The sequence below is a fragment of the Pseudonocardia xinjiangensis genome (genome assembly GCF_050948425.1).
Taxonomy (GTDB): domain Bacteria; phylum Actinomycetota; class Actinomycetes; order Mycobacteriales; family Pseudonocardiaceae; genus Pseudonocardia; species Pseudonocardia xinjiangensis.
Window position 1 is genome coordinate 5,811,159 of the sequence record NZ_CP192009.1, and the last position, 111,079, is coordinate 5,922,237.

Annotated in this window: 111 protein-coding genes, 1 tRNA gene and 2 pseudogenes (1 of these 114 running past the window's edge); 39 read left to right on the forward strand and 75 right to left on the reverse strand. The window is 72.1% G+C overall.

Annotation, left to right across the window (positions count from 1 at the left end; genetic code table 11):
• Positions 1 to 186 precede the first annotated feature (186 nt).
• From ACQPZA_RS27285 to ACQPZA_RS27295, 3 genes and pseudogenes are all read right to left on the reverse strand, one after another.
• Positions 187 to 1,038, reverse strand: a complete 852-nt coding sequence (locus ACQPZA_RS27285) for a helix-turn-helix transcriptional regulator (protein WP_433275043.1) — start codon at positions 1,036 to 1,038, stop codon at positions 187 to 189.
• Entirely contained in the window at positions 1,035 to 2,030 is a 996-nt protein-coding gene (locus ACQPZA_RS27290) for an aldo/keto reductase (RefSeq protein WP_433275044.1), read from the reverse strand. The genes ACQPZA_RS27285 and ACQPZA_RS27290 overlap by 4 nt, the downstream gene beginning before the upstream one ends.
• 248 nt (positions 2,031 to 2,278) lie before the next feature.
• A pseudogene (locus ACQPZA_RS27295) lies at positions 2,279 to 2,569 on the reverse strand (hypothetical protein); the annotation flags it as partial.
• Positions 2,570 to 2,839: 270 nt separating this feature from the next.
• Between ACQPZA_RS27295 and ACQPZA_RS27300 the strand changes: the two are divergent.
• The 3 genes and pseudogenes from ACQPZA_RS27300 to ACQPZA_RS27310 form a co-directional block, all read left to right on the forward strand.
• Positions 2,840 to 2,953, forward strand: a pseudogene (locus ACQPZA_RS27300) (LuxR C-terminal-related transcriptional regulator); the annotation flags it as partial.
• 1,385 nt (positions 2,954 to 4,338) lie between these two features.
• A complete protein-coding gene (locus ACQPZA_RS27305; RefSeq protein ID WP_433275045.1) occupies positions 4,339 to 4,539 on the forward strand; it encodes an alpha-hydroxy-acid oxidizing protein in 201 nt (66 codons plus the stop codon).
• A 255-nt stretch (positions 4,540 to 4,794) separates the two neighbouring features.
• Positions 4,795 to 6,297, forward strand: a complete 1,503-nt coding sequence (locus ACQPZA_RS27310) for an amino acid permease (RefSeq protein ID WP_433283008.1) — start codon at positions 4,795 to 4,797, stop codon at positions 6,295 to 6,297.
• A 688-nt stretch (positions 6,298 to 6,985) separates the two neighbouring features.
• Here ACQPZA_RS27310 and ACQPZA_RS27315 read toward each other — a convergent pair.
• Both ACQPZA_RS27315 and ACQPZA_RS27320 read right to left on the reverse strand, forming a co-directional pair.
• Complete coding sequence (locus tag ACQPZA_RS27315) at positions 6,986 to 8,320, reverse strand: acyl-CoA dehydrogenase family protein (protein ID WP_433275046.1); 1,335 nt, start codon at positions 8,318 to 8,320, stop codon at positions 6,986 to 6,988.
• Positions 8,271 to 9,356, reverse strand: coding sequence for a hypothetical protein (locus tag ACQPZA_RS27320; RefSeq protein WP_433275047.1), 1,086 nt, complete (start codon positions 9,354 to 9,356; stop codon positions 8,271 to 8,273). Before ACQPZA_RS27320 ends, ACQPZA_RS27315 begins: the two co-directional genes overlap by 50 nt.
• Before the next feature lie 75 nt (positions 9,357 to 9,431).
• On the opposite strand from ACQPZA_RS27320, the gene ACQPZA_RS27325 reads away from it, so the two are divergent.
• Both ACQPZA_RS27325 and ACQPZA_RS27330 read left to right on the forward strand, forming a co-directional pair.
• Complete coding sequence (locus tag ACQPZA_RS27325) at positions 9,432 to 9,611, forward strand: hypothetical protein (protein ID WP_433275048.1); 180 nt, start codon at positions 9,432 to 9,434, stop codon at positions 9,609 to 9,611.
• A gap of 2,139 nt (positions 9,612 to 11,750) precedes the next feature.
• Positions 11,751 to 12,371 (forward strand): TetR/AcrR family transcriptional regulator, encoded by a 621-nt coding sequence (locus ACQPZA_RS27330; protein WP_433275049.1) that lies wholly within the window; start codon positions 11,751 to 11,753, stop codon positions 12,369 to 12,371.
• A 123-nt stretch (positions 12,372 to 12,494) separates the two neighbouring features.
• Here ACQPZA_RS27330 and ACQPZA_RS27335 read toward each other — a convergent pair whose 3' ends face one another.
• Entirely contained in the window at positions 12,495 to 13,340 is an 846-nt protein-coding gene (locus tag ACQPZA_RS27335; protein ID WP_433275050.1) for an IS5 family transposase, read from the reverse strand.
• A 924-nt stretch (positions 13,341 to 14,264) separates the two neighbouring features.
• Positions 14,265 to 15,128 (reverse strand): dioxygenase, encoded by an 864-nt coding sequence (locus ACQPZA_RS27340; RefSeq protein ID WP_433275051.1) that lies wholly within the window; start codon positions 15,126 to 15,128, stop codon positions 14,265 to 14,267.
• A gap of 797 nt (positions 15,129 to 15,925) precedes the next feature.
• Here ACQPZA_RS27340 and ACQPZA_RS27345 point away from each other — a divergent pair.
• Positions 15,926 to 16,213 (forward strand): tyrosine-type recombinase/integrase, encoded by a 288-nt coding sequence (locus tag ACQPZA_RS27345; protein ID WP_433283011.1) that lies wholly within the window; start codon positions 15,926 to 15,928, stop codon positions 16,211 to 16,213.
• Positions 16,214 to 16,275: 62 nt separating this feature from the next.
• On the opposite strand, the gene ACQPZA_RS27350 is transcribed toward ACQPZA_RS27345, so the two are convergent.
• Both ACQPZA_RS27350 and ACQPZA_RS27355 read right to left on the reverse strand, forming a co-directional pair.
• Positions 16,276 to 16,348, reverse strand: a tRNA-Asn gene (locus ACQPZA_RS27350).
• Positions 16,349 to 16,442: 94 nt separating this feature from the next.
• Positions 16,443 to 16,658: a hypothetical protein gene (locus ACQPZA_RS27355; protein ID WP_433275052.1), complete on the reverse strand. Its 216-nt coding sequence runs from the start codon at positions 16,656 to 16,658 to the stop codon at positions 16,443 to 16,445.
• A 301-nt stretch (positions 16,659 to 16,959) separates the two neighbouring features.
• Here ACQPZA_RS27355 and ACQPZA_RS27360 point away from each other — a divergent pair, with 301 nt between their 5' ends.
• Genes ACQPZA_RS27360 through galK form a run of 7 tightly spaced genes read left to right on the forward strand, consistent with a single transcriptional unit; the run spans position 16,960 to position 25,147 of the window.
• On the forward strand, positions 16,960 to 18,300 hold the full coding sequence (locus ACQPZA_RS27360; protein ID WP_433275053.1) for an ABC transporter substrate-binding protein: 1,341 nt from the start codon (positions 16,960 to 16,962) through the stop codon (positions 18,298 to 18,300).
• 13 nt (positions 18,301 to 18,313) lie between these two features.
• Positions 18,314 to 19,237, forward strand: a complete 924-nt coding sequence (locus ACQPZA_RS27365; RefSeq protein ID WP_433275054.1) for a carbohydrate ABC transporter permease — start codon at positions 18,314 to 18,316, stop codon at positions 19,235 to 19,237.
• On the forward strand, positions 19,234 to 20,151 hold the full coding sequence (locus tag ACQPZA_RS27370) for a carbohydrate ABC transporter permease (RefSeq protein WP_169399626.1): 918 nt from the start codon (positions 19,234 to 19,236) through the stop codon (positions 20,149 to 20,151). The genes ACQPZA_RS27365 and ACQPZA_RS27370 overlap by 4 nt, the downstream gene beginning before the upstream one ends.
• A gap of 1 nt (position 20,152) precedes the next feature.
• The gene (locus tag ACQPZA_RS27375) at positions 20,153 to 22,135 is read left to right on the forward strand and encodes a beta-galactosidase (protein ID WP_433275055.1); all 1,983 of its coding nucleotides are present in this window, start codon (positions 20,153 to 20,155) and stop codon (positions 22,133 to 22,135) included.
• Positions 22,135 to 22,902, forward strand: coding sequence for a DeoR/GlpR family DNA-binding transcription regulator (locus ACQPZA_RS27380; RefSeq protein ID WP_433275056.1), 768 nt, complete (start codon positions 22,135 to 22,137; stop codon positions 22,900 to 22,902). Before ACQPZA_RS27375 ends, ACQPZA_RS27380 begins: the two co-directional genes overlap by 1 nt.
• Positions 22,903 to 22,931: 29 nt before the next feature.
• Positions 22,932 to 24,020: a galactose-1-phosphate uridylyltransferase gene (gene galT / locus ACQPZA_RS27385; protein ID WP_433283013.1), complete on the forward strand. Its 1,089-nt coding sequence runs from the start codon at positions 22,932 to 22,934 to the stop codon at positions 24,018 to 24,020.
• On the forward strand, positions 24,017 to 25,147 hold the full coding sequence (gene galK / locus ACQPZA_RS27390) for a galactokinase (RefSeq protein ID WP_433275057.1): 1,131 nt from the start codon (positions 24,017 to 24,019) through the stop codon (positions 25,145 to 25,147). Before galT ends, galK begins: the two co-directional genes overlap by 4 nt.
• Before the next feature lie 48 nt (positions 25,148 to 25,195).
• On the opposite strand, the gene ACQPZA_RS27395 is transcribed toward galK, so the two are convergent.
• The 12 genes from ACQPZA_RS27395 to ACQPZA_RS27450 all read right to left on the reverse strand — a co-directional run bounded on the left by ACQPZA_RS27395 (position 25,196) and on the right by ACQPZA_RS27450 (position 32,569).
• Positions 25,196 to 25,492 (reverse strand): gas vesicle protein K, encoded by a 297-nt coding sequence (locus tag ACQPZA_RS27395; protein ID WP_169399623.1) that lies wholly within the window; start codon positions 25,490 to 25,492, stop codon positions 25,196 to 25,198.
• Entirely contained in the window at positions 25,489 to 25,662 is a 174-nt protein-coding gene (locus tag ACQPZA_RS27400; RefSeq protein ID WP_312859506.1) for a gas vesicle protein, read from the reverse strand. The genes ACQPZA_RS27395 and ACQPZA_RS27400 overlap by 4 nt, the downstream gene beginning before the upstream one ends.
• On the reverse strand, positions 25,659 to 26,411 hold the full coding sequence (locus tag ACQPZA_RS27405) for a GvpL/GvpF family gas vesicle protein (protein WP_433275058.1): 753 nt from the start codon (positions 26,409 to 26,411) through the stop codon (positions 25,659 to 25,661). The genes ACQPZA_RS27400 and ACQPZA_RS27405 overlap by 4 nt, the downstream gene beginning before the upstream one ends.
• Positions 26,404 to 27,042: a gas vesicle protein GvpJ gene (gvpJ, locus tag ACQPZA_RS27410; RefSeq protein WP_433275059.1), complete on the reverse strand. Its 639-nt coding sequence runs from the start codon at positions 27,040 to 27,042 to the stop codon at positions 26,404 to 26,406. Before gvpJ (ACQPZA_RS27410) ends, ACQPZA_RS27405 begins: the two co-directional genes overlap by 8 nt.
• The gene (locus ACQPZA_RS27415; RefSeq protein ID WP_433275060.1) at positions 27,039 to 27,536 is read right to left on the reverse strand and encodes a gas vesicle protein; all 498 of its coding nucleotides are present in this window, start codon (positions 27,534 to 27,536) and stop codon (positions 27,039 to 27,041) included. Before ACQPZA_RS27415 ends, gvpJ (ACQPZA_RS27410) begins: the two co-directional genes overlap by 4 nt.
• Before the next feature lie 113 nt (positions 27,537 to 27,649).
• Positions 27,650 to 27,880, reverse strand: a complete 231-nt coding sequence (locus ACQPZA_RS27420) for a gas vesicle protein GvpG (RefSeq protein WP_169399619.1) — start codon at positions 27,878 to 27,880, stop codon at positions 27,650 to 27,652.
• Between the two features lie 4 nt (positions 27,881 to 27,884).
• The gene (locus tag ACQPZA_RS27425) at positions 27,885 to 28,667 is read right to left on the reverse strand and encodes a GvpL/GvpF family gas vesicle protein (RefSeq protein ID WP_433275061.1); all 783 of its coding nucleotides are present in this window, start codon (positions 28,665 to 28,667) and stop codon (positions 27,885 to 27,887) included.
• A complete protein-coding gene (gvpJ, locus tag ACQPZA_RS27430; protein WP_433275062.1) occupies positions 28,664 to 29,092 on the reverse strand; it encodes a gas vesicle protein GvpJ in 429 nt (142 codons plus the stop codon). Before gvpJ (ACQPZA_RS27430) ends, ACQPZA_RS27425 begins: the two co-directional genes overlap by 4 nt.
• Before the next feature lie 3 nt (positions 29,093 to 29,095).
• Positions 29,096 to 30,331, reverse strand: a complete 1,236-nt coding sequence (locus ACQPZA_RS27435; RefSeq protein WP_433275063.1) for an SRPBCC family protein — start codon at positions 30,329 to 30,331, stop codon at positions 29,096 to 29,098.
• Positions 30,324 to 30,974, reverse strand: a complete 651-nt coding sequence (locus ACQPZA_RS27440) for a hypothetical protein (RefSeq protein ID WP_433275064.1) — start codon at positions 30,972 to 30,974, stop codon at positions 30,324 to 30,326. The genes ACQPZA_RS27435 and ACQPZA_RS27440 overlap by 8 nt, the downstream gene beginning before the upstream one ends.
• 532 nt (positions 30,975 to 31,506) lie before the next feature.
• Positions 31,507 to 31,932, reverse strand: coding sequence for a hypothetical protein (locus ACQPZA_RS27445; protein WP_433275065.1), 426 nt, complete (start codon positions 31,930 to 31,932; stop codon positions 31,507 to 31,509).
• A gap of 241 nt (positions 31,933 to 32,173) precedes the next feature.
• The gene (locus ACQPZA_RS27450) at positions 32,174 to 32,569 is read right to left on the reverse strand and encodes a hypothetical protein (protein WP_433275066.1); all 396 of its coding nucleotides are present in this window, start codon (positions 32,567 to 32,569) and stop codon (positions 32,174 to 32,176) included.
• A 122-nt stretch (positions 32,570 to 32,691) separates the two neighbouring features.
• Between ACQPZA_RS27450 and ACQPZA_RS27455 the strand changes: the two genes are divergently transcribed.
• Complete coding sequence (locus ACQPZA_RS27455; protein ID WP_433275067.1) at positions 32,692 to 33,315, forward strand: FMN-binding negative transcriptional regulator; 624 nt, start codon at positions 32,692 to 32,694, stop codon at positions 33,313 to 33,315.
• Positions 33,316 to 33,334: 19 nt separating this feature from the next.
• Here ACQPZA_RS27455 and ACQPZA_RS27460 read toward each other — a convergent pair whose 3' ends face one another.
• From ACQPZA_RS27460 to ACQPZA_RS27495, 8 genes are read right to left on the reverse strand one after another with little or no spacing between them, the layout of a single operon-like run.
• Positions 33,335 to 33,976, reverse strand: a complete 642-nt coding sequence (locus ACQPZA_RS27460) for a TenA family protein (RefSeq protein ID WP_433275068.1) — start codon at positions 33,974 to 33,976, stop codon at positions 33,335 to 33,337.
• Positions 33,973 to 34,722, reverse strand: a complete 750-nt coding sequence (locus tag ACQPZA_RS27465; RefSeq protein WP_433275069.1) for a glutamine amidotransferase — start codon at positions 34,720 to 34,722, stop codon at positions 33,973 to 33,975. Before ACQPZA_RS27465 ends, ACQPZA_RS27460 begins: the two co-directional genes overlap by 4 nt.
• A 1-nt stretch (position 34,723) precedes the next feature.
• Positions 34,724 to 35,761 carry a phosphotriesterase family protein gene (locus tag ACQPZA_RS27470; protein WP_433275070.1) on the reverse strand — a complete coding sequence of 346 codons (1,038 nt, stop codon included), beginning with the start codon at positions 35,759 to 35,761 and terminating at the stop codon, positions 34,724 to 34,726.
• Positions 35,758 to 36,789 carry an ABC transporter permease gene (locus ACQPZA_RS27475; RefSeq protein WP_169398139.1) on the reverse strand — a complete coding sequence of 344 codons (1,032 nt, stop codon included), beginning with the start codon at positions 36,787 to 36,789 and terminating at the stop codon, positions 35,758 to 35,760. Before ACQPZA_RS27475 ends, ACQPZA_RS27470 begins: the two co-directional genes overlap by 4 nt.
• Complete coding sequence (locus ACQPZA_RS27480; protein WP_169398140.1) at positions 36,786 to 37,535, reverse strand: ATP-binding cassette domain-containing protein; 750 nt, start codon at positions 37,533 to 37,535, stop codon at positions 36,786 to 36,788. Before ACQPZA_RS27480 ends, ACQPZA_RS27475 begins: the two co-directional genes overlap by 4 nt.
• Before the next feature lie 4 nt (positions 37,536 to 37,539).
• On the reverse strand, positions 37,540 to 38,556 hold the full coding sequence (locus ACQPZA_RS27485; RefSeq protein WP_433275071.1) for a substrate-binding domain-containing protein: 1,017 nt from the start codon (positions 38,554 to 38,556) through the stop codon (positions 37,540 to 37,542).
• Positions 38,557 to 38,587: 31 nt separating this feature from the next.
• Positions 38,588 to 39,490, reverse strand: coding sequence for a carbohydrate kinase family protein (locus ACQPZA_RS27490; RefSeq protein ID WP_433275072.1), 903 nt, complete (start codon positions 39,488 to 39,490; stop codon positions 38,588 to 38,590).
• Positions 39,491 to 39,503: 13 nt separating this feature from the next.
• Positions 39,504 to 40,343 carry a BtpA/SgcQ family protein gene (locus ACQPZA_RS27495; RefSeq protein WP_169398143.1) on the reverse strand — a complete coding sequence of 280 codons (840 nt, stop codon included), beginning with the start codon at positions 40,341 to 40,343 and terminating at the stop codon, positions 39,504 to 39,506.
• Positions 40,344 to 40,492: 149 nt separating this feature from the next.
• Between ACQPZA_RS27495 and ACQPZA_RS27500 the strand changes: the two genes are divergently transcribed.
• A complete protein-coding gene (locus ACQPZA_RS27500) occupies positions 40,493 to 41,497 on the forward strand; it encodes a LacI family DNA-binding transcriptional regulator (RefSeq protein ID WP_433275073.1) in 1,005 nt (334 codons plus the stop codon).
• Positions 41,498 to 41,503: 6 nt separating this feature from the next.
• On the opposite strand, the gene ACQPZA_RS27505 is transcribed toward ACQPZA_RS27500, so the two are convergent.
• The 6 genes from ACQPZA_RS27505 to ACQPZA_RS27530 all read right to left on the reverse strand — a co-directional run bounded on the left by ACQPZA_RS27505 (position 41,504) and on the right by ACQPZA_RS27530 (position 48,471).
• Positions 41,504 to 41,920 (reverse strand): OsmC family protein, encoded by a 417-nt coding sequence (locus ACQPZA_RS27505; RefSeq protein ID WP_169398145.1) that lies wholly within the window; start codon positions 41,918 to 41,920, stop codon positions 41,504 to 41,506.
• Between the two features lie 9 nt (positions 41,921 to 41,929).
• Positions 41,930 to 43,360: an ATP-binding protein gene (locus ACQPZA_RS27510; protein WP_433275074.1), complete on the reverse strand. Its 1,431-nt coding sequence runs from the start codon at positions 43,358 to 43,360 to the stop codon at positions 41,930 to 41,932.
• Positions 43,357 to 45,015: an FAD-dependent oxidoreductase gene (locus ACQPZA_RS27515; protein WP_433275075.1), complete on the reverse strand. Its 1,659-nt coding sequence runs from the start codon at positions 45,013 to 45,015 to the stop codon at positions 43,357 to 43,359. The genes ACQPZA_RS27510 and ACQPZA_RS27515 overlap by 4 nt, the downstream gene beginning before the upstream one ends.
• A gap of 430 nt (positions 45,016 to 45,445) precedes the next feature.
• Positions 45,446 to 46,909, reverse strand: coding sequence for an aldehyde dehydrogenase (NADP(+)) (locus ACQPZA_RS27520; RefSeq protein WP_433275076.1), 1,464 nt, complete (start codon positions 46,907 to 46,909; stop codon positions 45,446 to 45,448).
• Positions 46,906 to 47,826: a fumarylacetoacetate hydrolase family protein gene (locus ACQPZA_RS27525; protein WP_433275077.1), complete on the reverse strand. Its 921-nt coding sequence runs from the start codon at positions 47,824 to 47,826 to the stop codon at positions 46,906 to 46,908. The genes ACQPZA_RS27520 and ACQPZA_RS27525 overlap by 4 nt, the downstream gene beginning before the upstream one ends.
• 171 nt (positions 47,827 to 47,997) lie before the next feature.
• Entirely contained in the window at positions 47,998 to 48,471 is a 474-nt protein-coding gene (locus ACQPZA_RS27530) for a hypothetical protein (RefSeq protein WP_433275078.1), read from the reverse strand.
• Positions 48,472 to 48,593: 122 nt separating this feature from the next.
• Between ACQPZA_RS27530 and ACQPZA_RS27535 the strand changes: the two genes are divergently transcribed.
• Positions 48,594 to 49,085, forward strand: a complete 492-nt coding sequence (locus ACQPZA_RS27535) for a protein-tyrosine phosphatase family protein (protein ID WP_433275079.1) — start codon at positions 48,594 to 48,596, stop codon at positions 49,083 to 49,085.
• 24 nt (positions 49,086 to 49,109) lie between these two features.
• Here ACQPZA_RS27535 and ACQPZA_RS27540 read toward each other — a convergent pair whose 3' ends face one another.
• From ACQPZA_RS27540 to ACQPZA_RS27575, 8 genes are all read right to left on the reverse strand, one after another.
• On the reverse strand, positions 49,110 to 50,162 hold the full coding sequence (locus tag ACQPZA_RS27540; protein ID WP_433275080.1) for a tartrate dehydrogenase: 1,053 nt from the start codon (positions 50,160 to 50,162) through the stop codon (positions 49,110 to 49,112).
• The gene (locus ACQPZA_RS27545; RefSeq protein WP_433275081.1) at positions 50,159 to 51,766 is read right to left on the reverse strand and encodes an SLC13 family permease; all 1,608 of its coding nucleotides are present in this window, start codon (positions 51,764 to 51,766) and stop codon (positions 50,159 to 50,161) included. The genes ACQPZA_RS27540 and ACQPZA_RS27545 overlap by 4 nt, the downstream gene beginning before the upstream one ends.
• Before the next feature lie 72 nt (positions 51,767 to 51,838).
• The gene (locus ACQPZA_RS27550) at positions 51,839 to 52,606 is read right to left on the reverse strand and encodes a trans-aconitate 2-methyltransferase (protein ID WP_433283016.1); all 768 of its coding nucleotides are present in this window, start codon (positions 52,604 to 52,606) and stop codon (positions 51,839 to 51,841) included.
• A 10-nt stretch (positions 52,607 to 52,616) separates the two neighbouring features.
• Complete coding sequence (locus ACQPZA_RS27555) at positions 52,617 to 53,165, reverse strand: hypothetical protein (protein ID WP_433275082.1); 549 nt, start codon at positions 53,163 to 53,165, stop codon at positions 52,617 to 52,619.
• The gene (gene dnaG / locus ACQPZA_RS27560) at positions 53,162 to 55,030 is read right to left on the reverse strand and encodes a DNA primase (protein WP_433275083.1); all 1,869 of its coding nucleotides are present in this window, start codon (positions 55,028 to 55,030) and stop codon (positions 53,162 to 53,164) included. Before dnaG ends, ACQPZA_RS27555 begins: the two co-directional genes overlap by 4 nt.
• Before the next feature lie 97 nt (positions 55,031 to 55,127).
• Positions 55,128 to 55,352: a hypothetical protein gene (locus tag ACQPZA_RS27565; RefSeq protein ID WP_433275084.1), complete on the reverse strand. Its 225-nt coding sequence runs from the start codon at positions 55,350 to 55,352 to the stop codon at positions 55,128 to 55,130.
• Positions 55,353 to 55,707: 355 nt separating this feature from the next.
• Complete coding sequence (locus ACQPZA_RS27570; protein WP_433275085.1) at positions 55,708 to 57,102, reverse strand: DUF6297 family protein; 1,395 nt, start codon at positions 57,100 to 57,102, stop codon at positions 55,708 to 55,710.
• Positions 57,099 to 57,743 (reverse strand): ABC transporter ATP-binding protein, encoded by a 645-nt coding sequence (locus tag ACQPZA_RS27575; protein ID WP_433275086.1) that lies wholly within the window; start codon positions 57,741 to 57,743, stop codon positions 57,099 to 57,101. The genes ACQPZA_RS27570 and ACQPZA_RS27575 overlap by 4 nt, the downstream gene beginning before the upstream one ends.
• 96 nt (positions 57,744 to 57,839) lie before the next feature.
• On the opposite strand from ACQPZA_RS27575, the gene sigJ reads away from it, so the two are divergent.
• On the forward strand, positions 57,840 to 58,727 hold the full coding sequence (gene sigJ, locus ACQPZA_RS27580; RefSeq protein ID WP_312859330.1) for an RNA polymerase sigma factor SigJ: 888 nt from the start codon (positions 57,840 to 57,842) through the stop codon (positions 58,725 to 58,727).
• Positions 58,728 to 58,845: 118 nt separating this feature from the next.
• Here the strand turns inward: sigJ and ACQPZA_RS27585 are convergent, their stop codons facing one another.
• The gene (locus tag ACQPZA_RS27585) at positions 58,846 to 59,412 is read right to left on the reverse strand and encodes a carboxymuconolactone decarboxylase family protein (RefSeq protein WP_433275087.1); all 567 of its coding nucleotides are present in this window, start codon (positions 59,410 to 59,412) and stop codon (positions 58,846 to 58,848) included.
• 79 nt (positions 59,413 to 59,491) lie between these two features.
• Here ACQPZA_RS27585 and ACQPZA_RS27590 point away from each other — a divergent pair, with 79 nt between their 5' ends.
• Positions 59,492 to 59,887, forward strand: coding sequence for a PPOX class F420-dependent oxidoreductase (locus ACQPZA_RS27590; RefSeq protein WP_433275088.1), 396 nt, complete (start codon positions 59,492 to 59,494; stop codon positions 59,885 to 59,887).
• On the opposite strand, the gene ACQPZA_RS27595 is transcribed toward ACQPZA_RS27590, so the two are convergent.
• The 8 genes from ACQPZA_RS27595 to ACQPZA_RS27630 all read right to left on the reverse strand — a co-directional run bounded on the left by ACQPZA_RS27595 (position 59,878) and on the right by ACQPZA_RS27630 (position 67,968).
• On the reverse strand, positions 59,878 to 61,152 hold the full coding sequence (locus ACQPZA_RS27595) for a deoxyguanosinetriphosphate triphosphohydrolase (protein WP_433275089.1): 1,275 nt from the start codon (positions 61,150 to 61,152) through the stop codon (positions 59,878 to 59,880). The genes ACQPZA_RS27590 and ACQPZA_RS27595 overlap by 10 nt on opposite strands.
• Before the next feature lie 3 nt (positions 61,153 to 61,155).
• Positions 61,156 to 61,809, reverse strand: coding sequence for a YdcF family protein (locus ACQPZA_RS27600; RefSeq protein ID WP_169398166.1), 654 nt, complete (start codon positions 61,807 to 61,809; stop codon positions 61,156 to 61,158).
• A 62-nt stretch (positions 61,810 to 61,871) separates the two neighbouring features.
• Positions 61,872 to 62,915: an XdhC family protein gene (locus tag ACQPZA_RS27605; RefSeq protein WP_433275090.1), complete on the reverse strand. Its 1,044-nt coding sequence runs from the start codon at positions 62,913 to 62,915 to the stop codon at positions 61,872 to 61,874.
• 55 nt (positions 62,916 to 62,970) lie between these two features.
• On the reverse strand, positions 62,971 to 63,576 hold the full coding sequence (locus ACQPZA_RS27610; protein WP_433275091.1) for a response regulator: 606 nt from the start codon (positions 63,574 to 63,576) through the stop codon (positions 62,971 to 62,973).
• Positions 63,573 to 64,736: a sensor histidine kinase gene (locus ACQPZA_RS27615; RefSeq protein ID WP_433275092.1), complete on the reverse strand. Its 1,164-nt coding sequence runs from the start codon at positions 64,734 to 64,736 to the stop codon at positions 63,573 to 63,575. The genes ACQPZA_RS27610 and ACQPZA_RS27615 overlap by 4 nt, the downstream gene beginning before the upstream one ends.
• 34 nt (positions 64,737 to 64,770) lie before the next feature.
• Complete coding sequence (locus ACQPZA_RS27620; RefSeq protein ID WP_433275093.1) at positions 64,771 to 65,496, reverse strand: ABC transporter permease; 726 nt, start codon at positions 65,494 to 65,496, stop codon at positions 64,771 to 64,773.
• Between the two features lie 2 nt (positions 65,497 to 65,498).
• Positions 65,499 to 66,431 (reverse strand): ABC transporter ATP-binding protein, encoded by a 933-nt coding sequence (locus ACQPZA_RS27625; protein WP_433275094.1) that lies wholly within the window; start codon positions 66,429 to 66,431, stop codon positions 65,499 to 65,501.
• Positions 66,432 to 66,570: 139 nt separating this feature from the next.
• Positions 66,571 to 67,968, reverse strand: coding sequence for a glycine--tRNA ligase (locus tag ACQPZA_RS27630; protein ID WP_169400202.1), 1,398 nt, complete (start codon positions 67,966 to 67,968; stop codon positions 66,571 to 66,573).
• 241 nt (positions 67,969 to 68,209) lie between these two features.
• Here ACQPZA_RS27630 and ACQPZA_RS27635 point away from each other — a divergent pair, with 241 nt between their 5' ends.
• Complete coding sequence (locus ACQPZA_RS27635) at positions 68,210 to 69,124, forward strand: type IV toxin-antitoxin system AbiEi family antitoxin domain-containing protein (RefSeq protein WP_433275095.1); 915 nt, start codon at positions 68,210 to 68,212, stop codon at positions 69,122 to 69,124.
• A gap of 70 nt (positions 69,125 to 69,194) precedes the next feature.
• On the opposite strand, the gene ACQPZA_RS27640 is transcribed toward ACQPZA_RS27635, so the two are convergent.
• Positions 69,195 to 69,521 carry an antibiotic biosynthesis monooxygenase family protein gene (locus ACQPZA_RS27640; protein ID WP_433275096.1) on the reverse strand — a complete coding sequence of 109 codons (327 nt, stop codon included), beginning with the start codon at positions 69,519 to 69,521 and terminating at the stop codon, positions 69,195 to 69,197.
• A 98-nt stretch (positions 69,522 to 69,619) separates the two neighbouring features.
• On the opposite strand from ACQPZA_RS27640, the gene ACQPZA_RS27645 reads away from it, so the two are divergent.
• The 3 genes from ACQPZA_RS27645 to ACQPZA_RS27655 all read left to right on the forward strand — a co-directional run bounded on the left by ACQPZA_RS27645 (position 69,620) and on the right by ACQPZA_RS27655 (position 71,224).
• Positions 69,620 to 70,033, forward strand: coding sequence for an ArsR/SmtB family transcription factor (locus ACQPZA_RS27645; protein WP_246267836.1), 414 nt, complete (start codon positions 69,620 to 69,622; stop codon positions 70,031 to 70,033).
• Positions 70,034 to 70,118: 85 nt separating this feature from the next.
• Positions 70,119 to 70,538: a Fur family transcriptional regulator gene (locus ACQPZA_RS27650; RefSeq protein WP_169400199.1), complete on the forward strand. Its 420-nt coding sequence runs from the start codon at positions 70,119 to 70,121 to the stop codon at positions 70,536 to 70,538.
• A 74-nt stretch (positions 70,539 to 70,612) separates the two neighbouring features.
• Positions 70,613 to 71,224 carry a hypothetical protein gene (locus ACQPZA_RS27655; protein WP_433275098.1) on the forward strand — a complete coding sequence of 204 codons (612 nt, stop codon included), beginning with the start codon at positions 70,613 to 70,615 and terminating at the stop codon, positions 71,222 to 71,224.
• Positions 71,225 to 71,259: 35 nt separating this feature from the next.
• On the opposite strand, the gene ACQPZA_RS27660 is transcribed toward ACQPZA_RS27655, so the two are convergent.
• A complete protein-coding gene (locus ACQPZA_RS27660; RefSeq protein ID WP_169400197.1) occupies positions 71,260 to 71,664 on the reverse strand; it encodes a hypothetical protein in 405 nt (134 codons plus the stop codon).
• The gene (locus ACQPZA_RS27665; protein WP_169400196.1) at positions 71,661 to 72,446 is read right to left on the reverse strand and encodes an isoprenyl transferase; all 786 of its coding nucleotides are present in this window, start codon (positions 72,444 to 72,446) and stop codon (positions 71,661 to 71,663) included. Before ACQPZA_RS27665 ends, ACQPZA_RS27660 begins: the two co-directional genes overlap by 4 nt.
• 96 nt (positions 72,447 to 72,542) lie before the next feature.
• On the opposite strand from ACQPZA_RS27665, the gene ACQPZA_RS27670 reads away from it, so the two are divergent.
• The 3 genes from ACQPZA_RS27670 to ACQPZA_RS27680 are packed head-to-tail and all read left to right on the forward strand — an operon-like array spanning position 72,543 to position 75,200.
• Entirely contained in the window at positions 72,543 to 73,313 is a 771-nt protein-coding gene (locus ACQPZA_RS27670) for a DedA family protein (RefSeq protein ID WP_433275100.1), read from the forward strand.
• Between the two features lie 19 nt (positions 73,314 to 73,332).
• Positions 73,333 to 74,553 (forward strand): sensor histidine kinase, encoded by a 1,221-nt coding sequence (locus ACQPZA_RS27675; RefSeq protein WP_433283018.1) that lies wholly within the window; start codon positions 73,333 to 73,335, stop codon positions 74,551 to 74,553.
• A gap of 2 nt (positions 74,554 to 74,555) precedes the next feature.
• Positions 74,556 to 75,200: a response regulator transcription factor gene (locus tag ACQPZA_RS27680; RefSeq protein WP_344017029.1), complete on the forward strand. Its 645-nt coding sequence runs from the start codon at positions 74,556 to 74,558 to the stop codon at positions 75,198 to 75,200.
• 21 nt (positions 75,201 to 75,221) lie between these two features.
• Here the strand turns inward: ACQPZA_RS27680 and recO are convergent, their stop codons facing one another.
• Genes recO through ACQPZA_RS27695 form a run of 3 tightly spaced genes read right to left on the reverse strand, consistent with a single transcriptional unit; the run spans position 75,222 to position 77,779 of the window.
• Entirely contained in the window at positions 75,222 to 75,998 is a 777-nt protein-coding gene (recO, locus tag ACQPZA_RS27685; RefSeq protein WP_169397307.1) for a DNA repair protein RecO, read from the reverse strand.
• Between the two features lie 18 nt (positions 75,999 to 76,016).
• Entirely contained in the window at positions 76,017 to 76,832 is an 816-nt protein-coding gene (locus ACQPZA_RS27690; protein WP_433275102.1) for an ABC transporter permease, read from the reverse strand.
• Positions 76,829 to 77,779, reverse strand: coding sequence for an ATP-binding cassette domain-containing protein (locus ACQPZA_RS27695; RefSeq protein ID WP_433275104.1), 951 nt, complete (start codon positions 77,777 to 77,779; stop codon positions 76,829 to 76,831). Before ACQPZA_RS27695 ends, ACQPZA_RS27690 begins: the two co-directional genes overlap by 4 nt.
• Positions 77,780 to 77,856: 77 nt before the next feature.
• On the opposite strand from ACQPZA_RS27695, the gene ACQPZA_RS27700 reads away from it, so the two are divergent.
• A complete protein-coding gene (locus ACQPZA_RS27700) occupies positions 77,857 to 78,534 on the forward strand; it encodes a TetR/AcrR family transcriptional regulator C-terminal domain-containing protein (protein ID WP_433275105.1) in 678 nt (225 codons plus the stop codon).
• Positions 78,535 to 78,538: 4 nt separating this feature from the next.
• Here the strand turns inward: ACQPZA_RS27700 and ACQPZA_RS27705 are convergent, their stop codons facing one another.
• Together ACQPZA_RS27705 and ACQPZA_RS27710 are read right to left on the reverse strand one after the other, a co-directional pair.
• Positions 78,539 to 79,111 (reverse strand): response regulator transcription factor, encoded by a 573-nt coding sequence (locus ACQPZA_RS27705; protein ID WP_211174519.1) that lies wholly within the window; start codon positions 79,109 to 79,111, stop codon positions 78,539 to 78,541.
• A gap of 17 nt (positions 79,112 to 79,128) precedes the next feature.
• A complete protein-coding gene (locus tag ACQPZA_RS27710) occupies positions 79,129 to 80,292 on the reverse strand; it encodes a sensor histidine kinase (RefSeq protein ID WP_433275106.1) in 1,164 nt (387 codons plus the stop codon).
• Positions 80,293 to 80,420: 128 nt separating this feature from the next.
• Between ACQPZA_RS27710 and ACQPZA_RS27715 the strand changes: the two genes are divergently transcribed.
• Together ACQPZA_RS27715 and ACQPZA_RS27720 are read left to right on the forward strand one after the other, a co-directional pair.
• Positions 80,421 to 81,818 (forward strand): acyl-CoA thioesterase/bile acid-CoA:amino acid N-acyltransferase family protein, encoded by a 1,398-nt coding sequence (locus ACQPZA_RS27715; RefSeq protein WP_433275107.1) that lies wholly within the window; start codon positions 80,421 to 80,423, stop codon positions 81,816 to 81,818.
• Complete coding sequence (locus tag ACQPZA_RS27720) at positions 81,815 to 82,633, forward strand: hypothetical protein (RefSeq protein ID WP_433275108.1); 819 nt, start codon at positions 81,815 to 81,817, stop codon at positions 82,631 to 82,633. Before ACQPZA_RS27715 ends, ACQPZA_RS27720 begins: the two co-directional genes overlap by 4 nt.
• On the opposite strand, the gene era is transcribed toward ACQPZA_RS27720, so the two are convergent.
• From era to ybeY, 5 genes are read right to left on the reverse strand one after another with little or no spacing between them, the layout of a single operon-like run.
• Positions 82,575 to 83,504, reverse strand: coding sequence for a GTPase Era (era, locus tag ACQPZA_RS27725; protein WP_169397315.1), 930 nt, complete (start codon positions 83,502 to 83,504; stop codon positions 82,575 to 82,577). The genes ACQPZA_RS27720 and era overlap by 59 nt on opposite strands.
• On the reverse strand, positions 83,501 to 84,754 hold the full coding sequence (gene lhgO / locus ACQPZA_RS27730) for an L-2-hydroxyglutarate oxidase (protein WP_169397316.1): 1,254 nt from the start codon (positions 84,752 to 84,754) through the stop codon (positions 83,501 to 83,503). The genes era and lhgO overlap by 4 nt, the downstream gene beginning before the upstream one ends.
• Positions 84,751 to 85,137, reverse strand: coding sequence for a cytidine deaminase (locus ACQPZA_RS27735; RefSeq protein WP_433275109.1), 387 nt, complete (start codon positions 85,135 to 85,137; stop codon positions 84,751 to 84,753). Before ACQPZA_RS27735 ends, lhgO begins: the two co-directional genes overlap by 4 nt.
• Positions 85,121 to 86,512 (reverse strand): hemolysin family protein, encoded by a 1,392-nt coding sequence (locus tag ACQPZA_RS27740; RefSeq protein ID WP_433275110.1) that lies wholly within the window; start codon positions 86,510 to 86,512, stop codon positions 85,121 to 85,123. The genes ACQPZA_RS27735 and ACQPZA_RS27740 overlap by 17 nt, the downstream gene beginning before the upstream one ends.
• A gap of 48 nt (positions 86,513 to 86,560) precedes the next feature.
• Complete coding sequence (ybeY, locus tag ACQPZA_RS27745) at positions 86,561 to 87,097, reverse strand: rRNA maturation RNase YbeY (RefSeq protein ID WP_169397319.1); 537 nt, start codon at positions 87,095 to 87,097, stop codon at positions 86,561 to 86,563.
• 71 nt (positions 87,098 to 87,168) lie between these two features.
• Between ybeY and ACQPZA_RS27750 the strand changes: the two genes are divergently transcribed.
• Entirely contained in the window at positions 87,169 to 88,416 is a 1,248-nt protein-coding gene (locus ACQPZA_RS27750; protein WP_433275111.1) for a D-arabinono-1,4-lactone oxidase, read from the forward strand.
• Positions 88,417 to 88,618: 202 nt separating this feature from the next.
• Here the strand turns inward: ACQPZA_RS27750 and ACQPZA_RS27755 are convergent, their stop codons facing one another.
• Together ACQPZA_RS27755 and ACQPZA_RS27760 are read right to left on the reverse strand one after the other, a co-directional pair.
• A complete protein-coding gene (locus ACQPZA_RS27755) occupies positions 88,619 to 90,199 on the reverse strand; it encodes an alpha/beta hydrolase (RefSeq protein ID WP_433275112.1) in 1,581 nt (526 codons plus the stop codon).
• 58 nt (positions 90,200 to 90,257) lie between these two features.
• Entirely contained in the window at positions 90,258 to 91,283 is a 1,026-nt protein-coding gene (locus ACQPZA_RS27760) for a PhoH family protein (protein WP_169397322.1), read from the reverse strand.
• 174 nt (positions 91,284 to 91,457) lie between these two features.
• Between ACQPZA_RS27760 and ACQPZA_RS27765 the strand changes: the two genes are divergently transcribed.
• The 3 genes from ACQPZA_RS27765 (at position 91,458) to ACQPZA_RS27775 (ending at position 96,951) form a co-directional block, all read left to right on the forward strand.
• Complete coding sequence (locus tag ACQPZA_RS27765; RefSeq protein WP_433275113.1) at positions 91,458 to 94,484, forward strand: glycoside hydrolase family 38 C-terminal domain-containing protein; 3,027 nt, start codon at positions 91,458 to 91,460, stop codon at positions 94,482 to 94,484.
• A gap of 94 nt (positions 94,485 to 94,578) precedes the next feature.
• A complete protein-coding gene (locus tag ACQPZA_RS27770) occupies positions 94,579 to 96,483 on the forward strand; it encodes a vWA domain-containing protein (RefSeq protein ID WP_433275114.1) in 1,905 nt (634 codons plus the stop codon).
• Positions 96,484 to 96,540: 57 nt separating this feature from the next.
• Positions 96,541 to 96,951: a nucleotidyltransferase family protein gene (locus ACQPZA_RS27775; protein ID WP_433275115.1), complete on the forward strand. Its 411-nt coding sequence runs from the start codon at positions 96,541 to 96,543 to the stop codon at positions 96,949 to 96,951.
• A 297-nt stretch (positions 96,952 to 97,248) separates the two neighbouring features.
• Here the strand turns inward: ACQPZA_RS27775 and ACQPZA_RS27780 are convergent, their stop codons facing one another.
• The 8 genes from ACQPZA_RS27780 to ACQPZA_RS27815 form a co-directional block, all read right to left on the reverse strand.
• Complete coding sequence (locus ACQPZA_RS27780) at positions 97,249 to 98,898, reverse strand: thiamine pyrophosphate-binding protein (protein ID WP_433275116.1); 1,650 nt, start codon at positions 98,896 to 98,898, stop codon at positions 97,249 to 97,251.
• Positions 98,895 to 99,668 (reverse strand): cyclase family protein, encoded by a 774-nt coding sequence (locus ACQPZA_RS27785; RefSeq protein ID WP_433275117.1) that lies wholly within the window; start codon positions 99,666 to 99,668, stop codon positions 98,895 to 98,897. Before ACQPZA_RS27785 ends, ACQPZA_RS27780 begins: the two co-directional genes overlap by 4 nt.
• 107 nt (positions 99,669 to 99,775) lie before the next feature.
• Entirely contained in the window at positions 99,776 to 100,582 is an 807-nt protein-coding gene (locus ACQPZA_RS27790; protein ID WP_433275118.1) for an alpha/beta hydrolase family protein, read from the reverse strand.
• A gap of 295 nt (positions 100,583 to 100,877) precedes the next feature.
• A complete protein-coding gene (locus ACQPZA_RS27795; protein ID WP_433275119.1) occupies positions 100,878 to 101,621 on the reverse strand; it encodes a 16S rRNA (uracil(1498)-N(3))-methyltransferase in 744 nt (247 codons plus the stop codon).
• Positions 101,622 to 101,706: 85 nt separating this feature from the next.
• A complete protein-coding gene (dnaJ, locus tag ACQPZA_RS27800; RefSeq protein ID WP_433283020.1) occupies positions 101,707 to 102,867 on the reverse strand; it encodes a molecular chaperone DnaJ in 1,161 nt (386 codons plus the stop codon).
• Positions 102,868 to 102,934: 67 nt separating this feature from the next.
• A complete protein-coding gene (gene hrcA, locus ACQPZA_RS27805; RefSeq protein WP_433275120.1) occupies positions 102,935 to 103,954 on the reverse strand; it encodes a heat-inducible transcriptional repressor HrcA in 1,020 nt (339 codons plus the stop codon).
• Positions 103,955 to 104,079: 125 nt separating this feature from the next.
• Entirely contained in the window at positions 104,080 to 105,516 is a 1,437-nt protein-coding gene (locus ACQPZA_RS27810) for an MFS transporter (protein WP_433275121.1), read from the reverse strand.
• Positions 105,517 to 105,591: 75 nt separating this feature from the next.
• Entirely contained in the window at positions 105,592 to 106,065 is a 474-nt protein-coding gene (locus tag ACQPZA_RS27815) for a MarR family winged helix-turn-helix transcriptional regulator (RefSeq protein WP_169397331.1), read from the reverse strand.
• A 321-nt stretch (positions 106,066 to 106,386) separates the two neighbouring features.
• Here ACQPZA_RS27815 and ACQPZA_RS27820 point away from each other — a divergent pair, with 321 nt between their 5' ends.
• From ACQPZA_RS27820 to ACQPZA_RS27850, 7 genes are all read left to right on the forward strand, one after another.
• Complete coding sequence (locus ACQPZA_RS27820) at positions 106,387 to 106,950, forward strand: hypothetical protein (protein WP_433275122.1); 564 nt, start codon at positions 106,387 to 106,389, stop codon at positions 106,948 to 106,950.
• A 99-nt stretch (positions 106,951 to 107,049) separates the two neighbouring features.
• A complete protein-coding gene (locus ACQPZA_RS27825) occupies positions 107,050 to 107,262 on the forward strand; it encodes a helix-turn-helix domain-containing protein (RefSeq protein WP_169397333.1) in 213 nt (70 codons plus the stop codon).
• A 232-nt stretch (positions 107,263 to 107,494) separates the two neighbouring features.
• Positions 107,495 to 108,061, forward strand: coding sequence for a hypothetical protein (locus tag ACQPZA_RS27830; protein WP_433275123.1), 567 nt, complete (start codon positions 107,495 to 107,497; stop codon positions 108,059 to 108,061).
• Positions 108,062 to 108,087: 26 nt separating this feature from the next.
• Positions 108,088 to 109,215 (forward strand): hypothetical protein, encoded by a 1,128-nt coding sequence (locus tag ACQPZA_RS27835; protein ID WP_433275125.1) that lies wholly within the window; start codon positions 108,088 to 108,090, stop codon positions 109,213 to 109,215.
• Positions 109,216 to 109,226: 11 nt separating this feature from the next.
• Positions 109,227 to 110,141, forward strand: a complete 915-nt coding sequence (locus ACQPZA_RS27840) for an ABC transporter ATP-binding protein (RefSeq protein ID WP_433283022.1) — start codon at positions 109,227 to 109,229, stop codon at positions 110,139 to 110,141.
• On the forward strand, positions 110,138 to 110,968 hold the full coding sequence (locus ACQPZA_RS27845) for an ABC transporter permease (RefSeq protein ID WP_169397336.1): 831 nt from the start codon (positions 110,138 to 110,140) through the stop codon (positions 110,966 to 110,968). The genes ACQPZA_RS27840 and ACQPZA_RS27845 overlap by 4 nt, the downstream gene beginning before the upstream one ends.
• Positions 110,969 to 110,992: 24 nt before the next feature.
• Positions 110,993 to 111,079, forward strand: the 5' end (the start) of a protein-coding gene (locus tag ACQPZA_RS27850) for a methyltransferase domain-containing protein (RefSeq protein ID WP_433275126.1). 696 nt of this gene lie beyond the right edge of the window; only the first 87 of its 783 coding nucleotides appear in the window; the start codon lies at positions 110,993 to 110,995; the stop codon falls past the right edge of the window.

Below are 111,079 nucleotides of genomic sequence, written 5' to 3' on the forward strand. Positions count from 1 at the left end.
CAGAAATTCGCACACCTCGGCGGGGCCGACCAGCGAAGTGCCGGCATGCCAGTCCCCTCCACGTTAGGGATAGAAAGTCCTGGTTGCGCCGCACGTGAGAGCCCCAAGGTGCTCCCCGCGCACGCGGCGATGAGTTCGCGTTCCGAACGGGGCGTTGATGTCGACTGCCCCCGCCCCAAGCCGCCGTCAGGTGCCGAATGTCTGCTCGCCGAGCACCTCGAGGAACTCGAAGCTCGCCGACGTGGTCGATCCCGGTTGTGGCCGGAAGATCACCAGTCTGTAGCCGGCGGTGGAGCTGAGGACGACGTCGCACTGCACGTCGAGAGCGCCGGCGTGGGGATGGATCAGCTGCTTGCGGGTGGAGCGGAGGGGCTCCACGGCCATGTCGTCCCAGTACCGGCCGAACTCCACGCTCGTTCGGAGGAGGTCGGCGATGAGGCTGTTGGCCACGGCATCCCCGCCACGGCGTGCGGTGGCCGCACGCAGGTCCGCGACGTAACCGCGCCCGATCGCCTCGTGCTCCTCGGTGATGTTGAGCGCTCGCGATGCGGGGTCGGTGAACCAGCGCCAGGTCACGTTGCCGGCGCGCTCGTCGCCGAGTTCCCAGGAGCCGAGCAGTGCTTGGCTTAGCCGGTTCTGGGCGAGGATCGTGGTGAGGTCGTCCATGGCGTGCGCGGGCACGGTGGTCAGGGCGTCGAGTAGGAACATCATCGCGGGGTCGACGTAGCCGCCGGTCGCGCCCGTGAGCGGCGGGGAGCAGCCGGCGAGCCGGTAGAGGTGGTCGCGCTCGGCGACGGACAGGCGCAGCGCCCTGGCCAGGCTCGCCAGCATGGCTTGCGAGGGGTGCGCATTGCGGGACTGCTCCAGCCGCTCGTAGTAGTCGACCGAGACGTTCGCCAGCAGCGCGACCTCGGCTCGTCGGAGCCCGGGGGTGCGGCGGCGGCCGCCGGCGACGAGCCCGACGTCGGCCGGGCGCAGAGCCTCGCGCCGAGCCCGCAGGAAGCTCCCCACGTCGTTGTGCCTGCTCGTGCCCCTCACTCCTGGATGGCCTTCATTCCGGCCGCGACGTACCGCTCGCCGGCCACCTCGTCGGCCGGGATCACCTCAGCCATGGCGGTCAGCGTCTCGGCGTCCACGCTGAGCGTGGCAGCGGCGACGTTCTCCTCCAGGTAGGCGCGCCGCTTGGTGCCGGGAATGGCGGTGACGCCGTGCGCGAGCACCCATGCAAGGGCCAGCTGCCCGGGTGTGGCGTCGTATTCCTCGGCGATCACTCGGACGCGGTCGGCCAGAGCGAGGTTGTGCGCGAAGTTCTCGCCGCTGAAACGGGGGGCGCTGCGACGCCAGTCGCCCTCCGGCAACCCGTCGAGCGAGCGCAGCTCGCCGGTCAGCAGGCCGCGACCCAACGGTGAGTAGGCCACGAACCCGATGCCCAGCTCGCGCACCGTGTCGAGCACACCGTTGGTCTCCACGGTCCGCGTGAACAGCGAGTACTCGGTCTGCACGGCCGAGAGCGGTGCCGCTGCGTGGGCCGCGCGAACGGTCTCGGCGGACGCTTCACAGATGCCCAGGTACCGCACCTTGCCTTCGGCGACCAGCTCGCCCAGCGCACCGAAGGTCTCGGCCACCGGCACGTTCGGGTCCACCCGGTGCTGGTAGTACAGATCGATGCGGTCCGTGCCGAGCCGCCGCAGCGAGCCCTCCACCGCACGCCGCAGGTAGTCGGGCCGGCCGTTCGGGCCGCCGACGATCTTGCCCGTCTCGTCGAGCGTCACCCCACCGAACTTGGTGGCGAGCACGACTCGGTCTCGGTCGCGCGCGACCGCGCGTCCGACCAACTGCTCACCGGTGAACGGGCCGTATATGTCCGCTGTGTCGAACAGCGTCACGCCGAGCTCGATCGCCCGCTGGATCGTGTCGACCGACCCCGCATCGTCCGGGGTGCCGTACATCGCGGTCATCCCCATCGTGCCCAAACCCTCGACCGACGTGGTCAAACCCCGGCTGCCGAGCGCGTGTGTCCTGATGCTCATGTTGTCCTCTAGTCGTGGCGCGCCTCCGCCATTCGGCGGCGCCACCAAGCATGCGACGGCACCCGGACACTTCGATCGTTCAGCTCAGACCCGTCTTCCGAGGACGACGCTAGGGCACGGCGAACCGTGACGAGCCGGGCGCTCCCGGCACGAGCACATCGGGTCGAGCCCACCTTCCGGCTGTGGCAGCCGCCCTGCAGGAGAGACGGGCGACAACCCCAGGCCCGCCCCACGGCCGGGCTGGGCGGTCAGCCGCCACCCGGCCAACCGAGGCCGCAACTCCCGCCGTAGCTGTAACCAAACCCGCTCGTCCAGGGGGACGACCAGTTGGGCGCGCCGGGGTCGTCGGTATGGAACCAGTTCGGCGAGGGCCGGCCCTCAGGGACAAGGGCGTCGACGCCCAGGACGTCGACGGCGAACTCGGCGACGACGCGGTGATACTCGCTCCAGAGCAGCTTGAACGCCGTCGCCTTCGGCAAAGGCTCCTCCCCGGCGATCAGCAGCGCCGCCATCCGGGCTCCGTGGCAGCGCAGCTGCTCGACCTGGACGTGGCATCAGGCAAGCCGGGTCCGGATGTCGGGTCGTTGTCGAGACCCCGCTCGTTGCGGAATCGAATCAGAGCGTGCAGGGCCGTCTCACCGCGCTCGAAACCGAGCAACGTCATCACCACCGCCCAGCCCCGTTGACCTCGCCCACGACACCGGATCGCCTGGGCACCCATCGAGCGACGTGCGGCACGAGGGCGCCGTGTGCCAGGGCGCCCGCACGGCCGTCCGCGCCGCGCCGCGCACGGGTTCGCCGCGGCGCACTTCGTCGCCGAGACGACCGTGAAGACGCACGTGGGCAACATCCTGGCCAAGACCGGCTCGCGCGACCGGGTGCAGGCCGTGGTGCTCGCGTTCCGCACCGGTCTGGTGCACTGACCGCCTCGGAACGGGAGGTCCGTTCGGTCCGCATCCAAAGTCCGGCTCGCCAAGACCCGCATCTCCCGGCGCACCCCCTCCCCCCAACCCCTCGCCCCCTCCCCCAACGCTGCATCGACGTGCTGCGCGAACACCGCACCCGACAAACCGCCATGCGCACGCTCGCCAAAGACCACTGGACCGACCACGACCTCGTCTTCGCCTCCGGGCGGCACCCCACTGGATCCAGCGAACGTCCGACGCGGCTTCCGCGCATCGTCGCCGCGGCCGCTCCTAACGCTCTTGCTGCGCTGGCACACCCATCTGGTCAAGCGCCGGGGTCTACGCCGGCCGCTTGCAGGATCTTCCAGAGGTGGACGCGGCGATCGGGGTTGTTGAGTCCGACGAGTTCGCCCTGGATTCGTCGATATGCCCATGTTGGGTTCTATGGACCGTCTGGAGTACCAGGTCACGGAAGTTTTGCGCGGTTGGCGGACGCCCCCCCGGCCGGTCTGGGCCGAAATGGAAGCAGTTCCTCAGCGCGCGAGCCCACGGATCCTCGCCGTCGACTTCGTCCACGTCGACGCCGTCCTCCTCCGACGCCTGTCTGCATTGATCGTCGTCGAGCATGGCACCCGCCGAGTTCACATCGCGGGGATCAACGCCAACCCGACGGGCCCTGGGTCGCCCAGCAGACCCGCAACATGCTGGTGAACCTCGGGGACCGCGCCCCGACCAGTTCCGCTTCCTCATCCGCGACCGCGAAGACGTCTCGGCCACACTACAGAGCGCGCCTTCATCGAACTGTCGCCCTCCGACCATGACACGAGCGAACCTCATGCTTGACACCATCGTCAAAATATGTAAGGTCGTCAAAGATGACAGGGCAGTCAAGCATGGCTCTGTAGCCGCTCACGCAGGCGCGACCAGGGCCAGCCGGCACGCGCATGCGGGCCGACGACCCCCAATTCCCTCGATCTCGAAGGAGCCTTCGATGAGGACCCCCATCTCGACCTGGAGGGACGCCACATCTTCATGGCGGGGCAGGCAGCAGGATCGCCCGCGGCCTGGCCCTGTAACCCCAACGCCTGGTCGCAGAGGCTGTCTCCGTGGCACGGGCGAATACCGCTGAGGGAGTCGCGAGTTGTTGAGGCGGAGATCTACTCGCTTGAGGCCACTACTGACTCACACCTGACGGGGCTCGCATCGCACAGCCGCACTCGATGAACAGCCGAGAGCACTTCTTGGAGATACTGCGCCGGGTAGACGGCAGAGTACCCGATTGTCAGCGTCACCGGGGATTGCTCAACCGCCGGATGGCGGGGACGTAGCCTGCGGAACCGTTTTGACCCAGGCATCATGATGCATCCGGTAACGCTCTACCCCGACGGTTCGGTCCCCTGCCCTTGGCCAGCTCTTCGCACGTTGCCTGGAGCTGCGCGCAGCTCGGCGATGCGATTGCCGCGGTCGAGGCCAGGGCCGATGCCGTGCTCGCCTCCAATTATGGTGGCCGGCAGCTCGATGGTGCGCCTGCGGCCAATGAATTCTCCCGCGGTACTTTCGACCGCCGCCGGCGGGTGCAAGTCGCGTTCGACAGCGGTATTTGACGGGGCAGCGACATCGCGACAGCCCCGACACTCGGCGCCGATGTAGTAGCGATCGGGCGACTTGCAGGCCTGGCCGACCTCGGATCTTCTGGCATGGACCAGCACCCTGCGAGGAGATGCGCACGGATCCGATGGCTCCAGCGGATCACTCAGATGCGCGAGCAGACTAACCCGCGGACGATTGTCATCACCCACACTGCAATATGACGCCATTGATGGGAGTTCTGTGTGAGACTGCATAATAGGGCGCAAGCCATCCGGGGAAACCGAGCCCGGGTGAAGTCTGTTGAGCAGTCAATTGCCGACGCCGACGAGCCGGGCCGTAGGCTCCGCAAGGAGCTAAGGCTGCTTGATCTGATGGTGTTCGGGGTTGCAGCCGTGGTAGGCGCCGGGATCTTCACCGTGACTGCGAGCATCGCCGGCGATGTGGCCGGGCCGGCGGTGTCACTGGCGTTCGTGATTGCGGCGATCGCATGCGGTCTGGCTGCGTTGTGCTATGCCGAGCTCGCCTCCATCGTCCCCGTGGCCGGTAGCGCGTACACGTATTCCTATGCCACCTTCGGCGAGCTGGTCGCATGGGTAGTCGGTTGGGATGTGGTGTTGGAGTGCGGACTAGGCGCCGCGGTGGTCTCCAGGAGCTGGTCGGCGTATCTTGTGCAGTTCTTGAGATTGGTTGGAGTGCCGCTGTCCGGGACCGTGGTGGCGTGGGGCCCTATCGCGTTCGACTGGGCTGCCCCTCTGATAGCCATAGTGCTCACGACGGTCCTCACCCTCGGGGTGAAGCTGTCGAGCCGCGTCAGCCAGATCATCACCGCGTTCAAGGTCCTGGTGGTCGTGCTGGTAGTCGTGGTCGGCGCCGGCTATGTCAAGGCGTCCAACTACGTCCCGTTCATTCCACCGTCCACAACGAGCGGATCCACCTCCGGCGGCGGTGGTCCATGGCTGCACGAGAGCCTGCTGGCCGTGCTGGGCGGCGGCGGGGTCGGGGGCGCCGGTTTCGGGCTGGGCGGCCTATTCGCGGCAGCATCGCTGATATTCTTCGCGTTCATCGGGTTCGACATCGTGGCCACTGCCGCTGAAGAGACGCGCAACCCGCAGAAGGTCATACCCCGCGGCATCATCGGCGCACTGGTGCCGATCACGGTGCTGTACGTGGCGGTCTCACTGGTGGTCACCGGAATGGTCAACTACACGGCGTTGGCTACCCGGTCTAACGGCACCCAGGCGACCCTGGCCACCGCGTTCGCGCTCAACGGGGTCGACTGGGCAGTCGTGGTCATCTCATTGGGGGCACTGACCGGGCTGACCACCGTCGTGCTCGTGGCGCTGCTCGGGCAGTCCCGGGTGTTGTTCGCCATGTCACGCGACGGGCTTCTACCGCGCCAACTGGCCAGGACCAACTCGGCGGGCGTCCCTGTCCGGATCACGTTGACCATCGGAGCCGCGGTGGCCTTGGTTGCTGCGTTCATCCCGGCCGGCACCCTGGAGGAGATGGTGAATATCGGGACGCTGTTCGCGTTCGTGCTGGTGTCGATCGGAGTGATGATGCTGCGGTACAGCCGCCCGGACCTACCGCGCGCATTCCGGACCCCGATGATGCCGATGATCCCGATCCTGTCAGCGCTGGCCTGCCTGTGGCTCATGCTCAACCTGAGCATCCAGACCTGGCTGCGGTTCGTCATCTGGATGCTACTCGGCCTAGTCGTCTATTACGGCTATGGACGGCGACATTCACGACTCTCCCAACAAGGCGACTAACTCCGAGAGCCAGGACTCTTCAGGCGAGAGCGGCAAGATCCCGCGATAGACGGGGCGAAAAGTGCCCACCTGCCACTCCCCCCTCTACCCAGCATTGGCTTCGTGGTGCACCAGCATCTCAGCAGCCGTCTATTAGGAGATGCGGGCACGCGTCGGCAGTGCTAGGCGGGGCGGTCCTCGGGGCAACAGGACGCCGGTGAGCAGCGGTGGACTGCTCACCTCGCTGGACTATCGACAGCATACGATTGTGCGTGCTCACGACGCGAAGTCGAACGCGAGCACGCGCTCGATTCCCGCCCTCGACGATCGAAAGCACTGAACCCTTGACCTTCTCGTCGTGATCGTAAGAGTTTCTTCGTCGTGACCGGCGCCGTGCGTGGGGAAAGAGTCATTCGACCTATGTCCTGCAGGTGGCTTCCGTTCGCCCGCGCGGTGCTCAGTCCGCGGCATCCTCGTACGCGTGGGGGTCAACGTCGGGCGGGCTCGAGGCGGCCTTGATCGCCGTCCTGTTGCCGGCTCCCCCTACCTCCAAACAGCGAGAGCCGGCACCACCGATGTGCGTAGCGGTGCCGGGTCTCCAGGACGCTTGATCGCCGCACGGCAACGTCGGGCGCGACGATGACTGAGTGTGAGCGCGCAAACCACGCCGATCAGCGCGAGCGTGTTCCCCGGCTTCCGGCAGCGGCCGTCAGACGATCTCGGTGACCTGCTCCTCGATGCCCAGGAGAGCCCGCCCGTAGATCTCCCTGCTCAGCGATGTCGACACCGTCGCGGTCCGGGAGCCGGTGGCCAGGTCGCGCCAGAATCGCTGGAGAGGGTTGCTACGGCGGAAGCCCGCCGTTCCACTGATGTCGAGGATCCGTTCCATCGCCTCCCGGCACCGCTGCATGACCACCCCGTTGTCCATCCTGATGCGGGCCCGGGCCGCGACGTCCAACCGGCGGCCCTCGATCGAGGCGGCCTCGATGTCAGCGGCCGCGCGGTAGGCGTGCAGCCGGGCGGTGTCGATGAGCGACGCGGCGTCGGCGACCCCCAGCTGGACACTCGGCGAGCGAACCGCGTCGGTGTAGGTCGAGCCGGTGATCGGCTTCCCGGCCAGCGTCCCGAGTACATGGTCCAACGCGCCCTGGGCCATCCCGATGATCGGGCCCGCGAGCGACACCCCAAGCCACGAGGAAACGGACGCGTTATAGACCCGCTCGCCCTCCTGCCATCGCTGCTCCGAACCGCCTAACCTCCACCCCGCAAGAGTGCGGTACTCCGGCACGAAGGCATCACGCACGACGACGCTGTCGCTGCCGGTGCCCTCCATGCCGGCCACGTCCCAGGTGTTCGTGATGACCATGTCCCTGGCGGGCAACAGGGCGAGCCGGATATCGGGCTCCGCCGTCGTGCCGGCATCGACGACGACCCGCAACAGCACCCACTGCGCCTGATGGATCCCCGAGACGTAGCGCCATTCCCCGCTGACCTTGATCCCGCCCGGCGCCGATCGCACCGAGTTCGACGCGGCGCCGTTCGTGGCCGCGCTCACGGCCGCGTGGCTGTCCTTGCCCCAGATGTCCTCCCGGGCCTGATCGTCGAACAGTGAGGCCATGAAGGCCGCGCCGCAATGGATCTTCCCCACCCAGGAGCTCGACCCACAGCCAAGAGCCAGCTCCGCGAACACGTCGATCACCGTGCGCACCCCGGCCTCCCGACCTCCGAACATGCGCGGTGCCGTCAACGTGTAGAAACCCCCCGCTCGCAGCGCGGCATCCACTTCCGGCGCCAGGTTTCCCCGCCCCTCGGTCTCCGCCGCGTGAGCCCTGAGCAAAGGCACCAGCTCCCGAGCAGCAGCAATCAACGCCGCCCGTTCGGCTGGGTCGTTGAGAAGAGTGGGCGCACATGCCGACGCACTCATGACGGTCCTCCTCGATGTTGTCGAGCATTCGGTCCCGGCACACGGACGAACTACCGGCGCCGAGTGATGATCAGCGCGTACCGCGTGGTGCTGGTTTGGGGTCAGGGGCCGCGACGTCACGGTGGATGCGCAGCAGCGCCGGAATGTCCCCGGGGGGCCTGCGGCCGAATCCGCACTCGGTCGCTACCCCGAATGCAACCCGGTAACGGCTTGCAGCGCGGATACGCTTGCGAGTCCCCGCCACGCCGTCGGTGAGGTGGACGAGCCCGAGATACAGCTCGGTCTCCGGATGCAGCCGCAGTTCGGTTAGCGGCGCGAAGTACGCATCGTCGGTGCGGTCGCGCGGCACCGGCAGATGCAGCCAGTCGATCGGTCGGACCACCGCCTCGGAGATCGCATTGGCGAGGGCCACGGCGATGCCGGAGTCCTTCGGCTGCATGAAGTGGCGGTGCTGCGCGTCGCCGTAGCACAGGTGAAAGCCGAGCTCCACCTTGTCCGGAACGGCGGCCGCCAGCCGGGCGAGCCTCGCGACCGTCTCCTTCCGGGGATCCCCCTTGAAGAACGGTGGGAGATGGTCCTCCCAGATCCCGATCTCGTGGGGGGCGTCCCACTGGATCGCCAGTTCGCCGTGCGGAACGCCTGCAGTGATCGTCGCAAGCTCAGCCAACATCGCCACCTCGTACGCCGGCTCCACCGCGGCTCGGTGGTCGGCCTCGATGAACCGGATGACTGGCGCCAACGGCGTCGGCAGCGCCACCATGAAGCGCCAATGGTCAGGGACGGCACCCGCCTCCCGGGCGGCCCGAAACTCCGCGTACGAGCACAGCGCGTGCTCCGCGTAGCCCAGCTCGCCGAACCGCAGCGTTGCCGGGTCAATGCCGGGCCGTGGGGAGAAGCGGGAGCGCACCCACGACTCGTACTGCCCGTCGACACGGGCAGCGTCCGTCTCCGCCAGGTCGGGGTGGCCCCGGAAGATCGCCTCCTGCCATGCGATCCAGTTACTGCGCACCCCGGTCTCCCCATCGGAGATGCGCCGTAGATGCTCGGGCAGGGCCTCACCGACGACACGGAACACCGCATTGGCGCTCGCCAGCGGAACGCTGCCGACCAGGTGAGCTCCGCGGGCCTGGAATCCGCGCGGTGAAGGCTCTGGCATCGGTAATAGCTGAGACATTGGAGGGCTCCTCGTTTGAGGCTCGTTACGCTTCTCAGGGTCGGCTCGCGGATTGCGATGGTTCTGCTGCTGCTTGGACCGGCGCTCGCGATGGCGTTTCGGTCGACGAGTTCACCGGCAACCTCCGGCGCTTCTCATACAGGCCTTGTTGCCGAAGTTCAGGTCGCCGAGCGCTGCGTCTCGGCGATTACGCGGACTGGCTCACCGTCGCCGATCATGCCGGTGGTGATGGTGTGAACGTGCCGCCTTCGGCGATAAGGGCCGCGGTCCTGGCCGGGGGTTCCGGTCGTCGGCAGCCAATGTGCCGTGGCGGTAGGCCGAGTTCGAGGGCCCGCTCGCGGCCGACCGGCTGCCAAACGGTGCTGAAGGAGCGGCGTCCCTCCAGGTCGAGACGATGGGAGATCATCGAGGCCTCCTTGAAGATCGTGGAGTCGGACATTCATCGGGCTCGCGAGCGCGTGTAGGCATCAACGCGCCAGGTGAATGGCGCCGCGGATGTTTGACACCTCCGTCATACTTGACAAGCTTGCATACTTTGTCGGCAGTGTCAAACACAAGCAGGGTCGTGGCATGGTCGAACACGACAATTCGATGAAAGTTCACACTGCGCTGCGCCCGAGAGGTCCTCTGACTCATGGGTGGGCATGACAGGACATTGCTACGGCTTCGGGGTCCTTTTTGCGATCGTTGTACAACGACTACCCGGACAAGAAACCCTTTCCTGCGCGTTCTCAAGGACTATGCGAGTCGGTTCCTCACCGAAACGGCCCAAGTACTCGCCCATCCGAACATCGACCACGCAGTTCGCGGGTTCCTCGTCCACGCCCCCAGCCCACGCGACTCGACGATCGGCCAGACACACCCAGGTGAGCACGTGGCGCACCGTTCGGTCCCCAGCGCGGTGGTGACGACGTGATCGCCCTGCCGGCGGAGACGTGGCGAGCGGTCCGCGACCGCCGGCTCACCTTCGATCAGCCATTGGCCAGAACGAACGGGACGAACAGGTCGTCGGCGCCCGACCAGATGAACGTGGTCGTGGCGACGTCCTGCGGTCGGACGCCCTACGGCCTGACGAATGTCAGGAAGTCATCCTCCGACCGTTCGCCCCGGTGCTCAAACCTTCGGCGATGTTCTCTGCGACGTCCATCCGATCTCGTTGGTCATCGCTTCCTTGTTGGTTGACTGGCGACAACATCCCCAACGCCTTTGCCCAGCTCAGCCGGGTTTTGCTGCCCCACTGGGGAGCGTTGCCTCAAGCAACGGGCGCACCGCAGCCCCGCCCTACAGGGCGAGCTGGCACTGCGTGGTGCCATGACCAGGAGCTCATTCGAATCAGGGCCACTCCCGCCACGACCACCGCCGGATAGCGCGGATGCCGGAAGCTCGACTCCTCGTACGCGGCGCGGCGGCGTCCTTGCGGATCACAACACCGGAGCGTGCGCCGGGGCGAGGTAGTCGTCGGACGCGGGCCGAAACGCGATGGGGGTAGTCCCAGATCGCGTCGTAGCCGGCAGGAACCACCGCCCGCGACATGGAACCACTCGGCGGTGCACGAAGGTGCGCAGCCGATCGGGCGTCTCGTCGGAGATCCCCACCTGGTGAAGTAGGACGACTTGGCCGCCTCGTGGACGTACTCCCCGGTCAGTCGCTCCTATGTCATCCACGGTCAGTCCTCCGATGCTGCTCCTCGGCCCACGTACGGTGCGTTGATGGCGACGATGTCCAGGACGAAATCCGGACGTTTGGCGGCCATCGACAACACGATCGCCCCACTGAGCGAGTGGTCGTTCGACCAGGGCGGGCTCGCCCGCGACCCGCTGGATCCATCGGGATCGAGAAGCGAGCACTTCATCGGCCCCTATGGGCGCGCTGGCCTTGCCCGCAACGCGCAGGCGAGTTGGCGTCACAGAGCACGCTTGACGTCCCGGTCACGGCTGACATGCCCCGGCGCAGCCGACCCGGACCGCTACCTCGGCACTGACCCCGAGTCGCGCCGTCGATGCAGCAGGTCAGCGAGTCTTCGTTCAAGACCAACGACGACCGCGCAGGAGCGGAACATCCCCAGCACGACGATGGCCCCGGCCAGTCCCCGGCCTTCCTCGCTAGCCGAGTGGGCGAGCTGAGCCAGTCATAGTCCCGGACCGTCGAGGGTCCGTGCGCTGGTCAGTCCTGCACCGTGGTCGCAAGCGCCGGACGCACCGCCGGGCGATCAAGGTGCTGTTCCTTCCGCGGCCGCGGCTGCTCCGGGCGAGCCCTCGGCTCGCCCGGATGATCAGCAGGTTGGCGGCCGCAACAGCACGAACACCGCCGAGGCACGGTCCGAGTGCAAAGTTGCGTTCTTTGGCGGCAGTGTCAAACAGGGAGTAGGCTCATGGCATGGTCGGAAGGCGACAGTTTGATGAGAACCGGACGCTGGAGTGCGCTCGAGAGGTCTTCTGGCTGAAGGGCTACGGGGCGACCTCTATGCAGGACATCGCGACGGCCACGGGGGTCCTGCGTGGATCGCTGTACAACGCCTACCGCGACAAAGAAACCCTCTTCCTGCGCGTCTTCGAGGACTTCGCGGATCAGTCCCTCGCCGATACGGCCCAGGCGCTCGCCCATCCGATCATCGACCACGCACTTCATGATTTCTTTGACCGTGCCATCACGTCGATGACGACGGGATCTCCGACGCGTGGATGCCTGCCGACCAAGACTGCGATCGATTCCAAAGCCGATGGGGAACGCATTAACGCCGCCCTTCGTGACCACCTCGACAACACCGAACGGCTTTTACGAGAGCGGCTTTCCACCGACGAGGCTCGACCCCGACTCGCCATCCCTCCAGCCGAGACAGCGCGGGTACTGATCACGATGACCCGGGGAATCGTCGTCATGGAGCGCGTCTATCAGGATCCCGAACGCCTCAGGGCCACAGCTGCCTCGCTGATCGACGCGTTGCTCTCACCCGAGCCCGGAGCAGGCGATCCGCGGGGACGCCGACCAGCGCGATGACAATGACGGCAACTCGAAGGGATTTCCTGGCTCGTTACGGCGGATCCGGCTGGGACGTGTTTAAGAAGTCCTGGTGGCGAGGGCGCGTAGCCAGATGTTGATGGTGGCGATGTGGAGGGTGGCCTAGTAGCGCAGGGCCAGCTTGTCGTAGCGGGTGGCGAGGGCGCGGTGCTGTTTGAGCAGGTTGATGCCGCATTCGACGGCGTGACGCTGCCGGTAGATGTGTTCGTCGAACATCGGCGGGCGGCCACCGGCGGAGCCTCGGGCCTGTCGGTGGGCTTGCTGGTCGGTCTTGATCGGGATCGTCGCGGCGATCTTGCGGCTGCGCAGGTAGTCGCGGTTCGCCTTCGACGAGTACGCCTTGTCGGCCAGGACCCGGTCCGGGCGCGTCCGCGGGCGTCCTGGCCCGATCCGGGGCACCGGCAGCGCGTGCAGGACCGGGATGAACTGAGGTGAGTCGCCGCGCTGACCTGCGGTGATCAGGGCGGCCACTGGGCGGCGGCCCTGTTCGCAGGCTAGGTGGATCTTCGTGGACAGGCCGCCCCGGGATCGGCCCAACCCGTGATCGACAGGTTCGCCACCGGGTGGTTCGACCTGGTCGGCGGGTGCGCGGCGGGCCCCGGCGGCGTGCTGGTGGGCGCGGTTGATCGTGGAGTCGACCGAGACGTCCCAGCGGATCAACCCGCCCGCGTCGGCCCAGGCCAGCAGCGTGGACCAGACCAGCGCCCACACCTTCTCGCGCTGCCAGCGGCGGAACAGACCGTAGATCGACTGCCAGGGGCCATAGCGCTCGGGCACGTCCCGCCACGGCGCCCCGACCCGCGTCCGCCACCGGATCCCGTCGATCAGTTGTCGCCGGCTCCACTTACGAGGCCGTCCCCGGCCCGACGCCGTGGGTAGCAGCGGTTCCACCACCCGCCACTGCTTACCGGTCAGATCCTTACGCGCACCGCTCGATACCCTGGTCAACGAGGTCTCCGGACAGATGATCTTCTTGGTCGTTGATCACCTACCGGAGACCTCACCCATCTCCACGGACCGACACGCCGACGCGCAGGCCGCTCCGACTTTCTTAAACAGCTCCTAGATCGCCGACTCCCAGGCGCTTGCATTGCTGACGACTCTGAACGCAGGGTGCGACGAACAGCTCAGTCGAACCTTGATGAAGCGACGACCACGCCCATCTCACCAACGCACGCGGCGTCGAGGCCTACGCCGGGTCCGCTCTCGTCACTTGCGCCTCCGGTCGCAACATCGCGATCATGAGCGCCAGGTCAAGAAGGGGCACGTTGCGGCTGGGCCGCGCCACGATGGCCAGAACCGGCCCCTGTCCGCACGACAAGTTGCTCCAGGCACTCGTCGCAGGGGTCGCGCCGACACCTACCAACTCATCCAACTCATCGACTGATCATCGCGACCGCTCAGGAGCGAAGGTGTGCAGGCAGTTGGGCGGCGTCCCTTGCCGCGCCCAGCTCTCCCGACGATGGAGATGAACACGCTCTCTCGGCGGCGGCGACCCGCGACGCACTCAAACAGCGCCTCGGGGAGAGTCTCCGCCGGAGAACCCAGGCCACCGGCCACGTTAGGCACCAGTCGCGGTCATTACCTGTACTCCCACTGGCGACGCGGACTGCGTGCTTCCCCACGCTAGTTTCCCGCCTAGGGCCCTGCCCGACTCCGTTGCCGATGATGGACACTTCTGGACGCGATAGCTGCTCGCACTTGCTGCTGGCCCGGGCAGATCGGCCCATGTTCTGCTCATCCGAAGGCATGCTCGGCGGGTGCGAAGCTGTCGCGAGCCGCTGTGTGGCCGGCCACCGGATCACGCCCGGTGCAGGTGGTCCCGCACCGTCACGATTACAGACGATCCCTGCGAGAGCGCAACAGTGAGGCTCAGGCACGCGGCTGCAGGACGAAGTCGTACTCGACGGTGAAGAACGGCTCCGCGGATTCGCGGCCGTTCGGCGGCGGGCCGGGCTCGTTCTCGACGAAGCTCACCACGAGCTGTTCCTTCACGCCGTACACGACGTCGTCGTCCAGGTGCGGCGTTCCCTCCCGGAACAGATGGGTGATCAGCCGTTCGTAGCCCGGCACGTCGATGAGGAAATGGACGTGTGCAGGCCGGAAGGTGCTCATGGCGGTAAGGTTGACCAGCTCCCGTACGGGGCCGTCGTTCGGAATCCCGTACCCGAACGGGACGATGGTCTGCACGCAGTAGCTGCCGTCCTCGCGGCTGGTGTACTTCGCCCGCAACCGCGCCTCGTCGACACCCTTCAGCTGCGACTCGTAGAGGCCCTCGGAGTCGGACTGCCAGACGTCAAGCACGGCCCCACCGACCGGCTTTCCGTCGATGTCACGCACAACACCGTGAATATACAGCGGAGCACCCGGGATGCCATCGGACATGTCGGCGCCGTACTCCACGTGCGGTGAGTCCTTCAGATGAAACGGGCCCAGCACGGTGGCGGGCGTCGCGGCCGAGTCGAACTTGTTGTTCATCTGCACGATGAGCATCGACAGGCCCAGCACGTCGGAGGCGAGGACGAACTCCTCACGCTTCTCGTCACTGATCTTTCCAGTCCGGACCAGCCACCGGATGGCGGTCGCCCACTCCTCCTCGGTGAGTCGGACCTCACGCGCGAACGCGTGCAGGTGGCCTACCAGCGCGGTCAGCAGCTCAGCGGTACGCGGATCGTGTCCGGTACCCCAGCGGGACAGCGCGATCTCGGTGATGTTCTCCTCGGTGATGTACTGCATCCGCAGCCCCCTCAATTCTCGGCGCGCAGAATTACTTCTGCATTCGACATCGCGCACATCATTCCTGCCGCGGCTTCTCGCAGGAGGTATTAACTCCTCGGTCCGGAGCGATCACAAGCTGCTCCGGCGGGACGTAGCGGAGGCCCGCCCTCGAGTGACGCCGCACTGTGCTGAGCCATCTCGACCTCCCCGCGTGCGTGCCCGGCAAGCCCTCGATCGACCTGTCGGGGGTCACAGCGCCATGCTTGACATCGCTGTCAGGCTTACAAGCTCGCATACTTTGACAGCATCGTCAAACAAAGCTGGCTCTCGACGGTGGTCGAAGACGACAATCCGCCAAATCAGGGACGCCGACGGAATCCCGCACCAAACGGCCACAGCGCTTGCCCATCCGATCATCGACCGCCGCCAGCCGCTCGGTGATCGGCACCCTCGTCAACCGGGCAAGCCCGCTACCTGCTGTTGGTGCACCTGCCGATCAACCGCAGCGCCGAAGATGTCGCGGATCACCGACACCGCGCTGGCGGGCTACATCGCCAAGTACGGCACCAAGGGCCGGTGGTCGTCGCGGACGTCCGGTCCTTCCGAAGTGCGGCGGTTCCGGAGCAGCAGTAGAAGCTCGCCGCAGAGCGTACGAACCTCGGTGTCCGCGACGGCGGAAGCCGGCCCACGACCGAACGCCGGCGCGTCCGGCCCAAGTCGATCACCGGCGGTAGCCGGTCTCGGTTCCCGCGGCGCGGGCAACGGGTTCGCGCCGGAGTGATGTGGTCAAGCTTGCTTCACCGAAGGGAGGGCCTGTGTTTCCCGATTCGGACGGCGGTTGGCGTGATCCGTCGAACACGTCCAGAGACCTTCGCGAAGCCCGTGGGAGCGGGGAGTTCTCCTGGGTCACGAGCCACGTCTTCCGTAAGACGTGCGCAACCATCCTGGATGAGAGCGAGCTCTCAGCCCGAGAGATCGCCGACCAGCTGGGGCACGCGAAGGTCTCGATGACTCAGGACAACTACCTCGTCCGGCGGCTGACGAGCCTCCGTACGGCTGAGGCTCTCCAGGTTGCAGTCGGCAGGACCTTCACCGATAGGTGATGGATAAGTCATGTGTCGATCTTGACTGCCGCAGCCCTGCAGGGGCCTGACCTGGGGAGCAGCTCCTCCGACTGGACTCGAACCAGTAACCCTGCGATTAACAGTCGCATGCTCTGCCAATTGAGCTACGGAGGACCGTTCGGCGCGGGGGCGACCCCCGCTGGCAGGAGAACTTTAGCGCACCGCTCCCACCCACCGTCACAGGGCCCCCGTCGCCGAGGGGGGCTGGTCAGAGCGGCCGGCCGGTGGTGACGGGGGTGTCGGTGGTGTGCTTGCCGCCGTTCACCGTCTCCTCGACGCGGGCGCGGACGACGCCGGCTGCTCCCTGGACGGCGGGGTGGTCGGCCACCCGCTGGTAGGTGCGGCGCAGCTGCTCGTAGCGCTCGTGGCCCGCCTTGGCACCGAGCACATAGCCGATGGCTGCACCCAGCAGAAACTTCAGCATGACGCCTCCCGGCTCGTGGATCTCCGTGTGGCGGCCATCCTGCACCAGCGGGTGACGCAGTGCGGGACGAGCGTCGCGGAAGGGTGCGTTCGGTGCAGCGCGTTGGCGCAGATGGCGGGTACGCGGCCGATGTGCGGAGTTGTGCGGTCTCCTGGTCGTTCCGCGCAGAAGCGACCGTTTCGAGACCTTCAGAACCTTGACTTGTGCGGGTGGTCACACCATTCTCCGTTCCGGTTCTGTTCGAACTTGTTGTGTTGTGTTCGGGCGGCTCCTCACTGTGCCCTTCGTCAAAGGAGACGACATGCCACGTCCGCAGACCCAGGCCGAGTACCTCGCACGGCTCGTCCCGCCGTCGGTCGCGGCGCGGGGAATCGGTCGGCGGGCCCTCCTGCGGGGAGCGCTCGGGGTGGGGGCCGGGGTCGGTCTCACCGGCCTGCTGGCGGCCTGCGGCGGAGGGGGCGACCAGGGCGGGGCTGCGGCGGGGCCGGGCACCGTCTCGCTCGGCTCCAACGAGAGCGGCACGACGTTCGCCAAGCAGCGCGAGGCCCAGGCGGCCGACTACCTGAAGGCCACGGGGACGACCATCGCGATCAACGCGGTCGACCACAACACGTTCCAGGAGAACATCAACACCTACCTGCAGGGCAACCCGGACGACGTGTTCTCCTGGTTCGCTGGCTACCGCATGCGGTTCTTCGCCGAGCAGGGCCTCATCGGCGACGTCAGCTCGGCCTGGCCGCTGCCAGGCGTGGCCGACAAGTTCAAGGCGCAGTCCACCGCCGACGACGGCAAGCAGTACTTCGTCCCGCAGTCCTACTACCCGTGGGCCGTCTTCTACCGGAAGTCGATGTTCCAGGCGGCCGGGTACCAGGTGCCTACGACGCTGGACGAGTTCCGGGCGCTGTGTCAGCGGATGCAGGCCGACGGGCTCGTGCCGATCGCGTTCGGCGACAAGGACGGCTGGCCCGCGATGGGCACGTTCGACATGCTCAACATGCGGATCAACGGCTACCAGTACCACGTCGACCTGATGGCGGGTCAGGGCTCGTGGGACTCCCCGCAGGTCAGGACGGTCTTCGATACCTGGCGCGGGCTGCTCCCCTACCACCAGCCCGACGCGCTGGGCCGCACCTGGCAGGAGGCCGCGCAGACCCTGCAGAAGAAGCAGGCCGGGATGTACGTGCTCGGGACGTTCCTCAACGAGCAGTTCCCCGACGACGAGGACGACCTCGACTTCTTCACGTTCCCCGAGATCGACTCCCGCATCGGCGCCACTGCCATCGACGCGCCGATCGACGGCTTCTGCATGTCCGCGAGCCCCGAGAACGAGGAGGGCGCGATCGCGTTCCTCAAGTACATGGCCTCGCCCCAGGCCGCGGCCGCCGCGGCCACCACCGGCCTGCCGATCATCTCGGTCAACTCCGATGCCGACACGAAGCCCTACTCCCAGCTCCAGCTGAAGTCGGCCGAGCTGGTGGGCCAGGCCACGGAGATCGCGCAGTTCCTCGACCGCGACACCCGCCCCGACTTCGCCTCCACCGTGGTGATCCCCGCGTTCCAGCAGTTCATCAGCAACCCGAACGACGTCGACGGCCTCGTGAAGAGCATCGAGGCCCAGAAGCAGTCGATCTTCTCGAGCTGACGGGAGCTGCGAGATGACGTCGGACACGCGCGCCGCGCGCCGGGCCCTGCCGCGCACGCGGCGGCAGCGCAAGCTGGCACCGCGCGACCGGGTGGTGGTCACGCTGATGGTCGTGGTCCCCGCGCTGCTGGTGATCGGCCTGGTCTGGCTGCCCGCGATCGGCTCGGTGCTGCTGTCGTTCACGTCGTGGAACGGGATCGGGAGTCTCGACCGGATCAAGGTCGTGGGGATCGACAACTACGTCGACATCGCGACGATCTACCCGCCCTTCTGGCCCGCGGTGCAGCACAACGTCCTGTGGCTGGCGTTCCTGATCGTCGGCCCCACGCTGCTCGGGGTCCTGTTCGCCGTGCTGCTGGACAAGGAGCTGAAGGGCAGCCGCATCTACCAGACCGCGCTGTACATGCCGGTGGTGCTGTCGCTGGCGCTCGTCGGCTTCATCTGGCAGCTGCTCTACAGCCGGGACCAGGGCCTGCTCAACGCGGTGCTCGGCACGCAGATCGACTGGTACGGCGACCCGGACGTCAACCTGTGGGCGGTGCTGTTCGCCACCGGCTGGCGCCACACCGGCTACATCATGCTGCTGTACCTGGCCGGGCTGAAGGGCGTGGACCCGTCGCTGCGGGAGGCGGCGGCGATCGACGGCTCCGGGGAGGTGTCGACGTTCTTCCGGATCATCCTGCCGGTGATGCGGCCGATCAACCTGATCGTCATCGTCGTCGTGGTGATCGAGTCGCTGCGCGCGTTCGACCTGGTGTGGATCGTGAACCAGGGCCGCAACGGCCTGGAGATCATCGCCGCGCTGGTCACCGCGAACGTCGTCGGTGAGGCGAGCCGCATCGGGTTCGGCTCGGCGATGGCGACGATCATGCTGCTGATCTCGTCGGTGTTCATCACGATCTACCTGCGCGTCGTCATGAGGGAGGACCGCACATGAGCATGACGACGGTCGCGCCGCCTGCTCGGCAGGCCACCCCGGGCAACGCCGCGGGGCCGCCACGGCGACGCGGCCCGCGGGCGCTGCTGCACGCGTTCCTCATCGTCGTGTCGCTGTCGTGGGTGTTCCCGCTCGCCTGGGCGGTGATCAACTCCTTCCGCGACTACGCCTACACCACGGAGCACGGCTACGCCTCGTTCGGCGGGTTCACGTTCGCCAACTACGCCGAGGCGTGGGAGCGCGGGAACTTCGCGCAGGGCTTCCTCAACTCCCTGATCATCACCGTGCCGGCCGTCGTGCTGGTGCTGCTCCTGTCGTCGTGCACCGCGTTCGTCCTCGCGCGGTTCAACTACGCGTTCAACCTGACGTTGCTCGGCGTGTTCCTGGCCGCGAACCTGCTGCCCCCGCAGGCGCTGCTGATCCCGATCTTCCGGCTGTACCGGCAGATCCCGCTGCCGGAGTGGATGAGCGACAGCGGCTCGCTGCTCGGCAGCTACTGGGGACTCATCCTGATCAACGTCGCGTTCCAGATGGGCTTCTGCACGTTCGTGCTGAGCAACTACATGAAGACGGTGCCCAGGGAGATCTACGAGTCGGCCGAGATCGACGGGGCGAGCGTCTGGCGCCAGTACTGGCAGCTCACCCTGCCGCTGTGCCGGCCCGCTCTCGCCGCCCTCGCCGTGCTGCAGACCACGTGGGTCTACAACGAGTTCTTCTGGGCCACGGTCCTCATCCAGGACTTCCAGAAGCTCCCGATCACCAGCTCGCTCAACAACCTGCGGGGGCAGTTCTTCGTCGACTACAACCTGCTCTCGGCCGGGTCGGTGCTGGTCGCCCTGCCGGTGCTCGTCGTGTTCTTCGCCCTCCAGAAGCAGTTCGTCTCCGGGCTCACGCTCGGCTCCACGAAGGGTTGATGTGGCGCTACTCCCGTTCGACGGCATCTCGCTGGGCTGTGACTACAACCCCGAGCAGTGGCCGCCCTCCGTATGGCGTGAGGACGTGGAACTCATGCGGGAGGCCGGCGTCGGGTTCGTGACGCTCGGGGTGTTCTCCTGGGCGCTGCTGCAACCCGGGCCCGACCGGTACGACTTCGGCTGGTTCGACGAGGTGCTCGGACTGCTGCACGACGGCGGGATCGCGGTGGACATGGCCACGGCCACCGCAGCCCCGCCGCCCTGGCTCACCCATGCCCACCCGGAGATGCTGCCCGTCGACGCCGAGGGCAGGACGCTGTGGCCGGGCAGCAGGCAGTCCTGGTGTCCCAGCTCGCCGGTCTTCCGGGAGCACGCGTTGCGGCTGGTCGAGGAGCTGGCGAACCGCTACGGCAGCCATCCCGCCGTCCGGCTCTGGCACGTCAGCAACGAGCTGGGCTGCCACATCGGCAAGTGCTGGTGCGACGTCAGCGCCGCGGCGTTCCGGCGCTGGCTCGTCGACCGGTACTGCTCGATCGACGCGCTGAACGACGCCTGGGGCACCGCGTTCTGGTCGCAGCACTACACGAGCTTCGACGAGGTGCTGCCGCCGCGGATCACCCCTGCCGTGCCCAACCCCACCCACGAGCTGGACTTCGCGCGCTTCTCCTCCGACGAGCTGCTCGACTACTACCGGGCCGAGCGGGACCTGCTGCGGCGGCTGTCGCCGGACGTGCCGGTGACGACGAACCTGATGGTCAGCTCGCATCAGTCCGAGCAGGACTACTTCCGCTGGGCGCCGGAGCTGGACCTGATCGCGCAGGACCACTACCTCGACGCCCGGCTGGCGCACCCGCGCGCCGAGCAGGCCTTCACCGACGACCTGACCCGCGGGGTCGCGGGCGGCGCGCCGTGGCTGCTGATGGAGTCGGCCACCTCGGCGGTGAACTGGCAGCCGGTCAACGTGGCGAAACGGCCCGGTGAGCTGCTGGTCGACTCGCTGCGCCACGTCGCCCGCGGGGCCGACGGCGTCGCCTTCTTCCAGTGGCGGGCCTCGCGGGCGGGCGGGGAGAAGTTCCACTCCGCGCTCGTCCCCCACGCCGGCCGCGACTCGCAGCGGTTCCGGGAGGTGGTCGGGCTGGGTGACGCGCTGCGGCGCATCGGTGAGGTCGCCGGGAGCCGGGTCGAGGCCGACGTCGCGCTGCTGTTCGACTGGAACTCCTGGTGGGCGTGTGACCTCGGCTCCCACCCCACGGGCGAGCTGCGGTACGTCGACGCCGTGCACCGCTGGCACCGCGCTGTGACGGAGCTGGGCGCGACCGCCGACGTGGTGCACCCGGAGTCGGACCTCGCGGGCTACCGGCTCGTGATCGTCCCCACGCTGTACCTGGCCTCCGACGCCACGGCCGCCGCCCTGGACGCGTACGTCCGCACCGGCGGGCAGGTGCTCGTCACGTACTTCTCCGGGATCGTCGACGAGCGCGACCACATCCGGCTGGGCGGCTATCCGGGGGCGTTCCGCGAGCTGCTGGGCGTGCGGGCCGAGGAGTTCGCACCGCTGCTGCCCGGACAGACGGTCACGCTCGACGACGGCAGCACGGCCGACCTGTGGACCGAGGTCCTCACCGCGCCCGGCGCCGAGGTCGTCGCCAGCTACACCGACGGGCCGCTGCCCGGCACACCCGCGCTCACCCGCCGCGCCGTCGGCGAGGGCGTCGCCTGGTACCTCGCCACCCGGCTGGACGACGCGGCCACCGCGGCGCTGGCCGACCGCCTCACCCGCGACGCCGGAGTGACCCGCCTCGCCGGAGCGCAACCGGGCGTGGAGCTGGTGCGACGCGGTCGCCACCTCTTCGTGCTCAACCGCAGCCACGATCCCGTGAAGGTCCCCGCACGGGGCCTCGACCTGCTCACCGGGGAACGTGTGGGCGGTACCGTCGACGTGCCGGCGGGAGGCGCCGCCGTCGTCCGGGAGGAGGGGACCTGATGCTGGCTCGCCAGCGCCAGGAGCTGATCCTGGACGCCGTGCGCACCACCGGTGGCGCCCGCGTCTCCGAGCTCGTGGAACGGCTCGGGGTCTCCGACATGACCGTGCGCCGCGACATCGAGGTGCTCGCCACCCGCGGGCTGGTCACGCGCGTGCACGGCGGCGCCACCGCGGCGGGCAGCAGCGTCGAGGAGCCGGGTTTCGCGGCGAAGGCGGGCCTGCACACCGCGGCGAAGCAGGCCATCGCGACCGCGGCGGCGGCGCTCATCGAGCCGGGCGCGTCGGTGGCACTCTCGGCCGGCACCACCACGCACGCCGTGGCGTCGGTGCTGCTCGACATCCCGCGCCTCACCGTCGTCACCAACTCGCTGCGGGTGGCGGAGGTGCTGCACGAGTCGCCCCGGTCCGACCTGACGGTGGTGCTGACCGGTGGCGAGCGCACCCCGTCGGACGCGCTGGTCGGGCCGGTCGCGGTGGCAGCCCTTCGGCGGCTGCACGTCGACTGGCTGCTCATGGGCGTGCACGGGATGGACGCGGAGGCCGGGTTCACCACACCGAACCTGGTGGAGGCGGAGACGAACCGGGCGCTGGTCGCGAGCGCCCGGCAGGTGGCGGTGGTCGCCGACAGTTCGAAATGGGGAGTAGTGGGACTCAGCACGATCGCGACTCTGGACGAGGTGGACGTCGTCATCTGCGACGACGGCCTCGACTCCGACGCGCGCAAGATCCTGGACAACAGCTGCGGACGGTTGGTGCTGGCCGCGTGAACGTCCAGGTCCGCCGTACCCCGACCGTGATGGCCGACGGGCGGGAGCTCATCTACTTCGACGACACCGAGCCCTACGTCAGCGGCGGCGCGAGCCGGGTGGTGCCCGACACGCGCGACCTCCCGTCGGTGACGCACGGCTCGATCATGCGGTTCGACGTGCTCACCGGGGAGTGGGTGACGATCGCGGCGCACCGCATGGACCGCACGTTCCTGCCGCCCGCCGAGCACTGCCCGCTCGACCCCTCGCGCCCGGGCAAGGAGCCGACGGAGGTGCCGGCGTCGGACTACGACGTGGTCGTGTTCGAGAACCGGTTCCCCTCCTTCGCCCAGGAGATCGACGGCGAGATCGCTCCCGAGGTGGACGGCAACCCGCTGTGGCCGCAGCGCCCGGCCGTGGGGCGCTGCGAGGTCGTCCTGTTCACCAGCGACCACAACTCGTCCTTCGCGGCGCTGCCCGTGGAGCGGGTGCGCACGGTGATCGAGGCGTGGGCCGACCGCACCGCCGCGCTCTCCGCGATCCCGGGGGTCGACGAGGTCTTCCCCTTCGAGAACCGGGGCAAGGAGATCGGGGTCACCCTCGAGCATCCGCACGGGCAGATCTACGCCTACCCGTTCGTCACCCCGCGCACCGCGCAGTTGCTCGCGCGCTCGGCCGAGCACCGCCAGCGCACCGGCCGCGACCTCATGGGCGACGTGCTCGACAGCGAGCGCAAGGCCGGCACCCGGATCGTCCTGGAGGGCGAGCACTTCACGGCGTTCGTGCCAGCGGCGGCGCGCTGGCCCGTGGAGGCGCATCTCGTCCCGCACCGCGCCGTGCCCGACTTCGCCGCCCTCGACGGCGCGGAGCGCGACGAGCTCGCCGTGATGTACCGCGACCTGCTGCAGCGGTTCAGCCGCTACTTCGGCGAGCTGCCGCCCTACATCGCCGGCTGGCACCAGGCGCCCGTGCACACCGGGCGGGACCTCACCCGGCTGCACCTGCGGCTGTTCTCGCTGCGGCGCGCGCCGGGCAAGCTCAAGTACCTGGCCGGGTCGGAGTCGGGCGCAGGCGCCTGGATCAACGACGCCGCCCCGGAACGGATCGCGGAGCGGCTGCGGGACGTGGGCACGCCGTGACGGGGTTCCGGGAGCTCTTCGAGCGCGCACCGGACGGCCGGTGGGCCGCCCCGGGCCGGGTCAACCTGATCGGCGAACACGTCGACTACGCCCAAGGCCTGTGCCTGCCGTTCGCGATCGCCGAGCGCACCGTGGTCGAGGTGGCCGCCCGCGACGACGGCCGCGTCCGGCTGCGCAGCCTCGCCGAGGACGACGACTGGAGCGGCACGCTCGACGACATCGGCCCCGCCTCCCCCGCGGGCTGGGCCGGCTACGCCGCCGGCGTGCTGTGGGCGCTGCGGCGGGCCGGGCACGAGGTCGGCGGGATCGACCTGCTGGTCACCGACACCGTGCCGCTCGGGGCGGGGCTGTCGTCGTCCGCGGCGCTGGAGTGCTCCACCGCACTGGCCGTCGATGACCTGTTCGGCCTCGGGCTCGGCGGCACGCCCTCCGGCAGGCGACAGCTGGCGGCGGCGTGCATCAGCGCGGAGAACGATGTGGTCGGCGCGGCCACCGGCGGGATGGACCAGGCCACGTCGATGCTGGCGGTGGCGGGCAACGCGCTGCTGCTCGACATGCGCGACGGCACCGACCGCGCGGTCCCGTTCGCACCGGCCGACGCCGGACTCGCGGTGCTCGTGATCGACACGCGCGTCCGGCACCGGCTCGCCGACGGCCAGTACGGGAAGCGCCGCGCGGCCGTGGAGAAGGCGGCCGCCGCGCTGGGGAGGCCCAGCCTCCGCGACGTCACGCTCGCCGAGGTCACCACGCTCGACCCGGAGCTCCTCCCCCGCGCCCGCCACATCGTCACCGAGATCGCCCGGGTGCGGGATGCGGTGGCGCTGCTGGACGCGGGACGCCTGGCCGAGATCGGCCCGCTGCTGGACGCCTCGCACGCCTCGCTCGCCCACGACTACGAGGTGTCGTCCGACGAGCTCGACCTGGCCTGCTGGGCGGCCCGGCGCGCCGGCGCGCTCGGAGCCAGGATGACCGGGGGCGGGTTCGGCGGCTCGGCCATCGCGCTGGTGCCACTGGAACAGACCGGCACGGTCGCGTCGGAGGTGCGGGCCGCGTTCTCGGAGGCGGGGTACCGGGAGCCGGAGATCCGCGCCGCGGAGCCGTCGGCCGGGGCGCAGCGGGTGAGCTGACGGTCGCCATGACCGCGCACACGTGGTGGCCGGCCGCGCGCTGAGCTCCTAGTCGCGGAAGGTCGAGCGCGGGAGCAGGTCGCCCAGGGGGCCGAGGTCGATGTTGAGGTCCTCGGCCCGCAGGCCGAAGTGCTCCCGGAGTTCGGTCATCGCCTCCTCGAGGCGCATCAGCCCGAGCCCGAGCCGCTCCACCGTCTCGTCCGGGAGATCGCCCGACTCGACCCGGCGGATCGCCTGGCGCTCCATCAGCTGGCGGACCAGCTCCACGATGGTGAGCACGAGCCTGCCGAGATCGCGGCCGATCGCCTCCGGGTCGAGCTGAATCTTCGAGGGAAGATCGGTCATGAGTCCACCAAGGTCTGCACGGAGCTGATCAGAGCGCGCAGCGAGATGTGCACCAGCTCGACGTCGGCCAGCGAGATGGTGATGTCGCCGGTGATCACGACGCCGCCTGCGAGCAGCCGGTCCAGCAGGTCGACCAGCGCCACGTCACGGTCGGGCACGGCGGCGGTCACTGCTCCTCCAGCGTGGCGAACGAGTACGGCGCCCACGGGCCGGTGAGCTCGAGCCGCAGGGTGGGCTCGTCCCGGTCCTCGATCAGCCGGTGCAGTGCGGCCGCCCCGGCCTCGTCCACGAGGTAGGCGGCGTTGAGCACCATCTCCTCACGGTGGCCGCTGAGCCGTGGGTCCTGCGGTGCGTACCGGCGGCTCGCCACCGCGACGGCCGCGAGGTCGCCGTGCACCGCCTCCGCCGCGGCGACCGCATCCTGCAGACCGCGGGCGGCGCGGTCGCGCTCGGCGCGCCGGCGCAACAGGTAGGACGTGCCGGGCCGGGTGTCGACGGCCGGTGACTCGGCCCCGCCCGGCGCGGGCGCGGCGAAAATCTTCACGCCCCACTCGGTGCGTCCCCTGATCCGGTCGAGGGCGGCGGCGAACGCCGGGCCGTTGTCGTCCAGGAGGGCCCGGACGTTGTCGTCATCCAGGTACACGGTGGCCAGCCGCACCGGCGCCACCGGCCCCGACTGCGCCACGGCCGCGACCACGCCGTGGTGGGCGCGTGCGGTGCTCTCCAGCCACTGCAGATCCTCCAAGCTGCGCCGCAGCGCCTCCTCGCTGAACCGCGTGGGGTCGACGGAGCTGACCACCGCCGCGAGCCCGCCCGAGACGACCTGCCGCACGGAGGTGTCGTCGACACCGGTGACCGCCGGGAGCTCCTGCGTGGCGGCGTCGGTGACGGCGTAGACGTACACGAGGGAGTCAGCCATCGTCGCGCCTCCGCCGCTCGACCGGACGCCGTGCTCGCCGCTGGGGCCTCCTCGACGGGGCCGGCTCGACCGCCTCCTCCGGCTCCGGCTCCGGGTCAGCCGGCTCCTCGCCGTCGTCGACCAGCTCCTCGTCCTCGGCGTCGACCAGCTCCTCGTCGTCCTCGGTGTCCGCCGGCTCCTCGTCCTCCTCGGCGTCGACCAGCTCCTCCGGGGCCGGCTCGACCACCTCCGGGGCCGGCTCCACCACGTCCCTCGGTGCCACGACCGACCGCCCGGCGGGGGCCGCGCCGCCGTCGAGCTCCGGCGCGCTCCCCGCTTCGAGCGCGGCGATGCGTTCCTTCAGCAGCCGGTTCTCCTCGACGAGACCACCACTGCTCTTGCCGGAACTCAGCGTCGGGTCGTGCTCCCACCAGTCGATGCCCATCTCCTTGGCCTTGTCGACCGAGGCCACCAGCAACCTGATCTTGATCGTCAGGAGCTCGATGTCGAGCAGGTTGACCCGGATGTCCCCGGCGATCACGATGCCCTTGTCCAGGACCCGCTCGAGGATGTCGGCCAGGTTGGTCGACGTCTCCTGCCTGCGCTCGGGGGGACGAGCACGGCTGGACATGGGTAGGCCGCCGGAAGTCATCGGCTCTCCTTGTCGAATTGGCCACGTGCGTACCGCCGGGTCCGGCGGTACGAGAGCAGATCACCATCGGGGTCGAGCCGCACCTCGTAGATCGCGAGGACGTCGGTGGTGTCCGGGATCCGATGGCTCTCCACGACCTCGACGTCGACATGCCAGTCGCCGTCACGGCGGTCGATCGCGACCACGTTCTCCGGCTCGAGCCCGGTGAACTCTGCAACGTTCTCCATGGCCAGGCGCGCGGCCGCGGCCGCCCGGATGGCGGGCGCCGGCCGTTCGCGCGGACCGGGCCCGTCGTCCCGGTCGGTTGCCGGAGCAGGCCTGCGGCGGGCTCCCGACCCGGCGGGCGGTCCGCCGGCCGGTCGCCGCCGGGGCCTGTCCTGCTCGTCGTGCTCCTCGTCCCGCTCGGCAGCGGGCGGTGTGTGCTTCGCCTCCCGCCCGCTGCCGTTGCCCACTTCTCGCAAGCGACGGGGTGCCACCTGCTCCTCGTCAGCCACCTCGGCTCCATCCCTCGCCCGTCGGATGCCAGGCGTCGGTCGGACATCATCGGACATCCAGCCGACTACACGGCATCCGATGCGGCAACCCGGGGACGGATCCGGCCGTGGACCTAGCTCCGGCGCACCATCAGCCGTTGCAACAGCTCGTTCTCGAGCTCGTCGGCCTCCTCGTCGGACAGCTCGCCGCTCTGGCGGGCCTCGTCGATCCGCTCCAGCTGGGCGCGGATCCGAGCCGGGTCGTAGTACTGCTCCTCGGCGTGTTCCCGGATCTGCTCAGCCATCCACAGGACACCGCGAACAGGAGCGAGCGGCAGGGTGAGCAGACCGGTCAGCAGGCCCACGCGATCACTCCGCCGGGATGAAGTCGTACGGCGCCAGCGGACCGAGCAGCCGGAGCCGTATCCGGCCGTCCAGCTCGGTGCCCACACTCTCCACCGCCTCGTCGAAGTCGCCCAGGCGGTCACGCTCCACCAGGAAGGCCGCGTTGACCACGTCCTCCGGCTGGCCCGGCTGGTTGGCCACGACCGCTACGGCGAACGGTTCCAGGCGCTCCAGGATCTGCGCCGCGTCACCCTCGCGCTGCTCCTCGAGCACGTTGACGACCAGCTCGCCCAGCCGGACGCGGTCGTAGTACGAGGCGTCCTCGGGCAGCTCGCTGATCTTGTCCTGCAGGGCCCGGATCTCGGCGTTGGACTGCAGGACCTCGCCCAGCACCGAGTCCTCCACGTAACGGCCCTTCAAGGTGTACTGAACCCTGCCCTCGAGGTCGTCGAGGACCGACAGGAAGTGGTCCTGGTTCGGCGCGAGCAGCTCCTCGACCACGGCGTCCTCCGCGGTGACGGCAGGGAACCGCATCGGGAGGACGGCGGCGTTCGCCGCCACTGCATCGACCACCGCCTCGTGGGCGAGCAGGTCCTTGCGGGTGCCGAGCGGGCGGTCCAGCGGGACGTCGCTGACGATCGCCGCGACCTCACCGTGCTCCATCGTCGACACCTGGCCCGACGGTCCGAGGCCCTCCAGCCCGGCGGGCAGCTCCGTGCCCACCCGGACGAGCCCGTAGACGTAGACCGGGACCACCTGTTCCTCGTCGCCCTCAGGCGTCTGCATGTCGCTCACGGCCTCGCTCATTCGTCACGCTCCCGCTGACGGGGACGCCGGCGCACCGGCTCCCGATCCTCCCGCCCACTGCTGAGCAGCTCGCCGACCTTGTCGACGGCCGCGTCGAGCGCGCCGGAGGTCTTCCCCTTGGCGCCGCCCTCGGTGATGCTCTGCGTCAGCTCACCCAGGTCCTTGGGCTTGGCGCCCTTGCCGTAGAGGTCGGCGCGGTTGGTCGCCTCGGCGAAGCGCAGGAACGTGTCCACGCTCGCCACGACGATCCGGGCGTCGATGGTCAGGATCTCGATCCCGACCAGGGACACACGCACGAACACGTCGATCACCAGGCCCTTGTCGAGGATGAGCTCGATGACGTCCGCGAGCCCACCTCCCGGGCCACCGCCGCCTCGCTCGACGACGCCACCCCCGCCGCCGCCTCTCTGTGCCGACACTGTCATTCGTCATCGCCCCCGTCGTGATCTCGACGCCGCCACCGGTCGGCGGGCCTCCTCGGCCCCTTCGTCGTCCGAGTCCTCGTCGGCCTCGGCGACCTCCTCCGGCTCCTCGTCGACGTACTCGTCCTCGGCCTCGTCGTCCTGGTACTCGTCGCCCGTGTCGGCGTACTCGTCGTCCTCGTCGTAGGCCTCGTCCTCCTCCTCGTACGCCTGGCCGTTGACGGCGCCACCGTCGGCGTCCTCGGTGTCCTCGTCGCCCTCCTCGGACTGGTCCTCGGCTGCCTCGCGCCCGGTGTCCTCGTCGCCCTCGGTCTCCTCGTCGGCGCCTTCGGCACCGGCGGTGTCCTCGGCGGCCTGGTCCTCCTCCTCCTGGGCGCGCTGCTCCTCCTCGATGGCCTCCTCGTGGGTCTTGGTGACCTCGCTGTCGTGGATCTCGCCGCGCCAGCCCTCGACGTCCTCCTGGTGGATCAGGACGTTGCTCATCGCGTGCCGGCGGAAGTGCTGGAACTCCAGCCGGGCCCGGCGGCCCTGGGCGCGCCAGAGGTTGCCGGTGCGCTCGAACAGACCCTGCGGGTAGTACTCGAGGATCAGCGCGATGTGAGTCAGGTTGGGGCCGAGAGCGGTGAAGCTGACCCCGCCGTCGACGTGGCCCTTCGGGCCCTTCGACCGCCAGACGATGTGGGAGTCGGGCACCTGCTCGACGACCGTCGCCTCCCACGTCCGGTGCGACAGGAAGACCTGCGCCTTCCAGTTCATCTTCTCGTCCGACGCCTGCTCGACGCTCTCGACCTTCTTCATGAAGGTCGGGAAGTCGGCGAACTGGGTCCACAGGTCGTAGGTCGTGCGCAGGGGCAGGCCGACGTCCTGGCTCTCGCTGATGACGGTGACCTTCAGCTTCTTCTGGCCGCCCGAGCCCCCGCCGCCACCGAAGGCGTTCTTCATCTTGTCCTTGAGGGCGGTGAACCCCCGCTTCAGCAGGCCGGGGCGCGACTCGTCGTCGTCACCCTCCTCACCGTCGTCCTCGTCGCTCTCGGCGCGCTCCTTGCCGCTGAGCGCGGTCCGCAGGCCCTGCCCGCCGTTCTCGGCGACGCCGGTCAGGCGCTCGGACAGGCCGCTCACCCGGTCGGTCGCGGCCTCGGCGGCACGCTGCACGAGCAGGCCGAGCAGGCGCTGCCCGGCATCCTTCAGCGCGTCCGTGGGCAGCGCGTCGCTGAGGCTCGGCTTGTCGGTCGTCTCAGCCATCGCCGTCGCTCCGTTGGGTCCGTGCGGTCCGGCCGGTCTTGCGGCCGGCCGTGGACTTGCTCGCGCCGCGACCCGCACCCGAAGCCGGGGCTGCCGTCCGCTTGAGCGTCGCCGTGGCGGCCGCTGCGTTCTTGCCGGCGCGGGCAGGCGCCGCCTTCGTCGAGCGCGTCCTGGGCCGGGCCGCGGGCTTCGGCTCGGGCTCGGGTTCCGGCTCGTCCTCGTAGTCGTCCTCGTCCTCCGCGGCAGGCGCGCGGTCGTCGTCGACGACGTCCTCGTCCTCGTACTCGTCCGTCTCGGGCTCGGCCTCCTCGTCGGCCTTCCGCCGGCGCGGTGCCGCGACGTCGCCGAGGGACTCCACCCTCTTGCCGACCCGGTCAGTGAGCGACTCGACCTGGCGAGCGGCCACTGCCAGCGCGGCGCTCTTGCCGGCCTCCAGGAGCCGGCCGCGCACCTCATCGGTGAGCCGCGACAACTCGGGCGAGCTGTTCAGGAGCTTCGTCCCGGTCTTCAGTAGCTCGCCGGGACCTCCCGCCCGCCGCCCGGCAGCCATCCCGCCCAGCATCATGGCGAGCTTCATCTTCTTGGTTCGTCCGAGGAAGTAGCCGCCGACCACGCCGAGGGCTACTCGGGCTCCACACTTCACTGGATCTCCTCTGTCCGTAGTCGCGGATGTCAGTTATTTGTTGGTTTCGGCAATCGTGTGAAACGACAACCATCGCGCCGAAACCATTCCGACGCAATACGCGCCTCCTGACGGCCGCCACAACGACTACCCCCGGTGAAGGCCGCACACACGCCTGCGGGTCACTCACGGAAGAATCTTCGTGAAATTAGGCCGTTCGGCGCAGGGCGCGCCGCCGAGTGCCGGAACTCAGATGGAGTAAAGCTGCCGTGATCGCCACGAAATCACCGGAATGCCCAGTCGGCTGTCGAAGTTCGCGCTCCGGACAGCGCGATCGCCCTCCGCTGCAGGTGGCGCGCAGTGCGGCGCCGGGACGATCCGTCCACCGGATCGTCCGGGGAGCCTGCCGCATCGGACCCATGGTTCCGTCCAGGACAGCCGCGCCGACCACCGCCCGGACCATCGCCCGTTGCCCCGGATGGTCCGGGCGCGGCGGCACGCGGGCGAGCGCGCCGCGAGCCGACCGGCACCTCGCCGGGTCAGCGCCCTGCCGTCATCGCGAGGCGGCGCGCACAGCCAGCCACACGGCGGCGACGATCAACACGAGCAGGAGCAGGACGACCGTCACCGGCAGCAGGACCAGCGCGAGTACCAGCGCCACGATGATCGCCACGCGGACTCCCGGGCTCAGCGCGCCGAACGCTCCCCGGATCGCTCCCCACACCGGGTTGCGGCCCTGCATCCCCGCCCGGACGCCACCGAGCAGCGCGTTCAGGGGGACGCCGCCGCGGGCCGCGATCTCGTCGAAGCTCTGGGCCAGCGTCTCGACCTTCTCCAACGCGAGCCCGAACGCCCGCTCGAGCACCGTGGCGAGCAGCTTGCGGAGGCTGGCCTTCAACTCCTCGAGAGCCTGCTCGGTGGGCCGGGCGCTGATACCGGCCGGAGCCCCCGGCGCCGCGCGCCCCGTCGTCTCGACCATCAGCCCGTCCTCTTCTCCGTCCACCTCTCCGTTCGAGCAGAACTGCCCGACGGATGGTGCGACCGCGTTCGTCAGATACCCGTCCGCTCGTGCTTCTACTCGATCAGATGCTGTTCGGCGCCGTACTCCATCAGCATGTGTCACGAAACTCGATCTAGCACAACCGCCGGGCGTCGTAATTTCCGACCGGGCCGGGAATAGGCATTCCACGGGCCCTGGGGCCGGTACTCCGGGCCGCCGACTAGCGCCAACACCTCTCGATGCTGGTCTGGGTCCCGCGGTCGAAGTCGGTGTCCATCGTGAACGTCTGCCGAACCCGGCAGATCACCCTTTCCCCGACCCGCACGTCGGCCGGGATCTCGGCGACCAGGTCACCGGTGGCGGCGGCGTCCAGGGCCTCCGCCGGCAACGGCGGCGCGAACCGCACCGAGGAGTAACCCCGACCGGCCGCCTCGGAGAGCTCCACGGCCTCCACGACGGCGGCCACGTCGGCGGCCCAGCTCTGGGCGCGGTACGCGGGGTACGCGACGAGCCCGATGGGGATCATCAGCAGCGCGGCCAGGACGGCCAGCAGGGCGAGGCACACCCCGGGAAGGGAGCCGCCCATCCGAGGGCCCGAGCCCGACTCTCGTTGCATGATCAAACAATGCCATCTCATCCGGATCGTCGGATCGCCGAGACCACGCACACCGGGACGATCGACCGGTGGGTGGGCGAAACCCCGCCCATCAGACGCCCCCACCCGGGAGACTGGACCGCGTGTATGTCCCCGCGCACTTCGCCGCCGACGCCGCCACCGTGCGGAAGCTGCTCCACCGCCCGCAGGCCGCCGACCTGGTCACCATGACCGACGAGGGGATGCTCGCCACCTTCCTCCCCTTCCTCTTCGACCCGGACGACGGCGAGCACGGCGTCCTGCGCGGCCACGTCGCCCGTAACAACGACCAGTGGCGACGGCCGCCGGTCGGCGAGGCGCTCGTGATCGTGCACGGCCCGGACGCCTACATCACGCCGACCTGGTACGCCTCGAAGGCCGAGCACGGCCGCGTGGTGCCGACGTGGAACTACCTCACCGCTCACGTCTACGGGGAGCTCCGGACCCACGAGGACCCGGCGTGGCTCGATGCGCTGGTCCGCAGGCTCACCGACCTGCACGAGTCGCGCGAACCCGCCCCGTGGTCGGTCGACGACGCGCCGTCCGCGTTCGTGGCCGGGCAGCTGCGCGCGATCGTCGGCGTCGAGGTGGTGATCAGCCGCATCGAGGCGAAGGTGAAGATGAGCCAGAACCGGCCGGCCGCGGATATCGACGGCGTGGTGGCGGGGCTGGACGCCCGGGGCGACGCGCCCATGTCCACCGCGGTGCGGGCCGCCCGCCCGGTCTGATCCGTCCCGCCGCACCCCTTCAGTAATACACGGCATCGTGGAAGGCGATCTCCGCTCGCAGCACGCCGCTGAACCAGCGGTCCAACTCGGTGTCGCCCACCTCGCTCGGGTCCAGGGCGTCGATGTCGGCGCGCAGCGCGTCCACCTGGGCGAGGAACGCGGGTGCGGTGTGCAGGTCGATCCACTCCTGCAGGTCGGGCGCTCGGCGGGCCGGGATCTCCGCCGCCGAGGCGCACCAGCGCGCGTACATCGTCTCGGCCGCGAACATCCCGGCCACCGCGGCGGCCCGCCCATCAGACCCCACCTGCGCGAGGACGACGTCCGACAGCACGGCAGCGCGCCGCAACGTCGGCTCGTCCGCGCCGGCGGGCACGGGCCAGCGCCCGCGCAGCCCGGCGAAGTAGTCCCGCTGCTCGGTCACCAGGTTGGTGAGCGAACGAGCGTGTGGCAGCACGGCCTCCCAGGCGTCCGACTCCCAGACCACCCGGCCCAGCACCCGGGCCGCGGTCAGCACGAACGCCTCCTCCACCAGGAGGTAGCGGGCGAAGTCGGCGGCGCCGAGCGTGCCTTCGACCGCCTCGCGGACGAACCGGACGCCGCACGCCTCGTCGAGCAGCGCGGTGTGCCGCGCCACCAGCGCCACCGAACGGGCCCCGCTCATGCCCGGACCAGCCAGCGGACGAGGCCGTCGAACAGGTCGGCATAGCCCGGCCACTGCTCGCAGAACGCCACCGGTGCCCAGTGCGGGGAGCAGTCGGAGGTGAACGCGGCGGCCCGGCCGGAGCCGTAGGGGGCGAGCGCCACCAGCGGGTCGCCGTTGATCAGGGCCGGCACCTCGGCCCCGTCCCTGGCCACCACCCGGTTGTAGCCGAGCAGCGGTGGCCAGGCCGTGCCGGCGCCGCCCAGCGCGGCATGCGCGGCGTCCACGACGAGCGGGACGGCGCCTGCCGGGCACTCGACCCGGTCGTCCTCGGCGAGTATCTCCACCGGCAGCAAGTCGGCCAGCACGGTCTGGCGGAACGCCGCCCGCGCCTGGAACCCGCTGAAGGACAGGTAGCCGCCGATCATCAGCACCGCCCCGCCGCCGCCCACCCAGTCACGCAGCGCGGCGAGCCGGTCCGGTCCCGGCTCACCCCGTTCGAAGACGCCGGGTGAGAGCTGGATGGAGTTGGCCCCGATGTCGGAGAGGACCACCAGGTCGTAGCCGCCCAGGCTCTCCGCGTCGCCGGGGAACTCGGTGGGGACGCGGTGGGCCGGCAGGTGCACGACGTGGTGACCGCGGGCCGTGAGCGCGTCCCGCAACGGGCCCACACCCTCCACGTAGGAGTGGACGGTGAACTCGTCGACCCCCTTGACGTGCGTCGAGGTGGTCATCCAGCTCTCGCCGGCGATGAGGATCCGGGCCAATTCAGCGTCCTTCCGCTGCAGCGTTGTCGAACAGGGCGGGCGGGTTGTCGGTCATGAGGGCGGCCACGACCTCGCCGGGCAGCCCGCACCGGCGCAGGCGGTCGGCGAACACGAGCGGGACGTAGGCGAGGCCGTTGCCCCCGAAGCGGGTGAGCATGGCCTTGAGGAACAGGTCGTGCGACAGCAGCAGCCGCCCCGCGTGGCCCGCCTCGACCAGCGCGACCACGGCAGCGGCGGTGTCGGCGGGGGACGGCGACTGCCCCTCGCCGGGGAAGTGGAACGGCATCCCGATCATGTCGAACTCGAGGAACACGCCCCGGTCGGCGACGGCGCGCTGGTAGTCGCGGTCGGGACCCGAGGGGTCCATGTGGCAGAGCACGACGGCGCCCGGTGCCACCCCCTCCTCGTCGAGCACGACCCGCAGCACCTCGTGCGCCCGGCGCTGCCAGCCGGGCAGGTGCACGAAGAGCGGCACCCCCACCTCGCGCTGCGCCCGGCAGGCTGCGCGCAGGGCCGAACGCTCGGCCGCGGTGAAGGCCGGGGACACGCCGATCTCGCCGATCACACCCGGCCGCAGCTCACGGGCCGGATCGAACTCCGCCACCAGGCCGGCGGCGAGCCGGTCGACCGGCGTCGTCGCGAGGCCGGGCGGGTGCGTCGCCTCCAGGTACCAGCCCGAGCCCATCACCACGCGCACGCCGGTGGCCAGGGAGAGCCGCCGCAGGCGTCCGGGGTCGCGCCCGATCCCGGGCGGGGTCAGGTCGACGACGGTCCCGCCACCGACGGACGCGAAGCCGGCCAGGTCGGCGGCCGTCGCGGCGTCGTCGTCGAGACGACAGTTGTCCCTGCTCTCGTAGGGGTGCTCGGCGAGCACCCAGGCCGTGTCGGCGCGCACCGGCCCGGCCAGGAGCGCGGCGACGCGCGGGTCCGCCGCCTCCCGGAACGCGACCCCCACGTCGTTCGCGAGGTGCTCGTGCGGCAGGACCAGCCCGAGACCGGTGGAGTCGACGGTGCCGGTGACGGTGCGCACGGCGGTCACGGTCGGCTCGTGATCCTGCGGAGCAGCGGCCCGATGCCCCTGCCGCGCAGGTTGATCCAGATCACGAGGATCAGCACGGCGCCGGTGATGATCGGCGTCAGGTACGGGCTGACGCTCATCAGCGTGAGCCCGTTGGCGATCATCCCGGTGAGGATCGCGCCGATCAGCGTGCCGACGATCGTCCCGCGGCCGCCCAGCAGGCTCGTGCCACCCAGCACCACCGCGGCGATGACGGTCAGCTCGAACCCCTGCGCGGAGTTGGCCGACCCGGAGCCCAGCCGGGCGGCGATGAGGATGCCGGCGACCCCGGCCGCCAACCCGGAGAAGCCGAGCGCGGCCATCTTGACCAGCCGGACGTTGACCCCGGCCCGGCGCACGGACTCCTCCGCGGCACCGATCCCGATGACGTACTGCCCGAAGCGGGTGTGGTGCAGCAGCACCAGGCCGAGCGCGGTCACCACCAGACCGATCCAGGCGCTCAGGGAGAAGCCGAGCCACCTGGCCTCGCCCAGCCGGGCGAAGAAGGTGGTCGACGCGATGGGCACGGAGAACCCCTCGGTGCGCAGCAGCGCGACGCCACGCACCACCGAGAGCGACGCCAGGGTGACGATGAACGCCGGGATGCCCTGGTAGGCGGTGAACCACCCGTTGACCAGGCCCCAGCCCAGGCCCATGAGCAGCCCGGCCAGCAGGACGACCGAGGAGTCCCAGCCGGCCAGCAGCAGCTGCGCGCAGACGGCGGAGACGAACGCGACGATCGACCCGACCGACAGGTCGATCTGCCCCGCGGTGATCACGAAGGTCATCGCCACGCCCACGATCAGCGTCGGCGCCACCTGCGTGGCGAGGTTGGAGACGTTGGCGAAGGTCAGGAAGTCGGCGTCGGCCACCGAGAAGAACACGAAGACCAGCAGCGTCACCGCGGCCATGACCAGGGTCGCCTTGTTGGTGCGTGCCCACAAGGACGGCGGCCGGGCGAGCCGCACCGCGGTGGGCGCGGGTGAACCGGTGGACGTGGTGGTGGTCATGCCGAGGCCTCCCGCTGCTCGGACCGGGTGATCAGACCGACGAGCCGTTCGATGTCCAGCTCACCGATCGGCACGTCGTCGACGCTCGTGCCCTCGTACATCACGGTGATCCGGTGGCAGACCCGGAACAGGTCCTGCAGCCGGTGGGTGATGAGGATGACCCCGACGCCGCGCGCCGCGACCTCGCCGATCAGCCGCAGCACCGACTCCACCTCGGCCACGGCCAGTGCCGCCGTCGGCTCGTCGAGGATGAGCACGTCGGGGGCGAAGGAAACCGCCCTGGCGATGGCCACCGTCTGGCGCTGGCCACCGGAGAGCGTGCCGATCTCCTGGTGGGTACTGGCCACCTTCACGTCCAGCTCGGCCAGGATCCGCGCGGCCTCGGCGTGCATCGTCGTGCGATCGATGAACGGGCCCCGGCGCGGCTCGCGGCCGAGGAAGAGGTTGCCGGCCACGTCGATCGTGTCGCAGAGGGCCAGGTCCTGGTAGACGATGCCGATCTTCTCGGCCCTGGCGTCCGACGGGTTGGCGAACCGGACGGCGCGGCCGCGCACCCGGATCTCGCCGTCGTCGTGCTGCACCGCGCCGGCGAGCACCTTCATCAGCGTGGACTTGCCCGCGCCGTTGTCACCGACGAGGCCGAGGACCTCCCCGCGGCGCAGGGTCAGGTCGACGCCCCGCAGCGACCGCACCGGCCCGAACGACTTGGTGATACCCCGCAGCTCGACGAGGAGAGCGTCGGTCATCCGGTCACTTCCCGAGGTAGACGGTGTAGTCGCCGACGTTCTGCGGCGTCACGATGTGGATGTCGACGGGGTTCTGCCTCGGCACGGGGTTGTGGCAGGACAGGTCGATCGCCGCAGCCATCGACCGGTACCCGAACTCGAAGCTGTCCTGCTGCACGACGGCGGTGATCCAGCCGGCCTTGAGACCGTCCACGGCCGGGTCGGAGAGGTCCCAGCCCACCACCTTCACCCGGTCCTGCGCGCCCTGGCTGCGCACCGCGGCCGCCAGCCCGATCAGCGCCGGCTCACCGGTGGCGTAGACGTAGGGCAGGGTGGGGTTGCCGGTGAGCAGGTTCTCGGCGGCGGTCTGGGCGTCCTCCTGGACGTTCTTCCCGTCGACGACGGTGCCGACGGTCATGCCGCCCGCGGTCACCTTGTCCGTGAAGCCCTTCTGCCGTTCGAGCTGGATGGTGCTGTTGAGCGCCCCGACGATGCCGACCTCGCCCTTGCCGCCGGACTCCGACAGGAGCACCTGACCGACCTGCGCTCCACCGTCGGCGTTCGCGGTGCCCACCTGGGTGTCGACCGCGGGGTCGTCGACGACCGCGTCGACGGCGACCACCGGGATGCCTGCCGCATGGGCGGCCCGGAGCGCGGGCTTGATGCCCTCGGTGTCGACGGCGTCGACGATGATCGCGTCGACGTGCGAGGCGACGAGGTTGTCGACGGCGTTGGCCTGGGTCACCGAGTCGTCGTTGCCGGAGATGATCTGCAACTGGACGCCGTGCTGGTCGGCCATCGCCTGGGCCGCCGAGTTGATCTGGTTGAAGAACAGCGCCTGCAGGTTGATCGTCACCAGTCCGACGCGCAGCGGGTGGTCGGGCGTGCAGCCGACCGGCTGGGACTTCGGCGCCGGCAGGGAAGCGGCGGCCACGCTCGGTGACGATCCCGGCGCTCCCGCCGAACCGGCCGGTGGCGCGCTGTCGCAGGCGGCGAGGGTGAACAGGCAGGCGGCGGCCGCCAGGGCGAGCACGCGCTTCATCGAGCCTCCAACAGGATGGGTGGACGGGGAGTCAGGGCGTGCTGTTCCCCGGGACGGCGGTGATCGGTGGAGCCACGACGGCATCGACCGCGGACGGGGCCGGCGCGCCGCGCGCGCCGGGAACCGTGCAGGACAGGCTCGCGGCGATCCCGGCGCGCGTGGCCGCTGCGGTCAGGGACAGGCCGGCCTCGACCCCGGCGAGGTACGTGCCGGTGAAGCAGTCACCGGCTCCGGTGTCGTCGACGACCTCCACGGCCAGCGCCGCACCGGACACGGTGGCTCCGTCGGGGGCGCAGAGCGTCCAGCCGCGCGGGCCGTCGGTGACCACCAGAACGGTGCCCGAGACGGCGGCCAATGTGGCCCAGCGGCGCTCCGGAACGTCGAGCATGCCCTCGAGCCTGCGCCGTCCCACCACGACATGACCGGCGTGGCGAACCGCTTCGAGGGCAACATCACGGTCGTCGCACCCGTCGAGGTCGACCGCGAGCGTCAGCGCGGGACGGACGGCGGCGGCGATCTCCGCTGCCCGGTAGCCGTCGAGGTACAGCATGTTGCGCCCCGCCGCCGTCAGCCGGTCGGCGACGGCCGAGACGTGCGCGGCGCCCAGCGCGTCGTCCTCGCTGATCACCGACCGCCTGCCCAGCGCGTCGACAAGGACGATCGCGGTGGACAGGAACGCCGACCGGTCGGTCCAGCTCGGGTCGACGCCGTCGGCGGACAGCTCGGCGAGGAACCGGTCCGACAGCGGGTCGGCACCGACGACGCCCGCGAAGGCCGCCTGCGCCCCGGCCCGCGCGGCGGCGACCGCGGCGTTGGCGGCCATCCCGCCCGGCAGGTGCTCCACGGCGGACGCGTGCAGCCGCTCGTCGGGCCGCGGGAAGCGGGGGACGCGGCCGACCACGTCGAGGTTGGCGTAGCCGCAGAAGACGATCATCAGGGACGACCGGTCACTTGCCTGCGGCGCGGGCGACGGCCCGTACCTTCTCCGGCGCGACCCGGCCCCACCAGCGGCCGTTCTCCTTGGCGGCCGACGCGACGATGCCCCCGTCGCACTCGGCGAACAGCGACTCCACGTTGTCGGGGTTGATGCCGCTGCCGATGATCACCGGCAGCTGGGTGGCGCCGCGGATCCCGGCGACCTCCTCGACCGACGTGGCATGGCCGGTTCGCGAGCCGGTGGCGATGAGCACGTCGGCGTCGAAGAACTCGGCGTCCTCGGTCTGCTCGGCCAGCGTGCGATCGGCGACGATGGCGTGGGCGCCGTGCTTGACGTGGACGTCGGCGAAGACCTTGACCTCGTCGGCGCCGATCGTGTGCCGGTACCGCGTGGTGCGCGCGGCCTGGCCCTCGATGACGCCCTCGTTGGCCACGTAGGCGTTGACCCACTGGTTGACCCGCACCCAGCCGGCCCCGGCGGACCAGGCGGCGGCGACGGAGCACTCGCCTGCGTTGGAGAGCACGCTGACCCCGACCCGGGGCCCGAGCTCGGCCACGACGGCCGCGGTGACGACGCCCATGCCGGCGGCCACCTCGTAGCCGTGCTGGCCGGGCTTGAGGAACGGCAGGTCACCGTGGTTCTCCACGATGACGGAGTCGAAGCCGTTGTCGACGTAGGCCCGCGCCTCCTCCACGGCGAACCGGCACAGCTCGGAGACGGGCTGCCCGCGGTACGCCGGACTGCCCGGCAGCGGGGGCAGGTGGACGGCTCCGATGAGTACGGGTCGCGTGGCGAAGAGCTCGGCGATCGCCGAGGGCTTGCGCGGGTAGACCCCGAGGGGTGCGGTCACGTTCACTTCCCGTCGTCCAGGTTCTGGGTAATCGATTACCCGCCGATGAAGCTAGCTCCGCAGCCCTGCCCTCCGGAAGGGGCAATCGTTTACATTCTTGTTGCGGCGGCCGCCGCGGCCCTCGGGCGGACGAGATGAACGGAGGTCCGGTGGCGAAGGTGACCATCCGCGACGTCGCCGACCGCGCAGGCGTGTCGACGGCGACGGTGTCGCGGGCGCTCTCGGGCGCCAAACGGGTGTCGGCCGCCGTCGAGGACCAGGTCAGGCGCGCTGTCCAGGAGCTCGGCTACTCCGGAAACGGGATCGCCAGCGCGCTGCGCCGCAGCCGCACCGACACCGTGGGCATGATCGTGCCGAGCATCGTCAACCCGTTCTTCACCTCGCTCGTGGAGAGCGTGGAGCACGCCCTGCAGGACGAGGGCCGCCAGCTCTTCCTCTGCTCGTCGCGCTCCGACCCGCAGCTGGAGGAGCAGCGGCTGCGCAGCCTCGTCGCCCGGCAGGTCGACGGGATCGTGATCAGCCCCGTGCACGGCACCGGGAGCACCGCGGCGATCTCCTGGGCCGCCGGCGAGCTGCCGCTGGTGCAGGTCGACCGGTACGTGACCGGGGTGGACAGCGACTGGGTCGGCGTCGACGACGACGAGGCGCTGCGCCTGGTGGTCGAGCACCTGTCGGGCCGGGGCGTGCGCACGGCGGCGTTCATCAGCTCCCGGCTCACCAGCTCCTCCACCGAGCTGCGGGTGGCGGGCTTCCAGTCGCACACCGCACGGCTGGGCATCGCCGTCGCCCCCGGCGCGCTGCTGCTGGGCGAGTACTCGATCGACTGGGGCCGCACCGCCATGCAGCGGCTCCTGGCGGCCGGTCCGCTGCCCGACGCGGTGGTGTGCGCCGACGACCTCATCGCGCTCGGCGTGCTGCAGGCGTGCAGCACCGCCGGGGTGGCCGTGCCGGGGGACGTGCTGGTCACCGGCTTCGACGACATCCCGTTCGCCGCGCTCAGCGACCCGCCGCTGACCACCGTGCGCCAGCCGCAGGCCGCCATCGCGACCGAGGCGGTGCGCCTGCTGTCGCAGGCGTTCCGGGAGCCGCCCCACGAACCGGCGCGGCTCGCCCTCGCCCCCAGCCTCGTGGTGCGGGCCAGTACCGGCGGCTGACGCGCGTCACACCAGCGGGTCGCCGGCGTGCTCGATCTGGGTGCGGACGCTGAACGCGGGCCTGAGCATCATCGTCAGCTCGGTGCGCTCCAGCGCGTCCGCCAGCTGGTGGGCCTCGTCGGGCTCCAGCCGGAACCCGAGCACCACGCGCCGGTAGAACAACGTGGGCGGACCCGCGTCCAGCGTGACCACCACCTCGATGTCGCCCGGGTCGCCGTCGCGTTCCAGCTGGGTGCGCACCGTCATCGCGCTGCACGCGGCGAGCGACGCCGTGAGCAGCTCCAGCGGGGTGGGGCCCTTCCCCTGGCCGTCGTCGGCGTGGTCGGACACCACCTCGTGCGCGCCGAGCTGTACCTCGACGGCCCGGCCCGCCGTTGCCGCCAGCCGCGCGTCCGCCGACGCGAGGGGCATCTGCATGGTCATCGCGGCAGCCTATGGCTCCTCGGTGATGGGCAGCAGCACCTGGAAGCGGGTGTCGCCCGGCTCCGACTGCACGCGCAGGTCACCGTGGTGGCGGGTGACGATCACCCGGTAGCTGACGTCCAGGCCGAGCCCCGTGCCGCGCCCCACCGGCTTCGTGGTGAAGAACGGCTCGAAGATCCGCTGCCGGACCTCGGGCGGGATGCCGGGGCCGGTGTCGCCGATCTCGATGAGCACGCAGTCCTCGACCCTGCTGGTGCGGACGGTGAGCGTGCCCGCGCCGTCCATGGCGTCGATCGCGTTGTCGATGATGTTGGTCCAGACCTGGTTGAGCTCGGCCGGGTACGCCGGGACCAGCGGCAGCGTCCGGTCGTAGTCCTTGGCGATGCCGATCCCGCTCTCCTCCCCCAGCTTCCGCCCGAACATCACCAGCGTGGCGTCGAGGCCCTCGTGCACGTCGATGAAGCGGTGCGGCGCCCGGTCCATCTGCGAGTACTGCTTCGCCGCGAGCACGAGATTCGAGATCCGTGTGGTGGCGTCGAGGATCTCGCGCAGCAGGCTCTCGGTCTCCACGGTGTAGGCGAGCCAGCGGATCGCGCCTTCCAGCGTGGTCTCGTTGGTGGCCGTGTGCAGGGCGTCCAGGTCCTCCACGCCCAGGCCACCGGCGACGAAGACCGGCGCCAGGTCCCAGCTGCCGTCGATGCCGTGGTCGTCGAGCCAGTCGCCCAGCTCGTCCTCCCGGTCACTGGCCTCGATCGCGGAGAGCGAGGGCGCGTTGCGGACCTTCTTGACGAACTCGTCCTGGGCCATCACCAGCTTCTTCAGCTGGTCACCCGCGATCTTTCCGTCGGCGATCATGGCGAGCTTCGCGCGCATCCCGGCGACCTTGTCCCGCAGGGTGTCGGCGGCCCGGCCCGCCGCGGCGGCCGGGTTGTTCAGCTCGTGGGTGAGGCCGGCCGACAGCTTGCCCAGCGCGAGCAGCCGCTCCCGCTCCGAAACGAGGGCGCTGTTGCGGCGCAACCCCAGCAGCATCCCTTCGAGCAGGTGCACCGCCATCGGGAACCACCGCGCGAAGACCTTCGCGAACTCCGTGGCCGGGAGGGCGAGCACGACGCTGTCGGTGACGGCGCGCACCGTCATCGCGTAGTCCCTGGCCGTCTCGTCCTCGAGGTAGAACTGCACGGCCCCGAAGTAGACGCCCCGCTGCTCCGTGCGGCCCGTCTCCACCACATCGCCGGAGATCAGCCGGCTCATCGCGATCGTGCCCGACAGCAGCACGTGGAAGCACCGGGCGGGCTCTCCTTCGACGACGATGTCCTCGCCGCGGGGCACCTCCACCACGTCGCTGTTCTCGACCACCCAGCCGAGCTGGTCCTCGTCGAGCTCGGCGAACAGGAACAGGTCGCGCAGCTCGTCGGGCGACGGCCGGACCGGCGCGCTCACTGCTCCGCCAGGAAGCGGTGGACGAGTGTGACGGCCATGGCGCCCTCCCCGACGGCCGAGGCGACGCGCTTCACCGAGTCGGCGCGCACGTCCCCCGCCACGAACACGCCGGGCACGCTCGACTCCAGGTGGTACGGATCCCGGTCCAGCGGCCAGCCCGGCGGTCGCTTGCCGTCGACCACCAGGTCGGGACCGGTGCGGACGAAGCCGCGCTCGTCGCGTTCGACGACGCCGTCGAGCCACTCGGTGCGCGGTGCCGCCCCGATGAAGACGAACATCGACGCCGCCTTCACCGACTCGACGGCCCCGCTCTGGCGGTCGCAGATGGTGAGGGACTGCAGGTGGCCGTCGCCATGCGCCTCCACGACCTCGGTCCTGGTGCGGACCGAGATGTTGTCGATCGCGTCCAACTGCTTGATCAGGTAGGTCGACATCGACGCCTCCAGGTCCGGTCCGCGCACCAGCACCGTGACGGTGGCGGCGTGCCTGGAGAAGAACACCGCAGCCTGACCGGCGGAGTTGGCGCCGCCGACGATGTAGACGTCCTCGCCCCTGCAGCCGGGTGCCTCGGTGGCGGCGGAGCCGTAGAACACCCCGCGCCCGGTGAGGTCGGCGATCCCCGGCGCGTTCAGGTTCCGGTAGGACACCCCGGTGGCGAGCACCACGGCGTGGGCGGCGATCTCGCTGCCGTCGCCGAACCGCACGACCCGGGCCGACCCGCGCGCCTCCAGCGCGACCACGTCACGCGCGGTGAGCACCTCGGCGCCGAACTTCGCGGCCTGGCGCCGCGCCCGGTCGGTGAGCTGTGCACCGGAGACACCGTCGGGGAAGCCGAGGTAGTTCTCGATCCGCGAGCTCTGCCCGGCCTGACCGCCCGTGGCCTGCCGCTCCACCAGTACGGTGCGCAGCCCCTCCGAGGCCCCGTAGACCGCCGAACCGAGCCCGGCGGGCCCGCCACCGATCACGATCAGGTCGTAGAAGTCCGACACGGGGTCGGTGGTGAGCCCGCAGGCCGAGGCGATCTCGGAGTCCGACGGGGACCGCAACGCCGTGCCGTCGCCGGTGATCACCAGCGGCACGTCGTCGGGCGAGGCACCCGCCGCCTCCAGCAGGCGCGCGCCCTCCGGCTCGTCGATCGAGTAGTAGCGGTAGGGCACCGAGTTGCGGGCCAGGAAGTCGCGCGCCGCGAAGCACTCCGCCGACCACCGGTGCCCGACGACGCGGATCTCCTCGACCGGCCGGACCCCGACCGCGCGCCACGTCTCCACCAGCGCGTCGATCACCGGGTAGAGCTTCTCCTCCGGCGGGTCCCACGGCTTCAGCAGGTAGTGGTCGACGTCCACGACGTTGATCGCCTGGATCGCGGCGTCGGTGTCGGCGTAGGCGGTGAGCAACGCCCGCCGGGCATGCGGCGCGACGTCCATCGCCTGTTCGAGGAACTCGATGCCGTTCATCTCCGGCATCCGGTAGTCGGCCAGGATCGCGGCGACGGGCTCACCGCGCAGCGTCAGCTCGCGCAGGGCCTCCAGCGCCTCCCGGCCGGACTCCGCGCGGACGACGCGGTAGTCCTGGCCGTAGCGGCGACGCAGGTCGCGAGCCACGGATCGGCTCACTCCCGGGTCATCGTCGACGGTCATGAGGACGGGCTTGGTCATGGGGCTCCTGCCGGACGTGCCATTCCGTCGATAGTGCCCGCGCAACGGTGCGCGGCGCTGGTGTCGTCCGCCGACGGCGAACGCACCCGTTGAACCTAACCCCGGAGGCGCCGCCGCCGCGAGGCTCTTGTCCGGTTACTGCTCCGCGCGGCGGCACCAGGACCGTCGCGTGGGTGAGCGGACATCCGGGGTGAGGCAGCGGCGGCTGCCGGGGCCACCCCGCGAGTCGCCCGTTCCCCGCGCGCGAGTCGCCCCCTTCGCGCGCGCGAGTCGCCCGCTTCGCGTGCGCGAGTCGCCCGTTTCGCAGCAGGAACGGGCGACTCGCGCACGGGGCCCGGCCACGCCAGCAGCGTCATGGTCCCGTGTCGCTGTTGTGCGGCTGCGGTGACCGCGTCATGTGTCCATGACGCGGTCGGGGTGGTGCGGCGCGTCAGAGCGCGTCGGTGGTGACCGTCCCGTTGATCCGCCGCGGCAGGCCCAGCGGGTTGTCGTCCCGCAACGCCTCGGGCAGCAGTGCCTGCGGGGTGTTCTGGTAACAGACGGGCCGCAGGAACCGGCGCACCGCGGTGGTGCCCACCGAGGTGTGCACCGAGGCGGTGGTGGCCGGGTACGGGCCGCCGTGGTGCATCGCCGCGGCCACGGCAACCCCCGTGGGCCAGCCGTTGTAGACGAGCCTGCCGGTGCGCTCGCGCAGCAGGTCGAGCAGCGGCGGCAGCGTGGGCGCGTCGGCGTCCTCGGCGTGGACGGTGGCCGTCAGGTTGCCGCCGAACGCCTCCGCGGCGGCGTGGAGCTCGTCGGGGCCGTTGTAGGAGACCACGATCGATGTGGGCCCGAAGCACTCCTGCAGCAGTGGCTCGGGGTCGGCGAGCAGTTCCTTGGCGGTGGTGGCCAGGAGCGTGGGCGCCACTCCCGCCTCGACCTCGTCGCCGTGGACGAGCGTGCGCACCGGGCCGAGCCCTTCGAGGCGGTCGCGCTCCTCCGCGTGGGCGGAGCGGATGCGGTCGTTGAGCATCCCGGCGGCTCCCGTGCCGCGGACCGCGCTGACGAGCCGCTCCTCCAGCCCGTGCCCCTCGGGGAGGAACAGCAGGCCGGGCTTCGTGCAGAACTGGCCGGTGCCGAGGGTGAACGAGGCCACGTACCCGTCGGCGATGGCCTCGCCCCGCGCGGCCACCGCGGCAGGCGTGACGAACACCGGGTTGAGGCTGCCCAGCTCGCCGTAGAAGGGGATCGGCTCGGGGCGGGCGGAGGCGATGTCGAGCAGGGCCCGCCCACCACGGACCGAGCCGGTGAACGCCGCCGCCTTGATCCTCGGGTCGGTGATCGCCGACGTGCCGGCGTCCATGCCGTGCACGACCGCGAACGTCCCGTCGGGTGCACCGGCGGCGCGCAGCGCGTCGGCCAGCACCTCGCCCGTGCGCTGCGACAGCTCCGGGTGCCCGGGGTGCGCCTTGAGCACCACGGGAGAGCCCGCCGCCAGCGCCGACGCGGTGTCGCCGCCGGGCACGCTGAACGCGAACGGGAAGTTGCTCGCCGCGAACACCAGCACCGGGCCGAGCGGCACCAGCATCCGGCGCAGGTCGGGCCGCGGGACGGGGGCCGCGTCCGGGTCGGCCGTATCGATGATCACCTCGAGGTAGGAGCCCTCGTCGAGCGCGTCGGCGAACAGCCGCAACTGGCCGCTGGAACGGGCCACCTCGCCCGTCAGCCGCGCCTCCGGCAGCGCCGACTCGGCGACGGCGATCGGGACGAGCTCGCCCGCAGCGGCGTCGAGCGCGTCGGCGGCGGCGCGCAGCAGGGCCGCGCGCTCGGCGGGGCGCAACGCGGCCAGCGGGCCCGCCGCACGGGCGGCCGCGGCGAGAACGGCGTCGAGCTCCTCGGGGGTGGTGTCGTTCACAGCTGAACCTTCCTCGCGTCGGGCCGGTCGAGGGCGTCCACCAGCCAGGACATCGGTTCGCGGCCCCGGACGACGGGGTTGGCCAGCGTGCCGACCCCGGCGATCTCGATCTCGATCCGGTCGCCCTCGGCGAGGGAGAAGCTCAGCTCCGGCACGATGCCCGTGCCGGTGGCGAGGATGGCGCCGTCGGGGAAGTCGGTGGGCGCGAACAGCGCCGCGACCAGCTCCTCCAGTGTGCGGTGCAGGCGCGCGGTGCTGGTGTCGCCGGAGAAGACGGTCTCGCCGCCGCGCTGCACCTGGATGGTGATGGCCAGGTCGGTGGCGTCGGGCACCTCCCAGACCGGCCGGATGCCGGTGGCGAGCGCACAGCAGCCGCTGAAGATCTTGGCCTGCGGGACGTACAGCGGGTTCTCGCCCTCGATCGAGCGGGAGCTCATGTCGTTGCAGACGGTGTAGCCGACGATCTCCCCGAACCGGTTGGCGACGAGCGCGAGCTCCGGCTCCGGGACGTCCACGGTGGAGTCCGAGCGCAGCGCCACCGGCTCGCCGTCGGTGACCACGCGCCAGGCCACCGACTTGAGGAACAGCTCGGGGCGCTCGGCGTCGTACACCTTCTCGTACACCGAGGCCTCGCTGCTCTCCTCGACGCGGCCGCTGCGCGAGCGCTCGTAGGTGACGCCGGCCGCCCACACCTCGGTGCGGCCGTCGACGGGAGGCAGGAACGTGACGTCGGCGGCGTCCACGGCGCTGCCGGTGGCGGACGTGAGCCGCTCGCGCAGCTCGTCGCGGGACTCGCGCAGCAGTTCGGCGACGCTGCCCCAGGGCAGCGGGGCCACTGTTGCGCCGTTGCGCAGTCCGACGCGGGGGCCGGGGCCCCCCGGCTCGATGTAGCGGACGATCTCCATGCTCGTGCGCACTCCCATCCTGGCGCGGGCCTCGGCGACCCCCGAACGGGAACTGATCCTATGGTGCAGATCCGGCAGGCGCCGCCCCTGATCCCGACGGCCGGGCCCGGCCTTGCCGCTGGGCGGAACGATCACCGGCGAGTACGTCGTGGGCCTGCGGAGCACCCTCGCGCATCGGGCTTCCTACCGGCGCGTCCACCGGTCGCTCAGCGCCTTCGCCAGCGCAGCAGCGTCGTCGCCCGACGCCCCGCGCACCACGGCAGCGGCGCAGGCCGTCACCTCGATCTCGGCGGCCTTGGCGTCCGTGATCGGCGGCAGCACGGTGGCGGTGCCGACGTGCGAGCCCACGCAGCGGGACCGGGCCAGCCAGCCGCGGTTGCGGGCGAGCCAACCGCGGTTGCGCGCGACGGGGGCGGGGCTCTCGGCCCCGAGCACACCTCGGCACGCACCGGCGGTGACGTCCAGCACCAGCGCGGAGAAACCGGTCACCGTCCGCACCCCGGAGTGCGCGCCCTCCGCACGGGGGCCGCGCGCGTACGCGACCGTTCCCGGGTGGGCGTCGTACGCCTCGGCGGCTTGCTCGAAGTGGTCGAGCTCGTCCGGATGCACGGCGGCGACGACCTCCCGGGCGATGTCCATGAGCCTCTTGTCACGCACTCGGTAGTCCTCCCCGTTGCGAACTCGATCGCCACTGACTCGCCGATCGGGGGACGCCCGTTAGCGGCCCCGGTGTGAGGGGTGGATCACACCGGAAGCGCCGGATGGGCAGAATGCTCCGAATGACCGAGCAGTTCGTCGGCGCGATCACGCTGCCCGACGGGACCGCGGTGCGCGGGCGCGGCCGTCGCCAGCCCCTTCCGCCCGGCCCGCTCCCCACGTACGGCCTCTACCTGGGCCGCTCCCCCGACGCGCCGGGGCGCCGGCTCTTCGGGCGCCGCAGGCCCCCCTGGCGTCCGGACTGGCCGGCCGACTGGGTCGACTGGCCCGACTTCCGCGTCCCCCGGGACGGCAGGACGGCCGCCGCGCAGATCGAGCACGCCTACTCGGTGGCGCGGTCCGGGGAACGGGTCGAGGTGGCGTGCGGCGGTGGCACGGGGCGCACCGGCACGGTGATCGCCTGCATGGCGATCCTCGCGGGGCACCCGGCCGACGACGCGGTCGAGTGGGTCCGGCAGCACTACCGGCGCCACGCGGTCGAGACCCGCGGCCAGCGACGCTGGATCACCTGGTTCGCCACGCAGTACCTCGCCAGCGGCGACGCCCGGCCCTGAGCGCAGCCGCGGGTGGAGCGCCGATCAGCTCAGGTGCTCCACCAGCGCCGCCGTCACCTGGGCCGTGGTGGCCGTACCGCCGAGATCGGCGGTGCGGGTCTCCGGCTTCGCGAGCGTGGCCTCCATCGCGGTGACCACGTCGGCGGCCGCGGCCGGATGGCCGAGATGCTCCAGCATCAGCGCCGCCGACCACACCGCCCCGACCGGGTTGGCCATGCCCTGCCCCGCGATGTCCGGTGCCGACCCGTGCACCGGTTCGAACATGGACGGGAACTCCTTGGTGGGGTCCAGGTTCGCCGACGGCGCGATCCCGATCGAGCCGGCGACGGCGGCGGCGAGGTCGGAGAGGATGTCACCGAACAGGTTCGAGCCGACCACCACGTCGAACCGGCCGGGCTGCAGCACGAACTTCGCGGCGAGCGCGTCGATGTGCTCGCTGTCCCACCGCACGTCCGGGTGCCGGGCGGCGCGCTCGGCCACGACCTCGTCCCAGAACGGGAGGGTGTGCACGATCCCGTTCGACTTCGTCGCGGACGTGAGGTACCCGCGACGGGAGGCCGCGAGCTCGAACGCATAGTCGGCGATCCGGCTCACGCCGACGCGGGTGAAGATCGACTCCTGCACGGCCATCTCGTCCGGGAACCCGCGGTTGACCCGGCCGCCGACCTCGCTGTACTCGCCCTCGACGTTCTCGCGGACCACGACGAAGTCGACGTCCTCGGCCCCGCGCAGCGGGCTCTGCACACCGTCGAACACCCGGATCGGGCGCAGGTTGACGTACTGGCGGAACGCCCGGCGGATCGGGATCAGCAGTCCCCACAGCGACACGTGGTCCGGTACGCCCGGCCAGCCCACGGCGCCGAGCAGGATCGCGTCGAACCGGCGGAGCGTCTCGATCCCGTCGGGCGGCATCATCGCGCCCACACGGTCGTAGCGCTGACACGACCAGTCGAACTCGGTGTAGTCGAGGGCGACGTCGTGCCGGGCGCAGACGGCGTCCAGCACGGTGCGGGCGGCGTCGATCACCTCGGTTCCGATGCCGTCGCCCGGGATCACGGCGATCGTCTGCGCGGTCATACGACGCCGAGCCCGAGGACGGCGACCATCACGGGAAGGAACACGACGATGAGTATCGCTCCGATGACGTCGAAGGCGGCGCCGGAGCGAATCATCGTGGTGATCGGCACAACGCCGGACCCGTAGACGATGGCGTTCTGCGGTGTCGACACCGGCAGCATGAACCCGAACGACGCCGCGAACGTCGCGGCCAGCGCGGGCACGAAGGGGTTGACCCCCGCGGCCACCGCGATGGGGATCACGATCGGCACCACCACGGCAGCCGATGCCGTGTTGCTGGTGGTCTCCGACACGAGGATCGCCAGCAGCACCGCGAAGACCGTGATGGTGACGACGTTCGCGAGCCCCAGCCCCGACGACACGGCCTCGCCCAGCGTCCGCGCGAGCCCGGTGTCGGCCAGCAGCGCGCCGAAGATGATGCCGGTACCGAACAGCAGGATCGTGCCCCAGTCGATCTGCTGGGCGTCGCGCCAGCGGAGCGTGAACTCGCGGTTTCCCCAGTCCGTCGGGAGAAGGTAGAGCAGCGACGCCCCGAACACCGCGACGATGCCCTCGTCGAGCCGCTCGCTCACCGCGTCGTAGGCGGCGGAGTCGTTGCCCGCCACGAGCGCGACGATGCCGGGCAGGATCCAGAGCGACACGGTGACGCCGAACGCGATCAGCGTGTTCTTCTCGGCCCGCGACAGCGGACCCAGCGCGGCGCGCTGCTCGACCACGTACTCCGCGACCCCGTCGATGCGGCGGATCTCCGGCTTGTTGAGCAGCAGCAGCACCACGGCCAGCGCCACGAACATCAGCAGGCAGATCGGCACCGCCACCGCCACCCACTGCGCGAAGCTGATGCGCTCCCCCGTGGCCTCCTCGATCAGTCCCCGGCCGATCAGGTTGGGCGGGCTGCCCACCGGCGTCAGCAGGCCCCCCACGCTCGCGCCGTACGCCAGCATCAGCATCAGCGCGGCGCCGACGCGCAGGCGCAACGGGTCGAAGTCCTCCGCCACGAGCCCGCGGTCCTGCATCAGCTTCGCGATCACGCTGAGGATGCCCATCGCGGTGGGCAGCAGCATCGCCACCGTGGCGGTGTTGGACACGAACGCCGAAAGCAGGCACGTCACCGCACCGAACGCGACGATCACCCCGACAGTCGACTGCCCGACCCGCGGCAGCGCCAGTATCCGGAACGCGAAACGCCGCGCGACGCCGTGCTTGAGCATCGCCTGGGCGAGGATGAACGCGCCGATGAACGTGAACACCGTGCTCGACCCGAAGTTGGCCAGCACGTCGTCGGCCGGGGCCACCTGCAGGATCACGATCAGCGCCACGCCGATCAGGCCCCCGATCGGGATGGGCACCGCCTCGCTCACCCACAGCACGATCACGCCGAGCAGGATCCCGGCCAGCACCTGCTGCTGAGGCTGGAGGTTCAGCGGCAGCGCCAGGAACACGATGGTCACGATCGGCGCGAGGAAGAGCCCGACCGTGCGGCGGCCCTTCTCGAACCGCTCCTCCGCCGGGGAGAGCCGTTGCTCCCCGAGACTGCGATAGGTCGCATGCCCGAGCAGGGCCTTGTCGACGTCGGTGCGGGTGCGCTGGCTCTCGGCGGTCATGGTCCCCTCCACGACGACGGGATCAACTCGCAGAGAGTGACACCCGTCACCCCGCGGCGCCAGTCCTGCCCCTCAGAGCGTGCGCGCCACCGCGAAGATCCGCCGGAACGGGAACCACGTGGTGCCGTCCGGGCGGGCGGGATAGGCGGCGCGCAGGCGGGGGGCCAGCTCCGACCGGAACGCGCCGTACTCGTCCGCGGAGAGCGCGTCCCGTACCGGCCGCAACGCCGTGCCGCTGATCCACTCCAGCACCGGGTCGGGGCCGGTGAGCCGCTGCTGGTAGGTGGTCTCCCAGACGTCGACGTCGGCGGCCGCGCCGGCCAGCAGCTCGGCGTACTCGGCCGGTTCGGCCACCGCCAGCTCGCCGCGCAGGTCGATCCGCCCGCGCCACGGCTCCTGCCCGGCCAGCTCCCGGATCAGGGCGTGCGACGGCGCCCCGAGGTTGCCCGGCACCTGCATCGCGAACCACGCACCCGACGGCAGGGCCTCGACCCACCGCGGCAGCAACTGCCGGTGCGACGGCACCCACTGCAGCACCGCGTTGGTGACCACCACGTCGGTGTCCGGCGGCGGCACCCAGTCGACGACGTCGGCCTGCTCCGCCGTGATCCCCCGCTCCCGGGCGGCCGCCACCATCTCCGCCGACGAGTCGAGGGCGACCACCTCGGCGTCGGGCCAGCGCGTGGCCAGCAGGGCGGTGAGGTGGCCCGGACCGCAGCCCAGGTCGACCACCCGGCGCGGGTCCACCGCGCCCACCCGCGCGAGCAGGTCGTGGAACGGACGGGAGCGATGGTCGTCGAAACGCAGGTAGAGGGCCGGATCCCAGGTGGTGGTGCTCATCGCCATGCGCTCAACTCTGCCTCGAACCGGCCCCGCCCAGCTTCAGCGTGCGCGCCACGTCACCGGCCACCTGGCGCAGCGCCGCGTCGTCGGTGCCCGGGTCGGCGCGCACCTGCAACACGATCCCGTCGCGCCCCGGCACCTTGCGCTGCACGAACCACGCGCCGCCGCCGGGCAGGTCGCGGTGGTGCCTGCTCTTGATCGAGCCCGTGACGCGCGCGTGCACCACCTCCGGCACCGCGCCGGGCTCGGCGAGCCGCAGCCGCCGCGGGGTGAGATCCGCGATCAGCACGGCACCGCCCACGTCGTCAAGCACCTGCGCCTCGACGAGGACGATCGCGCCGTTCTGCCACGACGCCTTGCTGACCAGATGCCAGCCCAGCCGGCGCACGCCGTCGGCGGTGGGCAGCCACATCCCCAGCGAGGTGACGACCAGGTGCCCCCCACCCTGCAGCGACGCCGAGCCGAGCACCTGCTCGTCGGCGTCGAGGGTGCCGGCGAAGCCCTCGGGCAGCTCGTCGCGCCCCAGCAGCCGGCGCACCGCCTTCAGCAGGTTCACACCTGAGCCCTTTCCCGCAGTGCCTTCCCGTACTGCTCGAGTGGCACGAGATCGCCGAACGCCTGCATGTAGGCGTCGAGCTCCTCCACCGGGTTGATGCGCTGCAGCCGCGACTTCAGCTCCGCCACCTGCGCCTCCACCAGCGCCAGCCGCACCCCGGCGATGATGCTCCCGACGTAGCGGGCCTCCTCCGGGTTGCGCCGCGGGAGCTGCAGCGGCTCCACCGCGAGCTCGGTGACCAGCGAACGCGTCTCCGGGGTGCACTCGGCGAGCACGGCCTCCAACCAGACCTGCCCGGTGCGCCCGCTGCACACCCCGCCCGCCGCCTGCACCGCGCGGTGCACCAACGCGAACGCGGGGTGGGTGAAGACCTGCTCGGGCAGCTCGTCATAGCTCGGACCGGCGATGGCGGGCATCTGCAGAGCGGCCTTCAGCGCCTCCCGCTGCCGGTGCAGCCGCGGGTCGTCCTTGCGCGGCGGGGCGGGCGGCTGGCGACTGTTTCCGCCACCCCGCCCCTTCGCCGCCTCGGCAGGCGCGCCCGCCGACTCCCGCACCCGCCGCACGACCATCGCGATGTCGTCCCAGCTGGTCCAGCCGGCGAGCCTGCGGGCGTACTCGTCGCGCAGGTCCTCCCGGCGGATCTGCGCCACGAGCGGCACGCAGCGCTGCAACGCCGCCACCCGGCCCTCGGCCGTGTCGAGGTTGTGCTCGCGCAGCATGCTGCGGATGGCGAACTCGAACAGCGGCTCCCGGCGGGCCACCAGGTCGCGCACGGCCGTGTCGCCGTGGGTCTGGCGCAGCTCGCAGGGGTCCTGCCCGTCGGGGGCGATCGCCACGAACGTCTGGGCGGCGAAGTTCTGGTCGCCCTCGAACGCCTTGAGCGCCGCCGCCTGCCCGGCCGCGTCCCCGTCGAAGGTGTAGATCACCTCGCCGAGGTCGAACGAGTCGTCGCCGATCAGCCGGCGGATCACCCCGACGTGGTCGGAACCGAAGGCCGTGCCACAGGACGCGACGGCGGTGGGCACCCCGGCCAGGTGCATCGCCATCACGTCGGTGTAGCCCTCGACCACCACCACCTGGCGCCGTTTCGCGATCTCCCGCTTGGCCAGGTCGAGCCCGAACAGCACCTTCGTCTTGTGGTAGACGGACGTGTCGGACGTGTTGAGGTACTTGGCCTCGATGCCGTCGTCGTCGAAGAGCCGGCGCGCCCCGAACCCCACGACGTCACCGCCGAGGTCCTTGATCGGCCAGAGCAGCCGCCGGTGGAACCGGTCGATCGGGCCGCGGCGGCCCTCCTTCGACAGACCGGCCTTCATCAGCTCGTCGAAGGTGAACCCGGCCGCGAGGAGGTGCTTGGTGAGGGTGTCCCAGCCGGCGGGGGCGTAGCCGCAGCCGAACGTCTGCGCCGCGGCCGCGTCGAACCCGCGGCTGGTGAGGAACTGCACGGCCGGTGCGGCCTCGGGCGTGCGCAGCTGCGCGGCGTAGAACTCGGCGGCGCGCTTGTTGGCCTCCAGCAGCCGGCTGCGCGTGCCCCGGTCGCGCTGCACGGAGCTGCCGCCGCCCTCGTAGGTGAGGCGGTAGCCGACACGGTCGGCGAGGCGCTCCACGGCCTCGACGAACCCCACGACCTCGATCTTCATGATGAACGCGACGGCGTCCCCGCCCTCGCCGCAGCCGAAGCAGTGGAACGTGCCGTGGCTCGGCCGGACATTGAACGACGGGGACTTCTCGTCGTGGAACGGGCACAGGCCCTTCAGCGCACCGGCACCCGCCCGGCGCAGGGCGACGTACTCGCCGATGACCTCGTCGATCCGGGTCCGGTCGCGGACCTCCGCGATGTCGCTGTCCCGGATCCGCCCTGCCACGGGCCGAGTGTAGGCCCGCCCCACGCTCCGGCCCGCGAGCACCGCGCTCCGTCCCCGCCCGAGATCACCACACGCCGCGGACGGCCCCCGGGCGCGGTCAGCGCGGTGCCGCGCGCAGCCCCGCCGCGCGGGTGGAGACCACCGTGCGGCCCTGCGACCCGCGCTGGGCCGGGATCGTGACGGTGGTGCTCGCGCCTGCCCTCCGCGGCCGGTCGGAATGGGGCCGGTGCCGGTCGGTGAGCAGCGGCACGACGGCCATGACCAGCATCAACCCGATACCCGCCACAACGCCGATGATTGTGAGGACATCGGAGAAGCTCATACCTCCACAGTGCGCCGGGGAACCTGAGAGGCGCCTCGGCCGGAGGTACGGATTGGCCGAGAAAACCCGGCCATTCGGCCGACCCCTGCCCCTGCCCACGTCATGGACACATAACGCTGCAACCGCGGCCGCAGAACAGCGACATGTGACCACAACGCGGCTCGGGGGCGTCACGACCCGGGAGCCCGCGAGCAGCGACCGCGCCGGCCACCCCACCGCGTCATGGACACATATCGCGCCATCAGCGGCCGCAGAACAGCAACACGGGACCACAACGCTGTCACCGTGGCCGGGCGGCAGCGGGAACGGGCGACTCGCGCACCCGAAACGGGCGACTCGCCGGGCGGCCGCTGCCTCACACCGCCAGGAGCAGCTGGACCGCGGCGAGTCCCGCCAGCAAGGCCGGCCCGCGCACCAGCTGCCGCACCAGGTCGATCGGGACCGCGCCGAACCCCGTGTCGAACACGGCCGCGCCGTAGTCGGGCGGGGGGCGGGTGGCTGATCGTTCGACCACCGCGACCGCCCCGATGGGGATCAGCACCACGGCAAGGGGGTTCGCCGGGAGCAGCGCGGGCAGCACCGCCGCGGTCCACACGGCGGCGACCACGAGGGGCGCGGCGAGGTGGAGCAGGGTCAGCACGCCGTCGGTGCCGCCGAGTGCGCGGCGCAGCGCGGCGGAGCGGGTGACAGCACGCAGGCCCGCCGCCACCCGGCTGGCGATCGCGTAGGCAGCGACGGCGACGACGGGCGCCACGGCCACGTGGGGCAGGATCGCGGCGGCGGTGTAGGACACGACCAGCAGGCCCGCCCCGAGTGTCAGCGCGCCGGGGGTGCGCAGCGCGCGGCGCAGGTCGGAGTGCAGCAGCGCGACGGATCGGGGGCCCAGGCCGCGGCGTGAGCGTCCACGGCGGGCGGAGCGCCACCGCCGCTCCTCCAGCAGGCCGAGCAGCAGTCCCGGCTCGATGAACGTTCCCGCCGCCTGGACGGCGGCCGCGAGGCCACTCCCTGCGCCCAGCGCCGCGCGGTCCAGGACGGTGAGCCGCCGCCGCGCCACGACGAACAGGACCAGCGCCGCTGCCCAGGCGACGACGGCCGTGTCGGTGGCGGGGACGGACGGGACGGTGGCCGAGCGCGGGACCAGCAGCGCGGCCAGGGCGAGCGCGAGCCCTGCGCCCACGAGCCCGACGCCTGTGGCGCGTCCGGCCCGCGGGCTGCCGGCCTGCCACACGACGGCCGCGGCGACGAGCGCGACCGCAACCCCCGCGCCGGTGGCCGACCACCACACCGCGGTCCGCCACGGCGGCAGCGTCCCGGCGACGACGATCGCCCCGAGCGCTGCGATGCCGGCTCCGACCACCGCCGCGACCGCAGCAGCGGCGGCGAGCCGCGGCCTGAGCATGGCTCCGCGGTCGACGACGCCGGAGAGCACCCAGTGCCGGACCGCCGGGCCGGCCAGCATCGGGCCGAGGGCGAGCGCCGCGCGCAGCACCATGCCCGCCAGCACCAGCCCGACGGCGCCGAGCAGCAGCCCGACGTGGGGCGCGTGCGGGAGCGGGGCGGCCTCGGCGCCCATCACGCGGCGCAGGCCCTGCACCAGCAACCCACCCAGCACGAACACGGCGAGCAACGGCGTGTACCAGTCGCTCCCCGGCCCGTCCTTGGTGGCCGCCCGCCGGGCGCGCCGGACCCGAGCCAACTCCGTCCGCAGCTCCCTCGCGGCGGGCACGTGCACGAGCGGGGGCGCTGTCACGCGCCCAGCTCGACCGTCTGGTCGGCCACCGCCTCGACGACGGCGGCGTCGTGTGAGGCGAACAGCACCGCGCAGCCGGCGGCCTTCTCCCGTTCGAGCCGCTCCACCAGCCACCGCCGACCCGCGGCGTCGAGCCGCTGCTCGGGCTCGTCCAGCACGAGCAGCCGGCGCGGGCGGACGAAGCAGGACGCCAGTGCCAGCCGCCTGCGTTCCCCGCTGGAGAGACCCACCGGGGTGCGGTCGGCCAGGGCCTCCAGGCCCAGCTCGGCGAGCACCGGCGCGGTGTCGGGCTCCACGCCGTGCGCCCGCGCGAGCAGGTCGAGATGCTCGCCGACCGAGAGGTCCGGGAAGAACTCGACGTCGTCGAGCACGCTCGCGACCGCAGCCCGGGAGCGCGGGTCGTCCTCCCGCAGCTCGTTGCCGTCGAGGAGCACCTCGCCGTGGTCGGGCCGGTCGGCACCGACGACACAGCGCAGCAACGTGGTCTTGCCCGCGCCGTTCGGGCCGACGACCGCAGCCGCCCGGCCAGGGCCGAGCGAGAAGCCGACATCTGCCAGCACCACGGCTGTGCCGAACTGCCGGACCAGGCCGTCCACGACCAGCACGCGGTTCACCCCCCGGGCCGCGACGGTAGCAGCCACGTCCCTCGTTGCAGCAAAGCCACGTTGCGGCAACGTCGTTGCATGATCGTGGCTTTGCTGCAACGGGCAAACCGGGCCCGCGTAGGTTCTCGTGGCGTGGACACGGGGGTCGAGAGCTTCGAGCAGCACCGGGCACACCTCATCCGCGTGGGATACCGCATCACCGGCAGCCTCGCCGACGCCGAGGACGCCGTGCAGGAGGCGTGGCTGCGCCTCGCCGGGCTGGACGACGACGCCCGCGCCGAACTGCGCGACGACCGTGCGTGGCTCACCACCGTGGTCGGGCGGCTCTGCCTCGACCGGCTGCGCTCCGCCGCCGTACGGCGTGAGCGCTACGTCGGGCCGTGGCTGCCCGAGCCCCTCCTCACCAACGGCGACGCGGACGAGCCGCTCGCCGCCGTCGTGCGCGACGAGGGGGTGCGGATGGCCGCGATGGTCGTCCTGGAGCGCCTGTCGCCGCCGCAGCGGGTGGCGTTCGTGCTGCACGACGCGCTCGCGCTGCCGTTCTCCCAGATCGGCGATGTGCTCGGTTGCTCGGAGGCCGCCGCACGCCAGCACGCGACGCGGGCGCGGCGCCTCGTGGCAGCGGCCGACCCGCCGCCGCGGGTGCACACGGCCGAGCAGCGCGCGGTCCTCGGCCGCTTCGCCGAGGCGATCTCCCGCGCCGACGGCCCCGCGCTGCTCGCCCTGCTGCACCCCGACGCCCAGTGGGTCACCGACTCGAACGGGAAGACGAAGGCCGCTCGACGCACCATCGTCGGCGCCGACAAGCTCACCCGCCTGCTGCTCGGCCTGCTCGACCGCTACGGCGACGAGATGGCCACCGGGTGGACCCCCGTCGAGGTCAACGGCGACCTCGGGTTCCGGACCCCGGCCTACGGAGGTACCGGGCCGGGGGTCACGGTCGTCACCATCCGGGACGGCCTGATCACGGCCGTCTACCTGATGGTCAACCCCGAGAAGCTGGAACACCGCCCGGCCTGACCCCCGGTGACGGGCGACTCGCGCACGCGAAACGGGCGACTCGCGGGCGGAAGTCGGGCGACTCGCGGGCGGGGAACGGGCGACTCGCGGGGCGGGGCGGAGGCGGGGCCGCGTTCGGTCAGCCGGGCAGGCGGACCTGGCACGCCGCGTCGAAGCCCTGGTCGACGATGCCGAGGGCGTGGTAGGCGCGGGCCCGCATGTTCTCCAGCGCGATGGAGTGGGTGAGCTCCACGAGCCCGGCCCTCCCCAGCTCGGCCTCCAGCCGGGCGACCTGCGCGTCGGTGACGGTCGGTGGGGTGGCCGTCATCGCGTCGGCGTAGGCGAGCGCGAGCCGCTCGACCGGCTCGTAGAGCGGGTGCGTCGGGTACTCGTCGATGTGTTCGAGCCGCTCGACGTCGAGCCCGTCCAGCCGCTGCAGCATCGTCCCGAAGTCGACGCACCACGAGCAGCCCACGACGGTCGCCACCCGGTAGACCGCGAGCTCGCGGAGCCGGGCGGGCAGCACCGTCGCCGCCCGCTCGTACGCCAGCTCGGCGACCAGGGACGCCCGGAACAGGCGCGGGTGGTGGCGGAGCACCGCGAACGGCTCCGGGACGTCCCCGAACCGCCGTCGCATCAGCCGGTACAGCAGCCGGCCCACCGGTCCGGCCTCCTCGGCAGGCACTGCCGGGATCCGTGCGCTCATGGTGTCCTCCTGGGTCGTCCGTGCGGCTCGTCAGCTGTGGGACGAGGCAGCGTCGCGATCCGTGACTAGCGTTGTGGCCATGACCGGTTCCGTGATTCCCGAGACCCACCTCGACCTGCTGGCGCGCCCGCTGATCGGGCACCTGGCCACCGTCCGGGCGGACGGGGCACCGCAGGTGAGCCCGATGTGGTTCTCCTGGGACGGGACTCATCTGCGGTTCACGCACACCTCGAGGCGGCAGAAGTACCGCAACGTGCAGGCCGACCCGCGGGTGGCCTTCTCGATCGACGACCCGGAGCGCCCGCCGCGTCACCTGGAGATCCGGGGCCGGGTGGAACGGATCGACCCCGACCCGACCGCGGAGTTCTTCGGCGAGCTCGCCGACCGCTACTCGATGACGTTCGACGGGCCGCCCGCGGACGCCCCGTTCCGGGTGGTGCTCGTCGTCCGCCCGGAGTCGGTGAGCTACGAGTAGCGGCGGAACGTTGCGGCGTGGCGGGCCACGGCCTGCTGGTCGGTGAGCACCGCGATCTGGTCCAGCACCACCCGCAGCCTCGCGGCGTCGTCGGCGGCGACGGCCCAGTCCTCGGCGAAGAGCGGGTCGAGGGAGTCCGGGGCCTTCGCCAGCAACGCCGAGCCGAGCTCGGTGAGCAGCTCCCGCTGCCGGGCCTGCATCGCGAGCCGGTCGGGGTCGCTCATCACGTACCTCAGCGCGACGGCCTTGAGCAGGGCCACCTCCGCCGCGGCAGGGGACGGGACCACGAGGTCGGCGCCGTAGCGGGACAGCTCGCCGGCTCCGTGCGCCGACCGGGTGGCGTCGATGGCGGCCAGCGCGAACCGGCCGACCAGCTCGCTCGTGAGCCGCTTGAGCGCCATGTGCGCGACCCCCGTGGCCGTGGCCGACGAGAAACCGCGCACCGCGGCCACCACGGGGAGGGCGAGCAGCGCGTCGGCGGCTTCGGCGAGCGCGTCGGTGGAGACCCCGAAGTGGGTGGCGGCCAGCTCCACGACAGCGGCCCGCTCCGTGGGTGACCCGAGGGCGGCGAGGTCGATGCGGCCGCTCACGATGCCGTCCTCGACGTCGTGCACGGAGTAGGCGACGTCGTCGGACCAGTCCATGACCTGCGCCTCGAGGCACCGCCGGTCGCCCGGGGCGCCGTCGCGGACCCAGGCGAACACCTCCGCGTCGGCGACGTAGGCGCCGTACTTCCGGTCGCCCGGCCGGCGCACCCACGGGTACTTGCACGCCGCGTCGAGCGAGGCACGGGTGAGGTTCAGGCCGCTGCCGCCGATCTTCGGCTCCAGCCGGGTGAGGATGCGCAGCGTCTGCGCGTTGCCCTCGAACCCGCCGCAGGCCACGCCGAACTCGTCGAGCGCGCGCTCACCGTTGTGCCCGAACGGCGGATGGCCGATGTCGTGGGCCAGGCCGGCCGTGTCGACGATGTCGGGATCGCAGCCCAGCTCCTCGGCGATCCCGCGGCCGATCTGCGCGACCTCCAGGGAGTGGGTCAGCCGCGTGCGGGGCACGCCGGTGATCTCCGCCCCCTCCCCCGGGCCCACGACCTGGGTCTTGCCGGCCAGCCTGCGCAGGGCGGCCGAATGCAGCACCCGGGCGCGGTCGCGCGAGAACGGGCTGCGGCGCTCGGTGTGCCCGGTGCCCTTGGGCTGCTCGGGGCTGCGCCGGGCCCGGTCGTGCTCGGTGTACCCGCCGCATCCGGAGCCGGGCAGACGCTCGGCCACAGGTCAGCCGAGCCCGCTGGTCTGGGTGTCGGCGGAGGCGTGCGTGAGCCGGTAGTACAGCAGCGCGCCGGTCTCGCGGATGATGTAGCGCAGCTGCGTCTCGCGCGTCTGCACCACCGGCCCGCTGCGGGTGGGCGACGTCTCGGCCTGCAGCCCGCTGTCTCGGGCCATGATGCGGGCGCGCAGGGAGTGCCACGGGTCGCTGACGATCGCCGCGGTGTGCCAGCCGTCCTGCTTCGCCCGGGCGGCGACGGCCTGCAGGCTGAGGAGGGTGTCGGAACCCTCCCCGACCGCGATGACGGCCTGCGGGGGCACGCCCCGGTCGATCAGGAAGCGGCGCCCGGCCTCGGCCTCGGTGTAGACGTCGCCGGGGCGCCCACCCCCGGTGGTGACGATGCGCGGAGCCAGCCCGTCCTCGTACAGCGTCTCGGCGTGCCGCAGCCGCGACGCGAAGATGGAGCTGGGGTCACCGTCGTACTGGGCGGCGCCGAGCACCACCACGGCGTCGACCGGCTGCCGGTTGTCGACCCGCGCCACCTGCCAGATGCGGAACGCGGTGCCGCCGATGATCATCACACCGATCAGGAGGCCTCCGACCAGCAGCCGGACGACCCAGCGACCCCGCCTGCCGCGCTCGACCGGCGCGAGATCGCGCATCCCGCGCATCGGTTCGGTCGGCGCCTCGGAGCGGGAGCGCACCGGGGTGGTGACGGGTTCGGTCATCCGCCGATCCGGCTTTCCGTGGTGGCGAGAGCCGTGCCGGCGCGACCGGAACGGGCGGCCACCACCTGGGCGACGATCGACACCGCGGTCTCGGCCGGGGTGCGGGCGCCCAGGTCGAGCCCGACGGGCCCGTGCAGCGCGGCCAGGTCGTCCTCGGTGAGCCCGGCCGCCAGCAGCCGCTGTCGCCGCGCTGCCTGGGTGCGCCGCGAGCCGAGCGCCCCGATGAACCCGCGCCCTCGTCGCAGACCCTCGATGAGCACCTCGTCGAACGTGGGGGCGTGGTCGAGCAGGACGAGCACGTCGGCGTCGGTGAAGCCGGCGACGGCGGCACGTACGGCGGAGAGATCCGTCTCGGTGCGGGCGTTCCACCCCAGCAGCTCGCACTGGGCGACCAGCGCGTCGCCGATCGCACCGGCCCCTGCCACCAGCACCGAGGGCACTGGCACCCACAGGTCGACCAGCAGTTCGTCGCCCTCGGCCGCCACCCGCTCGGTGACGGTGGCCCCCCGCCGCACGAGCCCGCGGGCCGCCTCCACGGCGGCCGCGTCGAGCCGGGGCGAGCCGAGGCCGCCGTGCACCCCTTCCAGCTCGGGGCCGGTGAGCACGAGCGCGCCGATCCCGTCGGTGGTGGAGATCAGGGCGGCGGACGTGCCGCGCTCCAACGCCTCGCCCAGGGCGATGGCCTGCTCGGCCGGTAGCGGATGGCCCAGCAGCGTGGCACCTCCGGCACAGGCCAGGCCCGCGCCCAGCGCGTCGGCCTCGCTGACGTGTGCCTCCCGGGTGTCGGCCCGGTCGACCGCCGCCGCGGCCAGTGGCACCACGGCGACGTCGAGCGTGCCGCGGTAGACCACCCCGGCCGCGGACCCCGCCGCGGTGGCGGCCACCAGCTGGCCGCTCTCGACGGTGCCGAACCCGTGCCGCTCCAGCACTCGTACGACACCGACACCGTCGGCTGCCCAGCGCTGTAGGGCGGCCCCGAGCTCGTGGAGCGAGGAAGTGCCGGTCGAGGCGGTCGGAGCGCCCGTACTCACGTCGGTCACGATCGCCAGGGTAGCGACAGACACCGACGCTGCGGCGGCGCGTGAGAGCGCCGTGTCACAACCACCCGCGTTCGTCGGCGAGCCGCACCGCCTCGGCGCGGGTGCGGGCGGAGGTCTTCCCGATGGCCGCCGACAGGTGGTTCCGGACCGTGCCCTCGGAGAGGTGCAGCCGGGCCGCCACGGCGGCCACCGTGGATCCGTCGGCAGCCGCGACGAGGACGTCGCGCTCGCGGTCGGTGAGCGGGCTGGTGCCGCTGGAGAGCGACTCCGCGGCGAGGGTCGGGTCGACGACCCGCAACCCGGCATGCACCCGCCGGACGGCATCCACCAGCTGTTCGGGTGGAGCGTCCTTCACGACGAACCCCGATGCCCCGGCGCGCATGGCGCGGGCCAGGTAGCCAGGTCTGCCGAAGGTCGTGAGGACGACGATGCGGCACGTCGGAAGCGCCGAGCGCAGCGCGCCTGCGGCGTCGAGGCCGTCACCACCGGGCATCTGGACGTCGAGCAGTGCGACGTCCGGCCCGGTCCGGAGCGCGGCGGGCACCACCTCGGCACCCGAACCGACCTGGGCCACCACCTCGATGTCGGGCTCCAGGCCGAGCAGCGCCGCCAGCGCACCCCGGACGAGCGCCTGGTCGTCGGCGAGCAGCACCTTGATCATCCGGCCGGCTCCCTCCGCCGGACGGCGGCGGTACGCGGGAGGACCTCGGCCAGCAGCCGGTAGCCGCCGGTGGGTGCCGGACCGGCCTCGACCCGGCCGCCGACAGCAGCGAGCCGCTCGGCGAGCCCGCTGATCCCGTGACCCGCCGGCGTGCCGGGCGGGCTGCCGACGCCGTCGTCGACGATCTCCACCGACATCGGCGTGAGTCGCACCGCACAGCGGCCGGCCCCGCTGTGCCGGATGGTGTTGGTGACGCCCTCCCGCACCACGTGCGCGAAGGCCTGCTGCCGGTCCGGCGGTACGTCGTCGACGGCGGCCGGCAGATCCGCCTCGATTCCTGCCGCGCGCAGGGCCTCCCGGGCACCGGCCAGCTCACGACCGAGGGACGCCACGCGGTTGGCAGACACGGTGGAGCGCACCTCCGCCAGCGCCTGCCTGCCGAGCTGCTCGACGTCGGTCACCTCCTCGCCCGCCCGCCCGACGTCCCCGCTCTCCAGCAGCCGCCGGGCCAGGCCCGCCTTGACCGTGATCGTCGTGAGGCTGTGCCCGAGCACGTCGTGCAGGTCCCGCGCCATCCGCTCCCGCTCCGCCGTGACGGCCAGCCGGGCCAGCTCCTCACGTGCCTCGCGCAGCTCGGAGTTCGCCCGGATCAACCGGAACTGACCCAGCATCGCGACGCTGATCGCCAACATGCCGAGGATGTCCGGGCCGGTCACCCCCTCGCCGGCCAGCCACAGCCAACCGATCCCGGCCGCGCCGCCGAACGCGAGTGCGACCGCTCCGGCGGTCCACGGGGACGGGACCAGCGCGATGACCGTGACGATCACGTAGCTGACGGTGTAGACCGCTCCGTCCTGCGGCCCGAACCCGACCACCATGACCGCCCAGAGCGCGGCCATCACGAGCACGAGCGCTGCCGAGAAGGCCGGCTGCTTGCGGCGCATCGCCACGAACAGCCCGTGCACGTAGCAGGCGATGTAGGCGACGACCGTCGTCACCAGCAGCACCCGGACGACGGGCGGGTGGTCGGACGTGGCGCCGATGTACAGCCACGGCGTCAGCAGAAGCGACCACCCGCCTGCCATCACGTACCACCGCTTGGCGCTCATCCGGGTGGGGTCGCGGACCAGCTCGTCCGCGTCCCCGGTGGTCGAGGACATGCCGATCACCGTAGCCCGGTCACCAGGCCCGGACTCAGACCCGGAGCGCGTCACGGCGGTACCGGACCGCGACCGCGGCCCCCGCGACCAGGAACCACCCCAGCACGACGGCCACGCCCTCGATCGGCAGGGCAGCGCCGGACGCCTGTCCCTGCGCGATGGCCGTGAGCCAGTAGCTGGGCAGCAGGTGGGCCACGGTGAGCATTCCCGACGGAAGCACCTGCGCCGGGATCAGCACGCCGCCCAGCAGGCTGAACACCAGCATCGTCACCGTCGACATGCCCTGCGCCGAGTCCGGCGTGGCGACCAGGCCGAGCAGCAGCCCGATCGCGGCGAACGGCAGCACCCCGATCCACGCGGCGAGGAACACCCGGACCCAGGTGAGCGCGTCGAGGTGCACCCCCTCCACCACCCCCGCCACGGCGAAGACCAGCAGGAGCGCGGGCAGCGCCACCAGCATCGCGACAGCCGCCTTGGTGGCGACGTACCCCCATGCGGGCAGCGGGGTCAGCCGCAGCTGGCGGTTCCAGCCGATGCTGCGCTCCACCGCCACCCGTCCACCCGTGCTGATCGACGCGGAGATCGCGCCGAACGCAGCCATGTTGATCATCAGGACGACGGTGGCGGCCGCCGCGTCCGGCCCGGTGGCGAAGATCCCGGTGAAGACGATCAGGTAGACGACCGGAAAGCCCACCGTGAAGATCAGGAACCGCGGTGAGCGCAGTAGCCGGCGCACCTCGGCGAGCAACAGAGCACCCATGGTCAGTTCTCCTCCGACGTGGTCAGCGCGACGAACGCGTCCTCGAGGCCGTGCGCGGAGACCTCGATGTCACAGGCCTGCGGGTACGCGCTGATGAGTGCGCGGAGCGCGGCGTCGGAGTCGGAGCACTCCAGGCGGACCCGCGGTCCGTCGACGTGCACCTGCGTCACGCCGGGCAGCGCGGCCAGCGCAGCCGGGACAGCTCCGGGCGCGGTCGCGGAGACGACCCGGCCGGAGGCGAGCGCGCGGACCTGCGCAACGCTGCCGTCGGCCACCACCCTGCCCTTCCGCAGCAGCACGACCCGGTCGGCGTACTCCTCGGCCTCCGCCAGGTAGTGCGTGGCGAACAGCACGGTGCGCCCGGCACGCGTGTAGCTGCGCATGGCCGTCCAGAACTCGCGCCTGGCCTGCACGTCCATCGCGACGGTCGGCTCGTCCAGCACGAGCAGGTCCGGATCGCAGACGAGCGCGGCGGCGAACCGCACACGCTGCTTCTGCCCGCCCGAGAGCCGCCCGTAGCGCCGGCCCGCCACGTCGGCGACGCCCGCCCGGAGCAGCGCCTCCGCAACGGACAGCGGCTTCGGGAAGAGCGCACCCGTCAACCGCACGACCTCCGCCACCGTGACGTCGTCCGGGATGCCGCCGGACTGCAGCATCGCCCCGACCAGCCCGTCGACCACCGCCTGCCGCGGCGCCCGCCCGAACAGCCGGACGTCGCCGGAGTCGGCGCGCGAGAGCCCGAGCAGGATGTCGATCGTCGTCGACTTGCCGGCGCCGTTGGGCCCGAGCAGCGCCACCACCTCGCCGGGGGCGATCGCGAGGTCGACGCCGTCGACCGCGCGCACCCCGCCGTAGCTGCGATGCAGGCCCCGGATCGATACGGCCGCACCGGCGGTGACAGCCGTCGGGGGCTGAACAGGAGTGGATCTCGTCATGCGGATGAGACTGCCGCCGCACCCCTGCCGGGACCGGGATCGCCCGTCACGGGCTGATCATGACGAATGTCAGGGTGCGCAACGAGCGGCGCGCCCGTCCGGACCTGCCGGACGAGCGCGCCGTTGGTTCAGAGGCCGGTCAGCAGCCCAGCAGGCGGGCGGCCAGGTAGCTCTCGACCTGGTCGAGCGCCACCCGCTCCTGCGTCATCGAGTCACGCTCGCGGATGGTCACGGCCTGGTCGGTCAGGGTGTCGAAGTCGACCGTGATGCAGAACGGCGTGCCGATCTCGTCCTGGCGGCGGTAGCGGCGCCCGATCGCACCGGCGTCGTCGAACTCGACGTTCCAGTGCTTGCGCAGCGTGGCGGCCAGGTCGCGGGCCTTCGGTGACAGGTCGGCGTTGCGCGACAGCGGCAGCACCGCGGCCTTGACCGGCGCGAGCCGCCGGTCCAGCCGCAGCACCACCCGCTTGTCGACCCCACCCTTGGCGTTGGGTGCCTCGTCCTCGGTGTAGGCCTCGATGAGGAACGCCATCATCGAGCGGCCGACGCCCGCCGCCGGCTCGATCACGTACGGCCGGTACCGCGTGCCCGACGCCTGGTCGTAGAACGACAGGTCGACACCGGAGTGGTTGGAGTGCGTGGTGAGGTCGAAGTCGGTGCGGTTGGCGATGCCCTCGAGCTCGCCCCACTCCTGGCCGGTGAAGCCGAACCGGTACTCGATGTCGACGGTGCGCTTCGAGTAGTGGGACAGCTTCTCCTTGGGGTGCTCGTAGTGCCGCAGGTTGTCCCGCGCGATCCCCAGGTCGGCGTACCAGTTGGTGCGCTCGTCGATCCAGTACTGGTGCAGCTCCTCGTCGGTGCCCGGCTCGACGAAGTACTCCATCTCCATCTGCTCGAACTCGCGTGTGCGGAAGATGAAGTTGCCCGGCGTGATCTCGTTGCGGAAGCTCTTGCCCATCTGGCCGATGCCGAACGGCGGCTTCTTGCGCGACGTGGTCTGCACGTTGAGGAAGTTGACGAAGATGCCCTGCGCCGTCTCCGGGCGCAGGTAGTGCAGACCCTCCTCGGACTCCACCGGGCCGAGGTAGGTCTTGAGCATCATGTTGAAGTCGCGGGGCTCGGTGTACTGGCCGCGCGTGCCGCAGTTGGGGCAGGGCACGTCGGACAGGTCGTCCTCGGCGACGTCCTTGCCGGTGCGCTCGTTGTACTCCTCGACGAGCTGGTCGGCCCGGAAGCGGCGGTGGCAGCTCAGGCACTCCACCAGCGGGTCGGTGAAGACGCCGACGTGGCCGGAGGCCACCCACACCTGGCGCGGCAGGATCACCGAGCTGTCGAGGCCCACGACGTCCTCGCGGCCGGTGACCATGTACCGCCACCACTGCCGCTTGATGTTCTCCTTCAGCTCCACGCCGAGGGGCCCGTAGTCCCAGGCCGAACGGGTACCGCCGTAGATCTCACCGGAGGCGAAGACGAAGCCGCGGCGCTTCGCGAGCGCGACGATGGTGTCGATCTTGGCGGAGCTCGGCTTGCTGGCCACGAGGCTGTACTCCTGGGCGGGGGAAAGGGCGAACGAGCCTCCAGGGTAGCGAGGCAGCGCGAGCGGCTTTCCCACACGGTCTGCGCAGGGGGCGTGTGCTCCTCGCCGAGCCCGTGGGCCGTGTGCAGACCGTATCCGGCGCGCGGAGCGGACGTTCGCCTGAAAGCGCGGTCCAGCCGGTTGTCCACAGGCGGGCACATGGGGGTTCTGGACCGGCTGCCGACGCCCCAAGCTGGGGATCATGCAGAGGGAGAGCCCGGCGCTCGTCGTTCGGCCCGGCCTGCTGGCGGCCGGGTTCACCGACGAGGAGCTGCGCCGGTGGCGGGCACAGGGCCGGCTGGTCACCGTGCGACCGGGCGTCTACATACAGGCCGCGAGGCCGGACGATCCGGCGGCGCGGCACGGGCTGGCGATCAGGGCCGCGGTGCAGCAGATCGCTCCTGGTGCGGTGATGAGCCACGTGTCCGCCGCGGTGCTCCACGGCCTGCCGCTGTGGTCGGCACCGCTCGACCGCGTCCACGTCACCCGCAACCGCCGCTCCGGTGGCCGGCGCAGCCGGTTCCTGCACCTCCATGCGGCTGCTCTCGAGCCCGACGAGATCGTCCTCGTGGACGGCATCGCCGTCACCTCGGTGGCGAGGACGATCGCCGACCTCACCCGCCACCTGCCGTTCGAGCCCGCGGTGGTGTCGGCCGATGCCGCCCTGCACCGCGGGCTCGTCACGCGGGCGGCTCTGGCCGATGCCGTGGAGCGGTCATCCAACCGCCGCGGCAACACCGCGGCGCGGCGGGTCGTCGCGTTCGCCGACGGGCGGAGCGAGAGCCCTGGCGAGTCGCGCAGCCGCGTCGCGCTTCAGCGTGCGGGTCTGCCGGCACCTGTCCCGCAGTACGTGGTCCGGTCCGCCTCCGGCACGACGATCGCGCGGGTCGACTTCGGGTGGCCGAAGCTGAGGACGGTCGGCGAGTTCGACGGGCTGGTGAAGTACGGCAGGTTGCTGCAACCCGGCCAGGTTCCGGCTGAGGTCGTCGTCGCGGAGAAGCGGCGCGAGGACGCCATCCGTGACGAGGACCTGCGCGTGCGGCGGTGGGGCTGGGACGACCTGGACAACTTCGAGCCCGTGGCCAGACGTCTGCGGCTCGCGTTCGACGCCGGCTGAGCACTTCGCGCGCCCGCTCTGTTCCTCGCAGGGCCCACAGCCTCTGCGAGGAACGCAGCCGGCGCGCAGCTCAGGCCAGGAGGCTGGTGTGGGTCTGTGTGGCGCCTTCTTTGGCGTCCAGCAGCGTCTCGTACGTCGACGCGGTGGTCGTCTCCGCCTCCGAGAGCAGGGGCACCACATGTTCGCGCACCTCGAACGGGCTCAGTGCGCGGCGGTAGGCGTGCACCGACGCGAACCGGACGACCAGCACCCACTGGTCGGGCTCGTCCACCGATCGGCCCAGCTCGCCGCCGAGGCAACCGTCGGCTGCGGTGAGGAGCTCCAGCGCCCGGGCGGCCCGCGTGAGGAACGCGGGAGCGGCGGCGCGAGCGACCACGAACCGGCAGACGAGCAGCACGAACGGAGCATGCCACCGGACGCCTACGATGGACCCAGCGGCCACCGGAGTGCTGGACCACCGGGGGGCGTGGCCGCCGCTTCCGGAGATGGGGACCAATGTCGATCGTCGCTGGTGCCGGGCCGGCCGGCGCGTCCACCGATGAGGCCACGTACGGCCAGGTCGGTGACCGGTCGGCTGCGCACCCCACGGCCCACCGCACCACAGCACCCGCGCCCGTGCACACCCCGCGCACCCTCACGGCGGCAGGCGACCTGCTGCGGGCGCTCGCCGCGCCGGTCCGCATCGCCATCGTGCTCCAGCTGCTGGAGTCCGACAGGTGCGTGCACGATCTCGTCGACGCGCTGGGGGTCACCCAACCGCTCATCAGTCAGCATCTGCGGGTGCTCAAGTCGGCCGGTGTGGTGCAGGGTGATCGGCAGGGCCGCGAGGTGGTCTACTCGCTCGTGGACGACCACCTCGCGCACATCGTCGTCGACGCGGTGGCCCACGTCGAGGAGGGGGAACGATGAGCGAGCGTGCGAGCGAATCAGTGTCACCGCGTCCACGCGCGGTGACGTCTCCGTGTGGGTCGACCGAGCGCAGCGAGGACGCACGATGAGCGTTGCGGGGCAGGCGCCGACGACGCGGGCGCTACGGGCCACGAGGCAGCGGGCCGCGGTGTCGGCGCTGCTCGACCGGCTCGACGACTTCCGCTCGGCCCAGGAGATCCACGAGGAGCTGCGCCGCCTCGGTGAGGGGATCGGGCTCACCACCGTCTACCGCACGCTGCAGACGCTCGCCGACGGCGGCGAGGTGGACGTGCTGCGCACCGGCACCGGTGAGGCCGTGTACCGCCGGTGCGAGACCGCCGACCATCACCACCACCTGGTGTGCCGGCGCTGCGGCTACACGGTGGAGATCGAGGGCCCCGACGTGGAGAGCTGGGCGCAGCGCGTGGCCGACAGCCACGGGTTCGTCGAGCTCAGCCACACGGCGGAGATCTTCGGTCTGTGCAAGGACTGCGGCACCCGCTGAGCGTCCCGTCTCAGAACGACACATCCGGCGCGTCCCGCGGCCGCTAGCGTCCGCGGCGACGCAAGGAGGCGCTCATGGCGGACGACGCGACAGGCGGCAACGGGACAGCGACGGCCACCGCACCCAGCACGGTGCGCAGGCTCGACGGCGCGGAGTCCACGGAGCTGGCCGGTCTCGCCGCGGTGTTCGAGGACCTCCAGTACGTGCTGCGCTGCTGCGAGCACCTGGTCTCGGCGCTGGCCGCGCCGCGGCCGGACCCGGCGCTGGTGGAGGCGCTGTGGACGGGCGCGCTGGTCGGCTACGTCCGGTGCTTCTCCGGCCGGGCGGGACTCCTCACCGAGGACGACCTGGGCCGGCTCGAGCTCGACGGCGACGTCGGCGAGTTCCACGCCATGATCAAGAAGCTGCGGGACCACTACGCGTCACGGCACGTGAACCCGCGTGAGTCGTTCACGATCGGCGCGGCGCAGGCCAACGACGGCAGGCCCACCGGCGTCGCGGTGGTCTCGGCGCCGCGCCCGCTCGTCGACGACACGACGGTACGGCTGCTCGGCCGCGTGGCCTACGCACTGAGCGGGCTGGTGGACGCGCGGATGCAGGAGGCCCAGAGCCGGGTGCTCAGCGCGGCCGGGAAGCTCTCGCCGGCACAGCTCAGCGCGCTGCCGCTGGTGCACCTGTCCACCTGACGGGCCACTCGAGGGGTGTGGCTGGTCGGGTGTGGCTAGTCCGCGGTCAGCTCGGTGCGCATGCTGGATGCGCTGCTGACGACCAGCATCAGCAGCGTGCCCATGGCCTTCTCGTCGAGCCCGCTCGCCGGGAAGGCATAGCGCAGGGTCACGTCCCAGCCGTTCTGGCCGCGGATCACCCTGGGGGTGCCGAACAGGCCCTCACCGGCGCCGAGCGCCACGCGCGTGGGGATGTCGGACTCCGCCGGGAGGTCCCACGCCACCACGCAGGTGAGGTTGAGAACCGGCAGGCCCTCCTCCAGCTCGAGGCCCTGCAGCGCGCACACGACGCCGCCGTGGGCGAACGTGAGAGCGCCGTCGTCGTCGACGGTGACGTCGTGGAAGCGCTCGAGCGCCGCGCGGGCGATGTCGAGCATCTCCGGGATCCCGGCGCTGCTCATGACGCGGTACCCGGCTTGTCGAGCGCCCCACCGAAGCGGCGGTCGCGGCGGGCGTAGATCTCGATCGCCTCCCACAGGTGACGCCGGTCGAAGTCGGGGAACAGCGTGTCGAGGAAGACCATCTCGGCGTAGGCCGACTGCCAGAGCAGGAAGTTCGACGTGCGCTGCTCGCCCGACGACCGCACGAACAGGTCGACGTCGGGCATGTCCGGCTCGTCGAGGTACCGCGCGATCGTCCGCTCGTCGATCTTGTCGGGCTTGATCCGACCCTCGGCGACGAGCCGGGCGATCTGCCGCACGGAGTCGGCGATCTCGGCGCGTCCGCCGTAGTTGACGCACATGGTGAGGGTGAGGACGTCGTTGTCCTTCGTCTTCTCCTCGGCGATCTCCAGCTCCTTGACCACCGAACGCCACAGCCGGGGCCGGCGGCCCGCCCACCGGACGCGCACACCCATCTCGTGCATCTCGTCGACGCGGCGGTGGATGACGTCGCGGTTGAAGCCCATGAGGAAGCGGACCTCGTCGGGGCTGCGCTTCCAGTTCTCCGTGGAGAAGGCGTAGGCCGAGAGCCAGCGGACACCGATGTCGATCGCTCCGCGGGCGACATCCATCAGGGACGCCTCGCCGCGCCGGTGACCCTCGATGCGGGGTAGTCCGCGAGCGTTGGCCCAGCGACCGTTGCCGTCCATGACGAGGGCGACGTGGTTCGGCACGAACTCGGAGGGGATCGCCGGGGGCCGCGCACCCGAGGGATGCGGCGGCGGAGGCTGGAATCGGGCCACGGCGGGCCAGCCTACGGCGGGAGGTGTGGCGCACCGCAGGGTGCGTCCGGCGATTGCCCCAGTAACCGGCGGATCGGACTTTCCTACCATTCACCCATGACCAGCTCCCCTGAGTCCGGCGGCATCGTCGGTTGGGTCGTCGCTCTGATGGACGCCCTCGGCGCCCCCGGCGTCGGACTTGCCATCGCCCTCGAGAACGTCTTCCCCCCGCTCCCGAGCGAGGTCTTCCTCCCACTCGCCGGCTTCGCCGCAGCTCGCGGCGAGATGAGCGTGGTCTCCGCGATCGTGTGGACCACGCTCGGCTCGCTCGTCGGGGCGCTGGTGCTGTACGGCATCGGCGCCGCGCTCGGCCGCGACCGGCTGCGCGCGATCGTCGACCGCATGCCGCTGGTGAACCTGCGTGACGTCGACAAGGCCGAGGAGTGGTTCGCCCGCCACGGCGCGAAGGCCGTGTTCCTCGGTCGGATGGTGCCGCTGGTGCGCAGCCTCATCTCGGTACCGGCGGGCGTGGAGCGGATGCACCCCGCCCTGTTCGCCGCCCTCACCGCGGCGGGGAGCCTGATCTGGAACACCGCGTTCGTGCTCGCCGGCTACACGCTCGGCGAGAACTGGCACATCGTCGAGAGCTACGCGGGGATCGCCTCGAAGGTGGTGCTCGTGGCGATCGTGCTGGCGGTGGTCGTGTTCGTCGCGAAGCGGGTGGCGCGGCGCCGTCAGCAGGGCGACCCGGACGAGGTCATCGCCCTCACGGATGACAGCCCCACCGAGCAGATCCCGGTGGTCTCCGTGGCGGCGCCCACCGAACGGATCCCGGTGGTCCGCCCCGGCGCCGGCGGGCCGCCGCTGCGGCGCGGGCCGCACCAGTAGCGTCCGGCCGGTGGCGACGATGGTGCGGGTGACCAGGAGGGCCACCGGGCTCGCCCTCGGCGCGCTCACGGCCGTCGCGCACGTGCTCCTCCTGCTGCCGGCCGCCGGCGCCCTGCTCGTCCCCGCCGCCCGGCCTGCCGTGGCGGCTGCGGGCCGCCGGCTGGTCAGCATCGAGCGCACCCGGGTGACGACGCTGCTGGGCGGGGCCGACGCCACCGCCGCCGAACCCTCCGCCCCGCGGGCCCTGCGCTACCTGGCCGCCCGGGTGCCGGTGGGGCTCCTCGGCGGGGTCGTGCTGGCTCTGCTCGTGCTCGGCGCGGGGTTCGCGGCCACGATCCTGTGGTCCTGGGTCACCGGCACGCCGTGGCTGCTGGACGACGAACCCGCCACCGCGGTCACCGGCGAGATCGTGGCGTACTACGCGTTGTCCGGCGCGGTGCTGCTCTATCTCGGGCTGGCCGGGGCGACCGGCGTCGTCCGGTGGGAGCGCACGCTGCTGGCCCGGTTGCTCGCGCCGTCGCGCGAGGAGCAGCTCGCCCGCCGCGTCACGGAGCTGGCCGGCACCCGCGACGCCGTCGTCGCCGCGGTGGACGACGAGCGCAGACGGATCGAGCGCGACCTGCACGACGGCGTGCAGCAGCGGCTCGTCGCCCTCGGCATGCTGCTGGGACGGGCACGGCGCCACCCCGACCGCGCCGACGAGCTCGTCGCCCAGGCCCACGAGCAGGCCCAGCGGGCCCTCGTCGAGCTGCGGGAGGTCTCGTGGCGCGTCTACCCCGCCGCGCTGGACACCGAGGGCCTCGCTGCCGCGCTGGAGTCCGTGGCCGAGCGGGCGCCGCTGCCGGTGCGGATCACGTGCGCGATCCACCCGGAACCGGCCGCGGCGGTGCGGGCCGCCGCCTGGTTCGTCGTCTCCGAGGCCGTCACCAACGCGGCGAAGCACTCCGGCGCGTCGGGCGTGACGATCGAGGTGCGCACCACGGACGGCGCGCTGGACGTCACGGTCCACGACGACGGCCGCGGCGGCGCCGACCCGGCGGGCGGCGGCCTGGCCGGCCTGGCGCGCCGGGTCGAGGCCGCCGACGGCACGCTGCGCGTGGAGAGCCCACCTGGCGCCGGCACGCTGATCGCGGCGCACCTTCCGGGCGCCGGGTTGCAGCAAAGCCACGTTGCGGCAACGACGTTGCATGAAAGTGGCTTTGCTGCAACGGGGCCGGCGCACCCCGGGAGGGCCGGGTGAGCCTGCGGATCACCATCGCCGAGGACTCGGCGCTGTTGCGCGAGGGGCTCGTCCGGCTGCTCGTCGACGAGGGACACGAGGTCGTCGCGGCCGTCGGGGACGCCCGCGCCCTGCTCGGCGCCGTCGAGCGGGACCAGCCGGACGTCGTCGTCGCCGATGTGCGGATGCCGCCGACCCACAGCGACGAGGGCATCGTCGCTGCGCTGGAGATACGCCGCCGCTGGCCCGGGGTCGGGGTGCTCGTGCTCTCGCAGTACGTCGAGCGCCGGCACGCCGCACAGCTCATCGGCGGGGACGGCGGGCGGGTCGGCTACCTGCTCAAGGACCGGGTGGCGCAGGTCGGGGAGTTCCTCGACGCACTGGAGCGGGTGGGGGCGGGCGGGGCCGCCTTCGATCCGGAGGTGGTGCGGCAGCTGCTCGCCCGCGGCAGTCACGCCGACCCGCTCACGCGGCTCACCCCGCGGGAGCGGGAGGTGCTCGACGCCATGGCCGAAGGGCTGACGAACGCGGGCACGGCGGAGCGGCTGCGCATGTCGGTGAGCGCCGTGGAGAAGCACGTCGCGTCGATCTTCGGGAAGCTCGCGATCGGCGACGCCGCCGGCTACAGCAGGCGGGTGCTGGCGGTGCTGCGCTACCTGGGCTCGTGAGGAGCGCGAACGCGCACCGGTTCAGCTCGGCGCCGGACCGGCGGCACGCTCGGCGGCCGGCGCGTGGGGGCGCCGCTCCACCAGCGGCAAGGACCGCAGCTGGCGCTCCATGTGCCACTGCAGATGCGCCGCCACCAGCCCGCTCGTGTCGCGACGGGTGACGGCGCCCATGGCGTCCGCGGTCTCCCAGTCGCCGTGCAGCAGCGCGTCGAGCAGGGTGAACGTCTCGCGTGACGGCGTCACCGAGCCGGGCGGGCGGCAGCGCGGGCACACGGCTCCCCCGGCGGCGATGTTGAACGCCGGGTGCGGGCCGGGCTCGGCGCAGCGGGCGCAGTCGCTGATCGCGGGGGCCCAGCCGGCGTGCGTCATCGCGCGCAGCAGGAACGCGTCCAGTACGAGCGACGGGTCGCGCTCCCGGCCGGACAGGGCCCGGATCGCCCCCACCAGCAGCAGGTACACCCGCATCGCGGGCTCGCCCTCCTCCGAGACGAGACGATCGGCCGTCTCGAGGATCGCGCAGCCGGCCGTGTAGCGGGGGTAGTCGCCGATGATGCCCACGCCGAACGCGTCGACCGTCTCGGCCTGGGTGATGATGTCGAGCGAGCGGCCGGTGTAGCACTGCACGTCGACGTGGTTGAACGGCTCCAGCCGCGCACCCCAGCGCGACTTCGTGCGCCGCACCCCCTTGGCCACGGCGCGCACCTTGCCGCGGCGGCGGGTGAGCAGAGTGACGATGCGGTCGGCCTCGCCGAGCTTCTGCACCCGCAGCACCAGTCCGGTGTCGCGGTAGAGGCTCACCGGCCAAGCCTACGGCGGTCAGTCGCGTGGCCGCGCGTACCGGGCCGTGCAGAGCGGCACGAACACGGCCAGCAGGAGCGCCGTCCACAGCAGGGAGGCGAGCACCGGGTGCTCCAGCGGCCAGGCCCCGTTCGTCGGTGCCGTGGGGTTGCCGCAGAGCTCGCGGACGGCCGCGGTCACGGCGCTCACCGGGTTCCAGTCGGCGATCGTGCGCAGCCAGGCCGGCATCCCGGCCGTCGGGACGAACACGTTCGACAGCATCCCCACGGGGAGGACGAGCACCGACAGCTGCCCGGCCGCCTCCTCGTTCCTGATCACCAGCCCGAGGAACATGCCGATCCAGGTGGCTGCGAACTGGAACGCCACGAGCAGCCCAAGCGCGCCGAGGGCGGGACCGATCCCGGTGCGGATCCGCCAGCCCACCAGCAGGCCGCAGGCTGCCATCAGCAGCAGGCACCCCAGCCCGTACAGCGCGGTTGCCGCCGCCTGCCCGAACGGCACCGCGACCCGCGAGATGGGCATCGAGCGGAACCGGTCGACGACGCCGCGCCCGGAGTCGCGCGCCATCGTGATCATGGCGGGGATCAGGTTGAACGCGATGGTGACGAACAGCCCGGGCACCAGGAACTCCCGGTAGTCGCCCGAGCCGGGCACGGCGATGGCGCTGCCGAAGATGTAGCCGAACACCAGCACCAACATCACCGGCGCGGCGAGGGTGAGGGCGATCCCTGCCGGGTCGTGGCGCAGCTTCGCGAGCACGCGGGACGCTGCGGCGGCGCCGTCCACGAGTGGGCGGCTCCGGGCCGGAACGGGGTTGGTCGCGGTGGTGGTCATGCTGCTGCCTCCTCGTGGCGGGGACGGACCAGGTGCAGGAACACCTCGTCGAGAGTGGGGCGGCGGATGCCGGCGTCGAGCACCGCGACGCCGGCCGCGTCGAGCGTGCGCACGACTCCGGGCACGGAGACGGCGGTGCCGACCACCGGTGCGCTGATCCGCAGACCCGCGGCGGCGACATCGGGATCGCCGCCGGTGTATGCGGCGAGAGCAGCCGCGGCGGCGGCCAACTCCGCCGGCGTCTCGACGAGGACGTCGACGCGGACGCCGATCGAGTTCTTGAGGACGTCCGGACTGCCGGTGGCGACGGCCTTCCCGCCGTCGATGATCACGATGTCGTCGGCGAGCCGGTCGGCCTCCTCCAGGTACTGGGTGGTGAGGAGCACGGTGGTGCCGGCCCCGACGAGCTCACGGACGGTCGTCCAGATCTCGGCGCGGCTGCGTGGGTCCAGGCCGGTGGTCGGCTCGTCGAGGAACAGCACGGGCGGGGCGACCACGACGCTCGCGATCAGGTCGAGGCGCCGCCGCATGCCGCCCGACCAGGTCTTCACCAGCCGGTCGGCCGCGTCGGCGAGGTCGAAGCGGTCCAGCAGCTCCCCTGCCCGACGCCGGGCCTCGCGCCGGCCCAGGTGGTGCATCCGGCCGAGGATCTCCAGGTTCTCGCGGCCGGTGAGGTCGTCGTCCACGGCGGCGTGCTGCCCGGCGAGGCCGATCGAGCCGCGCACCAGCGCCGCGTCCCGCACGACGTCGTGGCCGAGCACCGAGGCCCGTCCGGCGTCGGGCACGGTGAGCGTGGCCAGCACGCGGATCGCGGTGGTCTTGCCCGCCCCGTTGGGGCCGAGCACCGCGCACACGCTGCCGCGGGGGACCACGAGATCGAGCCCGTCGAGCGCCCGCACCGGGCCGTACGCCCGCACGAGCCCTTCTGCTACCACTGCAACCGTCATCGGCCCTCCCTTACTGCAATCAGTGTTCGCAGTTCGAAGAGTAGCTGACTGAGTACGATGTTCGCAAAGGAGGCGTCATGGCCCGGAGCATCTGGCTTCGCCAGGAACGGTCGGGCCGCGGGCCCGCACCCGAGCACAGCAGGGCACAGATCGCCGCGGCCGCGATGGAGCTGGCCGACGCAGGCGGCCTCGACGCCCTGTCCATGCGCAAGGTGGCCGCGGCCGTCGGGGCAGGCGCGGCATCGCTCTACCGCTACGTCGAGACCCGCGACGAGCTGCTGGAGCTCATGGCCGACGCGGCAGCCGGAGAGATCGAGATCTCCCGGCCCCCGTCGGGAGACTGGCGGGCCGACCTCGTCGCGCTCGCGCACGAGATCCGGGAGGTCTACCGGCGCCACCCGTGGATGCTCGACATCGCACCGGGACGGGTCGCCTTCGGCCCCCGCACCGTCGACGTCCTGGAGTACGCGCTCGCCGTGATGCGGGACCTGGACGTGCCGGCCGGCACGAAGATGGAGGCGTTCGCGCTGATGAACGGCTTCGTCGCGCTCCTCGTCCGCACCGAGACGGCGATGGGCGGTGCGACGACCGACTGGCAGGAGTCGCAGGCCGAGTTCCTCGCCTCGGTGGTCACCGCCGGCCGCCACCCGCACCTCGCCGCCGCGTTCACCGCTCCCCCGGCGCCACCCGTGGCCGACCTGCTCGACGGCGTGCTGCCCCGCGTGCTGACCGGCCTGCTCGACTCCGGCAGGTGATTCTCTAGAGCCAGCCCCGCTCCTCCGCCGCGCGAACGGCCTCGATCCGGGTGCGGGTGCCGGTCTTGCGGATCGCCGAGGACAGGTGGTTGCGGACGGTGCCGCGGGAGAGGAACAGCCGGCCTGCCACGTCGCCGACGGGCGCCCCGCACGCCGCCGCCCGCAGCACGTCACGCTCGCGGTCGGTCAGCGGGTTCTCCCCCTCGCTGAGAGCGAGGGCGGCGAGGCCCGGGTCCACCACCCGTTCCCCGGCGAGCACCCGGCGCAGCGCCCCGGCCAGCTCGGCCGACGGCGCGTCCTTGAGAAGGAAGCCGGACGCCCCGGCGCTCATGGCACGGCGGAGATAACCCGCCCTGCCGAACGTCGTCAGCACGACGACGCGGCAGCCGGGCAGCGCCGCGGTCAGCGCGGTGGTGGCGGTGAGCCCGTCACCGCCCGGCATCTCGATGTCGAGCAGGGCCACGTCCGGCTGGGTCGCGCGGGCCGCGGGCACGACCTCGTCGCCCCGCGCGACCTGGGCGACCACCCGCAGGTCGTCCTCCAGTTCGAGGAGCGCCACCAGCGCACCGCGGACCATCGCCTGGTCCTCCGCGATCAGGATCCGCACCCGGTCGTCCTCACGTCCGCCTTCCTCACGTCTCCCTTGGGCACCCGCACGGCCAGGCGGAAGCCGCCGCCCGGCGCCGCCCCCGCTTCGAGCGCGCCCGCGGCCGCCGTCACGCGCTCGGCGAGCCCGTGGAGCCCGTTACCGCCCGCCTGGTCGCCCGTCCCGCGACCGCCCGTGCCGTCGTCGAGCAGCTCCACCTCGGCCCGTGCCCCGTCCGTGCACACCCGGATCGTCACCCGGCTCGCCCCCGAGTGCCGGACGATGTTGGTGGTGCCCTCGCGGACCGTCCAGGCCAGCAGCGCCTCGACGTCGGGGGGCAGCGCCGCTGCCGGCTCGTCGATCTCCGCCGCCACGCCCGCCGCTGCGAGCGCGGACCGGGCCCGCCGCAGCTCGGCGGCCAGGTCGGCCGACCCCCGGTAGCCGCTGACGGCCTCGCGCACCTCGGCCAACGCCTGCCGGCTCACGGCCTCGATGTCGCGGACCTCGGCGCCCGCGCGCGCCGGGTTGCGGTCCAGCAGCCGCGAGGCCAGCTCGCTCTTGAGCGCGATCACCGAGAGGCTGTGGCCGAGCAGGTCGTGCAGATCACGGGCGAAACGCAGCCGCTCCTCGGCGACGGCGAGGCGAGCGAGCTCCGAACGCGCGCGGTCGAGCTCCCGGAAGGTCTCGGCGATCCAGCGGAACGCCACGGCATAGAGCCCGACCACCAGCGTGTAGCCGGCCGCCCACGCCACCGAGGGGAGGCCTGCTGCCATCCACGAGTGGGTGGCGGCGGTCAGCACGGCGACCAGCACCACCGCCGGGACTCCGGGCGAACGCCGGAGCGCCGCGCCGGTGAGCTGCGAGGTGTACACGAGGAGCGTGGTCCACGTCAGCCCCATGCCCACCGACAGGCCCGCCGCGAGCAGCGCGCACGCGACGATGTGCGGCACCGGGGCGGGCTCCGTCTCGTCCCGGAACGGCCCGGCGAGCAACGCAGGGAGGTACAGCACCACGAACACCACGAGGCCGACACCGCCCGCCACGCGCGCGGCCGTGCTGTGCTGGCCGGCGACGAGGTCGTAGCCCGGGTAGCCGAGGAACCCGAGGTTGATCAGCACCGAGAAGCGCCAGTACAGCCGGAGCCGGGAGGTGCCCTCGCGCTGCGCGCCCACGTCCCGAATGGTCGGGCACCGGAGGCGCGGGCGGAAGACCTGCCGGCCGGGACATGACAGGTGGCACGGGTGCCGGCACGACACCGCGCACTTCCGGTCGCATCCGGCGAACCCGCAGCCTGGACGGCATGCGGATCACACCGGGAGCGATCGCGGGAGCCCTGGTGGCGGCACTCGTCGCGGCCGGGTGCTCGGACGGCACGGTCGGTCAGGAGCCCCGTCGCGTCATCATCGCGACGAGTGCCGCGGACGTCCTGGTCGACGAACGGGTCGCGATCACCGTGCACGGCCTCGGCGCGGGGGACGACGTCACGCTCTGGGCCCGCCGGGTCGACGACCTGGGCCGGCCGTGGCTGGCACACGCGACCTTCACCGCCGGGACGGACGGCACCGTCGCGGTGGCGACGCAGGCTCCCCGGGCGGGCACCTACTCCGGCGTCGACGCGATGGGGCTCTTCTCGTCGATGCAGGTCGCCGACGGGGCAGCCACCCACCCGCCGTTCCCGGTGACGGCGGCTCCTGCCGTCCCAGTGGCGCTCACCGCGGTGGTGGACGGCGAGCCGGTGGCGTCGACGCAGGTCGTGCAGCGGTTCGCGGCTCCCGGTGTGGTGACACACCCGGTGCGCGAGGAAGGGCTCGTCGGCGAGCTGCACCTGCCGCCCGGACCGGGTCCCCATCCCGGGGTCGTGCTGCTCGGCGGATCCGAGGGCGGGGTGACGGAGAGCGCCCTCGCGGACCTGCTCGCCGCACGCGGGTTCGCGACGCTGGCCCTGGGGTACTTCGGCGCCGACGAGCTGCCCGGCGAGCTGGTGCGGATCCCCCTGGAGTACTTCGAGCAGGCGTTCACGTGGCTCAGCGCGCGTCCGGAGGTCGCCGACGGCCGGGTGGGCGTGATCGGTACGTCGCGCGGCGGGGAGCTCGCACTCTGGCTCGGGGCGACGTTCCCACAGGTCGGCGCGGTCGTGTCGTACGTCGGGAGCGGACTGGGGTACGGCGGGCTGCCCGCGGCGGGGTTCACGGGCGGCCCGCTCCCCGCGGCATGGACCTACCGGGGCAAGGACCTCCCGTTCGTCATGCCCACCTACGGACCGGCCGCGTCCGCCCGCTACCTCGGGACGATCGTGCTGGGCGCCCCGGTCACCGACATCGCCGGGACGTGGCCGGACATCCAGGCCGCGGGGCCGGAGGCGTTGGCGGCCGCGACGATCCCGGTGGAGCGGATCGACGGGCCGGTGCTGCTGCTCTCCGGAGAGGACGACCGGCTCTGGCCCAGCGCACCGATGTCCGACGTCGCCTTCCGGCGGCTGGCCGACGGCGGCCATCCGCACCGCCACGAGCACCATGCGTACCCGGGGGCCGGGCACTACTTCGGCGGCGCGCCCTTCGCCGGGCCGTTCCCGACGGTGCTGCTGTGGCCGATCGGGTTCATGACCGGAGGCGGCACGCAGGAGGCGAACGCGCGGGCCACCGCGGACTCGTGGCCCCGCGTGCTGTCCACCCTGCGCGAAGGGCTGGAGTCCCGATGATCGGACGCGCGACGAGCAGCACCGTGGTCCTGTCCGTCGCTGCGGGCGCGGCACACCTGCTCGTGGTCGACGGGCTGCTGCTCGGGCTCGGGCACGCGCCGGTCGGCCTGTCGACCGGCGCCGGCCTGGCCCTGCTCGGAGCGCTGCCGGCCGGGCTGCGTGCTCGGTGGCAGCTGCGGTTGCCCGGTGCCGTGCTCGTGGCCGGGCTGGTGGCGGCCCTCGTCGTCGAACTCGTGGTGCCCGGTCCGACCGTGGCCGTGCTCGGCCCCGACCGGCTCACCACCGGGGTGGCCGTGCTCGCCAACTACGCGACGGCCTGGCCGCTGCTCCTCGCCCTCGTGCTGCTCGCCGCTGTGGCGGAGTGGCCCGGAGCGGTCGGGACGCGCCCATCCCGGCTCCGGGCGGTCGGGGCCGCGGTGGCGGCCGGGCCGGCGGGCACGGGCCTCGTCCTGCTCGCCGTCGTGGTGCGGGGGTGGATACCCGGCCCCGCCGTCCCGCGCGTGTGGGGCGCGGCCGGGCTGGTCGTACTCGGCACGCTGGCCGTGCTGCTCCTGCTCCGGACCCGACTGCGCGCACCGGCGCTGGTGCTCACCGGGGTGCTGGCGGTGGCCGTGGTGGCGTCCTGGATCACCGAGCCGGGCGCCGGCCACCCCGCTTCCGGGCTGCTGCTCTCGGGGTTCGTCCACCTGATGCTCGCGGTGCTGCTCACCGTCGGCGAGCTCGCGGTGCGGGGCGTCGTGGCGGCCGCGCGGAGGGTCAGAAGCCGAGCTTCCGCAGCTGCTTCGGGTCGCGCTGCCAGTCCTTCGCGATCTTGACGTGCAGGTCGAGGAACACCTTCGTGCCCAGCAGCGCCTCGATCTGACGGCGGGAGTCGGTGCCGACCTGCCGCAGCCGCTCCCCGCCCTTCCCGATCATGATGCCCTTCTGGCTCTGCCGCTCCACGTAGATGTTGGCGTGCACGTTCAGCATCGGCGCGGCCTTCTCGTGCCTGCCCTCGCGCGGCACCATCTCCTCGATCACCACCGCGATCGAGTGCGGCATCTCGTCGCGCACGCCCTCGAGCGCGGCCTCGCGGATCAGCTCCGCGACCAGCGTCTCCTCCGGCTCGTCGGTGAGCTCACCGTCGGGGTAGAGCGGGGGGCCCTCCGGCAGCCGGTCGACGAGCAGGTTGGACAGCAGGTCGACCTGGAACCCGTCGACCGCCGAGCAGGGCACCACCTCGGCGAAGTCCATGAGGTTCGTGAGCTGGGTGAGCCGCTCGACGATCTGCTCGGGCTGCGCGAGGTCGGTCTTCGTGACGACGCCGAGCACGGGCGTGCGGCCTGCGACCGACCGCAGCTCGTTGACGATGAACTCGTCGCCCCGGCCCACCGGCGCGTCGGCCGGCACGCAGAAACCGATGACGTCGACCTCGGCCCAGGTCTCGCGGACGACGTCGTTGAGCCTGCTGCCCAGCAGCGTGCGCGGCTTGTGCAGGCCCGGGGTGTCGACCACCACGAGCTGCGCGTCGGGCCGGTGCAGGATGCCGCGGATGGCGTGGCGGGTGGTCTGCGGCCGGCTCGACGTGATCGCGATCTTCTGCCCGATCAGGGCGTTGGTGAGCGTCGACTTCCCCGCGTTGGGACGCCCGACGAAGCAGGCGAACCCGGACCGGAAGCCGTCGGGGACCGCGCTGAAGCCGGTCACGCCGCGCTCAGCGGGGCGATCCGCTCGCCCGTGAGGCGCTCCAGGATCTCCCGGCCGATCGGCAGGGCAGCGGTGGCCGCGGGCGACGGCGCGTTCAGCACGTGCAGGACCGAGCCCGCGCCCCGCGTGCCGCCCACCCCAGCCTGCTCGACGAACAGGAAGTCGTCCACCAGCGAGCCGTCCGGCTTCACGGCCTGCGCCCGCACCCCCGCACCCGCAGGCGAGAGGTCCTCGGCCCGCACGTCCGGCAGCATCCGCTGGATCTGCTCGACCATGGCCTTCTTCGACAGGGAGCGGTGCACCTCGCCGAGCCCGTAGCGCCAGTGCTGCCGGGCCAGCCGCAGCATGCCGGGGTAGGCCAGCGACTGCACCAGCTCCTTCGGCCGGATCGTGCCCCACGAGTACCCCTCGCGGGCCAGCGCCAGCACCGCGTTGGGGCCGGCGTGGACGTGCCCGTCGATCCCCCGGGTGGCGTGCACGCCCAGGAACGGGAACGCGGGGTCGGGCACCGGGTAGATCAGGCCCTTGACCAGCTGGGAGGCCCGGTCGCTGAAGCCCGAGTACTCCCCGCGGAACGGGATGATCCGGATACCGGGGTCGGCGCCGGAGGCCCGCGCCACCTCGTCGCAGCGCAGCCCGGCACAGACCACCACCTGCTTGGCGAGCAGGTCGGTGCCGTCGGTGCGCACCACCACGTCCTCGCGGCGGCGCACCAGCCGCAGCACCGAGGTGCCGAGGTGGATCTCACCGCCCTCCTTCGCCACCAGCTCACCGATCTTCTCGGCGACGAGCCGGTAGTCGCAGATGCCGGTGGACGGGACGTACAGCGCGGCGATGCCCCGGACGTGCGGCTCGCGCTCGCGCATCCCGGCCGGGTCGAGCTCGTGCGCCTCCACCCCGTTGGCGGCGCCCCGACGGGCCAGCTCCGCCATCCGCGGCAGCTCCTCCGGCTCCGTGGCCACGACGAGCTTGCCGGTGACCTCGTGCGGCAGGTCGTGCTCCCGGCAGAAGGCGACGGTCTCCGCGCAGCCGGCCACCGCGAGGCGCGCCTTGAGGCCACCGGGCGCGTAGTAGAGGCCCGAGTGGATGACGTTGGAGTTGTTGCCGGTCTGGTGGGTGGCGAGGCGCTGCTCGCGCTCCACGACGGCCACCGAGCGCCCGCTGCGGACCACGGCGTGGGCGGTGGCGAGGCCGACGATGCCGCCGCCGACCACGACGACGTCGAACTTCGGAGTGGCGGGGAAGGTCATGCGGACGTCTCCGTGGTGGTGATCGGGGAGTGGATCTGCTGGACGGCACCGGTGACGTCGGCGCGCAGGACGGAGGCGGTGGGGGCGAGGTCGTGGACGGCGGCGAGCGAGGCGGCGTCCACCGCGCCGGCGGCGGTGACGACCGCGGCCGCCTCGAGCCCCGGAGCCCCGCTGGACACGGCGGCGGCGACAGCGGCCTGCAGCGCGCTGAGCGACAGCGACGGGAGCGCGACGGACGTGGCCGCGTACGTGCGCCCGTCGGTGTCGCGGACAGCAGCACCCTCGGCGGCACCCGTGCGGGCCCGTGCCGATCGGGCCAGCGTCACGATCTTCGCGTCCTCCGGGGCGAGGGCCTCGGGGGACGGGTCACCCTGGTCGGACATCGCTCTCCTCCCGACGGCCGGCGCGCTCGGCGCCCGCACCGTCCCGTTCCTCGTCGTCCTCGCCTGCCTCCACCGGCTCGACCAGCACCGTGTTGATCCGGATCCGGCCCCGGGCATCCTTGCCGCCCTCGGCCAGCAGCCGCAGCCCGGGCACCTCGGCACGGGCACCCGGCAGCGGCACCCGGCCGAGCCGATGGGCGAGCAGGCCGCCCACCGTGTCGACGTCGGCGGCTGCCAGCACGTCGGTCAGCAGGCTGTCGACCCCGTCGGCCCCGGGGAACAGCTCCACCAGGTCCTCCACCGGCAGCCGCGCGGAGACCCGGAGCCTACGTCCGTCGAGCTCCTGGACGTCGGGCACCTCCTCGGAGTCGTACTCGTCGGTGATCTCCCCGACGATCTCCTCCAGGATGTCCTCGATCGTCACCACGCCGGCGGTGCCGCCGTACTCGTCGACGACGATCGCCATGTGGCTGCGGGTGCGCTGCATCTCCTTGAGCAGCTCGTCGATGCGCTTGGTGTCCGGCACGAAGACCGCGGCCCGCATCACGGACTCCAGCGGAGCGACCGTCTCGTCGGTGGTGGCCTCGTCGGAGTCGGCGGCCTGCACCGCCTGGACGAGGTCCTTGAGGTAGGCGACACCCACGATGTCGTCAACGCTCTCACCGAGCACCGGGATGCGGGAGTAGCCGCTCTTGAGCGCCAGCCGCAGCACCTTGTCGACGGCCGTGTCGCGTTCGGTCCACACCACGTCCGGACGCGGGACCATCACCTCGCGCACGAGCGTGTCGCCCAGCTCGAACACCGAGTGGATCATCTGGCGCTCGTCCTCGTCGACCACACCGCTGGTGCTCGCCATGTCGACCAGCTCGCGCAGCTCGACCTCGGAGGAGAACGGGCCCTGCCGGAAGCCCTGGCCGGGGGTGATCGCGTTGCCGATGACGATCAGCAGCTTCGTGAGCGGGCCCAGCAGCGTGGCGAGCGCCCGGATCGGGGCGGCGACCAGCATCCCGACGCGGTACGGGTGCTGGCGGCCCAGGGTGCGGGGGCCCACGCCGATGAGGACGTAGCTGACCACGAGCATGATCCCGCCGGCGGTGAGCGCCGCGGTCCACGTGGGCTGGATGTACTCCACCAGTGCCACGGTGAGCAGGACGGTGGCACCGCTCTCGGCAGCGAGCCGCAAGAGCAGCAGCAGGTTGACGTGCCGGGGCCGGTCGGCCACCACGGTGGCGAGCGCCCGCGCCCCGGGGCGACCCGCCCGCACGAGCGCGTCGACCCTCGCCCGGGAGACCGAGTTGAGCGCGGCGTCGGCCGCGGCGAACAGACCCGCCAGCGGGACGAGCACGACCGCGATGACGATCAGCTCGACGCTCATGACGTCCGTTCCGACGCTCTCAGCGCGGTGCCGCTCATGACGGGGCCGTCAGCTGTCTTCGAGTCCGACGGTGCCGAGCACCGCGGAGTCGCTGCGGCGCTGGGCCTCGCGGGCGGCGGTCTCCGCCATCGCGGCCCGCCAGTCGCCGAGCAGCTTGTTCTGGAGGGCGAACATCTCGCGTTCCTGGTCGGGTTCGGCGTGGTCGTAGCCGAGCAGGTGCAGCACCCCGTGCACGGTGAGCAGATGGAGCTCGTCCGGCAGGGTGTGGCCGGCCTTGCGGGCCTGTTCCGTGGCGAACTCGGGGCAGAGCACGATGTCGCCGAGCAGCGCGGGCCCCATCTCGGGCGCGTCAGGGCGGCGGGACTCCTCGGTGAGCTCGTCCATCGGGAAGGACATGACGTCCGTGGGCCCCGGCTCGTCCATCCAGCGCTCGTGCAGCTCGCTCATGACCTCCGTGGTGACGGCCAGGATGCTCAGCTCCGCGGCAGGGTTGACGTGCATCGCGTCCAGCGCGTAGCGCGCCACCGAGGCGATGAGCGACTCGTCCACGGTGACGCCGGACTCGTTGCAGACCTCGATCGACACCTGTTACCCCTGATCCGCCCGATGATGAACAGTGGCAAGAGTAGACCGTGGCCCTCTGTAGGTTCGGCTGCATGGGCACTGCGGCAACCGTCACCAACTGGGCAGGCAACATCGTCTTCCGGGCTCGCCGGTTCCACCGGCCGGATTCGGTGGCGGAGCTACAGGAGCTGGTGGCCGGCAGCGAGCGGATCCGGGCCGTCGGCACCGGTCACTCGTTCAGCCCGATCGCCGACACCACGGCCGACCTGGTGTCGCTCGCGGGCCTCCCGCCGATCACCGCCATCGACCCGGACGCGGCAACCGTCACGGTGTCGGCGGGCCTGCGCTACGGCGAGGTCACCGGGCTGCTGCACGAGGCCGGGTTCGCCCTTCCCAACCTCGGCTCCCTGCCCCACATCTCGATCGCGGGCGCCTGCTCCACCGGCACGCACGGCTCCGGCGTCGGCAACGGGGCGCTGGCGACGGCCGTGTCCGCCGTGGAGCTGGTGGGCGCCGACGGCGAGCTGCGCACGGTGCGCCGCGGGGACGCCGACTTCCCCGGTTCGGTGGTCGCCCTCGGCGGGCTGGGCATCGTCACGGCACTGACGCTGGACCTGCGTCCCACGTTCGGGATGCGGCAGTGGGTGTACGAGGGCCTGCGCGGGTTCGACGACGTCGAGGAGGCGCTCGCGAGCGCCTACAGCGTCAGCCTGTTCACCTACTGGACGGGGCCCGAGTTCGACCAGGTGTGGGTCAAGCAGCGCGACACCGAACCCGAGCCGCCGGCGCGCTGGCTCGGCGCCACCCGGGCCGACGGGCCGCGGCACATGGTGCGCGGCGTCGACCCGGTGCACTGCACGGCGCAGCTCGGGGAGCCCGGGCCGTGGCACGAGCGGCTGCCGCACTTCCGGCTCGAGTTCACCCCGAGCAGCGGCGACGAGCTGCAGTCGGAGTACCTGATACCGCGGGCCGCACTGGTGGACGCGCTGCACGCCCTCGACCGGATCCGCGACACCATCGCGCCGGTCCTGCAGGTCTGCGAGGTGCGCTCGATCGCCGCCGACGACCTGTGGCTGTCCCTCGCCCACGACCGCGACAGCCACGCCCTGCACTTCACCTGGATCGCCGACACCACCGCCGTGCTCCCGGTCGTGGCCGCCGTCGAGGCCGCGCTGGAGCCGTTCGCCGCACGGCCGCACTGGGGCAAGGTCTTCACCACCGGGCCCGAGGCCGTCCGCGCCCTCTGGCCCCGCCTGCCCGACGTCGAGCGGCTGCTGCGCCGCCACGACCCGGCAGGCAAGTTCCGCAACGACATGCTCGACCACTACCTCCCGGGCTGACCCCGGCCGGCACGCGCGCTGGTTGGCGCGCGAAGTGCCGCCACCCCGCGAGTCGCCCGCTTTGCGCGCCCGAGTCCCCCGTTCCGCGGTGGCGGCGCCGCCTCCGGGCCCCACGGCGTCCTAGCAGAGGGCGTGGGCTCCTCGCAGGAGCCGTGGGCCCTGCGAGGAACACACCCGGCGAGCGGAAGTGCCCGGCCCTGCCTCAGCCGCCCGCGGCGGGTGCCTGGCGGGAGCAGGTCGTGTCCTGGGCCGGGAGCGCGAGGTCCACGAGGTAGCGGGTGGCGGCGGTGTCGGCGCAGGTGTTGGCGCCCTGCAGGGCGACCGTGTGCCCGTCGTTCTCCACCGTCAGCAGCCGGGCCTGCATCTGCCGGGCCAGTGACACGCCGTCCTCGTACGGGGTGGCGGGGTCACCGGTCGAGGAGACGACCAGCACCGTGGGCAGACCGGGCGCCTTGACGGGCCCGGGCTCGCTCGTGGGCGGGACCGGCCAGAACGAGCACTGCTCCAGCGCGTTCGACGGACCGGTGCCCGCGTCGAAGAACGGCGCGATCTGCAGCGACTCCTCGCTGATCTCGAGCGCGACCTGCCGGTCGGTCAGCCGGTCGGAGTCGACACAGTTGATCACCGGGAAGGCTTCCAGCAGGTTGCTGTAGCTGCCGTCGGGTGCCCGCTCGTAGTAGGCGTCGGCCAGCCGCAGCAGGTTGGTGCCGTTGCCCTGGCCGACCTGCACGAGCCCGTCCCTCAGGAAGCCCCACAGCGACTCGGAGTACAGCGCGGTGAGCACGCCGGTCATCGCGTCGGTGTAGCCCAGCGTGCGGTCGCCCGCCGCGACCGGTGTGGTGATCAGCGGGCGCAGCAGCTCCTGCAGCCTCTTCGACGCGCCCTGCGCGTCGGTGCCCAGCGGGCAGCCCGGCTGCGCGACGCAGGCCGTGGCGAAGTTGTCGAAGGCCCGCTGGAAGCCCCGCGCCTGGGTCAGCCGCGACTCCACAGGGTTCAGCGAGGGGTCGACGGCGCCGTCGAGCACCATCGCGCGCACCGAGCCGGGGAACTGCTCGGCGTACTCCGCGCCGATGCTGGTGCCGTAGGAGTAGCCGACGTAGCTCAGCTTCTCGTCGCCCACCACCTGGTGGGCGATGTTCAGGTCGCGGGCCACGTCCCGGGTGCCGACGTTGGCGAGCACGTCGAGGCCCACGCGGTCGGCGCAGCGCTGCGCGAAGTCCTTGTACTCGGCCTCGGTCTGCGCCACGCCCTCCGGCGAGGTGTCGATGTCGAGGTCGGCGCGCTCGGCGTCGATCTCCTTCGTGTCGGAGCAGTCGATCGTCGGTTCGGAGACGCCGACCCCGCGCGGGTCGAACCCGATCAGGTCGAACTTCTGGGCCACCTCACCGGTGCCGATCAGGCCTGCGAGCGACGGCAGGAAGCTGACGCCGGAACCACCGGGGCCGCCGGGGTCGGTGAACAGCGAACCGATCCGGGCCGCCGGGTCGAGCGCCTTCTGCCGGAGCATCGCGATCCGCGCGGTCTTCCCGTCGGGGTTCGCGTAGTCGAGCGGCACCTCGAGGTAGGTGCAGTCGAACTTCGGGTCGGCGTAGGCCTGCCGGTCGGCGTCGGTGCGCGCGAAGTCGGCGCACGAGCCCCACGAGAGCTGTTGATCGAGGAACCGCTCCAGTCCCGCCTGGGCCGGCGCGGCGGGCGCCGCCGACGCCACAGGGGGGACAGCGATGGACAGACCGGCCAGAATCGGGACGAAGATCGCGACCACCGCGCGACGGGACACTCTCACGCAGGGATAGTGACGGTGATCGGTCTCACGGGCAACCACCAGCGCCGGCCCGTGTCGATCAGCGCCTGCGTGATCGCCGATCCTGCGGCGGACCGGTGCGCGGCGCGGCGGACCGGAGGTTCGGCCGCTCGTTGTCGGCGTCCCAGCGCGCGTAGGCGTCGACGATGTCGGCCACCAGCCGGTGGCGCACGACGTCGGTGCTCGTGAGCTGGGAGAAGTGCACGTCGTCGACGTCGCCGAGGATGTCGCGCACGACCGTGAGCCCGGAGCGGGTGCTGCCCGGCAGGTCGACCTGCGTGACGTCACCGGTGACCACGATCTTCGAGCCGAACCCGAGCCGCGTCAGGAACATCTTCATCTGTTCCGGCGTGGTGTTCTGGGCCTCGTCGAGGATGATGAACGCGTCGTTGAGCGTGCGTCCGCGCATGTACGCCAGCGGCGCCACCTCGATGGTGCCCGCCGCCATCAGCTTCGGGATCGACTCGGGGTCGATCATGTCGTGCAGCGCGTCGTAGAGCGGGCGCAGGTACGGGTCGATCTTCTCGAAGAGCGTGCCGGGCAGGTACCCGAGCCGCTCCCCCGCCTCGACGGCCGGCCGGGTGAGGATGATCCGGTTGACCATCTTGGCCTGCAGTGCCTGCACGGCCTTCGCCATGGCGAGGTAGGTCTTGCCGGTACCGGCAGGGCCGATGCCGAAGACGATCGTGTGCGCGTCGATGGCGTCGACGTAGCGCTTCTGGTTGAGCGTCTTGGGCCGGATGGTCTTGCCACGCCGGGACAGGATGTCGAGGCTCAGCACCTCGGCCGGCGACTCACCGATGCGGGCGCGCTCGTCGGCCCCGCCGTCACCGAGCATCTCCACGGTGCGCCGCACGGCGTCGGTGGAGACCTGCTGGCCACGCTCGGCCAGCGTGATCAGCTCGGTGAAGACGCGCTCCGCGAAGGCCACGTCAGCGGGGGTGCCGGACAGGGTGAGCTCGTTGCCACGCACATGGACGTCGGCCTCGAGCAGGTCCTCGGCGACGCGCAGACTCTCGTCGCGCGAACCCAGCAGCGCGAGCAGAGCGGCGTCCGGAACGGCCATGCGGGACTGGACTGGGTCCGGATGGGTCAAGGGCTGTGCCGCCTGCTTCCTACGTCTCTGCTCGTGGGACCCAGCGATGCTACCGCGCGTGCCCCGTTGTGCGCCCGCTGATTCCGCCGTCGGCGATCCCCGCCCGGCGGTTCCCCTCGGCGCGCATGTTGCTCCAATGGGCCCGTGCACGACGACTCCGACCTCGTCCTCCCGCGGATCGCGCGCTTCGTCCGGGAGCGCCTCCATCCCGCTCTGTACCGCGACCGGGTGCCGGTGCTGGTCACCGCCTGGGACGCACCCGGCGAGCCGGTGCCGTTCGCGGAGGCCGTGCGGCAGGAGTTCCGCCCGTTCCCGGTCGGAGCGCCGTGGGGCAGGCCGTGGGGCACCGTCTGGTTCCACGTGGCCGGCACGGTCCCGCCGGAGTGGACGGAGCCCGGGACGCGGCCGGAGCTCGTCGTCGACCTCGGATTCGCCGGCGTCCAGCCGGGGTTCCAGGCCGAGGGCCTCGCCTTCACCCCGGACGGGGTGGTCGTCACGGCGGTCGAGCCACGCAACGCCCACGTCCCGCTCCCCGGTGGGCCGGGGTCCCCGGTCGACCTCTACATCGAGGCGGCGTCGAACCCGGGCACCGCGGGCGCCTGGACATTCGCGCCCACCCCGTTCGGCGACCTCTCGACGGCGGGGTCCGACCCGCTCTACCGGCTCGTGGCGCTCGAGATCGGGCTGCTCGACCTCGGGGTCTGGGAGCTGGCACAGGACATCTGGACGCTCAGCGGGCTGGTCGGCGAGCTCCCGGTTGGCCTGCCGCGGCGCGCCGAGGTGCTGCGGGCACTGGAGCGCACGGTCGACATCGTGGATCCCGACGACGTGGCCGGCACGGCGGGGCTCGGCCGGGCCGAGCTCGCGGCGGTGCTGGCCGCTCCGGCCCACGCCAGCGCGCACCGCGTGCACGCCGTGGGGCACGCGCACATCGACTCGGCCTGGCTGTGGCCGGTCCGCGAGACGGTGCGCAAGGTGGCGCGCACCTTCTCCAACGTGCTCGACCTGATGGACCAGGACGACGAGTTCGTGTTCGCGGCGTCGTCCGCGCAGCAGTACGCCTGGCTGCAGGAGCACTACCCGGAGCTGTTCGAGCGGGTGAAGGCCCGGGTGGCCGACGGCCGGTTCGTGCCGGTCGGCGGCATGTGGGTGGAGTCGGACACCAACATGCCGGGCGGCGAGGCGCTGGTGCGCCAGTTCGTCATGGGCAAGCGGTTCTTCCGCGAGGAGCTGGGCGTGGATCCGCTGGAGGTGTGGCTGCCCGACTCCTTCGGCTACTCCGCCGCGCTGCCCCAGATCATCGCCGGGGCGGGCGCCCGCTGGTTCCTCACGCAGAAGATCTCGTGGAACGAGACCAACGTGATGCCGCACCACACCTTCCGCTGGGAGGGCATCGACGGCACGCAGGTCTTCACCCACTTCCCGCCGGTCGACACCTACAACGCCGAGCTGTCGGGTGCCGAGCTGGCCCGCGCCCAGCGCCAGTACGCGGAGCAGGGCCGCGCCAACACGTCACTGGTGCCGTTCGGCTGGGGCGACGGCGGCGGCGGGCCGACCCGGGAGATGCTGGCCGCAGCCGCCCGGACCCGTGACCTGGAGGGCTCGCCGACCGTCCGGATCACCACGCCGGCCGAGTTCTTCGCGACGGCGGAGCACGAGTACCCGCAGCCACCGGTGTGGTCGGGTGAGCTGTACCTGGAGTTCCACCGCGGCACCTACACCTCGCAGGCCCGCACCAAGCGGGGCAACCGGCGCAGCGAGCACCTGCTGCGGGAGGCCGAGCTGTGGGCCACCACCGCCGCCGTCCGCACCGGCGCCGCCTATCCCGCCGACGTGCTGCAGCGCTGCTGGCACACAGTCCTGCTGCAGCAGTTCCACGACATCCTCCCGGGCACCTCGATCGCCTGGGTGCACCAGGAGGCGGAACGCAACTACGCCCGGGTCGCCGCGGAGCTGGAGGACGTGATCGCCCGCTCGCTCGCGGCGCTGGTGGGCCAGGGCGACCGGCAGGTCGTGGTCAACGCCGGCCCGTACGCCCGCGAGGGCGTCCCGGCTCTCGGCGGGGCCGTGCGGGAGGACGAGCAGCCCGGCGGCGGCGACGTCACCGTCACCGAGACCGCCGACGGTGTGGTGCTGGCCAACGCCGCCGTCCGCGTCGTCGTCGACGCCCGGGGCCTGCTCACCTCGGTGCGCGACCTCGTGGCCGACCGGGAGCTAGTCGCCCCCGGCGCCGCGGCCAACCTGCTGCAGCTGCACCGCGACACCCCGACGAACTGGGACGCCTGGGACATCGACGACCACTACCGGCGCACCGTGCGTGACCTCGTCGACGTCGACGACCTGGCGGTGGTGGAGCGGGGCCCGTCCCGGGGCTCGGTGCGCGTCGTGCGGTCGACCGGCTCGTCCACGATCACCCAGGTCATCACCGTGGGCGCCGGCTCCCCGGACGTCGACATCGTCACCGACGTCGACTGGCACGAGAAGCAGAAGCTGCTCAAGCTCGCGTTCCCGCTCGACGTGCACGCCGACCGGGCCACCTCGGAGATCCAGTTCGGGCACGTGCACCGCTCCACCCACGCCAACACCTCGTGGGACGCGGCGCGGTTCGAGACGGTCGCCCACCGCTGGGTGCACGTGGGCGAGCCGGGGTACGGGGTGGCCGTCGCCAACGACTCCACCTACGGGCACGACACGCTGCGCAGCACCCGGCCGGGCGGCGGCACCACCACGACCGTGCGGCTGTCCCTGCTGCGTGCCCCGCTGTTCCCCGACCCCACCGCCGACCAGGGCGAGCACCGGCTCACGGTCGCGCTGCGCGTCGGCTCGACGATCGGGGACGCCGTGGCGGCGGGCTACCGGCTCAATCTGGCGCTGCGGACGGTCCGCGGCTCCCACGACGTCGCCCCGCTGCTCCACGTCGACGACCCCGCCGTCGTCGTCGAGGCCGTGAAGCTCGCCGAGGACGGAAGCGGTGACGTGGTCGTGCGGCTCTACGAGGCGCTCGGGACGCGGGCGAGCGCCCGGGTCACCGCCGACTTCCCGTACGGGTCGGTCGTGGAGACCGACCTCCTCGAACAGCCGGTGCCCCGGCCGGTGGCGCTCTCGGCGGACGGCGCGCGGCTCACGCTGCGCCCGTTCCAGATCGTCACCTTGCGTTTCGCCAGCGCGTGACCGCTACCGGGACCGTCCCCCGTGTGGGTTACCTTCTGCGCCGGTAACCGGCAGTACGACCGGTGCACGGCACGGCGATAGGACGAGCGGCGAGATGCGCACGCTGACCAGGATCATGATCACTGCTCTGGCCGGCGGCCTGCTCCTCGCGCCGCTCGCGCCGAGTGCGCACGCGCAGAGCGCCGCCGCGCCGTCCGGGCTCGCACCCACCATGGTCGTGCTCGACGCGTCCGGATCGATGACCGGCGCCGACCCCGCGGGCGGCACGAAGATGGACGCGGCCAAGCGGGCCGTGCACGCACTGGTGGACGCCGCGCCCGCACAGGCGTCGATCGGCCTCGCCGTGTACGGCACGTCCACCGGCAACTCGGCCGCCGAACGCGAGCGGGGCTGCCAGGACATCACCGTGCTGCGTGGCCCCGTCCCCGTCGACAAGGCGGCGCTCGGCTCGGCGGTGGACGGCATCGTCCCGCACGGGTACACGCCCATCGGCCGCTCGCTGCAGGTCGCCGCCGAGCAACTGCCCCCGACCGGGCCGCGGGCGATCGTGCTCGTCTCCGACGGCGAGGACACCTGCGCGCCGCCCCCGCCCTGCGACGTGGTGCGCACGCTCGCCGGCCACGGCGTCGACCTCGTCGTGCACGCCGTCGGCTTCGGCGTCGACGACGCCGCCCGCGCCCAGCTCTCCTGCATCGCCCAGACCACCGGCGGCACCTACAGCGACGCCCCGGACGCGGAGGCGCTGCAGCGGATACTCCCCCGCGTCACCGCCGCCGCGATGCGCAACTACGAACCCGCCGGAACGCCGATCACCGGCACACCCACCTCGGACACGGCCCCCGTCGCCGCCCCGGGCCAGCACCTCGACACCATCGGGCAGCACGAGAAGCGCTACTACGCCGTGGACGTCCCCGACGGCGCCACCGCCTACGTCAGCGCCACCGCCTCCTACCCGCACCTGCGCGGCATCGAGCCGCAGAACGACAACAACGTCCTCCAGTGGCGGACCTACGGCGCCGGTGGCCAGGACTGCAACGAGTTCGAGTTCGAGCAGGCCACCAACTCGAGCGACGGGGCCGCGCTCACGGCCTCGACCACCTGGGACGGAGCCACCGAGAAGAAGACCGGCAGCGCCGGCGGCGACCGCTGCAAGGGCGGTGGCCGCTACTACTTCGCGCTGCAGTGGGACCGGGTGTCCGAGGGCGTTCCCGCGCGGATGCCGGTGGAACTGCTGGTGCAGGTCGAGCCGCCGGTCCTCGACGCCGGGCCCGCCGGTGTCCTCTCGCCTGCCGTGCTCACCGAGCCCACCGGAGCACCTCGGCCCGCGGTCGGCGGCGGCTCCCTCAACGTTGCAGGCATCCTCGACGGGTCCGGGCGCTACACCGACACCTTGCAGCGCGGCGAGTTCGTCTTCTACCGGGTGCACCTGGACTGGGGGCAGGCTCTCGCCTACCGCGTCCGGTTCGGCGAGACCCCGTCCCGGCGGGTGGCGGGCCTCTCCCTCGTCACGACGCGGCTCTACGCGCCGTCGCGCAAGCAGATCGCGTGGGACTTCTCCATGTACAACGGCTCCGTCCACCACTTCCCGGCCAGCCAGCCGGCCTTCAGCACGGTTCCGGTGCGCTACGCCAACCGCACAGCCGAGGACCAGAAGGTCCGGACGCAGAGCGAGGACGGCTGGTACTACATCTCCGTGCAGCTGGGCCCGTCCCGCGAGGACATCGGTCCCGCACCCGTGCCGATCCAGCTGGACCTCTCCGTCACCGGCACACCCGAGGCTGGACCCCGCTACGCCACCGTGGTCCCCCCGCCGTCCGTCGGGACACCGGGGCCCGGCGCCGGCGCCCCGGAGGCGGCCGCGCAGGGCCACGCCACGACCGTCGCCATGGTCTCGCCCCTCGGCTGGACCGTGACCGGGGCGGTGGCCGTGCTGGTGGTGGCCGTCGCCACGGCACTGGTGGTCCGGGGCCGCCGCCGCGCGCGCTCGGCGAACCGGTAGGCCGGCGTCCGGGCCGGATCAGGCGCTCGTGACCGGACGGCATGCCACCATGTCCCCATGGCCACGCCGAAGGAGGGGTTGGCCCGACTGCGTGCCGCGGCGGCCTCGGGCGAGCTCGACGCGCTCTGCGAGCGCCTCGCCGTGCGCGTCCTCACCGTATTCGGCAGCGCGGCGCAGGATCGACCGGAGGCGCGCGATCTTGATGTCGCCGTGCTCAGCGAGCCAGGGGCGTCACTCGACCCGATTGCCCTGATCACCGACCTCATCGAACTCACGGGCGTCCAGAATCTCGACCTCGCCCACCTCAACCACGGGGGGCCGGTTCTCCGCGAGCGTGCACTCGTGGGCTCGGTACCGCTTTTCGAGAGTGCACCGGGGCGCTTCGCCGACGCCCAGACGGCAGCGATCGGCGAGCGCATCGAGACCGACGCGATGCGTCGGCTGGATCTGGAGCTGCTGTCCCGGTGACGCCACGCACGATCGACTGGCGCTCGGTCCAGGCCAAGCTGAGGCGTATCCGCGAGCTGATCGACCAGCTGTCCGCGTTGGGGCCTATCGACCCCCGCGGCTGGAAGCCGAGCCCGTGACGGCGCTGGCCGTCGAGCGAATCCTCACCCTGCTCGTTGATCTGGCCTTCGCGAGCAACAGCCATGTCGTCGTCGGTGAACTTCCTTCAGAACCGAGCCACCTGAGCGGACAACGGGCTGCTGACGGGAGAGCCGTCGTCCGCCCGTGCCCGTGCCCGCAGCCGCTCGGCACGGACGTTCAGTGCCCCCGGAAGGCCTCCGCCAGCCACCAGGCGCCCCCGTCGGACGCGATCTTGGCGTCGATCAGCAGTGGCGCGGTGCGGGGGCCGTCCACCCACTCGGCCACGGCCTTGAGGTCGTCGCGCGCGCGGACCGTCACGGCCTCGAAGCCGAAACCGCGGCCGATCGCGGCGATGTCGGTGTCCGGGAACGCGACGGTGGTGTGGTCCTCGCCGGTGAAGTGGTGCACCTCGGCGCCGTAGCCGCGGTCGTCGTAGACCGCAACGACCATGGCCAGCCCCAGCCGCGCCACGGTCTCCAGCTCCGCCGCCGCCATCAGCGCGCCGCCGTCGCCCAGCGCGGCGACGGCGAGCCGGTCCGGGCGGGCGAGCGCGGCTCCGACCGCCGTGGCCAGCCCCAGCCCGATCGACTGGAAGCCCTGCGTGAAGCAGAAGCCGTGCTCGTCGGGCACCTGCAGGTAGGCGCTCGGGTAGCCCATGAAGTTCCCGGAGTCCACGGCCACGGTCCGCTCGGCGGGCAACAGCTCGTCCAGCGCGATGGACAACGTGCGGGGGTCGATGCCGTCCGGGCCGCTGAGATCGTCGTAGCCGACGGTGTGCCAGCGGCCGTGCTCGGTGATCGCCGCCCGCACCTCCGCGGTGCGGTAACCGCTGCGCTGCTCCGCCACGGCCAGCACGTCGGACGCCGTCGCGGCGACGTCGCCGACCACGCCGAGGTCGACCGGCCGGTTCGCGCCGATCGCGTCGGCCTCGAGGTCCACCTGCACCACCCGGGCGCCCGGCCCGATCAGCGCGCCGTGGCGCATGGTCCACATGTTGAGCGTGCAGCCCCACCCGACCACGAGGTCGGCGCCCGTGATCAGCTCGGCGGCCAGCGGCGAGGCGAACCCGCCGGAGATCCCCAGCGACCACGGCTCGTCGTGGAACAGCCCGTTGGCCACGGCGGACGTGGCCAGCAGCGCGCCACACCGCTGCGCCAGCGCCCGCAGCTCCTCCCCCGCTCCGCGCGCTCCCCGACCGGCGACGAACACCGGGCGCTGCGCCGCCGCCAGCAACGCCGCGAGCTCCGCCACCGCCGTCGCGGACGGGCGCACCGGGGCGAGCGCGGGCAGCACCGGGACCTGCCACGGCTGCGGCGCCTCGGCCGCCTGCACGTCGAGCGGCAGGTTGAGCACCACCGTGCGCCGCTGCTCCACCGCCGTCCGGTAGGCCCGCACGGTGTCGGCGACCGCGGACGACGGCGAGTGCACCCGTTCCGCCACCGCACCGACGGCGCCGACCAGTGCGTCCTGGTCGATCCGGAAGTTCGACCGCACCGCCGCGCCGCCCGTGTCGGCCGCGAGCACGAGCATCGGGGTACGGCTCTTCGCGGCCTCCGCGATCCCGGTCATCGCGTTCGTGAGCCCGCAGCCCTGGTGCACCGACAGCACGCCGACCCGCCCGCTCGTGCGGCTGTACGCATCCGCCATGGTGGCGGCGCCGCCCTCGTGCCGCGCCGCGACGAACGGAACCCCGCCGGCCCGCAGCGCGTTGGTCACGTGGAAGTTCCCGCTGCCCACCACGCCGAAGGTGTGGCCGACCCCCAGCTCCGCCAGCACGCCTCCGATCAACGCGGCGACGGTGCCCGGCCCGGCCTCCCCCGCCGTCACGACTCCACCAGCGCCAGCACCCGCGCGGGGCTGCCCGACCCCCCGACGATCGGGAGCGGGCCCGCGATCACCACCGCGCCGGTGACGGGCAGCCGGGCCAGGTTCTGCAGTTGCGTCAGCCCGTACTTGCCCGCGCCGAGCAGGAAGGAGTGGCACGGGAAGGGTGGGTCGAACGAGTGCGCTCCGCCCGCGTCCGTGCCGACGGTCTCGACGCCCAGGCCCATCACCGGGGCCTCCTCGGCGAGCCACTTCGCGCACTCGATCGAGATGCCCGGCGTGTGCGGGCCCGTGTCGTCGGCGTTCAGGAAGGCGGCCGCGTCCTCGCTGCGGGCGTCCCAGCCCGTCCGGTAGAGCAGCCACCCACCGTCGGGGAGCGGCCCGTGCTCGGACTCCCAGGCCCGGACGTGGTCCACCTCGAGCAGGAAGTCGGGGTCCTTCGCGCTCTCCGCGGCGAAGTCCAGCACCACGGCCGGGGCGAGCAGCCGGGCAGCCGGCACCTGCGCGACGTCCTCCCCGTCCTTCCCGGTGACCCAGTGCACCGGCACGTCGAAGTGCGTGCCGGTGTGCTCGGACGTGTGGATGTCGTTCCAGTACCAGGCGGGACCCCGCTCGTCGTAGCGGCTGATCTCGGTGAGCTCGAACGGCGATGCGTTGGCGAACGGCGGCGGTAGCTGGAGGATCGGCGTTCCGCTGTGCAGCGGCGCGGTGAGGTCGACGACCTCGATGGTGCGGGCACGCAGCGCGTCCAGCAGGTCCTGCAGCACCGGCATGTGGAGGCTCCTCGGAGGTCGTTGATCGGCGGGCCTGGTCCTCCCGCTGATCCTTGCGCATGACCGCATGCCCGGCCCAGTAGCGCGACCGCTGAGGGCGGCTCCGCTCAGCCGACCAGCAGGCGTTCCACGGCCTCCCGGCACACGCGCCAGGCGTCGCTCGACGGGTCGACCAGCGTCATGTGGTCAACGCCCGGCAACGCGACGAGCTCGGCCGCGGCTCCCGCCGCCGCGACGAACCGCTCGCTCTGCCGGATCGGCACGTTGACGTCCTCCGTGCCGTGCACGCACACCACGTGCGCGTCGACCGGCAGGCGGGCGATGGGTGAGGCGAGCGCGTAGCGGTCCGGGACGGCGGACGGTGGGCCGCCCACGAGGAGCTCCACCGCTCCCCGGCCGACCCCCCGCTCCGCGGCGTCGACGAGGTCCAGCACGCCGGCCTGGCTCACCACCCCGCGCAGCCGCACCGCCGGGGCCGCGCCGGGCGCGCCCGCGGGCAGGCCGGGACGGGCGGCGAGCCACGCCGCGAGGTGCCCGCCGGCGGAGTGGCCGACCGCGCCCACCCGGCGCAGCGGCAGCGCGCCGTCCACCGCGTCCTGCACCGGTCCGGCCAGCAGGTCCACCGCGGCGGCGACGTCGTCGAACGTGCCCGTCCAGCCGCCGCCCGCGGCAGCGGGGTCGGGTTCGCTGCCGTCGTCGGGCGGCACCCGCCGGTACTCGATGTTCCACGCCGCGAAGCCGGCCCGGGCGAGGTCGGCGGCCAGCGGCCTGCCCAGCGCGAGGCCGTACGCCTGCCGCCAGAACCCGCCGTGCACGACGACGACGACCCCGCGGACGGGCACTGCGCCCGTGGGCAGGGTGAGCTCGCCGAACTGGCTCGGGTGGCTGCCGTAGTCGAAACGCCGAGGGGACACGAGGGGGATCATGACACGATCCGGACGCCAGGATGCCACGTCGCGGCGGACGTGGGGGGACACCCACCGCGACGTGGCTCCGCCGGCAGAGGGGAACTCTCCGGCGGCCCCGTGAACGCGGACGCTCACGGCCCGGCCCGGCCCTGTCAGCGACCGGATCGCCCGAGAGTATCTCCGCGCGAGCGCGAGGGTGACGTACCTCACCCGGATGACGAGCGAGTCCGGCCAGCCGGCCGATGGCTGGCGCACCGTCGCTACCCCGGATGACACGCTCGATAGCAGTGCTATCAGCAGGTCAGCGCCAGCGGCCGGTCAGCACGCCGAGCGCCCCGAGTGCCACGGTCGCGGCTGTCGATGCCCGGAGCACCTCGTGGCCCAGCCGCACGGGACGCGCGCCGGCTGCCGTGAGAGCCGCGATCTCGGCATCGGTGACCCCGCCTTCGGGGCCGACCACGAGCAGCAGGTCCCCGGCCGCCGGCAGTTCACCGGTGAGCTCCGCGAGCGGCGTGGCCGCTCCTTCGTGCAGCACCAGGGCTCCGGCCGCACCGGCCACCCGCCGTGCCAACGCCTCGGTCGTCACGGGCTCCTCGACGACCGGCAGCCACGGGCGCCGCGCCTGCTTGGCTGCCTCGCGGACCGTGCTGCGCCACCGCGCCAACGCCTTCTCCCCGCGCGGGCCGTCGTCCCACCGCGCCACACACCGCGCCGCCCGCCACGGCAGGATCACGTCCACCCCGGCCTCGGTGGCCATCTCGACGGCCAGCTCCCCGCGGTCGCCCTTCACCAGCGCCTGCGCCAGCACCACCCGCGGGGCGGGCGGGGCGACGGTGGCGCGCTCGCCGACCGCGAGCTCCACAGTGTCCCGGCCGGTGGCGGTGACCACGGCGTGCGCGAGCCCACCCCGGCCGTCGGCCAGCAGCACGGCCTCCCCCGCCCGCAGCCGCTTCACGGTGGCCGCGTGCCGGCCCTCCGGCCCGTCGAGGAGCGCGTGGTCCCCCGCGGGCAGGGCGTCGACGAGGAACAGGGGCGCGGTGCTCACGAGCGCCTGCCCCGTTGCAGCAAAGCCACTTTCACGCAACGAGATGGCATGAAAGTGGCTTTGCTGCAATCAGTGGGCGCACGGGTCAGCGGCCGAACGAGTCGCGCAGGCGGGAGAAGATGCCGTGCCCGTTTCGGTTGCCTGCCGCGAGGTCGGGCTGCTCCTCCCCGCGCAGCTCGGCGAGCTGGCGCAGCAGTTCGGTCTGCTTGGCGTCGAGCTTCGTGGGGACGGCGACGTCGACGTGCACCATGAGGTCGCCGTGCCCGTCCACCCGGCCCGACGACCGCAGCCGCGGCATTCCCTTGCCCCGCAGCGTGCGCACCGTGCCGGCCTGCGTGCCCGGCTCCACGTGGAGCTCCTCGATGCCGTCGAGGGTGGGCAGCGGGAGGGTGGTGCCCAAGGCGGCTGCGGTCATCGGCAGCTCCACGGTGCAGTGCAGGTCGGCGCCGTCGCGGGTGAACAGCTCGTGCGCCTCCTCCTCGACCTCCACGTACAGGTCACCGGCGGGGCCGCCGCCGGGGCCGACCTCGCCCTGCCCGGCCAGCCGGACGCGCATGCCGTCGGCCACGCCCGGCGGGATCCGCACGGCGACCGACCGCCGCGAGCGGACGCGGCCGTCGCCGCCGCACTGCCGGCAGGGCTCCGGGATGACCTCGCCGAAGCCGCGGCAGTTGGGGCAAGGCCGGGACGTGACGACCTGGCCGAGGAACGAGCGCTGCACGCTCTGCACCTCGCCGCGGCCGTTGCAGATGTCGCACATCGTGGGGGCGCTGCCCGGCGCGCAGCCCGAGCCGGTGCACTCGGAGCAGAGCACCGCGGTGTCGACGGTGAGGTCGCGCGTGATGCCGGTGGCGCAGTCCTCCAGCGTGAGGTGCATCCGGATCAGCGCGTCGGCCCCCGGCTGCACCCGGCTGCGCGGGCCGCGCCCGCGGCCGCCGGCCTGGCCGCCGAAGAAGGCGTCCATGATGTCGCCGAAGCCGAAGGCACTGAACGGGTCGCCGCCGCCGCGTCCCCCGGCCCCGCCACCGTTGCCCAGCGGGTCGCCCCCGAGGTCGACGATCCGGCGCTTCTCCGGATCGGACAGCACCTCGTACGCCGCGCTGACCTCGGCGAACCGCTCCTGCGCCGCCGCGTCGGGGTTGACGTCGGGATGCAGCTCGCGCGCGAGCCTGCGGTAGGCCCGCTTGATCTCGTCGGGCCCGGCGTCGCTGTCGACACCCAGGATCCCGTAGTAGTCCCGTGCCACCCTGGCGTTCCCCATGGTCCTTCTCGCTCAGCCGTTCATGAACTCGTGCCGGATCGATAATGCCGTGTCAGCGCCCTGCCAGGATCTCACCCACGTAGCGGGCGACCGCATGGACCGCCGCGATCGAGCCGGGGTAGTCCATGCGGGTGGGGCCCACCACGCCCATACCGCCCAGCACGGTGCCGGGCCCGTAACCGATCGACAAGACCGACGTGTCGCGCATCTCCTCGGCCTCGTTCTCCTCACCGATCCGGACGGTGACGGTGCCCGGGTCCTGCGCGGAGGCGAGCAGCTTGAGGACGATCACCTGTTCCTCGAGCGCTTCCAGCACCTGCCGCAGGGATCCGGGGAAGTCGGCGACGTTGCGCGTGAGGTTGGCCGTGCCGCCGAGCAGCAGCCGCTCCTCGGGGTGCTCGACGAGGGTCTCGATGAGCACCGTGGAGATCGTGATGGCCACCTCCCGCAGCTCGTGCGGGACGGAGTCGGGCAGGTCGGCCACCGCGACCGACGCGGCCGCGAGCCTGCGGCCCGCGAGGGCCCCGTTGACCAGGGAGCGCAGCTGGGCGACCTCGTCGTCGGAGAGCACCTCGCCGAGATCGACGACCCGCTGGTCGACGCGGCCGCTGTCGGTGATGACCACGAGCATCAGCCGGGCGGGGGTGAGCGCCACGATCTCGCAGTGGCGCACGGTGGAGCGGGTGAGCGTGGGGTACTGCACGACGGCCACCTGGCGGGTGAGCTGCGCGAGCAGCCGGACGCTGCGCCGCAGCACGTCGTCGAGGTCGACGGCCCCGTCGAGGAACGCCTGCAGGGCGCGCCTCTCGGCCGCCGACAGGGGCTTGACCTGGGCCAGCCGGTCGACGAACAGGCGGTAGCCCTTGTCGGTGGGCACCCGGCCCGCACTGGTGTGCGGCTGCGCGATGAGGCCGTCCTCCTCGAGGACGGCCATGTCGTTGCGGACCGTGGCGCTCGAGACGCCCAGGTTGTGGCGCTCGACGATCATCTTCGAGCCCACGGGCTCGTGGGTCGCGACGTAGTCGGCGACGATTGCGCGCAGGACCGCGAAGCGGCGCTCGTCGGCGTTCACGCGGCGTTCCTCCCCCGTCGTGGTGTTCCCACCAGTCTAGGTGTTCTCCACGGGAGGAGCCCGTCGTCGTCGCTCAGCCGGTGGCGGACGCACGTTCCGGGTGGAACGGGAGACGATCATGCGGCTCAGCTGCCTGCCGAACCCGCGTCGGCGGCCCCGGCCAGTGACGGCGTCGTGGCGAGAGGCGCCCGGCGCCCCGCGACGACCTCGCGGGTCACCTCCTCGACGGTCTTGCCCCTCGTCTCGAAGGTGCCCACCAGCGCGACGAGACCGGCGATGATCGAGATGACGCCGAAGAGCAGGAAGAACGCGTAGCCCGAGGTGTGCATGGCCAGCACGAACCCCACGAGGGCCGGCATCACGAGGCCGCCCACCTTCTGCCACGCCGCGGCCCAGCCGATCCCGGTGCCGCGGCTCGCCGTCGGGTACAGCTCGCTGGCGTAGGCGAACAGCGTGGCCCCGCCCAGCCCGCTGCCGAAGAAGGTGGCGGCCGAGCCGAGCACCACCACGGCGACGGCGGCGGACGTGGTGCCCCACACCAGGCAGAGCAGGCCGCTGGCCAGGAACGACACGCCGAGCACCACGCGGCGCCCGATCCGGTTGATCAGCTGGCCCGCGAGGATGGCGCCCACCACGCCGACCGACGTGATGATCGCGGTGTAGCCGAAGCTCTTGAGCAGCCCGGCGCCCTGGCCTTCGAGCACCGAGGGCAGCCAGCTCGAGAGCCCGTAGAGGAAGGCGCCTGCGCACACCTCCATCAGCCAGACCGCGACCGTGTAGCGGAGGTAGGGCCGGCCCACGAGGGTGCGCAGCGATCCGCCGGACCCGGACGGGGCGACGTCGAGGGCGGCGGGCTCCCCCGGTGCGCCGGCTGATCCGGGGCAGAGCGAGTCGACGATCTTCCGCGCGTCGTGCACCCGGCCGCGGCGCAGCAGGAAGCGCACCGACTCCGGCAGCCACGCCAGCATGAACAGGCTGACGAGGACGGGCACCGTCCCCACCACGAACATGGCCCGCCACGAGAACGCCGGCACGACCAGCGCACCGATCGCGGCGGCGACGGGCAAGCCGATGAGCCACGCGGAGGTCGCCATCGTGACCATCGGGCCGCGGTGGCGGGAGGGGGCGAACTCGGCGATGTAGGGCAGCACCACCGCGATCTCCGCGCCCAGCCCGACGCCCTGCAGCGCCCGGAAGACCAGCAGCGAGGGGTAGCTCCACGCGAAGGCGGCGGCGAGGCTGAACACCGCGAAGACCAGGAGGCACAGTGCCAGCGGGATCCGGCGGCCGAACCTGTCGGAGACGGTGCCCGCGATCGCCGCCCCCACGAGCATTCCCGCGAACAGGACCGACGAGTAGAACCCGGCCTGCTCGCTCCCGAGATGAAACGTGCCGACGATTCCGGGGAGCGTCACCCCGGTGACGTTGATGAGGAAGCCGTCCAGGAAATGCCCGGCCAGCACCGTCAGATAGATCCGCAGATGGCGCGTGGTGAATCCTGAATCGTCCAGCCGGTCGAGGAGCGGGCTGGCACCGGGCGCGGTCGCCGCGTGATGGGGCATGAGAGGACCACCTCCTTGTGGCTCGAGAACTGGAGATTCGCGAGGCGACGCCGCTGTCGGGCGCGCCCGTCGCGATTACCGGTCGTCCAGGTTGCCCTGGATGTCGAAGTAGATCCGGCGGAGCGCCGCGAGGAGCGGGGAGCGCATCTCCGGCGGCAGTCCGGTCGTGAGCTCGGCGGCGAACTTCTCCAGCGCCCGCCGGGCGGCGTCACGGGCGCTCAGGCCCAGTGGTGTGAGTTCGAGCCGCATGGTGCGGCGACTGGTGTCGGAGACGCCGCGGGAGAGGAATCCGCGGGTGACCATCTTGTCGACGCTCTCCGACATCGTGGACGGGTTGCGATGCGCGAGTTTGCACAGTGCCGTGAGCGAGGTGTGCCCGCTCCCGACCCTGGACAGGATGCGGTACTGCCGGATGGTGAGGGGTTGGTCCAGTCCGGCGAGAGTCTCGGTCTGCAGCCTGGTGAGCCGTCCACCGAGCGCGAGGAGCACTTCTCCGATACCCGCGTCGGGGCCGATCTCGTCGAAGGTCTCCGTGTCGTCATTGATCACTTTGGTATCCGCACTGTCCGGTGCCCGAAATGATGTCCGACGGCGAGAGTACTGCTGTGACCCGATTCTCGGAAGAGCCAGATCTGACAAAGCAAAAAAGCAGCAAAGAGAACAATCGGGCCAAATACCGCGAATTGTGCGAATGCCGTCGGGCGGCAGTGGGCGACCCGCGCCGGGACGGGCCCGCCGGCACCTGGTCACGCTCGGGTTGCGGCGCCCCACCGAGCGGAACCCGAGCGCCCCGGTGATCGTTTGGGGCAGCGTGAGTGGATATCCGTTTCGCGAGCTTCGCGAAGACCGACGACCGGGAGCGGCACACTGATGGGCCTGTTCGACAAGCTGAAGGAGCGCTTCGCTCCCCCTTCGCACACCGCGCCTCACCACACCGGGCCACACCACACCGGGTCCCGGCACCCGGCCTCCCATGACCGAGACCCCGACGAGGTCGCCGTCGAGCGTTACCGGTACATGCTGAAGACGGCACCTCCCGAGACGATCGAGCAGGCCCACGCCGAGGCCTTCGCCAAGCTCACCCCGGAGCAGCGGCAGCAGGTTCTCGCCGAGATGAGCACCTCCGTGCCCGAGTCGGAGCGGGCCCGCTCCACGGACCCGCGGGACATGGCGCGGATGGCCACCCGCGCGGAGATGCGCCAGCCCGGCACGATGGAGCGCAGCCTCGGCGGCCGGCAGGGCCCGGGGATGGGCAGCATGATCGCCGGCACGCTGCTGGCGAGCGTGGCGGGCGCGTTCATCGGCACCGCGATCGCCGATGCGCTGTTCGACGACGACATGTTCGAAGGCGACGAGCCCGAGGCCGGCGAGGAGATGGCCGCGCCCGAGCCGGCCGAGGACTTCGGCGGCGACTTCGGCGGCGAGGAGTTCTGAGGCGTGCGCGGTGGCGGGGGCGCTCCGCCCCCGCCACCGCGGCCGGGGTGTGACAACCAGGGGTTGACAACGACAACCGTGGGTTGTCATGATTGCTGCATGACGAAGAACTCGAGCCGTGACGAGACGTTTCAGCGGATCAAGGAGGTGCGTGCCGAAGCGATTGAGCACACCAGATTGGCTCGCGCGTTGGCGGTTGAGCGTCGCGACTTGATGCAGGAGCTTCTCGACGGTGGCCTGTCGCAGGCGGACATCGCCCGGGAACTGGGGGTTTCGCGGCAGGCGATTCAGAAGATGATGGCGCTGAACTGATCCTCGGTCTGCTGTGGTCAGCGGTTTGACGCGCGGCGCCGGCCGTTCTTGCACCCAGGCGGGATGATCACCACCCCAGGTGGAGCCATTGATGCGGAACGACGGCCGAAGTGGGGCCAAGTCTGGTGATCACACGCACGGTCACCCGGGACCAGAGAGCCGCCTTCGCCTGAGCACCCGTCCACCGTCGGAGGAGTTCCGGCACCCGTGCGGACCTGCGACGATGTGACATGTGCTGATCCGGCAGCCCACCCTGGAGGCCATCGCGGCAGGCGCCGTCACGACGGTGTTCCGCCGCTGGGACCGGCCCCGCGTGCGCCCGGGCGGCACGCAGCGCACCTCGGTGGGCGTGCTGGAGTTCACCGCCGTCGAGCCGGTCGACCTCGCCCAGCTCACCGCGCAGGACGCCCTCGCCGCCGGCTACGCCGACCTCGCGGCGCTGCGGAAGGCGCAGGAGGGCGACGGGCAGCTCTACCGGATCCGCCTGCGACCGGCCGGCCCGGATCCGCGCGTGGCCCTGCGGTCGCAGGCCACGCTGAGCGCAGCGGAACGCGCGGAGCTGGCGCAGCGCCTCGACCGGTTGGACCGGGCGTCGCGGCACGGCCCGTGGACCGCGGCGGTGCTGGACCTGATCGCCGCCCACCCCGGCACCCGCGCGCCCGATCTCGCCGAACGGCTCGGCCGCGAGACGCTGCCGTTCAAGCGCGATGTGCGCAAGCTCAAGGAGCTGGGGCTGACCGAGAGCCTGCCGGTCGGCTACCGGCTCTCCCCCCGCGGGCAGGCCTTCGTCCGCAGGTGAGTCCTCACCCCGGAGTCACCTCGGCGATGGCAGTGTGGCGTGACGTGGCCGCGCAACGCTTCAGCCGGCGCTGGCTCCTCGTCGCTGCCGGTGCCGCAGGTCTGGTCGCGGCGGGCGCGGTCCCGTGGCCCGCAGGCGCGGTCGACGTCGACGCCACCGCCCTGCGCAGGCGGATCCTCGGCAGCGTCCCTCCCCACGTCGGGTACGCCGAGAGCACCGGCAGGCTCGGTCTGCCCCAGATCCCCCAGCTGGAGTCCGCGATCACGCTGTTCACCTCCACCACACGCATCCGCGCGTTCGTCGCAGGCTCCGACCGCTGGCGGGTGGACCAGCTGACACCCGCCGGGGAACGCGACACCTACCGTCTCGACGGGGTGGAGTACGTCTGGGACTTCGGCGGAGACCAGCTCACCCGGGTGGTCGGGGAGGCACCGATCCGGCTGCCCCGCGCCGCCGACCTGCTCCCGCCCGAGCTCGCCCGGCGGCTGCTGCGCCTCGCCCCGGCCGATCCCGTCACCACGCTCCCGGCCAGGCGCGTCGCCGGCCGGACCGCCGTGGGGCTGCGGCTCACGCCGTCCGACCCGGCAACCACCATCGGCACCGTGGACATCTGGGCCGACCCGGCCACCGCGTTGCCGCTGCGGGTCGAGGTGGCCCCGCACACCGGGCCACCCCTGCTGACCAGCGAGCTGCTCGAGGTCGATGACCGCACCCCCGACCCCTCGGAGCTCACCCCGGCCGTCCCGCCCGGGGCGGCGACGGTGTCGACGTCGGCGGCCGACGTCAGCGGTGCCCTGCGCCAGCTCGATGCGCCACCGCCGCCCGCGCAGCTCGCGGGCCGCAGCAGGATGCCGCTGTCCGGCACGCCGGACGCCCGCCTGCCCGGAGTGGGGATCTACGGGACGGGGCTCGCCGCGTTCGCGCTCATCCCCGCCACGGCCGACCTCGCCGGTCGCGTGGTGGACAACGCGGCCGTGGCGGGCGGGACGACGGTGGAGGTGCCGTCCGGTCGCGCGGTCCGGCTGGCCACCCCGCTGGTGTCGGTGGCGGCCCGGACCAGCAGGCGCAGCGGCGTGCTGCTGATCGGGACGGTCGTGCCGGAGCTGCTGGAGCAGGCGGTCCGCGAGCTCCCCGCACGCAGGCGGCGGGCGTGACGGCCGAGGACGTGATCCGGACGACCGGGCTCACCAAGCGGTACGGCCGCGTCACGGCCGTCGACGGGGTGGACCTGCGGGTGCCGGCGGGCGCCCGGTTCGGGCTGCTGGGGCCCAACGGCTCGGGCAAGACCACTCTCGTGCGGATGCTGCTCGGCCTGGTGCACCCCACGTCGGGCTCGGTGGAGCTGCTCGGGCACGCGATGCCACGGCACGCGGCCACCGTGCTCCCCCGCGTCGGAGCGCTCGTCGAGAACCCCGCCGCGTGGCCGCACCTGTCCGGACGCACCAACCTGCGGCTGCTCGACGCCGCGGGCCGGGGAGGCAGGAGACGCGACCGGCGCGCGAGGGTGGAGGACGCGCTGGCGCGCGTCGGGCTCGGCGGCGTCGACCGCCGGCCGGTGCGGGCCTACTCCCTGGGCATGCGGCAGCGCCTCGGGATCGCGGCGGCGCTGCTGCGCGGCCCCGAGCTGCTGCTGCTCGACGAACCGACCAACGGCCTCGACCCGCGCGGGATCGGCGAGATGCGGGACCTGCTGGTCGCGCTGAACGAGGGAGGGACGACGGTGGTGCTGTCCAGCCACCTGCTCACCGAGGTCGAGGCGCTGTGCACCCGCGTCGGCGTGATGGACGCGGGACGGCTCGTGCTGACCGAGGACCTGGACGCGCTGCGCGTCCCGACCGGCCGGGTGCTGCTGCGCACCCCGGACCCGGCCGCCGTGGTCGGGTTGCTCGACGGGCAGGTGGTGGAGCGCAGTGGCAACGTGCTGGTCGTCCGGGAGGACGACCCGGCCGCGCTCAACACCCGGCTGGTGAGCGCCGGGATTCACGTCACCGAGCTGGCGCCGCAGCGCCGCACCCTGGAACAGGTGGTGCTGGGGCTGACGGGGTCGGGCTCGGACCGGGTGGACGGGAGGGCGCGGTGATCGGCGTCGAGCTGGGGTTGATGCTGCGCCGCCGCCGGGTGTGGCTGTGCTGGGTGCTGCTCTGCGCGCTGCCCGCGCTCGTGGCGGTGCTGCTGGCCACCACCCGGCTGGCCCCGGCACCCGGCCAGGGCCCGGCGTTCCTGTCGGCCGTCGTCAGCAACGGCCAGCTGTTCCCGGCGGCCGCGCTGGCACTGGTGCTCCCCGTGTTCCTGCCGATCACTGTGGCCGTGGTGGCCGGCGACGCCGTCGCGGGCGAGGCGAGCAGCGGGATGCTGCGCTACCTGCTGGTCCGTCCGGTCGGCCGGCTCCGGCTGCTGGTGGCCAAGCTCGTGTCGACGGCGGCGTTCGTGCTGATCGCCGTGGCGCTGGTGACGCTCACCAGCTATGTCGTCGGCGTGGCGGCGTTCGGGTTCGGTCCCGGGGCCTCGCTCGGCGGCGCCGGTGGCATCACGTCGCTGTCGGGGGCGGTGATCACCCCGGGCGAGCTCGCCGTCCGCACCGCGGCCGTCGTCGGGTACCTGGCGCTCTGCATGCTCGCGCTGGGGGCGATCGGGCTGTTCTTCTCCACGCTCACCGACTCCCCGCTCGCCGCCGCGCTGGGGGTGCTCGCGGTGGTCGTCACCAGCGCGTCACTGCTCCCGCTGGACGCCGCCGCTGCGCTACGGTTCTACCTCCCGACCACGCACTGGCTGGCCTGGATCGACCTCTACCGCGTCCCGATCCTGTGGACAGCCGTCCGGCAGGGCGCGGAGGTCCAGGTGTCCTACGTGCTCGTGGCGTTCGGAGCAGCGTGGGCCAACTTCGCCACGAAGGACGTCACCAGCTGACCCGTGCGGGCCTAACCTTTCGCGATGGCGACTCTCGAGTTCGACGAGGAGAGTGCCCGCCGCGTCGAGCGGACCTACGCGACGCCCGACGTCGTGGCGCAGCGGGCGCAG

Excerpts from the sequence above, each read along its gene's own strand:
- ACQPZA_RS27660 (WP_169400197.1), bottom strand. The coding sequence starts at position 71,664 with ATGAGCAGCGCCGGGATCCCGGAGATGCTCGACATCGCCCGCGCGGCG.
- ACQPZA_RS27450 (WP_433275066.1), bottom strand. The coding sequence starts at position 32,569 with ATGCAACGAGAGTCGGGCTCGGGCCCTCGGATGGGCGGCTCCCTTCCC.
- ACQPZA_RS27380 (WP_433275056.1), top strand. The coding sequence starts at position 22,135 with ATGCTGGCTCGCCAGCGCCAGGAGCTGATCCTGGACGCCGTGCGCACC.
- ACQPZA_RS27355 (WP_433275052.1), bottom strand. The coding sequence starts at position 16,658 with ATGCTGAAGTTTCTGCTGGGTGCAGCCATCGGCTATGTGCTCGGTGCC.
- ACQPZA_RS27760 (WP_169397322.1), bottom strand. The coding sequence starts at position 91,283 with ATGGCCGTTCCGGACGCCGCTCTGCTCGCGCTGCTGGGTTCGCGCGAC.
- ACQPZA_RS27515 (WP_433275075.1), bottom strand. The coding sequence starts at position 45,015 with ATGACCAAGCCCGTCCTCATGACCGTCGACGATGACCCGGGAGTGAGC.
- ACQPZA_RS27395 (WP_169399623.1), bottom strand. The coding sequence starts at position 25,492 with ATGACCGATCTTCCCTCGAAGATTCAGCTCGACCCGGAGGCGATCGGC.
- ACQPZA_RS27460 (WP_433275068.1), bottom strand. The coding sequence starts at position 33,976 with ATGAGCGGGGCCCGTTCGGTGGCGCTGGTGGCGCGGCACACCGCGCTG.
- ACQPZA_RS27475 (WP_169398139.1), bottom strand. The coding sequence starts at position 36,789 with ATGACCACCACCACGTCCACCGGTTCACCCGCGCCCACCGCGGTGCGG.
- ACQPZA_RS27330 (WP_433275049.1), top strand. The coding sequence starts at position 11,751 with ATGGTCGGAAGGCGACAGTTTGATGAGAACCGGACGCTGGAGTGCGCT.
- ACQPZA_RS27325 (WP_433275048.1), top strand. The coding sequence starts at position 9,432 with ATGGTTCTGCTGCTGCTTGGACCGGCGCTCGCGATGGCGTTTCGGTCG.
- ACQPZA_RS27360 (WP_433275053.1), top strand. The coding sequence starts at position 16,960 with ATGCCACGTCCGCAGACCCAGGCCGAGTACCTCGCACGGCTCGTCCCG.
- ACQPZA_RS27670 (WP_433275100.1), top strand. The coding sequence starts at position 72,543 with ATGACCAGCTCCCCTGAGTCCGGCGGCATCGTCGGTTGGGTCGTCGCT.
- ACQPZA_RS27625 (WP_433275094.1), bottom strand. The coding sequence starts at position 66,431 with ATGACGAGATCCACTCCTGTTCAGCCCCCGACGGCTGTCACCGCCGGT.
- ACQPZA_RS27690 (WP_433275102.1), bottom strand. The coding sequence starts at position 76,832 with ATGACCACCACCGCGACCAACCCCGTTCCGGCCCGGAGCCGCCCACTC.
- ACQPZA_RS27650 (WP_169400199.1), top strand. The coding sequence starts at position 70,119 with ATGAGCGTTGCGGGGCAGGCGCCGACGACGCGGGCGCTACGGGCCACG.
- ACQPZA_RS27645 (WP_246267836.1), top strand. The coding sequence starts at position 69,620 with ATGTCGATCGTCGCTGGTGCCGGGCCGGCCGGCGCGTCCACCGATGAG.
- ACQPZA_RS27565 (WP_433275084.1), bottom strand. The coding sequence starts at position 55,352 with ATGAGCTTCTCCGATGTCCTCACAATCATCGGCGTTGTGGCGGGTATC.
- ACQPZA_RS27490 (WP_433275072.1), bottom strand. The coding sequence starts at position 39,490 with ATGATCGTCTTCTGCGGCTACGCCAACCTCGACGTGGTCGGCCGCGTC.
- ACQPZA_RS27735 (WP_433275109.1), bottom strand. The coding sequence starts at position 85,137 with ATGTCCGACCAGGGTGACCCGTCCCCCGAGGCCCTCGCCCCGGAGGAC.
- ACQPZA_RS27715 (WP_433275107.1), top strand. The coding sequence starts at position 80,421 with ATGCGGATCACACCGGGAGCGATCGCGGGAGCCCTGGTGGCGGCACTC.
- ACQPZA_RS27540 (WP_433275080.1), bottom strand. The coding sequence starts at position 50,162 with ATGACCGCGCAGACGATCGCCGTGATCCCGGGCGACGGCATCGGAACC.
- ACQPZA_RS27505 (WP_169398145.1), bottom strand. The coding sequence starts at position 41,920 with ATGACCATGCAGATGCCCCTCGCGTCGGCGGACGCGCGGCTGGCGGCA.
- ACQPZA_RS27705 (WP_211174519.1), bottom strand. The coding sequence starts at position 79,111 with ATGGTCCGCGGTGCGCTGGTGGCGCTCCTCGAACTGGAGGACGACCTG.
- ACQPZA_RS27535 (WP_433275079.1), top strand. The coding sequence starts at position 48,594 with ATGACCGAGCAGTTCGTCGGCGCGATCACGCTGCCCGACGGGACCGCG.
- ACQPZA_RS27615 (WP_433275092.1), bottom strand. The coding sequence starts at position 64,736 with ATGTCCTCGACCACCGGGGACGCGGACGAGCTGGTCCGCGACCCCACC.
- ACQPZA_RS27550 (WP_433283016.1), bottom strand. The coding sequence starts at position 52,606 with ATGAGCACCACCACCTGGGATCCGGCCCTCTACCTGCGTTTCGACGAC.
- ACQPZA_RS27405 (WP_433275058.1), bottom strand. The coding sequence starts at position 26,411 with ATGGCTGACTCCCTCGTGTACGTCTACGCCGTCACCGACGCCGCCACG.
- ACQPZA_RS27695 (WP_433275104.1), bottom strand. The coding sequence starts at position 77,779 with ATGACGGTTGCAGTGGTAGCAGAAGGGCTCGTGCGGGCGTACGGCCCG.
- ACQPZA_RS27835 (WP_433275125.1), top strand. The coding sequence starts at position 108,088 with ATGGCAGTGTGGCGTGACGTGGCCGCGCAACGCTTCAGCCGGCGCTGG.
- ACQPZA_RS27635 (WP_433275095.1), top strand. The coding sequence starts at position 68,210 with ATGCAGAGGGAGAGCCCGGCGCTCGTCGTTCGGCCCGGCCTGCTGGCG.
- lhgO (WP_169397316.1), bottom strand. The coding sequence starts at position 84,754 with ATGACCTTCCCCGCCACTCCGAAGTTCGACGTCGTCGTGGTCGGCGGC.
- ACQPZA_RS27770 (WP_433275114.1), top strand. The coding sequence starts at position 94,579 with ATGCGCACGCTGACCAGGATCATGATCACTGCTCTGGCCGGCGGCCTG.
- ACQPZA_RS27485 (WP_433275071.1), bottom strand. The coding sequence starts at position 38,556 with ATGAAGCGCGTGCTCGCCCTGGCGGCCGCCGCCTGCCTGTTCACCCTC.
- ACQPZA_RS27775 (WP_433275115.1), top strand. The coding sequence starts at position 96,541 with ATGGCCACGCCGAAGGAGGGGTTGGCCCGACTGCGTGCCGCGGCGGCC.
- ACQPZA_RS27810 (WP_433275121.1), bottom strand. The coding sequence starts at position 105,516 with ATGCCCCATCACGCGGCGACCGCGCCCGGTGCCAGCCCGCTCCTCGAC.
- ACQPZA_RS27675 (WP_433283018.1), top strand. The coding sequence starts at position 73,333 with ATGGTGCGGGTGACCAGGAGGGCCACCGGGCTCGCCCTCGGCGCGCTC.
- gvpJ (WP_433275062.1), bottom strand. The coding sequence starts at position 29,092 with ATGACAGTGTCGGCACAGAGAGGCGGCGGCGGGGGTGGCGTCGTCGAG.
- ACQPZA_RS27720 (WP_433275108.1), top strand. The coding sequence starts at position 81,815 with ATGATCGGACGCGCGACGAGCAGCACCGTGGTCCTGTCCGTCGCTGCG.
- ACQPZA_RS27290 (WP_433275044.1), bottom strand. The coding sequence starts at position 2,030 with ATGAGCATCAGGACACACGCGCTCGGCAGCCGGGGTTTGACCACGTCG.
- ACQPZA_RS27585 (WP_433275087.1), bottom strand. The coding sequence starts at position 59,412 with ATGAGCGCACGGATCCCGGCAGTGCCTGCCGAGGAGGCCGGACCGGTG.
- ACQPZA_RS27750 (WP_433275111.1), top strand. The coding sequence starts at position 87,169 with ATGGGCACTGCGGCAACCGTCACCAACTGGGCAGGCAACATCGTCTTC.
- ACQPZA_RS27700 (WP_433275105.1), top strand. The coding sequence starts at position 77,857 with ATGGCCCGGAGCATCTGGCTTCGCCAGGAACGGTCGGGCCGCGGGCCC.
- ACQPZA_RS27365 (WP_433275054.1), top strand. The coding sequence starts at position 18,314 with ATGACGTCGGACACGCGCGCCGCGCGCCGGGCCCTGCCGCGCACGCGG.
- ACQPZA_RS27320 (WP_433275047.1), bottom strand. The coding sequence starts at position 9,356 with ATGCCAGAGCCTTCACCGCGCGGATTCCAGGCCCGCGGAGCTCACCTG.
- ACQPZA_RS27825 (WP_169397333.1), top strand. The coding sequence starts at position 107,050 with ATGACGAAGAACTCGAGCCGTGACGAGACGTTTCAGCGGATCAAGGAG.
- ACQPZA_RS27740 (WP_433275110.1), bottom strand. The coding sequence starts at position 86,512 with ATGAGCGTCGAGCTGATCGTCATCGCGGTCGTGCTCGTCCCGCTGGCG.
- ACQPZA_RS27785 (WP_433275117.1), bottom strand. The coding sequence starts at position 99,668 with ATGCCGGTGCTGCAGGACCTGCTGGACGCGCTGCGTGCCCGCACCATC.
- gvpJ (WP_433275059.1), bottom strand. The coding sequence starts at position 27,042 with ATGACTTCCGGCGGCCTACCCATGTCCAGCCGTGCTCGTCCCCCCGAG.
- ACQPZA_RS27610 (WP_433275091.1), bottom strand. The coding sequence starts at position 63,576 with ATGATCAAGGTGCTGCTCGCCGACGACCAGGCGCTCGTCCGGGGTGCG.
- ACQPZA_RS27480 (WP_169398140.1), bottom strand. The coding sequence starts at position 37,535 with ATGACCGACGCTCTCCTCGTCGAGCTGCGGGGTATCACCAAGTCGTTC.
- ACQPZA_RS27655 (WP_433275098.1), top strand. The coding sequence starts at position 70,613 with ATGGCGGACGACGCGACAGGCGGCAACGGGACAGCGACGGCCACCGCA.
- ACQPZA_RS27445 (WP_433275065.1), bottom strand. The coding sequence starts at position 31,932 with ATGGTCGAGACGACGGGGCGCGCGGCGCCGGGGGCTCCGGCCGGTATC.
- ACQPZA_RS27620 (WP_433275093.1), bottom strand. The coding sequence starts at position 65,496 with ATGGGTGCTCTGTTGCTCGCCGAGGTGCGCCGGCTACTGCGCTCACCG.
- ACQPZA_RS27820 (WP_433275122.1), top strand. The coding sequence starts at position 106,387 with ATGGGCCTGTTCGACAAGCTGAAGGAGCGCTTCGCTCCCCCTTCGCAC.
- ACQPZA_RS27590 (WP_433275088.1), top strand. The coding sequence starts at position 59,492 with ATGACCGGTTCCGTGATTCCCGAGACCCACCTCGACCTGCTGGCGCGC.
- ACQPZA_RS27340 (WP_433275051.1), bottom strand. The coding sequence starts at position 15,128 with ATGCAGTACATCACCGAGGAGAACATCACCGAGATCGCGCTGTCCCGC.
- ACQPZA_RS27435 (WP_433275063.1), bottom strand. The coding sequence starts at position 30,331 with ATGGCTGAGACGACCGACAAGCCGAGCCTCAGCGACGCGCTGCCCACG.
- ACQPZA_RS27370 (WP_169399626.1), top strand. The coding sequence starts at position 19,234 with ATGAGCATGACGACGGTCGCGCCGCCTGCTCGGCAGGCCACCCCGGGC.
- ACQPZA_RS27545 (WP_433275081.1), bottom strand. The coding sequence starts at position 51,766 with ATGACCGCCGAGAGCCAGCGCACCCGCACCGACGTCGACAAGGCCCTG.
- ACQPZA_RS27425 (WP_433275061.1), bottom strand. The coding sequence starts at position 28,667 with ATGAGCGAGGCCGTGAGCGACATGCAGACGCCTGAGGGCGACGAGGAA.
- ACQPZA_RS27600 (WP_169398166.1), bottom strand. The coding sequence starts at position 61,809 with ATGCGCGATCTCGCGCCGGTCGAGCGCGGCAGGCGGGGTCGCTGGGTC.
- galT (WP_433283013.1), top strand. The coding sequence starts at position 22,932 with ATGGCCGACGGGCGGGAGCTCATCTACTTCGACGACACCGAGCCCTAC.